The sequence below is a fragment of the Hydrogenoanaerobacterium sp. genome (genome assembly GCF_032017025.1).
In the GTDB taxonomy this organism is placed as follows: Bacteria; Bacillota; Clostridia; order Oscillospirales; family Ruminococcaceae; genus Hydrogenoanaerobacterium.
In genome coordinates this window covers 9,395-101,199 of record NZ_DALZQO010000010.1, presented here as the reverse complement: position 1 = coordinate 101,199, position 91,805 = coordinate 9,395, and the positions used below count along the sequence as shown (strand labels likewise).

The following is a 91,805-nucleotide window of genomic DNA, read 5'->3' as shown; positions in this document are numbered from 1 at the left end:
CGTCAAAAGCAAGCGACAATGTTCCGCAAGCGTTAGGCATAAGCGTATATTGTGCTGTAAATGTATCATTCGATGGAAATACGATGTTGTAATATTGAATATATTTTCTCAGCCCCACATGTGAGGGAAACATATTGAATTGCTTGTTATCTTTTATAATCAAATTGTTCCCCCTTATTTTTCAAAGAAAGATTTTCATTATGCGTATCCGCCTAATGCGAATTAATCAAATACGAATTCGTTTCCAGAGCAGAGAGTTAAATTTCCCCACTACCGTTTCAAAAAAGTTATACTCGGCAAATAGATAAAATAAGTTTACCATAGTAAAGTCTAAGTTTCAATTAATAAATATAAACAATAGGAAGGAGTCTAGTATTATTCAGGTGAATGTGCACCTCCAATGATACCGACTACACAGCAGTCACTGATAGCTTGCGGTTCCATTGGATTACGATGTTTTTTACGAGGTCTATCTCCACTGCTACTCACGAACTGAGAAAGACTCATCTTCAAGATCTGGTGAAATGGTATAGCTCATTGCAAAACAGTGGGATGGAAAATCGTAATCATCACTAAATCTATTGGTTGTGAACGGAATATTACTTGCAGTATTACAATATTACATTTTGAAAGAAATAGGAATTGACAATGAAAAAATCAAAAACCGCGTAAATTAACAATTGGGCGCGGTGGAACATTCATACAACATGATTAAATAATGGATAAATTTATATCGTTGACACCATAAGTAGCAACCCTTTACGAAAGAACACAGCAACGTCACCGTGTTCGGATATGACACAATTACGTCCACCACTAAAAAGTCATGTATGGGATTTGAACTCATACATGACTTTTTGTTTTTTTCGTGATAAGCTGAAACAAGGATTATTTATATAATTGGTAAGTTAGGTACGAGGAGATAAAATGAACGGATTTCTTTTGCTAATTCCATTTGTACTGATAAGATTTGGACTTTTAAGCATATTAAACAAGGAAGGGTTAAAACGTGCGGCTTTTTTCGCTCCGCTGATTGGAAAAGAAAAAGCAGCATACTGGTTTTATCAGATTTCAAACATCCTGATTTTTGTATATTTATTCTTCCTTAAGATTACGACTGCTCCATATTGGTTTTATGCGGGTTTAGCGATATATGGATTAGGAGTGTTGCTGTGTCTTGTGTCCGTATCTGATTTTGCAAAACCTGCGGAGAATGGCATCAATCTCAAAGGATTATACCGGATTTCCCGTAACCCCATGTATCTGGCATATTTTATTTATTTTTTTGGCTGTGTACTGCTTACCCAGTCGTTGCTGTTACTAGCGATGCTGATAGTTTTTCAAATATCAGCGCATTGGATTATTCTGTCTGAAGAAAGATGGTGCATAAAGAAATTTGGGGGAGAGTACAAAAATTATATGAATAAAGTACGGCGTTATATTTAGGGGCCCATCAGTACAATCTTAAATGAGCACAGTAGGCAAATTCGAAGGAAAACGTGAACTGCCCATTATGTTTATTAAGCTAATGAAATACAAAAGAAAGAAACAGACAAAGTTAAATTTGTCGAGCAGTTTTTAAACGGGAATTATTTATATAATATGAAGGAGGAATATTTAATGGAAAACAGTATTTATAGTGAAATCAGGACAGTTACACTGGAAAGATTCAAGGTAGCGAGATATGTTGTTATAAGCCCTTCTCCTGAAGAAATTGTTATATCCTATATGGATAATTGGGCGAAAAAGAGTGGATTACTTGATTGCACAACATACAAAAAGAGAAGAATTGGTTGGGATTTCCCATTTGTTACAGAGGAGCAGCAACAAAAATTTGGGTTGCGAGGATATGTTTGTGCATATGTAATCCCGGAAGATTTTACCCCTAAGTGTGAGGGAACAGAACTTGCATATATTAACACCGACACATATGCAACAATAACCATAACCGACCCACATAGTGATTCTTTTAATAATATTCCGAAAGCATACCATACGCTTTTCGAATTTGCTAAAACATCATCTTGGGAAAATAGGCTTGCCTTTGAGGAAGAATATGATGTAGACGGTATTCATTATATGGATATATATGTTCCAATGAACTAAGCTTCCTGTTATGAGCATAACCTATGGTGCATAATAGTTCAAATCCCAATTAGAAAGTCACATGATATCTTAATACGGCGGAGCTCGCACTATTATCCGAACAGCCCAAAGGTAGGCTGAAATCGCTTACTGATGCGGTTGATTCGGATTTCTCTTTGCTCAATAATCTCTCTAAATTGACGATGATTTCAAGCTTTTCATTGCATTAAACGGTCTTTTTCACAAAAAATTGAATAGCTTCTTGGCTTCTTGTTGAGTTTCTTCAGGTAATTTTGAGAGGTTTTTGAAGCGCTTTAAGCCGCTCATTTAGGACGCTACCGCGTCAGCTTTGGGCGGGGTGGCAGAGTGCCAATGCTGTAAGGAGCTATAGGGGCAGCTGGATGTGGCAAAGGGTATAATTAGGGGCATAGCTGGGCTGGTACAAAAATACGAATGGATAAAGGAAAAGCCGGGGACGTTTATTCGTCCTCGGCTTTTTATTTTGAATATTATTCAGCAGCCTGCGCAATTTCTTTTGTTTCATGAATTGTACCGTGAGGATGTTCGGGTGGAGCATAAATAGTATATAATTTAAGCGGTCTATTGCCCGTATTTATTATATTATGCCATTTCCCGGCAGGTATCATAATTGCATAACCATCATAGACTTTTTTTTGAAAATCTAAATGGTGTTCACTGTCCCCAATTTTAACAAAACCTTGACCGTCTTCAATGCGTAAGAATTGGTCAACCGTGGGATGAACTTCTAAACCTATGTCCTGTCCAACATTGATGCTCATTAATGTAAGTTGTAAGTTGCCGCCTGTCCATAAAGTTGTACGAAAGTTATTATTTCGTTTAGTAACCTTATCGATATTAACTGCAAACGGCTCTGGCCCGTAATCATTAAATTTGATAAGCTGTTCTGGAAACTTGGAATTCTTTGAAGTTTGAATATAGCTATGGCATGGGCTTCGCCTACAATGATGCATATTGCTCATTCCTTTCCTAATCTTATAAAATATCATATTCGTTATGGCGTAAAAATGTTTCCCTTTTTAGCCGAAGAAAATAAAAAACTGAGTTGGAGAAATAGGCGGAGCTTAACGGCTCCGCTTTTTTGCTATTTACTTCGATATTTAGATAGGGTATAGTTTTATTAGGTTAAGTGAAGTAAAGGTAATACAATGGGGAGTAATTCTCTAATACGTCAGCCATCTTTCTATTCTTCACACATATTCTTAATTTTTGCTGATATATTGAGGAGGGATGCTATGAAACTAACGGTTTTAGTGGATAACAATACTTATATAGACCAGTATTATCTAGGCGAGCCAGCTGTTAGCTACTATATTGAGGATGGTAATGAAAAAATACTATTTGATGTAGGCTATTCAGACTTGTTTATTCGGAATGCTCAAGCGCTTCATATAGATTTCAACACGCTTTCTAAAATTGTGATTTCTCACGGCCATAATGATCATACAGGTGGCCTCAAATATCTTGGAAATCAATATGATCTATCTCAGGTTGAACTCATTGCCCATCCCGATGCATTTAGAGAAAAAGTATTTGGTGAAGAATATATTGGATCTAATTTATGCGAAGAGGAAATAAGTTCATTAGGCAATTTGCTTTTATCAAAAGCACCGATATCGATCAGTGAAAAAATTGTTTTTCTGGGGGAGATCCCAACTGTTCATGCTTTTGAAACACGGGAAGCAATTGGCCAGCAAAAAGTCGGAGATGCTTTTATCAATGATTATGTGCTCGATGACTCAGCATTGGTTTATAATAGCAAGAATGGGCTTTTTATCATAACTGGATGTTCCCATAGTGGTATTTGCAACATAATTGAATATGCGAAAGAAGTATGCCACAATCATAATGTTTTGGGAGTAATCGGCGGTTTTCATCTATTTGATATAGACATGAAATCAAATAATACGATTCAATATTTAGTGGATAATGGAATCAAAGAATTATATCCTTGTCATTGTGTATCCTTTAAAGTTAAAGCAGAAATGAATCATTATATTCCAATACACGAAGTGGGCGTAGGTCTTACAATAAATTTAAAATAGCACAGTTAATTGTGTTATTTATTTAAACATGGTGACTCACATCTTTAACTGGGAGATTATGAGAATAATCTGTTAAAAATATGCTTGCATCCCCATAAGAAAAAGCGAGGCTTCGCCTTCGCTTTTTTCGTTGGGACTTTACCCAAAGTTATTTACTTAGATGCATAAATGAGATATATTTATATTGAGTTGTGGATTACTTATATTCTAAACCATGGGGGAAAGTAAATTGCATAATCCTATCCTTACGTTAATTACAAGTAGTATAATCAATATACTTATGCTCCTAATTCTATTATACCTAGTTCTAAAAAACACAGCTATGTCTGTCGAAAAAGCAAATACATATGTTACAGTGATTATTTTAACCGTTATTGTGATAATTGCCGAAATATCTACCAGTGTGTTGGATGTACTTGGGGAGGCATTTCGTATCCCGAACATAATTGCTAATATAGTCGGATTCTCACTTTCAACATGTATTCCTGTCCTGCTGGCCGTGATTTTTGATGAGAAACTATACGGAAAAATAAAGTACATCTGCATACCTATTGCATTGAATTTTGTGCTTTTAATTTCTTCTGCATGGACTGGATGGGTTTTTTTTGTTTCAATGCATAATCAATATACGAGAGGACCGCTTTTTGGTGTTTATATCATAACATACCTCTTTGGCATACTTTTATTGATGATTTCCAACCATCACCAATCTTTGCAATTTCAAGATACCGAACGTGCCTTTTTAGTGATGTTGTATGCCATTATTTTCATCGGAACAACCGTTCAAATCTTATTTCCTTTTATACACTCTACCTGGCATTGTGTTACCCTGGTTCTTGTTATGTACTATCTTTTTCAGCGTGAATCGCAATTTAAATATGATATCGTCACTGGGCTGTTAAATCGACAGTCGTTTGAGAACAGGCTGGAAAAACTAAGGGAAACAGATCATGCGGTTATCATTTTGTTTGATTTAGATGAGTTTAAAAAAATAAATGATACATACGGTCATGCCAAGGGAGACTATTGTCTTAAAACAGCGGCAGGGATTATTAAAAACAGTTTTAAGGAAAAAGGGTGGTGCTATCGTATAGGTGGAGATGAATTTTGCGTTCTTGCCCCAAATATTTGCGAAGATGCCATACATGAAAGCATTGAAATTATGCTGCAATCTTTAAAAAAAGCAAGGGAAGCAGATCCTATGATACCCAATATTTCATATGGGTATAGCATTTATAGTAAGAGTGAACAGAGGGATATTTTACTATTATTCCAAGAAGCCGATGAGAAAATGTATACCTGTAAAAAGAACAGAAAAGTGAACTACCTATAATGCGTATAATCTCTACCTTTAAATTGAATAACGAGCAATATACCTCGTAGGCATATTGCTCGTTTAATTCATACTACTCAATGTTAATACAACGAATAATATACGATTCAGTCTTGTTGCTGTAGATAAATTTTCCCTGGAACATAACATGAGAGCTATTGATCAAGGGAAATAACCAAATTATAGATCGGCAAAAAGGATAAACGCACTTCCAGCAAAACCGGCACTGATTGTTTATTTTAATACGGTTAAATAATCCCTCCGACGGCTTCAGCTTGAAACTGTATATTAGCGGCTCCAAGTGGCGCTATTGTTGGAATGGTGTAGGTTAAGGTGTTGGCTGTGATGGTAGGAGTCTCTGCAACATCGTTTACTTTAAATGAATTACTTACATAGGTGCTACCGGCAGGCAAAACATCAGTAAATGGCAGACTGTTTATTGCACTAAGCCCAAGATTGGTAATAGTCACCGTATAGGTCAGGGTATCGCCGATACCGGCAGTTAACTTATCTACGCTTTTTTCAATGGTGGGCGCAAGCAATAGAATAGTATCAGCAGCATTGCTGTTGATCGTACTTCCGTCATAAATTACGCTTGCTATATTTTCCAGTTTATTTATAATAGCCATAATTTTAACCTCCAAATAAGAAATTCATGTTTTTGCCCATTTATAGAATATGCTATACATCAATAAACGTATCTTGTCCAGTATTAAAAAAGAAAAAATTCGACAAAGCGGTTATAACATACATGTGAGAATAAATCAGATGAAAAGGTGTTATAGGGAATATCCTCCATGCACAGTAAATGCACGAAGTCCGTTCATAAGGATATCGGTTTTGAGATGTCATTTGCTGTTTTTAGGTGTATCAGTGTATTTGAACTTACACAATGGCCATTTTTGTATTTAAGAATTGCAGTGAAAAAGTTTTTAAACTAATTACAGCTAAATAGGTAAACAGTAAAAAAGCCGGAGAACGAGGATAATTTCCTCAGATCTTCGGTTCTTTTTTGTTTGCAGGAAAACATGAAAATGCTTGTAAAATACAAACGGAACAAACAATTTGCTTGTTGCGATTCAGCCTCATTGCTATCTCTGGGCAGACCATCGCTACAATCTAAAACTTACGACGAATTTATAAGTTGCGGTAATTGTTGATATGCCCGGTTATTTGTCAAATTGTTTAAATGTTATTGATTTTTTGATTATTTTATTATACACTTAAAACATGCTTAACGATCGTTAAAACAGACTTTAATTTTTTTAACTTTCGATAATAATTGCACGTGAGGAGATAAGGGATAAAGTGGAGTTTCTTGATAAAAAAGATTATATACAGCGGATTGCATTTAAACTGTTTTTAAATATTGGTTACGATGCAACAAGCATTCGGAAAATATGCAAAGAGGCAGAGATAGATCCCCCTACCTTGTATAACTTTTTTGGCTCGAAAAAAGGCTTATTCCTTGCAGTAACGGAAGCATTGCTTGCTCAGCTTGTACAGGAGACCAAATCAAATCATAATCTTTTAAGCTCATTGCCTCCTGAAATGCAGCTGTACTCGATTTTTAGTATGAATATAAACTTTGCTGTTACACACTTTGAAGAAACAAAGTTTTTCTTTCGGTACTCCCTTTTCTGTCCCAAGGAGCTGCAGGATGAGGTGGCAGTGTTCCTAAAGAGCACCCATGAGGCAAAGTGCAGGGCTGTCAATCATATTCTTCATGAGTGTATGCAGAAAAAGATTATTGGAATTGACTTTGAACAAGCCGCTTCATACTATTGGAAATTTGTAAACAACCATACTTTTAATGTTGTATTTGAAAACTGGCAGCCTTCAAAAGAAGAATTGTTGGAATTATGGAAAATGTTTTTTAAATGTAGATTAAAAGGTGCGCAAGATTAGAGTGATAAAGATTGCAGAGACTAACGGCCTGTGAATACTGTAATCGGTACAATTGAAGACGATATCGAGCTATTTATGGCAGAATATCTGAGCGTTGTCCGCCGATCAGTTGGTAACAAATCGGCGGACTTTTTTTACAAGCCAGCTCCAAAGCGAATAGCGATGGGGTATGAGTATCTTTCGAGAAGGACTGAGGTTAAATGCTAGAAAAAACAAATAAATTTTTTTGCTATGAAAATATTTACGATGCAATGCTGGAAGGCTATGCGCTGTTTGCTATACTCAGGGATGAAAATAATCAGCCTTGTGATTATCAATTTCTTGAAGTGAACAAGCAGTTTGAAGTTTTAACCGGTATATTGCGTTCAGAAACAATCGAAAAAACACTCAAGCAGGTGCTAAATGTTTCGGATGAGAATTGGGTAAATATCCACAATAGCTTGCAAAAGGAAGAAGGTATCGTCCAGTTTGAATACTGTTTTGAGATTAGCAACAGATACTTTCAAGTCAGCGCATTCCACCCTTCCAATGAAACCGTCATTACCCTGTTTTTGGAGACAACAGCCCAAAAGAAGACGGAAGAAGCGCTTAAAATACATAGGATTCTTTTTGAAAACGCACAGGATATTATTCTATATATCAATCTGGAAGGGCAAATCGTTGATTCCAATCAGCGTGCCCAGGAGAAATATGGATACACGAAAGAGCAGCTTCTGTCAAAAAAAATACAGGATATCCGCCATCCCTCAATGATTGCTGATTATAAGGAACAAATGCAGCAGGCTGAGATAAAGGGGATTGTATTTGAAGGTCTTCATGTGCGAAGCGATGGTTCGTCATTCCCCGTTGAGGTAAGCGCAAGGGGCGTAAATACGGAACAAGGCCCACTTCGCATTCACATTATTCGAGATATTACGAAGCGGAAGGAGCAGGAAGCAAAAATAACCTGGCTTGCCAGGTATGATGCCCTGACCAGTATACAGAACCGAGGCAGCTTAATCATGCAGTTGGAGCAGGAAATTCAGCGTTCTGTACGCAATGGGGCTCAATTTGCCGTGATGCTGTTTGATATTGATCGATTTAAATACATTAACGACCATTATGGACACGAAGCGGGAGATGTTGTGCTACGCCATGTAGCCACGAAGGTACAGAAGGTACTCAGAGCCACAGATCAAATCGGCAGGCTTGGCGGTGATGAATTTGTAGTGCTGCAGACAGATGTAAAGGAACTTGACGACGCTATTCAATTGGTAAAGAGAATTCATACAGCGGCAGCGGAGCCAATTACCTATAACGGAACGCCGATTAGCGTAAGCATCAGCGCTGGAATAAGTCAGTTTCCCGGAGATGCCAAAGATACCGATAGCCTTTTGTTCCGCGCGGACAAGGCAATGTATGTGGCAAAAAACAGTGGCGGTGGTGGTTACTCCTTTTTCACTCTTGGCGGTATATCGTTCATAGGGAACTGATTGCGCTAATCGGATGTATGCTGAAATATTTTCTTTTTTGACCTACGTCAAAGAATTGAAAAGAAAAACCCAGTATACTGAAGATACAAATTAAAAAGGAGGCTATCCCTATGACAAACAAAACATACCAATTAGAAACAGTGTCCTGTCCGAGTTGCATTGTAAAAATCGAAGGAATGCTAAAAAAAACAGCAGGCATCACATCTTCTGAGGTATTGTTCAACACCTCAAGGGTAAAGGTTTCTTTTGATGAGGCAGTGGTTTCTTCAGAGGAAATCAAGAGCAAAATTGATAAGCTGGGCTACAAGATTTTAGGCGAGAAGTAATGAAAGGGGGTGCTGCAAATGCTGAAGCTGACAAAAAGAAACATTGTTTTTATATCGGGTGTCCTTGCGGCCGTGTCTTTTTTGCTGAAAGAGTGGATTGGATATGCGATCATCACCATTCTCTTTATGTTGGCCACAACAGCAATTGCGGGTACCCCTATCTTTAAAAAAGCGATTGGGGCTTTGCGATACCGCATTGTGGGAATTGACGCACTGGTCACCATTGCAGTGATTGGGGCAATTATCATCGGTGAATACTGGGAAGCCGCGGCAGTCACGTTTTTATTTATGTTGGGTGATTACCTGGAGTCCAGAACCATTGAAAAAACCAGATCCTCCATCAAGTCGCTGCTTGACCTTGCACCCGATAAAGCAAGAGTAAAAAGAAACGGCATTGAAATGGAAATTGCACCCGAAGAAGTCGTGCAGGGAGATTTGGTTGTGGTGAAGCCGGGAGAAAAAATCTCGGTTGACGGTACGGTGATTGAAGGCAGCGCCTATGTCAATCAGGCGGCGATTACAGGCGAGTCTATTCCGGTCAATCACGGGATTGACGAAACGGTTTTTTCGGGTACCATCATCGAATCAGGGTATTTGATGATACGTGCGGACAAGGTCGGCGACGACACAACCTTTGCAAGAATATTGCAGATGGTTGAGGAAGCACAAGACAAAAAAGCAAAAACACAAAAGTTTCTGGAGCAATTTTCGCGCTACTATACGCCGGCAATCATCCTGTTTTCTATTATAATGTATTTGATTACAAAGGACATCGTGCTGGCATTGACGCTTTTGGTTATTGCATGCCCCGGTGCACTGGTGATCTCCACCCCTGTTTCTATCGTTGCCGGCATCGGAAACGGCGCAAAGCATGGCGTGCTCGTGAAGGGCGGAGAAATCATGGAGAAGCTTGGAACAGTTAAGGTTGTGGCTTTTGATAAAACCGGCACCTTGACCATTGGCAAGCCGAGCGTGACAAAGATAAAAGCCTATGGTATCGAAGAGGATGAGCTGCTTCGGATTGCGGCTGTTGGAGAATCCTATTCCGAGCATCCGCTGGGGAAAGCGATTATTGCGAAAGCAACAGAAAAACTCGGCGATATCAATCAAATGCCCGAAAATGCCGAGATCATCACAGGCCAGGGATTAAAATTCAACCTTGACAACAAAGAATATTATATTGGCAACAGAAAATTGTTCGAAAACAATGGAATTACCTTTCAAGAAAAAGAAGATTACCTGCAACGCGAGGAAACAAAGGGGCAAACGGCTATTCTTGTTGGAAGTCGAGATTGCATCTATGGCATCATATCCGTATCAGATATTGTGCGGGAGGACGCGGGCGCTTTGGTTTCAGCCCTCCGAACACAGGGCATCAAGCAGGTTGTTATGCTAACCGGTGATAACCAAAGGGCCGCAAAGACAATTGCTGAGCAAACTGGGCTCGACGATTATTTCAGCGAATTGCTTCCTGAGGATAAGGTGAAAGTTTTAAGCCAGCTTCAGGAGAAATACGGAAGAGTCGCCATGGTAGGGGACGGGGTAAACGATGCTCCTGCATTGGCATCGGCAGACTTGGGAATTGCCATTGGAGGAGTCGGCAGTGATGTTGCGATGGAAACCGCTGATATTGTGCTGATGTCGGAGGAGATCAAAAAGCTTTCTTATGCGATTGGGTTAAGCCGGGCAACCGTGCGCAACATGAAGCAGAACATAAGTTTTGCTTTGTTGGTGGCAGCATTTCTGCTTGCAGGCGTGCTTTTCAAAACGGTGAATTTATCCCTTGGCATGCTGGTACACGAACTGTCTGTGCTGCTGGTCATCATCAATGCGGTTCGCCTGCTGCGATATGGAAAATCTAAAAAATAAGGGTCTGTCATAAGGGGGTGTGCTGCATGGGAAGCTGCCAGCACCATGAAAACCATTCAAGCTGCATCGAAAGCGTACCGATATTCAGTAGCCTGTCACAGGACGAGATGTTGGAAATTGCTCATATTACCGAGGCCGTAAGCTACAAAAAGGGAGATATGGTATATACGCCCGGTAATATCGGCGGCAAACTATATGTCCTGCATACCGGTCAGGTGAAAATATCAAGGCTCAGCGCAAGCGGCAAGGAGCAGGTCATTCGGGTGCTCGGCCCCGGTGACTTTATGGGGGAGCTTTCTCTGTTCAGTTCTCTTCCCCTAACCGACAACGCCGAGGTGCTAAAAGCTACTACAATGTGCGTGATTAAGGGTGAAAGGCTCAAAGAATTAATGGTAAAATACCCATTCATTGCCTTTAAGGTTATGGATGAACTGAGTAAGCGCCTTGAAAAAGTAGAAAATTTGATAGAAATTATCAGCCTCAATTCCGTGGAACAGCGGCTGGCGCAGGCGCTGCTTGAATTGTCCGAAGGCAAGGATGAAATTCTGCTCACCATTACCAAAGGCGACTTGGCCTCCCAAATGGGTATGAGCCAGGAAACCTTGAGCCGAAAATTAACCGCTTTTCAGGAAGAAGGCCTGATTGAACTGAAGGGCCACAGGCGAATCACTTTATTAAATCGGGCGGAATTGGAAGCAATTATTGAACCGTAATGGAGGGGCACGATAAAAAAGGCAGTGAAAAACAATGTTTACTGAGTTGGCAAAATTGCTTCGGAGTGACACACCAAACACTTACGTATTGTTGGTAGATACAGCACAGAAAGCTTTTTTCGCTCTGCCGACACAGCCGGTGATTGTCTGTATAATAAAAAAGGTGAACGTCTATTGCACTCTGTCAATAGACGTTCACCTTTTTTAGATGGTTAGCTACCGTTAAAAATAGCAGAGGATTTGCCTCTGCTACTAAATTAATATTGGTTCTATGTCTTTTTTATAAAGTGCAGTCCGCATTTGGGGCAAGTAATCTCTATCTTTCCTTTTCCTTTTGGAACACGAAGCTTTTGCTTGCAAGAAGAGCATTTGTAAAAGCGATAGTACTTTCTGCTTACAAATTTTTGTTTAATCTTTTTAAACCAATTTATAAACTGACTTCTTAAACTGAGATAAGCACTATTTTCAGCTGATCTTTTGGCAATATTACGAGAGCAAATCCGATAAAAGGCTACAGCGAAAAACAGCAAGCCTAGCCAATAAACAATGTGAGATCTGAACAAGGAACCTAATATCATAAGCGATAGCGCCAGTATATTTAAATCTCGAGATAAAAAGTCGGTGCCATTTCTCCCATACATCCATTGTTGAAGCCGATAGCGCATTTGTGTTAAGAAACCCACGGTAAATCTCTCCCATATTGTAATGTTAATGATTAGGATACAAAGAAATTATTAACTGAACACAGACGACATGTAAAGAATACAAGAATAAAAGAGTAGGAGTGTGAACAGCAATGAAATATTTTAGAAAACGCAGCCAAAATAGTAGATTTACAGTGCCAAAATGGCAAAAGGGGAATGGGAAGACAAATAAAATAGCCCCTGTAAGTACAAGAGCTATTTTATGGCAGCTAACATTCTAAGGCTCTAAGAGCTGGATACAAGGCTTCAAGTTTCTTAACGATGGGCTCAAGAATTCCGCGATTCAGCCCATTGATGGCAGAGGGTTGATTGTTTCTTAATGGTTCAACTTTTCTTAATTCATTTTTGAAATGTCTGTAGATAAAAATTATTTCGTCTGGAGTAAAGTCATTATTCAAAATATTCGCCTCTTTCTTCTAAAATTATATCATCAGAAATAGGCAAATTCAATAAGTGTAATAAAAAAACAGAAAAAATGTATATAGGAGTAAAAAAATGAGAAATGGGATTATTAACTCTTGTAACGATTGCTATATCATAGCAGAGGATGAGAAGCTCACAAGGATCGCCTGTGGGTAAAGGAACGCAAATATTACGGTGTATTTTCTATCGCTACTAGTTTTGCGCAAGGTGTTTCTTAACTGTGGTGCTCCGCCTTGTGTGAGTGATACGAGTCTCCGTTCTTGTTTTTATTCGTCTCGAATTTCTTTACCATTAAATATTTTTCGAAAAGTTATGATATAATAGTTTAAACATTTGAACCATAGAACGGAGGTGGGCATATGGATGAGTGTTCAATAGCACGATTGCATATAGCGAAAGAATTTGAAGAATGCCGCAAAGCAATCATTGCAATCGGAGACGAAACAAGACAAAGCATAATCATTACACTTCTTCAAAACGAAAGCGTAGGAATGCGTGTAGGAGAAATAACGAACAAAACCCATTTGTCTCGGCCTGCTGTATCGCATCATCTGCAAATACTCAAGGATGCAAAAATTATAGCGATGCGGCGAAAAGGAACGATGAACTATTACTATATGAACGCCAACGAAACCGAGTGGAATAAGCTTGCAAGGCTTGTTAACCATATAAATGAGGTTATTCAAAGGGCTTCTGCGGCAGATTATCCCAGCAGTCAATTAGGGTGCGAGGAATAAATAGCATCAAGCTCTCTCGCCACAGAAAAAAATTATTTAACAATAAGCGGAGGAATTAGTTTATGGATATTTTAACTGCAATTAAAAATCGTCATTCGGTAAGAAACTATATCGACAAGGCAATCGACAACGAAACTCTTGCCGCACTTAAGGCAGAAATCGATGCCTGCAACAAAGAAAGCGGATTTCACATTCAACTTGTTGCAAACGAGCCGAAAGCATTTGAGGGCATGATGGCGAATTACGGTAAATTCAGCGGAGTGCAGAATTACATTGCTCTTGTAGGCAGAAAAGATGCAGATTTTGATGAAAAGTCTGGCTATTACGGCGAACGCATTGCTCTAAAAGCTCAAATGCTCGGTCTGAATACCTGCTGGGTTGCAATGACTTTCAGCAAAGGCGCGGCAAAGAAAGCTGTTACAATCCACAGCGGCGAAAAGCTCGGCTGCGTTCTTGCACTTGGATATGGAAAGACGCAGGGTGTTGCCCATAAAAGCAAGCCTATGACAGATTTGTGTGAAACGAACGGAAATGTGCCCGAATGGTTCAAAAACGGAATGGAAGCGGCAATGCTTGCTCCGACCGCAACGAACCAGCAGAAGTTTATTTTCACGCTCTCTGGGGATACGGTGACGGCAAAAGCAACGGGCGGTTTTTATTCTAAGGTTGACCTTGGCATTGTGAAATACCATTTTGAAATTGGGTCTGGGAGAACACTCTAGTGTAGTGCTTTGATAAATAGTAAGATTATGAGCACAATTTCTACTTAAAACAAGTTGATGGAAAGCGGAGCCTAACGGCTCCGCTTTCGTATTGGTTTATACTATGATACAGCACATAATTTACTTTTTGAGGTGTGGAAATCATGAGCAAGTAAAATTCGAAAGCCTTCCATTAATGCAGTGACTAATCTTAAGGGCATACGATAATTGATATAACTCTAATTAATCACAGTGCCGCTGTTTACATGGAACACCTGTCCGGAAATATCAGAAGAATCCTCACAGGCTAAAAACACATAAATTGGTGCAAGTTCAAAGGGCTGTGCCGCTCGTTGCATCGGTGTGGTTGATCCAAAGGTTTGCACCTTTTCAGCAGAGAAGCTGGATACAATTAAGGGCGTCCAAACAGGGCCGGGTGCAACCGCGTTAACTCGGATTCCTTGTTTTACAAGGGATAAAGCCATAGAACGGGTAAAAGAAACAATTGCCCCCTTTGTAGCAGAGTAATCGATTAAGGTGGGGTTGCCTTCGAATGCTGTGATGGATGTGGTGTTGATAATAGCCGCCCCGAAGGATAAATGGGGCAGGGCTGCTTTGGTCATAAAAAAGTAAGAGAAAAAGTTGCTTTCAAAGGTATGCAAAAGTTGATCTTTTGTAATATCACTGATACTGTTCTGAGGATATTGTACAGCTGCATTATTAATGAGAATATCTAGGCGGCCAAGCTCCCGGACAACTTGTGCCACGGCATCAACTGCTGTTTGCTCATTTTTCAAGTCGCCCGCAATTCTTATGCATTTGCGTCCAAGATTTGTTACGGCTGCAACAGTCTGCTCCGCATCGCAGTTCTCGTTTAAATAAACAATTGCAACATCTGCCCCTTCTTTTGCAAATGCAACAGCGGTAGCGCGGCCAATACCACTGTCTCCTCCGGTAATAACGGCAACCTTGCCTTGTAGCTTTCCGGCAGCTTTGTAGTTTGGATTGTCGTATTGGGGTGCTGGGTTCATGTCCGATTCCTTACCGGGCTGCTGGTTTTGGTGTTGAGGGGGGAATACGTTCTTTTCTTGTGGCTGCATTAAAAAAACTCCTTACAAAATAAGATATAATTAGTATAGCCGCAAAAAGATTTATGATGTAAAGCAAGGAGTATCCAAAAGTGCAGTCATGCTCTCAGGCATTATCAGCAAGCGTTGGTGCGGTGGGCTTGCACGTACCGTGTTTTGCTGTGCCATAAAATCTACTGCTTTTTTCTAAACTATTTTCATTTTTTGTCGATATAAAAGAAAAGGTATAATTTTGACTAAAAAGCTCGAAATAGCATCTATGGTGACGGGGCAAAGACCGGGCAGGAAGGATATGTCAACTAGGCCGCTTTTATGCACAGCAGCCTAAGGAAAAAGAAGGTGCTTAGACATCGGTAAAACTGAAAACGAAGCATAGGGGTTGCGGTATTAACAGGAAACAAATTGTAGGAGGGTGCTTGTTTTATGCTGAAGAACTTAAAAATTGGTACGAAGTTGATTGTGGCATTTGTTACTATGGCAATTATATCAAGCATGGCGGTATTTGTGGGGCTTGTGCAGATAATTAGAATAGACGGCGAATACAGCGATGCTTTGGTAACCCATGGCCTTTCTCAAGGTGATATCGGTGCGTTTAATGCTTATTTAAACAAAAGCGGCGGCCTTGTCCGCGATGTTGTCATTTTAAAAGATAACAATAAGCTGGATAAAACAATAAAAGAAATTGACGAAGTCAAGAAAAAAATGGCTGAATCTCTGGCCAAACTGAAGGAATCTTCACAAACGCCGGAGGAGATTGCCCTGATTGCGAAGATTGATGAAAGCCTGCCGATGTATGAAAAATATTACAGCAAGGTAATACAGCTGGGCCTTTTTAACAGCAACGATGAGGCAATGCGGGTTTTTCAAGACGAAACGCTGCCTTATTTAAACCAATGTGCAGATGCGGCGCAAGCACTGAGCGAATTAAAGGGTACTATAGGCAGCAATGTTTCAGCCCAGATGTCTAATTTGTCACGGTCTGCTATCGTTATCATTTTAGTGGTAAATGGCTTAGCTTTTATTTTGTCAATCGTGTTCGCGGTGTTTATTTCTCGCTCTATCTCAAAGCCTGTTAAAACCTGCGCGGACAGGCTCGTTCTATTATCACAGGGCGATTTCCATACGGCAGTGGCGCAGTCTAAGGCAAAGGACGAAACGGGCGTTATGCTCAATTCGCTGGCATCATTCGTCACCAGCCTTAACAATGCCATTGAAGATGTTTCTTACCACTTGAATGAGATTGCAAATGGCAATTTTGCTACTTTGGTTACAAAAGAGTACCAAGGTGATTTGATTCCGCTCGAAACTTCAATCAAAAAGATTCTAAGCTCGCTCAACGACGCGATGGGCCAAATAAACGAGTCATCCGATCAAGTAGCAAGCGGTTCAGATCAGGTGTCCAGTGGGGCACAGGCATTATCACAGGGGGCAACCGAACAAGCAAGCTCCATTGAGGAACTGTCTGCAACAATCAACGAAATTTCTTCGCAGATCAAGCAAAATGCTGAAAATGCTACGAGTGCCAACCGAATCTCCACCGAATCCAGACGAGAGGTGGAACAAGGCAACGAGCAAATGCAGCAGATGATCAAGGCGATGGAGGAGATTACCGAGACATCCACCCAAATTGGTAAAATTATTAAAACCATAGATGATATTGCCTTCCAAACCAATATTCTTGCTCTTAACGCAGCGGTAGAAGCAGCCAGAGCAGGTGCGGCGGGTAAAGGCTTTGCCGTAGTGGCCGACGAGGTTCGAAATCTTGCAGGGAAGAGTGCAGAGGCAGCGAAAAACACCACCGTGCTCATTGAAAGCTCAATCATTGCGGTGGAAAAGGGAAGAAAAATTGCCGATCAGACTGCGCAGTCGTTGCAAAGCATTGTCGTAAGCACAAAACAAACCACCGGATTGATTCGAGAGATTGCGCAGGCATCCAACGACCAGGCGGATGCGGCAAATCAGGTAACACAAGGCTTAGAGCAGATATCCAGCGTTGTTCAAACAAACTCCGCTACGGCAGAAGAAAGTGCAGCGGCAAGCGAAGAACTCAGCGGACAGGCTCAAATGTTAAAGCAGCTTGTGGGTAGGTTTAAGCTGAAGAACAGTGCGGGCAAAGAAGCAATGACTTATGACGCTGAGGTGGATAACGATACAGCGGATGCGGATATTGATTTAAACCAAAAGCCGGTGCTCAGCAAATATTAAAACAAAGCAAAGAGCCAACAGCCAAATTCAGTTCATAATCGATATTGCTTTTTCGGCAGCTACATAGCGAGTATCTGCCGGCCAAGTGTTGCAGAAGGACGGTAAAGAAAATAAACCGCCGGCATTTTGCCGGCGGTTCGTCATTTATCCAAGTATTTTTGCTAAATCTTCTTCTGGAGTGCTGATAGGTGTGATGTTGTAGTTTTCAACCAAAACCTTTAAAACATTTGGAGAAACAAATGCAGGCAGTGTTGGCCCTAAATAGATATTTTTGATTCCAAGATACAAAAGAGTAAGCAATATGGCAACCGCTTTTTGCTCGTACCAAGAAAGAACCAGTGAAAGCGGCAAGTCATTCACTCCACATTCAAAGGCATCTGCCAGGGCAAGAGCAACTTTAATGGCACTATAAGCATCGTTACATTGCCCCATATCCATAATTCTAGGTAAACCTTCAATTTCTCCTAATTTCAAATCGTTTAAGCGGTATTTACCACAAGCAATAGTAAGAATAATAGTATCCATTGGTGTTTTCTTTGCAAACTCGGTATAGTAGCTTCTACCAGGGGCTGCACCGTCGCAGCCACCAATCAAAAAGAAATGTTTTATCTTTTCTTTTTTAACAAGGTCTATTACTTTGCCGGCAACCGATAGCACCGTTCCATGTGCAAACCCCGTGGTTACTGTGGTACCACCGTTGATGCCTGTCATAGGGTGATTTTCATCGTATCCTCCGCACTCCAATGCTTTTTCAATAACGGGGGAAAAATCTTTGTCCTCTCCGATATGCACAAGCTCCGGATAGGATACGACAGAGGTGGTAAAAACCCTATCTGCATAGCTTTGGCGTATTGGCATTAAACAGTTTGTGGTAAACAAAATTGGTGCCGGAATATTATGAAATTCCGACTGTTGGCTTTGCCATGCTGTTCCAAAGTTGCCTTTCAGATGTGGATACTCTTTTAGTTTTGGATATCCATGAGCGGGCAACATCTCACTATGTGTGTAAATGTTGATGCCCTTATCTTTTGTTTGTTCAAGCAAAAGTTTTAAATCGTGAAGATCATGGCCACTTACAACAATAAAGGGGCCTTTCTCAATCGTGAGGGGAACCTCTGTTGGTACAGGTGTACCATAGCTTTCGGTATTTGCTTTGTCAAGAAGCTCCATGCACTTATAGTTTGCTTCGCCTGTTTTTAAAACAAGCGAAAGCAGCTTGTCCATTCCGTAATCTTCACCGATTGCATACATTCCTTCATAAAAGAAATTAGTTACTTCAGAATCTGTAAACCCAAGCACAAATGCATGATAAGCATAGGCAGCTATGCCACGTAAACCAAACAGTATTAAAGATTTTAAAGAACGAATATCCTCATCGTCATCCCATATCTTCTTCACATCGTAATTTTTTGTTCCTTTTGCAATACTGTCTTTTTCTTGATTAATTTGCGCGGTAAGCTTATTTATCGTTTCATTATAAAAATTTACATTGGTGACAGTGGTAAACAGCCCTTTCATCATCAGCTCATCTGCTGCTTTTGTTGTCTTTTCTGATTTTACCGCCCTTGCAAGACCAATTAGCGCTGCAGTTAAATCATCTTGATAATTTGCAGTATCAGCCTTTTTTCCACAAACACCGGCCTTTCCTTCACATCCTGTGTTATGTGCAGTTTGCTGGCATTGGAAACAAAACATGTCCCCCATTTTTCATACCTCCGTTATGCATCAATAATTTGTATTGTATTACCTTTTAGCTCATGAGTAAAAACCTTATTAGAATGAATATAGTTTCGTGTAACATGGTTTAATTTGTATATTTTTCTCAAAATTTATTCTTATCTATTATCTATCTTTTTTCAATATTTATACTTTAGAGTATTTCTTTCAGCTGCATAACGGCATATTCATTCAGTCTATTTGTTGTAAAAAAGGTGGGGAGCAAGCAACAGAACATATAAGTAAACAGCAAATCCGATAAAGAAAAGACGACCTTCCAACACGGGAGGTCGTCTTTTTGCAGTGTATATTAGTCCCCAATTGGGTCTTGAATAAACGTCGACAGCCTAAAATCGTGCTGGTGCTTGTCGTTCTCGGTTGTTTCAGATTGCAAGAAGTGAACATGCCTGTCGCCCACCGGAATAACGCCGGAGGTTCTGCCAAAAAATTCATGAAAGTGATCTTCATAAAAATCGGTACGGAATTTCACCTCATGGAAATGGTCGCCGTTTCCGAAAAGGATTTCCTGACCTGAAACCGTTGCAAAGCGGTGGTTGTGTGGGTCTTTATTGCGTTGTGCAATTTCAACGCTTCCTTGCACTTCGTGTACATGGGTCTGTTTGGGGCACAAAGGACAGCAGCTGTTATCCGGATAAATCATTATAATCTCTCCTTCATTTTGTACAATAATTATAGGTCAATAAAAAAACGAATCATTTTAAATATAACTTAAGATTCATATTGCCTCGGTACAGTTTACGCTTAAAAGCATATATGCGTGATACATTTAAAGCACTTAAGTGCAAGTGCAGAATTCTGCATTTTGCACAAATTTATTGCAACATTTGGGATGTATGTACAAAATTAATTATATACAGTACAAACTATTGCAAATATTGACGACGAATGATAGTATATAGTTAAATTGTTAAACAAATAGATGAATGGACAAAAGAATTTGCCCCAGTGGCGGAACGGATGGTAAGCGTGGAGATTAAACCTGTACGTAACGACAGACTTTCAGATAAAGTGGTCAATCAAATTGTAAATATGATGCGCGAAGGCAGCCTAAAGCCGGGCGATAAGCTGCCAAACGAGACATTGTTCGCAGAGCAGTTCGGTGTAAGCAGGGGAATTTTGCGCGAGGCCTTAACGCAGCTGCAGGCACAGGGCTATATCCGCAGAAAGCCCAAGGATGGCACTTACATACAAGACAACATACAGGGTAAGCTGATGAATGAATCGGTGAACGAGGTTCTGAAAAAAGCGACCTACAGCGATCTGCTCGATTTTAGAGAAACGCTGGAGAGCAAAATGGTGGAGCGTGTGATTGAACGCGCAAGCGACGAAGAAATTGAAGAGCTGTTTGAGGGGCTGGAAGTTGCGGGCAATGACGAGGCTCAGCATACGATAGATCATTATTTCCATTACAAGCTGGCACAGGCATCCAGAAACATTTTCTTCATGAATTTTATAGATACCTACTATGATCTTATCAATGAAATTGCTGTGAAAGGTCATCGCGATCAGGTAAGGCGCAACCAAATTGCCGAGGAGCATGCCGCAATTGCAAAAGCAGTGGCAAACCGCGACAAGGAGGCGGCGAAGCAGGCAGTGTGCTATCATATGCGCATGGTGGATATGAGAGTTGAGAATATGGAATAAATGTTAGGAAGTGCTAGAGATGAAAAAATGTTTCAAAATTCTGTCACCCTGTGGCATTTTGGGCTACGGATTTCCGACAGAATCATTTGAAAATGGCTTGAAAGACCAGCCGAATGCAATTGTAGTGGACGCGGGCTCTACAGACGCAGGGCCGCATAAGCTTGGTGCCAATACAGCAATTGTGAGCCGGCAGGCTTGTAAAAAAGATTTGGAGCGCCTGATTACAGCGGGTGCTCAGTATAATATACCGGTGATTATTGGTTCGGCAGGCGGCAGTGGTGGTAAGTCGCATGTACAGTGGACGCTTGAAATTATTGACGAGGTGTTCGCAGAGAAGAACCTTACCAACATAAAACAGGCAATCATCTGGGCGGATATCCCAAAGTCGGTTATCCGTGAAGGCATGCAGCAGGGTAAGGTGACCCCGCTGGGAGATGCCGTGCCGGAGCTTACCGAGGAAGCGCTGGAGCAAACCACCGGAGTGGTGGCACAGATGGGCATTGAGCCGATCCTCGAAGCACTGGAGAGTGGGGCGCAGCTCATCATTTGCGGCAGGGCATATGACCCTTCACCGTTTGCAGCGGCGGGGGTATCTGCCGGTTTTGACGAAGCGCTTGCCTACCACATGGGCAAGGTGCTGGAGTGCGGTGCGCTTTGCTGCGAACCAGGCACAACCAAGGACTGTATGATGGGTGTGCTGTATGAGGACTGCTTTGAGGTTTACCCCACCAATCCTGAGCGCAAATGCACCACGGTAAGCGTGGCGGCACACACGTTCTATGAAAAAGATCACCCTTACATATTGCACGGCCCCGGCATCATACTGGATTTGGAAAACTGTGAGTTTACCGATTGCGGCGGCGGGCGTGTGCGCGTAAGCGGCAGCCGCATAAAAAATACGCCGGTGTACCAAATCAAGCTGGAGGGCGCACGGCGGGTCGCGTACAGAACCTTTGTAGTTGCGGGCATCCGTGACCCTCTGCTGGTAGAAAAGGTAGAGGAGGTTGAGGAGCTGGTGAAAAACAGCGTAATGAACCAGTTCTCCGAGATTCCACGCGACCGCTATGAGATTCACTTTTACAACTACGGAAAAAACGGTGTCATGGGTGCGTTGGAACCCAACAACACAGCAGGGCACGAAATTGGGGTACTGTTTGAGGTGATTGCTCAAACCCAAAGCGAGGCATCGGCGCTGTGCAGTGCCGTGCGTTCTACCTTTATGCACTACGGCTACGAGGGCAGAAAATCCACAGCTGGTAATCTGGCATTTCCGTTTGCGCCGAGCGATGTTGAGTTTGGTGCAGTGTACGAATTTTCGGTGTATCATTTGATGGAAACAGTAAATGGCAAAGCGCTGTTCCCCATTGAATACAGTGTAAGATAGGGGGGGAGCAGATGGATAAGCTGGTTGATTTGGCAAAGGTGCTCAGAAGCAAAAACAGCGGGCCGTTTGAAATTACACTGGATGTGCTGTTTGACAAGCCCGAAAACTACCACAGAGTAGCAGACAGTGGAATTATCAATATGGATAATATCTGCAAGCTTTATCAGCTGAAGCCCAAGGATATTTGCGGCATTGTATTTTTTGAAAAAGGGCTTGGTATTAAAATAACTTACAACAGGGCGGTTTCTTCCGGTACCTGTTGTGACCGTGATGTATACGGCGCGCAGCAGCACGCCCCACTCATGGATATTCTGATTCCGTAAAGGGGGAGTATTATGACATTCACAAAATCAAATAAGCCTCCGAAGGTGAAGCTGAACCCACAAAAACTATGGCGGCAGGTTCGTGCGGACAAAATATTGTACCTGATGCTGGCACCCACAATTGTATATTTTATCATCTTCCGCCTGTGGCCCATCCTTGGTATGAGACTTGCATTTTACAACTACAAGGCACGGGGGCCGTGGACCTTTGCAGGGCTAAAGTACTTTAAAATGATTTTCAAAACCTCCGCGTTTGGCGAAATTCTTTCCAATACACTTATCATCAGCTTTATGAAGTATGTGATTCTGTTCCCGTTTTTTGTTTTGTTTGCTATCTTGCTCAACGAGCTGCGGGTTGGCGTATTTCGTAAATATGTACAGGTCATTTCCTATCTGCCGCACTTTCTGTCGTGGGTGGTAATTGCGGGCATTTGGATTTCGGCATTGTCGCCGTCCTCCGGTGCAGTGAATCAGATTCTGGGCATCTTTCATATTCCTGCGGTTGATTTTATGACAGATAAAACAAAAATTCGTTGGATTTTAATGTTATCTGAGGCATGGCGAAGTATTGGTTGGGATTCTATCTTCTACTTTACGGCAATCATCAACATTTCGCCCAGCCTTTACGAAGCGGCTGAGATCGACGGCGCCAACCGTATTAACATCATTAAATCGATTATATTACCGGCTTTGATTACCCCAATGATTACCATGTTTATTTTAAATCTTGGCTTTTTCCTCAACGCCGGTTTTGATCAGGTGCTCAACTTCTCAAACGACGCGGTACTCAGCGCGGTGGATATTCTGGATACCTACATTTACCGCATTGGTATTCAAAATGCGCAATACTCGCTGGCAACGGCCGTAAGCCTGATCAAAGGTGTTGTGGGTGTGTTCCTCGTACTGGGCACGCACCTGCTTTCCAAAAAAGTAACAGGAAAGGGTGTGTGGTAAAGGTGAAGCGGAATAAAAAATTTACGTTTTCTCAAATTGTTCTGATGATTATTCTGGGTGCTGTCACACTTACCATGATCGTACCGCTACTGAATATATTGGCGCGTTCGCTTTCCAGCCCCGAGGCATCTGTCACAATGAGCGGGCTTGAGATCATCCCAAAGGATATTGATCTCATCAACTACCGCATTGTGTTCAGTCACCCTGTGCTTATGCCTGCGCTGTGGAACTCAATCGTCATCACCGTGGTGGGCACTGCAATCAACATACTTCTTACCACCACAGCAGCCTACGTACTCACAAGACCCAATCTTGCATTTAAAAAGCCGATTATGATTTTTCTCATCTTTATGATGCTGTTTGAGCCGGGTTTGGTTCCCGAATATCTCGTCATTCAAAAGCTTGGGCTGATGGGCAGCAAATGGTCGGTTATTCTGCTCACCGCAGTGAATGTTTACTATTTGATTATTATGATGCGTTACTTTGAGGAGGTACCCTCGTCTATCTACGAGGCGGCGACGATTGACGGAGCGGGCCATTTGCGGATGCTGTTCTCCATCGTGTTCCCGCTGACCAAGGCGGGCATTGCAACCATCACCATGTTCTACGCGGTGGTGCGCTGGAACGAATACTTCAAGGCGAGCATCTATCTTACCAAGGCAAAGGATACGGTGTTGCAGGTAATTTTACGCCAGTTTGTGGTTTTGGGCGATACGGTCTCGATTGTTGGGCAGCAAAACCTGTACAACTACAATGATTTGGCGCGAATTGACTACAATGCGCTCAAGGGTGCCACCATTATCGTGGCAATTATTCCGATTTTGTTGCTCTATCCGATCGTTCTAAAGTATTATGCCAAGGACGTAATGGGTGGAGGAGTAAAAGAATAAAAAAAGCAACCACAAAATATAAGGAGGATTTTTAGATGAAGCGTTCGATCAGTCTTATTCTGGCAGTACTCATGGTTCTGGCACTATTTGCAGGCTGCGGCTCTAAGCAGCAAAACCCCGCACCGTCAACACCGTCGGCGTCCGGCGAGGCACCGGAAGCTGAGCCTGCCAAAATCGGCACACCCGATGCCCCTGTAACCGTTACCTATCTTTGCAAAGACGTTGTTCCAACCGAAGAAAATGTAATAGAGCTTGTAAAACAGATTGAGGCCGGCATGGCTGCCGAAGGCAACTATGTAAAGCTTGAGGTTCTCGAAGCGCCTGCGGGCAAATATGCCGATGTAGTCCCCATTGCGTTTCGTACCGGCCAGATTTCGCCCGATATCATCTATTTCCAGGGCGGCGACCTGCCTATCGCACAGGAGGGCATGCTCGAAGACCTAACCTCGTATATCGACGGCTCCACCAATGTAAAATCGATTATGCAAAAGCATAATATCGAGGCTGTAAAAAACTATCCTTACCTGCTTTGGCTGGCACCTGCCAGAGTGCAGATTCCTGTCATGAGAAGTGACTGGTTCAGCTCGCTCGAAAGCGGCAAGGCACTGCTTGAAAACCCCACCCCCGATAATTACTACGCAATGTTCAAAGAGATGAAGGATAAGGGCATCTGTGAGTGGCCAATCACCACCGATGGCACCATCTTAAAGCTCGACAGCGTATTTAACCATGCATTCGGTGTAACCGCCACCATCGTAAAAGAGGGCGACAAGTGGGTTTACTCCAAAGCAACCAAGGCAGAAAAAGATAAGCTTGCTTACTATGCAAAGCTGTATGCAGACGGTCTGCTCGACAAAGAGTATGTCACCAAGCAGTGGGATACCATGGAGCAGGCATTCTATGAAGGCCAGGCAGGCTTTGTTTCGGGCACAGCCGGCGACGTAGTCAACGTATACAACAACAAGATGGTTCAAACCAAGGGCGCAGCTGCGCAGCTTACCGTTTTGCCTGCAGCCAAAGGTGTTTCGCAGGCTTACCAGTCCATCGACGTTACCAAAGAATCGCGCGGCTTTGCAATCAATGCCGATTCTCAGGCAAAGGATGCTGCATGGGCAGTACTGGAGTATATGGCGGGTACTGAGGGCAGAAAGCTTGATAAGCTCGGTCTTAAGGATGTTCATTACACCGACGAGGGTGGAAAGTTCAAGCTTACCGAAAAATTCCCCGAGTGGTGGGCACGCTTCTGGCCAACAATAGAAGGTCTCGATACCTCTACGGTAAACGGCGAAGTGCTTACCGAACCCGCGGTTGCATCTCTTGAGGCGGCAACCAAATACTACGCGGGCGATACCAACGTCATCCTCCCCGACGACCTTCTGCCGCTGAAAGACGCTATGGATAAGCTGTACACCGAGTATTCCACCGATATTATCCGCGGTGTGAAAAGTATCGACAGCTTTGATGAGTTTGTCACCAAGTGGAACGCTGCAGGCGGCGAGGAAATCAGTGAATATTTAGCAGAACAGCTGGGTTAACCACCTAAAAACGGTACCTCTCTCTGGTGACAGGGGGAGGTACTCCTAAACTATGAGGTGCAAAATGATTCCAAAAAATTATCTTGAAAAAACCTACGCGGGTTTTATTGGCATGAATGTCGGCATCCGTTTGGGTGCACCGGTAGAACCAACCGCCTGGACGAGTGAGCGGATTGAGCGGTTTTACGGTGATATTACCGGCTATGTAAAAGATTTTAAAAATTTTGCAGCCGACGATGACGCAAACGGGCCGGTATTCTTCTTGCGTGCATTATACGACGACGCCAAGGACAGAGAGCTTACCCCGCAGGATGTTGCAAACGCATGGCTCAACTACTCCAGAGAAGGGGTAGGCATGTTCTGGTGGGGCGGGTACGGTGTGAGCACCGAGCACACCGCTTACCTCAACCTAAAGGCGGGCATGCCGGCACCTCAGTCGGGCTCGGCGGCAACCAACGGGCTGATTATGGCAGAGCAGATCGGCGGGCAGATTTTTGTCGATACCTGGGGGCTGGTATTCCCCGGCAACAGTAAAAAAGCAGCAGAGTATGCCTCTATGGCGGCAAGTGTTTCGCATGGCGGCAACGGCATCTACGGCGGTGCATTTATTGCCGCTTGTATTGCGGAGGCGTACAACACCGCCGATGTGGATGAACTGCTGGATGCGGGCCTCGCACAGATTCCATCCGACTGTACCTATGCAAAAGTGGTAAAGGCGGTACGCGAATTCCACCGCCACACCCCCGACGACTGGCGCGCCTGCCTTGCTTATCTGCAGCAAAACTGGGGCTACGACAAATACACAGGCGTATGCCATATGATCCCCAATGCCGGCGTGTGCGTACTGGCTATGCTTTACGGCAAAAACTTTGCCCGCACCGTAGAGATTGCCACCATGTGCGGATGGGATACCGACTGCAACGCAGGCAATGTGGGTACCATTTTGGGTGTTGCCTGCGGGCTTGAGGGAATCCCCGACCATTACCGTAAGCCGATCAACGACGGCATCGTTCTTTCGGGCATATCGGGTTACCTCAACATTCTGGATATCCCCACCTACTCGAAAGAGCTGGTGCTGCTGGGCTACCGCCTTGCAGGCGAGCAGGCACCCGCAGAGCTTGCAAGCAGCATAAAAGAAGGTGAAATCCACTTCGATTTCGAGTTGCCCGGCTCCACCCACAACCTGCGCCTTTCCAATCAAATCGGGTGTTCGCTGCGCCACTCCACCTTACGTGCGTACAGCGGCACAGGCTCCGCCGAAATTTTGTTCGACCGTATGGCGCGTGGGCAGAAATGCAAAATCTACTACAAGCCGTTTTATCGCCGTGACGATTTTGATGACGAACGGTATATGCCGGTGTTTTCACCCACAGCTTACCCGGGGCAGACCGTTTCGATGATGGTGTATGCCGACCGCTTTAGCGGTGAGAGCATCATACTGAACCCCTATGTGCGCAATTCCACCACAAAGCAGGATGTTCTGTTGGGCGGTATGGTAATTAAAGAAGAAGGCTGGCAGAACATTACCTTTAACATACCGCAGCTTGACGGAGCGATGGCAGATGAAGTAGGGCTGCTGTTTGAAGCAAATTCCCCCGCAAAAAACAGAGACTTCGGCTGCCTGTACCTGGATGACTTTTCGATTACAGGCAAGGCAAGCTACACCATCGATATCTCCAAGCAGAAAAAAGAGTTTGCCTCCATTACCCCATTTTCACACAACCATGGCGCGTGGGAGATTGAAAACGGCTTGATGCAGGCGATGTGCCTGGAGCATGCCGAGGCGATGACCGGCAGCTACTTTATGCGTGACGTGCGCGTTACCGGTAAAATCATGCCCCATACGGGGGTGAGCCATCTGGTGTCTGCCAGAGTACAAGGCGCGCTTCGCGGCTATTATGCCGGGTTTACGAAAGACGGCGCGGCAATACTCTGCAACAACAGCGGCATGCAGTCGCTCGCTACCTGCCCGTTTGAGTGGCAATACAACAGGGAGTATACTGTGGAGCTGCTTGCAAAAGGCGACTCGCTGACATTATGGGTAGACGGAAGACAACTTCTGCATGCAGACGATTCTACACACGCTTATGGTATGGCGGGTTATGCGATGTATGCCCTTGGCAGAAGCAGCTTTGGAAACCTTACAATTGAAGAACTTTAATCTTGTACGAAAAGGGGAACAGTAATGATAACAACAGCACAGCTCAAGGCGGACAAAAACCTCGCAAGGAACAAAGCAGTCGGCTGCATCTGCGGGCTTGCCATCGGTGATTCCTTTGGCGATGCTTCCAGAATGCAGGATAACCGCGTCAATTATGGCATCACTACCGATTTTAACAGCGGTGCTACATGGAGCACGGATGACACCGAGTTTGCACTGCTTACCGCCAAAACATTGATTGGCTGCAAGGGCAAGCTGACTACAGACGAGGTAGTAAAAGCGTGGTTTGAGGATGTTGTGGTACAGGACGAATTTAAGCGCGGTGGGGCAAGTGAAATTTCTGCCGCAAACAACCTGCGCAGAGGGCTACGTCCGCCTGAATCGGGCAAGTACAGCACCTTTCACCTAAGTGACGGTACAGCTATGCGCATTCCGCCTGTCGGCGTTATCTGCGCGGGTGACCCCGAGCGTGCGGCGGCAATGGCAGAAATTGATGCGTCCATCAGCCATTATGCAGACGGTATCTGGGGTGCACAAGCGGTTGCGGCGGCTGTCTCGATTGCTATGGTGGACGGAACGATGGATGAAATCATCGAAGCTGCGATGAAACCTATCCCCACCGATTCATGGCTGTATTACAATATGAACCTCGCGTTTGAAATTATTGAAAAAGCAAATGGTTCTCTTATCGATGCATGGATGCCGCTGCATGATGAGCTGCGTGCCAGCACATGGGCCACCACTGCGGAGGCAATTCCGTCTGCGTTTGCTGCGCTCAAATTAGCGCACAAAGACTTTAAAACAGGTGTTATCGTGGCGGGCAACTTCGCGCGCGATGCGGATACCATCGGTGCGGTTGCCGGTGCCATTCTGGGTGCGAAATACGGTGTAGGTGCCATTCCCTCGCACTGGGTGGAAAAAACACGCTACCCGTCAGGCACCTGTCTTTCCTTTACCAAAGGCATCGATCTCATTCACATCGGCGAACAGCTGGCAGACCTTATCTAGGAAATATCATCTCTTGTACAAAGCAAAACAAAACACACCTGTGGCGGCTGGCCATGGGTGTGTTTTTTGTCCTTTCAAACAGGCAGAAAAAATGCTATAATATGAAACAGAATGTCGTTATTTCTAAACGATAAAAAGTCATCACGGAGGAACTTGCCATGAACAAGAAAGCGCTGGTCGTTATCAGCTTTGGAACAACCTATCCCGATGCTATGGCAGCCATTGAGAAAATTGAGCAGCGCCTGCACGGGGCAATGCCGGAATACGACTTGTTTCGTGCGTTTACTTCCGGCATGGTAATTCGCAAGCTGCAAAAAACACAGGGCATTACGGTAGATAACCCTGAACAACTGCTGCTGCGTCTTGTGCAGCGGGGCTACGATGAGGTAGTGTGCCAATCCACCCATGTCATCAATGGGGTGGAGTACGATAAAATGTGCGAACAAATTGGAGGGCAGGCACAGCATTTTTCCAGCATAAAACTTGGCAAACCGCTGTTGAGCGAAGCACAGGATTACATTGATTGCTGCAAGGTTGTGATGCAGACAGTGCCGGCCCCGGCCAAAGACGAGGCGTTAGTGCTGATGGGGCACGGTACCGACCATTTTGCCAACGGCGCGTACAGCCAGCTGGAGAACAGCTTCCGTTCACTTGGGTACGAGCGCGTTTATGTCGGTACGGTTGAGGGCTTCCCTGACCTCGACTATGTATTGGGCCGCTTAGCGAAGCACGAGATTAAAAAGGTGAGGCTAATGCCGTTTATGATTGTCGCAGGCGACCATGCGCAAAATGACTTGGCAGGCGATGAAGAGGATTCTTGGAAGTCGGTTTTGGAGCAAAAGGGCTACCAGACAGAGGTACTGCTGCAGGGGCTGGGCAGCCTGGATGGGATCTGCGACCTTTTTGCGGAGCATTTAGAAAAGGCGAGGGCATTGTAACGCTAAAAATATAGGAGGATGTTGTAGTATGCCAAAGCTTTACTTCAAATACGGTGCGATGGGCAGCTCCAAGTCGGCACAGGCGCTGATGACCAAATTTAATTATGAAGAAAAGGGCTACAGTGTGGGGCTGATGAAGCCCGCCGTGGATGACCGGGATGGCGCAGATATCGTAAAAAGCCGCGTTGGGCTAATCGGTAAGGGAATTGTCATTACGCCTGATATGAATTTAAGCGAATGGTTTGAGCGCAACCACTACGATGTGCTGATTGTAGATGAGGCGCAGTTCCTTTCTGCGCAGCAGATTGAGCAGCTCAAGCAAATTGCAATTCATGAGGTGCCGGTACTGTGCTTTGGGCTGAAAAGCGATTTTCGCACTGTCATGTTTGAGGGGAGCAAGCGCCTGTTCGAAATTGCAGATTCATTGACGGAAATTAAATCGGTATGCAAATGCGGCAGAAAAGCCGAGGTGAATGCGCGTGTCATCGATGGCAGAATGGTGCTGGAGGGCGCGCAGATCGATATTGGCGGCAACGATAAGTACATTGGTGTGTGCTACGGCTGCTGGCTGGAGTACAAACGGCAGGCGGAGGAGGGTTTGTAACCTCAAAACCGGCTAATATGCGACAAGATGCTTTTTATATTTTAATAAAAATTCAAGGAAAATCCACCAAGCAGCTTCACGCGTTGAGGAAGATTTGCGGGCAGAGCTTCAGCAGCTGCGAGCGGAGTATGCCTACCTAAAAAACTTGCACGCCTTAGCGTCGGAACAGATATGACGGGAGAACGGACACAAAGCGATAGGCAGGATAAGCACAGCCGAACAGTACCTGCCGGAAAGGATTCTACTATGTACCACCACATTGTATTTGATATTGACGGAACACTCATCAATACCGAGGAGGTTTGCCTCAAGTCTATGCAGAGGCTGATTCTCTCACGGCAGAACCGAGAGGTAACGCTGGAGGAATGCCGTTTTTCGCTCGGTATTCCTAGCCACAGGGTGCTGCCGATGATTGGCATGGAGAGCAGTGATGAGATTTTGGCGGAATGGGACAGCTACTACGCCGATTTGATTGACTCCGCCAAGCCGTTTGATGGAATCATAGAGCTGCTGGATGCACTAAAGCAGTGCGGAGTAAAGTTGGGCATTGTCACCTCGCGCTCGGGCACTGAGATGGAGTATGACCCTAACATGAAGCTGCTGCTGCCTTATTTTGAGGTGGTAATTACCGCGAGCGACACCACCGAGCACAAGCCCAGCCCCGCACCGTTGCTGGAATATTTACGGCGCACGGGTGCACAAGCGGAGGATGCCCTCTACATTGGCGATACAATCTACGACTGCCAATGTGCCAAGGGTGCGGGTGTGGCGTTTGCACTTGCCACATGGGGCGCTGTACCGTGCGAGGGCATGCAAGCCGATTACCACCCGTCTAAGCCGTTGGAGCTGCTTGACCTTGCTGCAAAATCGTAAAGCAGCGGCAGCTTTCGTGCAGTTTTTCTAGAATTTTTGTGCATCATATGATACAATAACAACGTTACCCTGTTGGCAACCGCTTAAAAAACAACAAAGGAAGCGTTTTTGCATGAATGAGAACCGTAAAAAAATCGGCGTGCTGGATTCCGGTGTAGGAGGGCTCACCGTTGTCAAAGAGCTGGAACAGCTGCTGCCGAATGAAGATATCGTTTATTTTGGAGACAACAAGAACTGCCCATATGGCAACCGTACCGCAGATAATATTGTAGAGATTGCACGCAGCACCATCGGTTTTTTACAAAACAAAGACATCAAAGCTGTGGTAGTAGCCTGCAACACCACCTCGTCGCTGATCCATCGCTTTGAAAAAGACTATCCGTTTCCTATCTTCAGCATAATAAAGCCTGCTGCACAGTATGTAGTGCAGCACAAGCTGCCCAGTATAGGAGTAATTGGTACCGAGCTCACCATCAAAACCGGCTGTTATGAGCGGCTGATTCACGATGGCAATGCAGATATTGCCGTATACGGTGAACCAAGCCACAATTTGGCGGCACTGGTAGACTGTGGCAGGTTTGATATGACGGCAATCACAGATGAAATTACCGTTCATATGAACCATCTGCTGGAACAGCACCCTGTGAAACACGTCATTTATGGCTGTACGCACTACCCCATTGTGGGGGAGGTCTTTGAATGCGTCGCCCCAGGGGTACAGTTTATCAACCCCGCACTGGAGCAGGCGAGGGCAGTTGCCGATTACCTCAAAGAGCATAGCCTTTTAAATGATACGGCAGGGCACAGCTTTGACATCTACATGAGCGGCTCTAAAGCTGTATATGAAGCGGTTTTACAGCGGCTTCAAATTAAAACCCCTGCAATCATCCATAGTGTATAGGGCGCCGGGCTCACCTGTGAAGCAGCTTCGCGGGTGAGCTTTTTTGCAGTACAAAACGGCCGAGCAGGCTGCTGATACCCGCTACCGGTATGCACAGTAGAGTCCATAAAAAAGTATAAAGCGGGCACACCTGACCCATCAAGTTGCCGCGCATGTGCGAGTAATCCCACACGTCCCATTTCAGCCAGCGGTTTACCACACAGCCCACCGTAAACTCTACACCGGTAATCGAGAGTGCGCCTACCACACATTTTTTCCACAGGCACAGCCGTTTACAGTGCTCAAACAGGTTGTGCAACAATAAAAAACAAACGCCGCCGGTCAGCGCCATGGTCCAGTGGGTATATTTGCGCCAAAGCACCTCAATAAAAGAATATCCGCAGCAGCCAATTAAAAAGAGCAGCATGCCATTTCGAACACGATTCATACACAACACCTCAAAGACTACTGTGCGCATAATTTGTTCAAGATATTCAGCAGGTTTATTGACATTTTTTACATTACGAGGCGCAAGAGCAGGAAAAAACATGGCAATTGTGGTATACTGTTTAAAGATATGAAGCGGCCTGGGCGGCAAATTTAATGTTTGCTTTTGCTTATTACAATAGGCATAGCATCCAACACATGCGGGAGGAACTTGCATGACAAACTTATTACTGAAGCTATTTATAAAAAATGCCGATGATACCGAAAATGCTTCGGTGCGGGAACGCTATGGCATTCTAAGCAGTGTTGTGGGCATTGTATGCAATGTACTACTGTTTACAACAAAATTTATTTTAGGTTCACTTTCGAGCAGCATTGCCATTACCGCAGATGCATTCAACAACCTGTCTGACGTAGGCTCTTCCATCGTAACGCTGGTAGGTTTTAAAATGGCATCGAAACCTGCCGACCGTGACCACCCGTTTGGGCATGGCAGAATGGAGTATCTCAGCGGGTTGCTGATTTCATTTTTTATTTTGCTCGTCGGTGTCGAGATTGGAAAAACCTCGGTTCACAAAATTTTGAACCCCGAGCCGGTGAAGTTCAGCGTGGTTGTGGTAATTGGTTTGGTGGTGTCGATTTTTGTAAAGCTGTGGATGGGTATCTTTAACAAACGGCTGGGCAAAAAAATAGGATCAGCGGCAATGGAGGCAACCTCAGTTGACAGCATATCGGATGTATGCGCAACTACAGTGACCCTGATTTCGGTAATTGCGGCTCGTTTTACTGACCTGCCAATAGACGGCGTAATGGGTACTGTTGTGGCACTGCTGATTCTATTTGCAGGCTACGGCGTTGCAAAAGATACGCTAAACCCTCTGCTGGGCGTTCACCCCGACCCTGAGCTTGTAAAAAAAATACAGGAGCTTATACTCGCTTATGACGGAATTTTAGGAATTCATGATCTGATTGTACACGACTATGGCCCAAGCAGGCGGTTTGCGTCGGTGCATGCCGAGGTTTCGGTGCACAGCGATATTATTCTTTCGCATGATATCATCGACCGCGCCGAGCGTGAAATCGCATCCAAGCTGAATGTCGAAATCGTGATTCATCTCGACCCTATTGAAACAGACTGTGAGAAGACCAACGAAATGCGCACGCTTACGCTAAAGATGGTGCAGGATATTGACCCTGCATTTACCATCCACGATTTTCGCATGGTGCGCGGCGGAACGCTCACCAATTTTATTTTTGATATCAGCGTTCCGGTGGAGACAAAGCAAACCGACGACGAGATCAAGGGTGCGATTGCCCATCAAATGAAAGCGATCGACCCCGAATATTATACCGTTGTAAATGTTGACCGCAGCTTTTGCTAATGGCAGCATTCATCGACTAGATGCCTATAGTTTTTAATATTAATGATGTAAACAAAATTGCGTAGGAGATTTTGGATGGACTTTACCTATACCTTTGAGCAGCTGACAGCCGAACTTTCAATTTGTGTAACGCCCGATCATAAGTTTGGCACCGATGCATTTTTACTTTCCCATTTTGCACAGCACCGCCGCAAAGACGTTGCATGTGACCTCGGCACCGGCTGCGGAATTATCCCACTGCTGTGGTTTCGGTGTAACCCGCCGCAGCGTGTATTTGCGGTGGATATTCAGCCTAAGGCGATTGAACAGCTTAAAATTACAGTAGAGCGCAACGGCCTGCACGACAGCCTTACACCCGTGCTTGCCGATTTAAAAGCGCTTGACGGGCGGCTGCCCAAGGCGGGGTTTGACTTGGTCACCTGTAACCCGCCCTATAAAATTGCAAACACAGGAATTCTAAGTGAGCTTACCAGCGAGCAGATAGCGCGCCATGAGGTGCTGTGCAACATTAACGATGTGTGCGCGGCAGCGTCAAAGCTGCTCAAGTTTGGCGGGCGTCTGTGCATCTGCCAGCGCCCCGAGCGCCTGCTCGATGTACTGGAGGCGATGCGTAAAAATGGCATTGAACCTAAGCTAGTCCGCTTTGTGCAGCAGCGTGAGGGGCTAGCCCCGTGGCTGTTTTTGGTACAGGGCAAAAAGGGTGCAAAACCGTATCTGAAGGTAGAAAAGCCGCTTATTATTGCAGGCGGCGGACGCGACGGCTTCAGCGAAGAGCTGCTGGAAGTTTACGGAGGCGGAAAAGTATAAAGGAGAACAAGGTATGGCAGGAAAACTATTTGTGGTTGGTACGCCCATTGGCAACCTCGGCGATATGACCTCGCGTGCGGTACAGACACTGCGCGAGGTGGATTTTATTGCGGCGGAGGACACGCGCGTAACACAGAAGCTGCTCAACCATTTTGAGATAAAAAAGCATACCATCAGCTACCACCAACACAGCCAAAGTGCGGTGAGCGAGCAAATTACAGGGCGCATTTTGGCGGGTGAGAGCTGTGCGGTCGTTACCGATGCGGGCATGCCCTGCATCTCTGACCCCGGTGAGGATTTGGTGCGCCTGTGCGCCGAAAGCGGCGTGGAGATTGTTGTCGTACCCGGGCCGTCAGCTGTGGTTTCGGCACTTGCGGTATCGGGGCTGCTTACATCGCGTTTTGCGTTTGAGGGGTTTCTGTCCACCAACCGCAAAAACCGCTTGGAACATTTGGAATCCATTCGGAATGATCGCCATACCTTGATTTTTTACGAGGCGCCGCATAAGCTGATTTCTACTTTGCAAGATATGCAGAGTATATTGGGTGAACGCAAAATTTCATTGGCGCGTGAGCTGACCAAGCTGCATGAAGAGGTGATTCGCACCACCTTTTCGGGCGCATTGGAGCTGTACCGCGAGAAGTCGCCGCGCGGCGAATATGTGCTTGTGATTGAGGGTGCCCCCGAGCCTGCCCCCACAGTGCTGACTTTTGAGGATGCGGCCGAGATGGTTTGCGGTATGGTGCAGGATGGAGAATCGATCACCAACGCGGCCAAACAGGTGGCAAAAGAAACCGGCTATAAAAAAGGCGACTTGTATAAAGCGGCTTTGGATAAAGCGAAAAAGTGACAGACGGGAGAAAACTTATGATGGGAGAGAGAACTTGTCCGCGCTGCAATGCGGTGGCGGAGCATGAAAGTAACTTTTGCGGCAACTGCGGCTACGACTTTACTCAGGGTGCAGAGGGGTTTGTTGTAATAAACGAAACGCGGGTCGATGGGTACCTCACAGCGGATATCGTAAGCTATGTCGGTAAAAAGGGTGAGGTATACACTGAAAAATTTAAGGCGATCGAACAAAAGCAGATCACCTTCAATTGGTGTGCGTTTTTATTTTCGGGCAACTGGTTTGCTTACCGCAGGCTGTATGGCTGGGCAGTGGGAACTATTTTGGCGGCTACATTCATTGGGATTGGCATTGCGGCTGTTCTTGTTGCTCCGCTTGCAAACGGCACGATATCTATCGGCATGTTTACGTTTTTGTCGTTTGCGGTAGGGTTGCTTCTTCGTCTGGCATGCGGATTTTTAGGCGACCGTATTTACTGGGGCAGAGTAAAAAAAGAATTGAACAACGAAAACTGCAAAGATAGACCCGCCACGCTTAACCAAAGGCTTCATCAGCGGCTTGGGCTTGCAGGCAGCCCAAGCGTGCTGGCTGTGGTTATTTCGGTAGTGGCAGGTGAGGGCTTTGTACAGTTGGTAACCGCTTTTATCACCCCTGTGATTACAGGTATGTTATTGTAGCACATATAAAAATCGCAGCCGAAAGTGGCTGCGATTTTTATAATAGTATGTAACAAAGAGCTAAAATCAGTTTCTTATCCGCCTGATTGTTAATTAGGATGAACAGTAGAACCAGAATAATAATTTTGTCATTGTCGATGCCCAACGCGTCCATTACACGCGAAATGGGGCCGTTGCCATCGCCGCCAAGAATCGAGCCGATAGAACTAAGCGGGCTATTCCCGCCAAACAATCCGCCCAGTATTCCGCCGCTGTTGTTTTTGCTTTGCGGAATCTGAATGATAGGCTTATCGTGCGGGGCAGGGTGATATTGCTCGGAGTGCTCAGAACGTTCAGGGTATTCAGCATACTCACGGTGCTCAGGGCGCTCAGGGCGCTTTACAAAATCGGGGTAGGTGGGGTAAGCATTGTTTTCTACCGCCTTGCGGGAACGCTCTTGCATCTCTTTTACGCGTTCTACCGCTTCTTGCTGCATACGCATGATATCTTTTTGCGAGTATTCATTGTTTCCGCTGCTCCAGGTCATCCACCATCACCGCCTAACAATGAGCCGAGAAGGCCCGATTCTTTAATAAGCGGAAGCAAATCGAGCAGCTCCATAATACGGACCGCCTCGTCTACCTTTTTGCGGTTTTCCTCACTAAGGTGAGGCTTTAAAGCACGTAGCAGAGCTGTACTGCTGTCATCTTTGCGCTGGGAAAGCAGCTTTTGTACCTTTAGCAGTTTACCGATATCGAGGTTGGGCAGCCCGAAGTTACCACTGTTATTGTTGTTGCCCCCACCCCCCAGTGATGAGAGCAGTGAGCCGAAGTCTGGCATTCCACCGTTGTTATTGTTGTTGTTATTATTATTGCTATTGTTATTGCCCCCACCCATCAGAGATGAGAGCAGTGCACTGAGGTCGGGCATGCCGCCGCTGTTGCCATTGTTGTTATTATTTTGGCCGCCCCCGCCCCCCAGCGACGAAAGCAGTGCGCTGAGGTCAGGCATACCGCCGCTGTTGCCATTGTTGTTATTTTGGTTGCCCCCGCCCCCCAGCGACGAAAGTAGTGCACTGAGGTCGGGCATGCCACCGTTATTGCCGTTATTGCCGTTATTATTACTGTTGTTTGCCTGCCCGCCGGAGGAGTTACTGCTCTGGCTGAGCATAGACAGCATCTGACTTATCTGCTGCTTACCCTCGTCGGATGACAGCAATTGCGAGAGCATCTCCGATAGATCAGCCATATTGTGCCCTCCTCCCCGCGGGGTAACCCCGCCAGTTTCTCACTTATTTTGCAACCTCAGGTAAAAACAAGCAACCGGAATATTACTTATTGTTCATTAAATCTTGCATAACTTGCTTGATTTTGTCAGAATTAAGCAGTGACTCAAGCTTTTGTGGGTCGTTAAGCACCTGCTTTACATTACCGGCGTTCAGCCCCTGCGGCAGGTCGCCACCTTGCAATTGAGCCTTTAGTTGGTCGGGGGTAACCCCCATCTTTTGGCTTACCATGTTCAGCATTAGATCGATCTGCGCATTTGAAATGTTGGGCATACCGGAATTGTTTTTCATAATAAAAACTCCTTTAAATTGTCAATTTATTAATAAAATTGTATTCCATTTCATATTTCTTTATGATAAATTAATAGATGGAGCGAGAGCGCAGTACAAATTGTTTTGAGCTTCTTGTTGCCAAAACTCAAAAGCAGAAATGGGTTTTTAAGACCGATTTATAATGCAGGGAATTTTGTTTAATACCAAATTACAGTAGGAGGAAGTTTGTTGAGGATTGTTGTAATGTCCGATTCACATAAAAATTTAGCAAATGTGCGAAAGATTGTCGAAAAGCATGAAGAAGCAGACCTGTTCTTGCACCTTGGGGACGGTGAACGTGATTTTGAGGATGTGATGGCTTTGTATCCTCAAAAAAGTTACGACCATGTGTGCGGTAATTGCGATTTTTATTCGTTGGCCCCTACCTTTAATATGATAAAGGCGGACAGCAAACGTATCTTTTTTACCCATGGCCACATTTACAATGTGAAATACAGCTTGAGCGAGCTGCTGTTTGCAGCGCAGGGGCGTGGTGCAGATATTGTACTGTACGGACATACCCACATCAGCCACAGCGAGTATATTGACGGGATGCATGTGGTAAATCCCGGCAGCTGCTCGGGTATGGGGGGCAGCGCGACCTATGCCATCATCGATATTACAAAAGCAGGCATTGTACCGGTTATCGTAAAGCTGTAAGTGCTGCATCACCATAGTTTATGAGAAAACCGAGAAAAAGGTGCAAAAAATAAAAAACTCTATGCCAATTTGATGGCATAGAGTTTTTTTATACAATAATTAGAGATTTACGCAAAACAAAAAGCTCCGTATTTTGCAGTAAAATATCCGTAAATTCTCTGCTTTCAAAAAAGTATTGAGCTTATTCCAAACCCAGCATACGGCTGAGATCGTGAATCATCTTATTCTGGCAAACGACAAGTACCTTATCTCCGCTGAAAATTTGGGCATTACCACGCGGAATAATCATGGCACCGTCACGTGTGATGGAGACAATGATACTCTCCTGCGGCATACGCAGCTCACTTAAACGGATACCATCGCGTTTGTAGTTTTGCGGAATCTCCAGTTCACTGATGGAGGTTTCACCGCGGTTGAGAGACATAATCTGTTTGATGGCAGAGGTGTCAACCTCGCGCTCCAGTAGGCGCGCAATGTTATCGGTGCTGCTGATCGGGATATCCACACCCAGCTGCTTCATAACCGACATGTTTTTAGGGTTGTTTACCCTCGCAACCGTGCGCTTGACATGGAATCTTTTTTTAGCGAGCTGACAGGCGATCAAATTGTTTTCATCTTTGCCGGTAACGCTGATAAGCGCCTCCGCCTCTTCGATGCCTGCGTTTTCCAGCGCTTCAATAGTGCTGCCGTCGCCGCAGATAATGGGGATATCCAGCTCGTTGGCTATGCGCGCACAGGTTTCTTTGCTCTCTTCTATAATACGGGGTCTATGCCCGTGTTCCATCAGCGTTCTGGCCAGGTAAAAACCTACCTTGCCCCCACCTACTACAATCACTGTCATGCTGTATTCTCCTCCTAATCAACCAGCTTTGCAAAAATCAGCTTATCGCCGGCTGCCAGCTTTTGCTGATTGTTGTCCGCCAACATCAGCTTATCATCCGGCTGCTGTATACCAAACAGAATTCTGCCCGGTTCAGGGATGACGTCGTGAACCGTCTTTCCCACAAGGTTTTCCGGCACGGGCAGCGCATAGTAAGAGATTGTGGAGGTGCCAAACGTCATCTGCGTTAAGTCGACTGCCCCCTCCAGCGCAGCACACACCGCATCAACGGTGAGGTTGGTAGGGCATACGGTTTTTAGGTTGAAGTGTGAAAACACATTCTCACGCTGCGGGTCGTAAATACGGGTAAGTACCGTATCGATGTGAAACACTTCTCTCGCAAGCTGTGATACCATAATGTTAACGTTATCGTCCTGTGTAACTGCAATTACCGCGTCACTGCCTTCAATTCCGGCATTGCGCAAAACATCCTGATCGATGGGGATTCCTGTGACGGTGTAGCCCGAAAATTCATGGTCGAGCAGTTCAAAATGCTCTTCGTCACGGTCCACAATGCAGACATCATGTCCTAATTTATCCAATACGGTAGCGAGCTTTGAACCAACCTTGCCGCACCCGATGACCAATACGTTCATGGTGAAAATGCCGCCTTTCTTCCATACAGTAGCTAAATCGCAATCAAATCGGCCACACAGGTGGCTTACGCGTCAACCCTGTTTAGCAATTGAAATTGCGTAGAATTAGTATAACGCTTTACTTGTGCAGTTGCAACCTTATTTTTTGTTTAGGCTGTTACAAGAAAATATGTACGGATTTATACGTTCTTATGCACAATAAAAAAGCCACCCGTTTTTAGCGGGTGACTTTTCAAAAACTATTGGATTTGCGGCTGCCGGTCGCGCCAAATGCACCAACTGGTGATAGCTGCAATGACGATAACACCGCCGATCAGCGCATAAAAACCGGGTGCCTCACCGTCAAACAGGAACACCCATATGGGGTTGAGAAGTGGCTCAATTGCGCCAAGCAGCGAGCATGCCAGCGGCGGGCAGCCTTTTACTGCCAGCCCATATAACACATAGGGAATGCCAAGCTGTACAATGCCAAGCGCAAGAATGCTAAGCACTGCGCCGGTTGACACTGGTGTGGGGAAAATAAATGCCATAGGTACACCCACTAGGGCGGTAAACAAATGGCCGAGCAGAATACCGCTCATGCGCGAGTTTTCATCGGCATGGCCGGTAGTAAGGAACATTACCGCCATGAACAGCCCCGCACAAATGGCAATGCAGTTTCCGAGCAGATTACCGGGAGAGAATTGGTCAAAGAAAAAAAGTGCAATACCGAATAATGTGACAAGTACAACGATAATGTCAGCTTTGCGAAAGCGCTGCTTATACACCAGTGCTGAAAGTATTAGGATGAAAACCGGTGCGGTAAATTGCAGCACAATGGCATTTGCCGACGTGGTGAGCTTGTTTGCTGTTACAAACGCCAGAAAAGTGAGCGACATAAACACGCCCGAAAGCAGCGAATCACGGTTAAACACAATTCGTATTTTGGAATAGAGCATAAATGCAAATACCACGCATGCTGCAATTAGGCTGCGAAAGCCCGCTATTACCAGTGGGTTCCACGGCAAAAGCTTAATGAAAATGCCTGCAATGCTCCACAATGAGGCACAGATTACCATCATTATAATTGAGCGTTTTTGTGTGCCGGTCTCAGTCATAGTAACACATCCATTCTGTTTTAGTGGGCAGCTTAAAGCCACCGAAAAGCAGGGGAAAAGAAAACTGTGCGCAGTAATTTATTTTAGTTATAGGTGCTATTCTCTTTGCTGCCGAAAAGCTTGCGGGTATAGATGGTGAATACGGTAACGGTGGTAAGAACCGCAATAATATCGGCAACCGGCTCGGCAACAAAAATGCCCTGCCAGCCAAAGAAACGTGGAAGAATGATAGCAAGGGGGATGAGCAGGATGACTTTACGCAAAAGCGCCAGAAACGTCGAAATTTTCGCCTGCCCCAAAGCGACCAGAGTTTGTTGGCGGGCGTACTGGGCACCCATCAGCAGGGTACCCGCCATAAAGATGCGCATACCATAAACGCCGAGTTCCAGCAGAGCAGGGTCACTTGAGAAGAGATATACAAATACCTGCGGAGCGAGCATTGCAACAGCCCACAGCACAAACGAAAACGAAAGCGAGCTGATCAGCAGCAGCCGAAACGTTTTCTTAACACGGTCGAGCTTGCCTGCGCCGTAGTTGTAGCTGATAATTGGCTGTGCGCCCTGTGTCAGCCCTATCATAGGCATTAAAATAAACTGCATGGTACTCATAATAATTGACATAGCGCCTACAAGCTGGTCTACCTGAGCGCCGCCGTACGCTTTCAGCCCCGAGTTAAGCGTAACCTGTACTAGGCTTTCGGTAGACTGCATAATAAACGGCGATACACCCAGTGCGAGTACGGGGAGAATGATATGTTTTTCCAGTTTAAAATAGCAAGGACGAATTTTAAGAACACTTTCTTTGCTGAACAAAAATTTCAGTACCCACGCCGCCGAAATAAACTGAGAGAGAATGGTGGCAAGCGCGGCACCTTTGACGCCCATATCAAAGCCAAAAATGAAAATTGGGTCCAGTACAATGTTGGTTATTGCACCAATCAGTACAGTCATCATGCTGGTTTTTGCAAAGCCCTGTGCCGAGATAAACTGGTTGAGCCCCAACGAAATCTGCACAAACAGGGTGCCGATTAGGTAGATGGAAAAGTAATCGTTCGCATAGGGCAGTGTGTTCTCTGTTGCACCAAAGGCGATAAGCATCGGTTCTTTGGCAAAGAAAAAGAATACAGTAAGTACCGCCGATATAGCAACCAGCACTACAAATGAGTTGCTGAGAATTTTCTCCGCATCTTTGTAGTTGCCCTCTCCCATTTTGATTGCCGCGCGCGGGGAGCCGCCCATACCCACCAGTGCCGCGAATGCGGATATAATCATAATAAGCGGGAAAGCGATGCCGAGCGCTGCGAGTGCAAGTGACCCGCCTTGCGGCATTCTGCCAATGTACATTCGGTCAACAATGTTGTAAAGAGCATTGATGACCTGTGCGGTAATGGCTGGTACAGCAAGGCTGAGCAATAGCTTACCAACCGGCTGAGTTCCCAATTTGTTTTGCGTTGAATCCATTAAAAATCCTCATTTCTTTGCGTGACATTGCTAGGTCCGCTTCATTAACGAAATAAAAACCGCTTAAACAAGCCTGTTTAAACGGCATGCTGGCGAACATAACACCCTTTACCGTTCGCCCTTTCTTATACATTATAGCATAAATTGGTCTTAAAACGTAGTTTTATACTTGTGCATAGCACAAGTTTGCGTGCAGGAGCGCGCAAAGACCGTTTCCGACGTGATAAAACATATTTGAAAAACGGCAAATACCGATGCAATGCGGTATTCAGCCTTTGGGCAGAATATGTGTTTTATTATATCATTTTTTTCTATATATTTACAGGGTTGATTGCAAAGTTGTTTGATTTCTGTAAATTAAAACCACATTTCGTACGACATAACGTTGGGTAGGAAGAAGGTGTGCATTTTTATACTTGACCTGTAGGTATTACATACAAAAATACCGTAAAAAGTTCTAATTTCCTATGAATTTACATTAGCACTTTATTTGAGTATGATGATAGAGTAATGTTTTAAATTGAGTGAGGTGTAAGCTGGTGTATTGGGTAGTAAAAAAAATTTGTGAAGACAAGGACAACGGTAGCTATACAAGCTATGGGGTTGCAACAGAGGGGTATTATATCGGGGATATATCAATCGACTGCGAGTGTGTCAATAAGCTCGTACATCTGTGCAATACACTTGAGCTTAGCAAAGTGCATTTTATGGATGCGGTTGAGGATTGGGTAGCGGGGCTTTAGTGCTCCGCTATTTATTTAATTACAACGAAAAACAAAAATGTAAAAACCGTGCAAACATGCCATTTTTAGCAGTTTACACGGTTTTTTGTAATAATGGTGGAAAAAAGTTTTTTTAGAATGATGGTAGCTTGTAGCTTGACCGACAAATTGGAATCTGCAAGATGATACTCATCCCTATGCGCTATTGAATTGCAAGCAATTCGATATACCCTCTCGATCCAATTGGCTCAAGCTGTATGCGAGGATTTGTCTTATCCCAAGAATACCCTATGACGGATGGGTCATATTTTTTGATGGAAGCCCAAACTTCCTCAATTGCCTGGCAGTAATCCTCCTCTGCAAACGGCTCACCTTGGAACATGAGATATTTGGCGGCAGGCAGTTCAATCACATCAAAGCCTTCCGGTATTACGCCATCGTAGTCGAGCGCTAATTCAACGCCCTGCACATACTCCGACGTACCCGGTGTTCTGTATGCAGACGGCAGCCAGAGGCAGACGGGCTCACCACTGATTGATTTGATGCTCTGCAGCAGTCCCCATACATCACAGCCAACCTCTTCGCAATAGGTAAAATAGTCTGCTGCTGTTACGCCTCTTTTCATCAAGACTTTCCGTGCCGGCTTTTCGATAATTTGAATGAATATGCTTTTCAAGTTGCTCATAACAGATCTCCTTTCATATTTTCTGAACTTAACGCCGTATGGAGTGAAAAGATATAGCGGAACGGGCTTTAACGCATATTCACGAGGATTACAACCAAACTCACGAAAGAACGCCCGTTGATATCCATCTACGCTGCAAAATCCCATCTCAAAGGCGACATCAATAATTTTGCATAAGTGATCCCGTAATTGTAATGCCGATTTTGATAAGCGGAGCTTACGAATGTAATCAGATGGCGTCAATCCAACATGTTGCGTGAATAAGCGATAGGAATACCAAGGAGAAAACAACGATGCCCGTGAAAGGTCGGCAAGTGTTATATTTTCACTGAAATGGGCTGCAATATAATCCTGCATACGCTGAACGGCTTCGATTTGTTCCTGCACATCTTTCACCTCCAACATAATTATAGAAAAATTAGAAAAAATCATCTCGACTATTTTTGCTAAGCTGTCTGAAGTGGGGATTTATAAAATATCCTCATGATAAGCCCATTTACTATAGATTAAGCAGGTATCTGATATCATTGTAATTGAATAGAAGAAAAAAGAACAGACAAATTTCTCGCCGAAATTTGTCTGTTCTTTGTGAAAACCGTGGAAAAAAGATTTTTTCGAACCCCCGCAAAAATGACGATCCGTTAAAAAATCAAGCAGCAGTTTTACCTCTGAGTATAAACTGTAGACCCCAATAAGGACTTTTAATATTATATCAGGAAAGTCGAATATAAGCAACTCACGGCCTTATCCAAAATTATCAGCATTTATTCAATTATTATGCCGTAGGGTAATCTATTGACCTTTTTCAAATTATATATGCTTGTGGTGTCGAATGCAGAGAGGCGCTTTGTATTCGGTGAGCCTCGATCCTGGCTCTGCGGATTATAATAATGTGCAAAGACACAAGTTGTTCTGGCACAAAACTGCCCTCGTCAATTTGGCGGGGGCGTTTTGTTTTATTGCGCATATAAAAAGCTCCCGGAGATTTTCCATTCGAGGTCGCATACCGGACGGAAAGTTTTGCGGTGGTTTCAGCTTGTCAAACCACAATACACGAGGTGAAGGATCAGGTGGATGGTGATTGATGAAACTGAGCGGAGGCGGATCGTCATCTGCTTTGCGTTTGGCCTGCCGGTTGCCCTCTCTCCATGGGGAGACCGCAGTAGATAAGCTGCCCGTTCTGCTGGGCATATCAACTCCTTGGCGGAGCGGTTCACACGCTGGCACAAACGGCGCACACGCCGTTTCAACGGTTGCTGTAGTGTCTACGCCCGTATTGGACGATATATCGCTTACTGGGGCAATATCGGGTTCAGTGTTTTCAGCAGGACTTTCTTCATTATATAAAATATCAAAGGCATTTTCCTGAATGGCTTTCATGAGGGCCAGCTTGGAAAGATTCTGTGCTGCCGCAAGTCTGATATAAAAAGAGCGCTGCTCATCGCTTTCGCAGCACTCCAGTATAACGGCGTTTTGCGTCCAGCTCAGAGACTGCGCTTTTTCCATGAGAGCCGGGTCGTTTGCGTAGGTGCGGTAAAAGTCACGCATCCTGCGGAGATTGCGAAGGGAGAAGCCTTTCAGCAATGGGAACCGGATGGCGAGGGTTTCGGCCAAGTGAGCGACAAAGGCTTTTTCTCCCTGGCGGCAGATGCATCGGCCGATCAGGGTATAAAGCTCCATCAGAGATTGGTTGGATGGCTTGTCATAGCTTTCGTAGCAAGCGGTTATGGCAGATGCGATCTGTTCCATATAGAGGGAACTATCATTTTTCAGTGCTTTCATGGGCTTCTCCTTTCCGGCTCATTGTGAGCCTGTTTTATTATGTACCCGGCAGAGTCAGCTCTGCCGGTGATATTTTAAGAGGGTATCAGTAGCTTTGCTCCATTTCAAAGCCGCAGTCCTGCTCCTGGGCATCTTCGACAGAGGTGATGTTGACATATTCTCCGATGATGCAGAGCGCGTTGTCATAGCTGCCGCTGGCGGTGATCCGCTCCCGCATTTCTTTTGCCTGATCCCCAAGTCCGTTTTCCTTCAATGTTCGGGCGGCGATGCCCATCAGATTGAAAATATTGCCGTCCTGCCCGATGAGGGCGCAATCGGGTTTTTCCTTTTGAACAGGCGGCCCGTTCATATCGACACCCAGCCGGTTGGGGAGATAATCACTCAGCCAGGTGCCGCCAAAGGTTGCATAGCTCTGCAGCCGCCACATGGCGAGCTTTCCTATGTCCAGATCCATATTTTCCATTGAAAACAGCAGATTGGTACAGCCGTTATGCTCAAAGACGGAAACATCTTTGAACGTATCGCCGTTTTGCAGGATGCCCTCCTGCGTCAGCAGTTCATTGATGCCCTTTACCCATTCCGAGAGGTCACCGCCACAGCCCTGGATAACAAGCCCCTCACGGTCTGTCATGGTACGGAGTTCGTCTGTTGTAATATGCTTCATATCGTTCCTCCATTCGTTTCCTTGTAGGTTAAGAAATTAATCGTGGAAAAGTACGGCTCTAATTCATAGTCGGCCCGTTTTGCTGATTTGAATTGGGATCATCCGCCTGCTGGCCGTCTTTTTCCATTTCCGGCTGTTCCGGAGAGCAATGGTTCAGAAGATCCTGCACCCTCCACGGGACATTGTCGAAATCCACATGAATATCCCCCTCGACAGGGACGGTGTACCAGTATTCGTAAGGAATATATACGGTTGACAGGTACTTGGACTCAGCGGCCGTGATATGTTCGCCGCCTTGTTCAATGACACCCTTCGGCGTCAAAAAGAAGGTTCCCCAATGCTCGCCGGAGGACTCCAGATCAAGGGTCACGATGCCCAACCCGATATGGCCGGTGTTGCGGCCTCGAATGACAGCGGGAAGATCAACGATTTCATAGGTGTAGTCGTCGAAATAGTCCGTGCCGTATACCTCAATGCAAAGGTCATGCATCCGCTTCAGTATCTCTTTTGCGTAGCCGAAATCGTCCGAATTGCAGGAGTGATCCAGCTTTGCAAACTCCACTGTCGGAAGCATAGCGTTCAGGCGGTCTATATAGACCGCCCGCAAATCTTTTTCTTCCATTTTACTTTACCCTCATTCCATCTTCATGCCGAACTGCTCGGATTCACTTTCCTGCAGTTCGGTTTTTTCCGGGCGCGAGATCACGGAAAAGCTGTCCTCGCCTGGAATGACGCCGAGAGTGCGCCCATTGTCAAATGTACAGTGAAGCGTTCCAATGTCATCCACAACATCACCGTTCCCTCCGTACCGGGCAGAATGGGGGCATAGGGGTCATCCATTCCAATCAAACGGATGCGGGTTCCCTGCGGGTATTGCTCCTTGATACGTTGTACCTGCTTGTGGTCCATAAACATCACGATTCCTCCTATCAGGCCATCTCATGGCCCTGTTTTGATTGGCTGCCGTCCGCAGCCTTGACAGCCTCATATTCGGCTATCAGCTTTTCAGGCTCTTTGTATTCATGGGTGAACACGGGTCGGCCCAGCACTTTCTCCACCGCTTCCTGATAAAGCTCCAGAGGCATGCACAGCCGATCTTCATATAATTGAAACTCCACAATTTCCTGTGGGGATTTCCCCTCGTACCAGAGGCTTTCAGTCTTGGCAATCGCTTCTCTCGGCATCATACTCTTTTCCTCCATATGTTTCCTCATTGTATTTCCACCATCTGCTCCCATTGCAGAATGAATCGTCCCTCAATGGTGCGGTTGTCATGGTGGTGCCCGAAAAACCAATAGTCGAAGCTGCACCGGCGTTTGACCGTTTCCAAGAAACCGGTCAGACGGTCCGGCTTGTAGGGATGGCATACCTGTGCCGCAATGCTGTCGGGAGCGCAGTGGGTCAGGATGCAGTCCACATGCCAGCCGGCGTTCTCCAGATTCTTCAGGGCCGTTTCGTATTCCTCATCGCAGGGCAGTTCCTCTTTCCACCATGAAATATGGTTGATACGGTACAGCGCTCTGTGTCTGTCCAGTACCTGCTTGCGATACAGGAAGTCGGGATCGTCCGGCTCCAGTATGCCTGCGCTGATATCGTGGGAGGCAGCGCCGCCCATTGTAAAAAAGGTCATCCCGCCGATCTCAAAGACCTGCCCGCGCATCAAGTGCAGGATATGCTCCCGCACCTGATGGACATCGCCGCCCTTCCATTTCATGGTCGGAAAACGGTTCAGCAGGTCAAAGTTTTCGTGGTTGCCGTCTATAAACAGCGTGGTGAACGGCTGATTGTTCAGCCAGTCCAGATCCCGGTTCGATTGGGGTGTTTCATCCCATATCCCAAAATCGCCGCAGACAATAATATAATCATCCCGGCACAGGCTCTGCCCTGCAGGAAAGTATTCCTTTTCAAATCTGCGGAAATTACCATGGGTGTCTCCTGTAATATAAATCATGGTCGGTCCCTCCGTTACATGATCTGCTCGATTTCCGTTCCATCCTTGAAACGGATAAGCAGTTTATCTTCATCCAGCACTTTGATGGCGCCGATGAGCTGCCGCACCGTCAGTTCGTCAAAGCAGGTGATTCCTGTGTCTACTTTGTCCAGCTCCGCGGCGATCTGCTTGGCTCGTTTGTCTGCCTGTGCGATGCCCTGCTGGTTTTTTTCCAGCTCGCTGCGTTTTGAGACCAGTGCGGAAAACTCCATGCTGACTTCGTTCAAATCCTCATCGTATTGGGTGGAGTCTGCGCCCACAGACGCGGCGAATTGGAGGAGCTCATATTGCCGTGCCCGCAGCTCCGACAGCCTGCTGTCGATGGCTGCGATGCTTGTTTCTCCGCTGTTCCCTGAAAGGGCGGACAGGATGCTGTCCTGCAGCAGAGATTTCATGGTTTTCAGGCTGAACATTTCGTTCATGGCGGAGACCACGGCGGCGTGGATTCGGCCTTCTTCCAGCGTAGGGGAATCCTTGCAGAACTTTTTACCGTTTTCCAGCCGGTTGATGCACCGCCAGACGATTTTCTTGCCCTCCGGCCTCGTCCATGTGACACGGCGGTAGGGGCTTCCGCAGTTCCCGCAGGATAAAAGTTCGGTCAGCACATACTTGCCGCTGTATTTGGCAAGCTCGGTTTTAGCGTTTGCGCTGACCTTTCTCAGGCTGGAACGGCGGGCCATTTCCTCCTGCACCCGCTGGAAGGTCAGCTTGTCGATGATGGCGGGATGGCAGTTCTCGACATAATATTGGGGAAGCTCTCCGTTATTCTTCTTGGACTGGCGGGTGAAAAGGTCAGCAATGAAGGTCTTTTGTAGCAGGGCGTCCCCGATGTATTTTTCGTTTTTAAGCATGCCGCGGATGACGCCGTCATTCCATTTCTCCTTGCCTCTCAATGTTTTGATGCCATCTGCCTCAAGGTCAGCGATGATTTTGGCGACGCTGTGCCCGACCAGATATCGGGAGAAAACCCTGCGGACGATTTCCGCTTCCTCCGGGTCAATTTCCGGCAAACCGTCCTTACCCTTGCGGTAGCCGAGGAACCCCGCATAGTGGTAGTAGACCTTGCCGTCCTTAAAGTTTTTTCGGTGGCCCCAGCGGATATTGCCGCTCATGGACTCGCTCTCGGCCTGCGCCTGGCTCATCATGAAGGTGAGGATCATCTCGTTGTCCATGTAGAGGGTGTTGACATTCTCCTTTTCGAAGAAAACCCCGACGCCCATACGCTTGAGCTTGCGGACATAATCGAGACCGTCCAGCGTATTCCGGCAGAATCGGGATACTGATTTGGTGATGACAAGATCCACCTTGCCTTTTTCACAGGCTTTGATCATCCGCAGGAAATCCTTGCGCTTTTTGGTGGAGGTGGCACTTTTGCCTTCGTCCGCGAACATATCCACCATGGTCCATTCGGGCTGGGCGGCGATTCTTTCCGTGTAGTATTCAATCTGCGCCTGATAGCTGTCGAGCTGTTCCTCGGAGTTGGTGGAAACACGGCAGTAAGGCGCCACACGCAGGGCTTTTTTGCGGATATCCTTTTGGGCGTATATCGGATCGGCGGGGATAACCGTTATTTTCCTTGTTGCTGTCGCAGGCATTTTCCAATCTCCTTTCCATTCGCTTCAAGGGTTTTTCCGTTGATGAGCCGCAGTTCCAGACCGCCGCCTGTAAACCGGATTTCCTGTATGGCGGTTCTGAGGATTTCATTGCGGAGCTCATCGTCCATCGGGCGGTCTGTGATTCTCTCCCTCAGTATCTGCATTTGGTGATAAGGGGTATAATCGGGCAGTCCGCTATATTTTTCGGCGGCGCAGGCCAGTATCAGCATTTTGGTGTATTCTACACCCGGCTCCGCTTTGTTCAGTTCTCGGACCACCTCATTCTGGATGCGGGCCGCCTCCAGCGTCAGCTCTCCAGCCTGCTGTGGGAGGGGCCAGACAAAGAGGTCGGGGTTCTGAGCCAGTGCGTTCAACCGTCCTGTCAGGGCGGTGTGGGTATCCTCGTCCTCTATGTAGCGGCGGTTGGCACAGCCTTCCGTCTGACAGTACCAGCGAACCTTGCTTGATGCTCTTGTATCCCGGACCATCCTACCGCCACACACACCGCACACCGCCTTTTCACGGATGGGCTTGATGTAGTCCGGGCAGGGGGTGTAGGTGTTTTTATCTCCCCTGATAAGCTGGATATGCATAAAGGTTTCCGATTCGATGATCGGCGGGTACTCCCTTTCTCCGAGGTAGCGTTCATTTTCGAGGATGCGCTTGACCATGTGCTTATTCCACTGGTTGGTGTGCTTGTGATAGGGGATGCCCCGGAGCATCATCTCGTCAGCAATCTTGCTGTAGGCCATTCCCTCGGAGTAAAGCCTGAAAATCTCTTTGACGGCTGCCGACTCCGTGGGGCAGCACAAGATTTCGCCGTTTTTCATCACATAGCCGAAGGGGATTTTTCTCTGCCATGCCATGTTACCGCACCGTCCTTTCCATGGTTTCCTTCAGTGTCAGCCCGTTGTAAAGGGTGAGGTTCATCTCGGTTTCCGAGGAGATGGTGATCTTCTCCACCAGCGTTTCAAACAGTTCCTCGTTGAGCTCCCCTAAGTGTTCGGGGCTGGACTCCAGATAATCCAGCATCGCTTCCGTGGCTTTAATCTGCCTGTCCTCACCGGTGGTTTCCATGATACGGCGGCGCAGACGGCGCAGTTCCCGGAGCTTGAAGTCGATTTCGCCGGTTTGGGATAAATAAAGAGCAGAATCTACGTATCCCTTCGACTTGAGTCGAACAAGAACGAGATTCTGCTCGGTTAACTGCGCTATTTCTTTATCAATATCGTTTATCTTGCGATTGGAGCGAAGTTCCTTTTCCCTCAGATCGGTGAGCTGATTTAAGAGTGGTGACAGGATTTGCTCACGGTGTCTTTTCATCTTGTGGTACATTCGGAGAACCCCTGCGACAATCTGTTCCTCCGGTACTTGAGAGATCGGGCAAAGGTCTTTGTGGCTGTCATGCCTCCGGCAAATCCAGTAGACCTTTTCATTGACGATTTTCCTTCGGAACAGGGTACCGCAGTTTCCGCAGTGGAGTTTTTTCGTCAGCAGTGTGGAGGAAACCGTATCCGCTATCTGTGCCCTGCGAGTTTCCAGAAGCGTCTGCACCCGCTGGAATTCATCCTTGGAGACAATCGGCTGATGGCAGTTCTCCACGAAATATTTGGGCTTTTCTCCTTTATTCCGCACCTGCCGGAATGGGATGTCGTTGGTGGCGAAGCTCTTTTGCCAGACCATATCCCCGGTGTAGGAGATGTTGGTGAGGATATATGCCACTGTGCTTGGGTGCCAGATTGTTCGCCCCTTTGTGCGGGGGAGGCCCATCCTGTTCAACTCGTCTGCGATATCATTTTTTCCCTGACCACTCAGGTAGGCGGTAAAAATGCGCCGAACCACCTCGGCCTGCTCAGAGATGACCACCAAGGTGCGTTCCTCCAGCTTGTAGCCGTAGGGGGTGGCCGGTGAAACGTAGTCGCCCTTTTCCATTCGAATGCGGACGCTGATCCGCATATTGTTCGAGTGGTTTTGTGATTCCATTTGTGAAAAGGCGCCGTAGATGGTGGCAATCTGCTCCGATGTCATCTTGCCGGTATCGATGTTCTCCTTCTCAAAGCGGATGGAGATGCCAAGCCGGAGGAGCTCCCTCACATACTGGATATACTCCTTTGTGTTCCTCGCAAAGCGGGATATAGATTTAACGAGGACGCGGTCGATTTTCCCATCCCTGCAGTCCTGTATCATGCGGTTGAAATCATCCCGCTTGCTTGCCACAAGGCCGGTAATGCCTTCGTCGGCATAGATGTCTGCCAACTCCCAGCCTTCATGGTTCGCGATGTGCCTGGTGTAGTAATCCACCTGTGCGATGTAGGAGTTCTGCTGGTCATCGGAGTCACTGCTCACACGAGCGTATGCCGCCACGCGGAGCTTTGCGATTTCTGGCTTTCTTGCTGATATGACAGTGATTTTCGGCGGTTCCGCCGATGCTAAATTAGGGTTATACATCTTTTTCCCCTCCTTTCAACGACATACACTACCACACCTCCCTGCACATAGCTACTGAATCATTGAAAACAAACAGAAAACAAGACAGGGGTCAGCAAGGGGCGATAATGGTGGGCCGCAGCCTGCGTTCCAAGTCCTTTTTGACCTTTTCGATTTCCGACTCCGTCATGCCCTTGGCGGCCGCAAGCTGCACGAGCTGCTGCAGGGCGGCAACGAACATAAGGTTATCGGTTACCTGGGTGTTTGTCATGGCGTTTCCCTCCCAAATAAAAAAATCGCCGGACTCAGTCCGACGCTGATAGAAAGTGCCTGGTTGATTTCTTCCATCTCCTGCTCGTCCAGCCTGCCGATAAAGCCCTGAAGCCGGAATCGGTCAATGGTGCGTATCTGCTCCAGAAGTGCAAAGGACTCCCTGGACAATTTGCCCGCACCGGTAATAGCTGTATGAGTGGGCAAGGGCTTTTTCGGCCTGCCGGTGATGGCACAGACGATGGTGGTGGGGCTGTGGCGGTTTCCGATATTGTTTTGCAGGACAAGTACGGGGCGGATGCCTCCTTGCTCACAGCCCACAACGGGGTTTAAATCGGCGTAGAAAATATCGCCGCGGCTGATCTCTTGCTTTATTGTGTCCAAAACTTTGCACCTCCTTGATGTGAAATCCTCTTTTTTCTTAATGACACAAATATAGGGACCGCTCCGCTGTGAAGGCAGAGCGATCCCCATCGCTTCTGACATTAAGTCATTTTACTGTAATCAAGGCGCTTAATTCGACACTACTCCCCAAGCGCACTGTGCAAAGCAATGCCTTGCACAACAAAGGCGACGGCCTGAACTGCGGCTGGCTTCACCGCATCATGGGAATTCCACCCCCGCCAGGATCTCTGCCGGCTGCCCTCATTGCGTGATCCCCCGGTCAGGGGGGCTGTGACTGGACAGAAGTATCAATATAGGCTGACGGGATTATTGCGAGACAGGCTGCCACAGCCTGTTTTCCGGTCGGATGGGTACCGCTTAGCACCTTATTTGGCCGTCTTTGATAGGAGCAGAAAGAAACGAGCGAACAGAAAAATGAGTGATTTCGTTTTTCTTGCTGCCTGCCTACAGGTGGTCTTGGCGCATCCTCCGGGGTCGCTTTTCCCTTTCAGGGCCCGTCAGCTAACGTATTCAAGTCATCGGATATTCAATTTTCAAAGAGCATTTGGGGGAATAAGAAAACCCCCTCACTACTAATCCGGTTTCGTGGGGGGGTTGAGCCAAATTATTTTTACTTTTCCATAAGTTTTTTTAGACGAGTCAGGATACGAGCCTTTCTATTGTGAATGGTTTTTTGGGCAATTCCTGTTTTTTTGGATACCTCATGCTCACTTTTATTCTGAAAAAACAGCATAAAAATAAGCTCCTGTTCCTCTTTGGTAAGCTGCTTGAGGCATTGATGTAGCTTTTCTGCCAGCAGCTTGTCCACAGCAACCTCCTCCACGCGGGGAGAGGTGAGGTCTGGAATCGCATCCTCGCCAGTGGTTTCCTCCGTATCCAGAGCACTGTAATAAAATACGCCGTGTGCCGAGTCCTTTTCCTCCAGATGCAGTTCCCGGCGCTTCATACGGTAATAGGTCAAATAGATTTCTTCGGTGACAGGGACGAGCTGCCCCTGAATTTTGATGTAATATTCTTTTCTTTCTGCCATATGGCTTGTCCTCCGTTTTCTGAATTTTGATGGTAAATCAAAATGTCAGAAGCGGAGGAGAGCGGCAGCATGGAGCTGGAGTTACCGTATATAAGAAAGGATTGTAAAACCCTGTAAATTTCCGTCGTTGTGAACAGTTTCTTGTCGAAAGAAAAAAGTCAGTAGTTTGCCCTTGGCAAAATACTGACTTTCTTAGTAGAGGATTATGAAAGTGTATATGTAGAAGTCGGCATAGACGGATTGTGTCGTCTTTATCTACACCTCTGTAAAGGCAAGAAACAGCGTATACGCATTAAGGAACCCCTTTCACCATGGCAACGTAAAGCGAAAGTAAGTATCCAGATGCCTATATATTCCGTCAAAAGCCGTGAACGTGAGCAAGAGCCTACCCGCTACTGGATAGAGCAGGCTTTGCGTCCGGAAACGTCTTAGACCCTTTAGCTTTGCGTCCCCGGCTTTAGCCGGGTTTGCCCACAATTTTATTTATTTAACTATAGTTATGTCACCTTTCTCCAACCGTTTTTATGTCTCTGAAAAAGCACCATTGGAATAGGAGTAGGCAATAATAACCGCACTTTTAAATAAGCCTAAACCAAATTTTTAGTAGTCTGAGGTACAACCCTCACCAGATGATACTATCTGGTTAATTTCGATTTGAGAGCCATATATGTTTATGAGAAACGCTCTTTGCTTCTCATCCTTTATTGCATAAAATATCTTTTTCCCTGCCCTGCGTCGCTTCACAAGCTGAACAGAACGTAAAACTCTTAGCTGATGCGAAATGGAGGATTTTGACATGCTCATGCGGTCTGCTAAATCCCCCACGCACAGATCTTCATTCATGAGCATCCATAGGATACCAAGGCGTGTTTCATCTCCAAGAGCCTTAAACAGGATACTCATATTAGTTAGATTGACAGGCAATGCGAAAAATGTTTTCATTGCATTCCCCTTCCTTTAAAAAAATTTGACTATTAGAAAGTACGGACATATAATTAAATAATCAAGTAATTATTTAATTTGGAAGGTGTGATCTCTGTGGGTTCAAGAAAACTGCCACACGACCACGGGCAAAGTATTGAAACGATTTTGGAGCGGATTCCTGAGGAAAAAGCTTTTTCTGAAGCCGCTTCTTTTTTTCAGCAGCTGAGTGATGGTACCCGGCTGCGGATTTTGTGGCTCTTGTGCCACTGCGAGGAATGTGGAATTAACATTGCGGCAGCCATCGGAATGAGCACTGCAGCAGTGTCTCATCATTTGAAATCTTTAAGGCTCAGCGGCCTTATTACCAGCCGGCGAGAGGGAAAAGAGGTTTACTACACTCTGGCAGATACAGAAACCGCCCGACTCATTCATTGTATGATTGATGATTTTTTTCAGGTATCCTGTCCGGGCAAGGGAATCACGAACCACAAGGAGCGTGAGCAAAAATGTGCTACTCACAACGAGGCGTGAATAGCACATCTGAACTGCTCGGCTGAGCCCTGTTTTGTTGCAAATAACACGACAGCCATTGTTGGGATTTATCTTTTTACCTGAATGTATTTTTTAACGTTCAAGGCGCGAATTGCGTTTAGGATAGCAATGATGGAAACGCCTACATCCGCAAAGATAGCTCCCCACATATTTGCGATTCCGAAGGCTCCCAACACCAGTACGATTCCTTTTACCGCCAGGGAGAAGGTAATATTCTGCTTCACAATGCGGAGTGTTTTGCGGCTAATCTTCATTACTGTGGCGATCTTGGATGGCTCGTCAGTCATGATTACAACGTCAGCTGCTTCAATGGCAGCATCCGAGCCAAGGCCGCCCATGGCAATTCCCACATCTGCTCTTGCCAGAACCGGCGCATCATTGATACCGTCGCCGACGAAGGCCAGCATTTTTTTCACGCTTTTTTCGCTGATTAGCTTTTCAACCTGCATAACCTTATCGGCAGGCAGCAGCTCGGTATATACCTTATCAAGATTTAACTGAGCCGCTACCTTTTTACCTACGGCATCTGCATCACCGGTGAGCATAATTGTCTGCTTTACCCCGGCCGCTTTCAAATCCAAAATAGCCTGCGCAGAGTCCGGCTTGACTTCATCTGCAATGACGATGTATCCGGCATAGACTCCATCCACAGCAACATGCACGACGGTTCCTACGGAGGAAGAATCCTCATAAGCAATATTTTTGAGCTTCATGAGCTTGGCATTACCTGCCAAGACGACCTTTCCGTCGATAGAGGCCTGCACGCCATGGCCGGCGATTTCCTCAATATCGCTGATCAACGAGGGATCAACCGCTTTGCCATACGCCTTCTTGATGCTTACCGCAATCGGGTGGCTAGAGTAGTCCTCCGCATGGGCAGCGATTCTGATCAGATCCTCCTCGCTCATACTAAGGGCACGAACCTCGCCCACAACAAAGTTTCCTTTGGTAAGGGTGCCGGTTTTATCAAACACAACAATTTCGGTATCGGCAAGAAGCTCCAGATAGTTGCTTCCCTTTACCAAAACGCCAGCCTTGGAAGCACCACCTATGCCACCGAAGAAGCTGAGGGGCACTGAAATAACCAATGCACAAGGGCAAGAGATGACAAGGAAGGTAAGGGCGCGCTCAATCCAGATAAGGAAAGACTGCCCGGTCACAAGAGGTGGTATAATTGCCAGCGCAACTGCCGCAAAGACAACAACCGGCGTATAGTAGCGTGCGAACCGAGTGATAAAGTTTTCGCTTTTACTCTTTTTATCCGAAGCGTTTTCAACCAGCTCCAGAATTTTTGAAACAGTGGATTCTCCAAACACCTTTGTAACTTCAATTGTCAGCTTGCCGGTCTGATTGATACAGCCGCTGATAACCGAATCTCCAACACTAGCGTCACGAGGGACAGATTCGCCGGTAAGCGCTGATGTGTCCAGCGCAGAGTGGCCGTCTGTTATCACACCGTCCAGAGGGATGCGCTCTCCGGGCTTTACAATGACTGTATCGCCAACAGCTACCTCTTCCGGGTCTACCTGTACCAGTTGACCGTTCCGCATCACATTGGCATAATCAGGACGGATATCCATCAGGTCAGCGATGGAGCGCCGTGAGCGTGATACTGCGTAGGATTGGAACAGCTCCCCTACCTGATAGAACAGCATAACGGCAACGCCTTCCGCATATTCTCCAAGACAGAATGCACCGATTGTGGCAATGCTCATCAGGAAGTTTTCATCAAACACCTGACCTTTGCGGATATTTTTAAGTGCCTTTAGAACGATTTCACCACCGATGATCAGGTAAGAGGCAAGAAACGCTATGAACACAATGTAGTTCAGAGCTGGTGAACGGAACAGTTCCCAGCCAAGCAGATTAAACATCTGCTCGCCGCGTGCCAGCGGTATTGCTAAAAAGAAGATTACTCCCGCAACCAGAATCCGTTTCAGGAGATTTTTTTCCTTTTTATTCATTTTATATAACCCTCCTTCTTAACGAAGCGGCAGCGGTTGTATGCACAGTCGCTGCCGCTTTCGTTATTAATCTAAAAACACAAGGTCTGCTTCAATCTTGTTTGCGGTTTTCTTAGCTTGCGTGAGGACTTCGTCAAATTTCTCATCGGGAGCCTCCAGTATCATTTTCTGACCCATGAAGTTCACCTTGCAGCTGATGACACCCTCCAGCTTGGAAATGGCGTTCTCGATTTTAGCGGCGCAGTTGGCGCAGTCCAGATCCTGCAATTTAATTGTTTTTTTCATCATGTATACCCCTTTCGGTTGTTATATTTTTTACAATCAAATCAAACGATTAATCAATTGCTTGATTGTTATATTTATAGTATATGCATCTATACAGGTGCTGTCAACAGGTAGGCAGGAACTTGACTAATCGGGCGAAAAAACTGACCGATTGGAGCAAAACACAGACACAAAGCTTTGGTGTTTTGCATTTCTTGCATTATCGTCCAGTAAACAGGAGGTAGGAAAATGAACTCAAATAAAACTTCGCATTTCGATAAAGAAATCCTTATAAATGAACCTGAAGATCATGATACATATAATCTAAGACTACCGGAGGGTACCGCAACCGCACAGGTCTATCAGGTCTTTCCAGGGATTCAAGCAACGAAAATTGATATATCTTCCTATCAATATTTGCCTGAGACAAACAAATCCAGAAGAATTATTGAGATCAACCACTGCCAGTCCGGTCGTTTCGAATGTCAGATGGAAGACGGTTGCTTTCAATATGTGGGCGAGGGGGATCTCTTTCTCAGTCCTCTCCAAAATCACTGCAACAACATTGAATTGCCTTTGGGATACTATCAGGGCTTTATAATTACTATTGATTTAGATGGCATACCATGTGAATGGAGTCGTATCCTTCCTGGAATGCCCAACAATATATGCAGTACGCTGGAGCGTTTTTTTCTCCTCGACGAGTGCTTTTTAATACAATCGAGGGATGCTATCAAGCACATCTTTTCCGACATGTATTCTGTTTCAGAAAAAATTAGAGGCGTATATTATCGTCTCAAGATCATGGAATTGCTGCTGTATCTTTTCTGCTTTGACCCTATGATTGAAAGCAGAAAGAACATTTATGCAAGGCAGCAAGTAGACATAGTCAAACAAATCCAGAAGCGTATAACCGAAAAACTGTCTTATCGCTTTACGATTAAAGAACTGTCTCAGGAGTTTCTTATTAGTGCCACCGCTCTGAAACAGCATTTTAAGGGCGTGTTTGGCCAATCAATAGCGGCTTATATGAAAGAATTTCGGATACAGAAGGCATCCCAACTTCTTTGTGAATCCGAACAGAGTATTGCAGATATTTCAGCAGCTGTTGGCTATGAAAGCCAGAGCAAGTTCTCGGCCGCATTTAAAGAGATTATGAAAGTTACGCCTTTGGAATACAGAAAGACACACCGGATAAATCCATAAGGTAGTCGGGGTGTTGCCACGTTATTTACAGAAAATCATACGGGTTACGAATGGAACCGTCTACCCGAACTTCAAAATGACTGTGATTGCCTGTCGAACGTCCCGTGGAACCAACTTTCGCAATAGCTTGTCCCCGATAAACACGCTCGCCCTTGGAAACCAGTAGGGATGAATTATGCGCATAGTAGGTCTGGGTTCCATTGTCATGGGTGATAATGACGAGATTTCCATAGCTACCGTTCCAGCCCGCAAAGGTGACCAACCCACCATCAGAAGCTTTAACATTTGTTCCATAAGGCGCTGCGATGTCCAGTCCGGAATGATAGTTCGCGCTTCCCAAAAGATTTCTGTTGCCAGTTGTAGATGTCACCTTCCCAGAAAGAGGCCAGATATATGATCCATAGGAAGCCGTTTTGGGACGGGGAGTAACACCCTTTGCGATGATTGTTTTCGTGGGATCTGTTAGCGTTTTGGTTTCAGTTATCGTGCGATCAATTTCTTTGTTATTTACATAAGTAACCTCGGCAGTAACCTGTGACTCTCCCGCCAATCCCTCTGTTTTCATTTGTGTTTCGCCTACATAAAGAGAAACGTCATCAATATACTCGACGGGACTTTCTATTGCCTCGGTATAGGTGACACTCTCAACAGTCCTCACAGACAGAAATGGAATGGCATTCTTTATATTGAGCACATCACCAATCATAAGCTCATCTACGCTGGCCTGTGGATTAAGTGCCATCAGTTCACTAAACCGCAGTCCATTGTCATTAGCAATTTCACTATAGGTATCACCTTTTGTCACTGTATAAGAAATCGCCTCTTCGGTATTTGCAGTAAGTATTTCACGAATAGCTGACGGATTACTTAGCGTGTCGGCTGCGGTATACTCGTAAGAAATGGATACATCCTGTTCGAACTGATATGTTTTAGTGTTTTCATTTGTAAACTGCAAACTGAGCTCATCCAACAGGCGTTGCAAGGAAGACCTGTCCGTTGATGAGCCGATTGTAACGCCATCTACTTTCAGCACATAGCTCTTCTCAATCTCATTGACCTGATTGAGAAGTGAAGCTCTTATGTCCTTTTCTGTAGAAAGCTCGTCCTTTCCCACAATGGTCATGCTTACATCTATGTTGCTTGCAAATTTATACTCTTCACCCAAAATGCCGGCGGCCTGTGCTTCAACAGAAGTGACGGCCTGTGTGTACACAGCGGGATCATCCACAACGCCGATTTGCGTTCCGTCAACCGTGACGGCATAAGCGGGAAAACAGAGTGATTGCAGAATACTCATAACAAAGGCTGCCATCACGGTAGAGGTGCCCAGCACGGCAAATATGCGCTTCGTAATCTTCTTGTTTTCCGATATGGAAATGGTCGTGTTTTTAATAAACTTTATATTTAATCTCTCCTTACCTACGCATTGTTGGTCGGTGAACCGTCAATCTGAAAGTGTATCACCGATCACGCTTTATGGTTTCATATATTATCTGAAAAATATGGCGAAAATATGGGAGACTAAAATCGAGAAAAATGTTCCCGTGTTCTAAAGCTTTTTATTACCATGAAAAAAGTGCGAGGCAGACAATTTCGAGAACTTGCTTTTAATATTTCATGCCGCAAAATGATACTATTTATAAAAACTGGGGAAACTAAGGAAAAAGGAGGAATTATATGCTCTGGTTGTCAGTTGTACCGGCTTTCATAACAATTGTCATGACCTGCGTAACAAAAAAGCTTGTCCCGGCTCTTTTTAGCGGGATTGTAGTTGGCGTGCTGCTGAGCACCGGATCTCTGTCAGGAATAACGACAATCAGCCGCTATGTTATTGAGGTGTTAGCTGACGAGGGAAGTGCTTATGCACTGAGCTTTCTCGTTCTATATAGTGCTTTGTCCGAACTGATTTCTATGGCTGGAGGAATTGCCGGGTTCAGTAATAAAATGGAGGGAAAAATAAAGTCTGAAAGAGGTGTGCTCGGCTGGAGCTGGGGCCTTAGTATCCCCACGTTCTTTAACAGCTCCTTTCACTTTATAGCGGTGGGTACCGTGATGAGCCACTTTTTAGATAAAGTGAAGGCCTCCAAGGAAAAGTTTGCATTCATATTGTCCGTCACCAGCCTGCAGCTCATTTTATTGATTCCTGTTGGATCAGCCAATATCGGGTATATGGTATCCCTTGTGGCATCCAACTTCGGAAACGGCGTTACTGAAAGCGCCTATGAGATTGTCGTCAGGAGTATAGCATGGAATTTCTTCACTTGGGTGATGATTTTACTGGCTTTGGGTGTTACATTCTTTTCCCTTGGCTTCGGCAAGGTTCGGCTTGGAAAAACAAAGGATGACGAACTGACCCAAGGGCACATTCAAAAAGAAAGGGGCAAGGATGAGCAAATAGAAGAATATCCCGCAAAAGCAATGAATCTGATCATACCGGTTGCAATTTTGATACTGGGCACACTGTTTTTATTCTGGTGGACAGGGAAAGACAAATCTCCCTCCTTCTGGGGCGCATTCAGCAAGGCGGATTTTAATGTATCTATATTTACCGGAGTCTTAGCGGCGCTGCTGTTCACAACTGTTTTTTATCTTTTTCAGAAAATCAGCCTTGCCGAAATTCAGGCACATATTTTAAAGGGCGGGAGCAAGAACTTTTCTTTGGTTATTATTTTGCTTTTGAGCTGGGTGCTGACAAGAGTAACCCAAGACCTGGGCTTCAACGATCTGGTGGATCAGGAGTCCATCACAAATATTCCAAAGATTTTTGTTCCGGCAATCCTGTTTTTGATATCGGCAGTCATTTCCTATACTATCGGCTCCTCATGGGCCACCTGGTCACTCATGATGCCTCTGGCAGCGGCATTTGCCACCGGTACCGGCATGGATCTTGCGGTTATGGCGGGCACTGTATGGGCAGGCGGAGCTGTGGCAGATGTTGTTTCTCCCATCGCTGCTGAAATGGCGGGGATATCTTACGGAAAACACTTTGTCACCGCTATGCCCTATACCGTTGCAGGTGTTGTTGTATCCGCAGTTGGATATATAGTCACGGGCTTTTTGTACCGCTAAAACTTCCTTCATTATCAACAGGTTCGTATTAACGGCATAAGGTGCTCACCAATCATAGCATTTCGTAATCCCCAATCTCAGCCAACTGAATTAAAGGCTAGAACAGCAAAAACGGAGCTGCGTGCAGCTTTATTATACTGCCAGTAGCTCCGCAAGCATAACCGCCATATCCGTATCTTAAAACGTCGCCAATATCAATGAAGATAAATGTTTTCTTCAATGTATACGTTTTTTTAAGAGTCAGGAATGGTATTGTTCGCATAAATAAGGAAAAGCCTGTTACAAGTATGGAGGTACTCCTTCTCCTATGAATTTTCTAAAACCATTTGATATTTCCCTTATATCGGCAAATAATTTTTTTAGCTTTAGTAGCCGACCAATATAATACTTTTGAAAATCAGTTAGCCTTAGTTCTTCATACCATGGTGCAAAGATATCCTTTTTATCATTGGGTTTAGTGTATCTGGAATATAGCAAGAACAGCAGTACTTCGCCAAAGCAATAATAATCAGTTTGTGCAGTTGATTCCTCATAGCGGATAGAACGGGACAAACCAAAGTCCACCAACGATATATGCATTCCATTATCTATAATGTTATCAATACTTATATCTCGATGTGCTATGTTTCTTGAATGAAGATAATTGATCACAGATAGTAACTGTATGCCAACTCGCGAAATCTCGAAGTCGCTATAAACTTTATGATTTTGAAAAAGATCTGTATTTAATGTGCTTCCGGGCTTGTATTCAAGGATCAAATACATGGAGCCGCGCGTATGGAGCACGCCAAAGAGCTCAGGAATCGCCGGATGCGAAAGGCTTGAGAGTATACTTGCTTCATAATGATTTTTCCCTTGATTGATTTGAAACGAAACAGGCTCATATTTTTTCAAAACAACAGGCTCTCCCATTTGATTTTTGCAGAAATAACAAGTCCCAAATAGCCCGGCGCCCAATTCTCTTTCAAAGACATATCCTGAATGAATCAGGTCGCCGCAGGGAAATCTCCGCTCCATCCGTTATACCTGATTCCCACAGTTTGGGCAAAATTTTGAACCGTTTGGTGTGACAGCTCCGCACCGATTGCATTTGCGAACGATATTCTGTGCCGTTTTTGACCCGCAGTTCGAGCAAAAATTTGAGTCTGCTGCGATGACAGCCTGACAGTTGGGGCAAATACTGGTCAATGCCGGGCTGTTCGGGTAAGGTTGTTGCGTAGGGGGTTGCTGAAAATAGCCACTGCCCCCATGAGGGTGATAGCAACCACGTTTTCTTAAATGTGAAAAAAAACTCATATCAATCCTTCCTTTCCGTTATCAAAAAATCAGCTTGTCGGTCTAATAATAATATTTAAGTCATTGCAGCATTATAAATTATGTGTATATAAGAATACCAACCCGATGTGGTAGGAATATGGTGACGCAATACTTATTAAAAAATTTTCTTAATAGCTTTTGGTTTTATTGGAGTTGGGGGGAATTAGTACGCATTTAAAACAAAACAAATCCTCACGGAAGGGCGCAATTCAATAAGGATGTTTTCCGTTTTTGAGAGTTGCCGTAGGATTTCAAATCCTACGGCTTCCTCTTTTCCTAAACAGTTATATACCCTCACTATTTGTATGGTGCGTTTATGCACTATGAAGGAAAGACTACAGATGATATCCACGTTATTCTTTCCGCTAACCGCCACCCAATAACCGACACTTCTGTTAGTGGAAATGAGGAAGTTTCTGAAATAAACGGAATATCAGTAACAGCGGGTTACTTCGTTACGGATGCCAACAGTAAAGGAATCAAAACCATCATCTACTTTGCTTCCTTTGGGGCAAACGGCACAATCGTGTATTTGGAACACAGTGGTTACGAATCAAATAGTGAAGCCCTCCGCTCGGAGATTAGCAACCTAATAAATACTCTCACGCAGAATCCACCGGACACATCGCTAATCACGGCAAAATAAGCATACAATGTAGTTAAACTTCGAACCCCACAGTGAACAAGCGACGGGCAGGGCAAAACGACCCGCCGCACTTTTCGGTTACAACTCCATATTCTGCTTCCTGTGCGGTTGCTGCTCCCGCTAGAGGACTGCTAAGACTTGTAATTTAACCCTATGCACATTAATTATCACTGTGCCGGTTTATTCGTTTCCGTCTGACTTTATGTCTTCGTCGGGTTAGTTGTCGTACAATATTTCGTCTCTTCAGAAGAAATAGAGCGATACCTCCCAGTAAAATAAAAAAGAGAAAAATTGGAGCCTTGGTTTCTTTTTCCGAAAGGTGCACTGAACTTGCATTTTCTTGAGCACTGCTGTCACCCGTTGTCTCCTTACTTTTTAGCGCACTTATCTGAGAACTCATATTAATGTCCACATCTACTAACTTTGCAGGATCAGTAGATGAAGGGCCGGGAAGATTAATGCAAACTGGAAGCTGAGCCAGCGCCTTCACTTCATCAATTTTTGGTTCTCCATATGTGATGGACAAATTGTCGATGGTCTCGCCAGCTGGAAGCAAGAGAGAAACATCATCGGCAACGGCGAAGGCTGTGCGAATTTGAAAGTTATTTGCAGCCGCGATTTGTGTGGGAGAAGACTTTTCCAGTCGCTCCTTTGTTATCTTTACCGCAGTAAATCCATCAAAACCATAGTCTAACAGGGCCGTGGTATCTTTCCACTTGTCTCCCGCATTAGGCGATCTCATAACAACTGCAATCAGGGTAGTATCTCCTCTTTTTGCGGCGGACACCAAGGTGTGCTGTGATTCGCTTGTCCAGCCGGTTTTGCTCATAAGAATCCCCTCATAGGGAATTGAGCCGTTTAATAATTTGTTGCTGTTCCACAGCATTCGCGTTTCCGGCTGCTTATTGGTTGGAGGGATATCGTATCTGGTCGCGCCGAATATCTCGGTAAACCTTGGAATCATGAGAGCGGCGGAGGTAATTTTGGCCATATCGTAAGCCGTTGTATAGTGATTTGGATCGGGCAGCCCATGTGGATTTGTAAAGTTGGTGTTTTCCGCTCCGGCTTTGGCCGCTGCCTCGTTCATCATAATGGCGAAATTTTCCACGGTGCCGCCGATTTGCTCGGCAATCCCATTGGCAGCTTCATTTGCCGAAGCAATGGATAGCGCATACAAAGCCTGCTCCAGTGTGATTTCCTCATCTACATCCAAGGCGATATGTGATGAGTTTCTGTCAATGGAGAATACAGCATCATAAGACATGGTCAGTGTTTGGGACAAATCACCCTTTTCCAACGCCAGCAGTGCTGTCAAAACTTTCGTGATACTTGCAGGATACATCCTTTGGTTCATGTTTTTTTGATACAATATTTGTCCGCTGACTGCGTCCATAAGCACGGCTGATTCGGAGCGTAACTCCGGGGGCTGCAATGGTGCTGCCGCCGCATTCACCTTAATAGGAAATACGGCGGCAGCACAAAGCAGCAAGAGCACCAGCAGTGCTGACACAACTTTCTGCATGGTTCACCTCATGAGTCTGTTACTGAATTAACTGCTGCATTGCAAGGCTTGATTCAGTACGAAATGTTAATCGGATGTGCCGCTTATTGCCGCACCGCCGGTTATACTTGGGTCAAACATCTTGACATCGACGCTGCCGTCGGACGAATCTACGATGTACTTCTTTACTTTAGGAAGTATCTTTTCAAAGGTCTCCAGCAGCAGGCGATATTTAGTGGTGTCCTGTGTATAGATCCTGCTGTTATTTTGATACTCCTGCAGCATACTGAGAAATTTGTCCGCCTCACCCGTAGCGAGATTAACCTGCTGCGTTTTATATGCCTCCGCCTGCGAGAGAACTGTGTTTGCCTCCGCACGCGCCTTTGGTATCACACTGTTGTAATAGCCGTTGGCTTCGTTGATGGACTTCTCTTTTTCTTCTCTCGCAGTCGTCACGTCCAGAAAAGCATCCGCTACTGTTCCCGGCGGCGTAATTCCCTGAATGTTAAAAGCGGTAACCTGAATTCCGGCATCATAGGCATCCAGTGTTTCCTGTGTCTGCTGCATAACGGTGTTTTGTACCTGCACTTTTTCCGTGCTCAGCACATTGTCAACCGCTACATTGGACATTGCCTTCACCAGAGCAGACTCCACGCTGTAGCGCACTAGCTGCTCACTGTTACCGTTCACGTTGTAAAGAAACTTAGCCGCATCCTTCACCTTGTAATGTACGATTGCCTGCGAGGTAATGATATTCTCATCACCAGTGAGGAGCTGAATCTCCTGGGGGGTATCCTCCATTTGGTGGACGTGCTCCGGCAGGGTCATACCGACATCTGCCCGGCGAACTTCAGAAACACTCACCTTCTGCACCTGATCAATGGGATAAGGCAGACGGTAATGAATCCCTTCACTGATTGCCTGGGGCAAAACGGCTCCAAAGCGGCGTACCACCGCCTGTTCACCGGGATTGACCACGTAGATACCGGTAAGTAAATAAATGCCCAGGATACCGCCCGTCAATGTTATTATGATTTTTCTGGGATGCAAGTGCCCAAAAGCCTTCTTAATATCGTTAATGGCGGAGCTGTCCTTCACGGAGCGGTGCAGGGACATGGCGCGAAGCGTGCCGAAAAGCTTACCAATTGCACGCTTCAGCTGAGGCCCCTTTCCCCGCAGCACCGCTTTTTTCTTCTTGGAGGCTTTGGGTCTATCGTCTTCCGGTTCCGGTGTAAAGTTAAAGTCATCATTCATTGCGGGTTCGCTCCTTTCTACTCTCCGTTGCTGTTACCGCTCAGATACTTCAGTATTTCTGCGGTCGAGGGCAATATAAGAGTCGTGTCTTCATCAATTGTTTTTTCATAGGTTTCCAGTGTTCTTATAAATTCATAAAAGCTGGGGTCCTTTTGGAATGCCTCGCCGTAAATTCGGATTGCCTCAGCATCCCCTTCGCCCCTAATCTGCTGTGCCTGCTTTTGTGCATCGGACAGAATCATTGACTGCTCTTTATCGGCGTTGGCACGTATCTTGGCCGCTTCCTCGCTGCCTTCTGAGCGGTACTTTTGAGCAATTTGCTCACGCTCCGCTTTCATACGGTCATAAACGCTTTGCTTGTTGGCATCCGGGAAATTCAGCACCCGAACTTGTGCATCCACTACCTCAATGCCGTATTCCAGAGCACGTTCCTTGGCGTAGGTCACGGTTTCGTCTAGCATGGTATTCAACTGGAGCTTTTGTGCATCGGTGTTTACAAGCTGTTCCAGATTGTATTTGCCCATTTGAACACCCAGGCTGGAGGAAAACACATCCATGAGCCGTGCTTCCGCACCGATTTTATCCTTGACCGTTTTTAAGTACAGAACGGGATCGGTAATTTTCCAGGTTCCGTAGTAATCAATTGAGACACTTTTTTTGTCAAGCGTTAAAAGGTTAATCGAATTCGTCTGGTAAACCTGTATGCGCTTGTCCAGCCGCTGTACAGACTGAATAGGGTCCGGAAGCTTAAGCTTTAAGCCGGGCTGGTTAACAGTCACCACAGGATTCCCGAACTGCGTAATCACAGCATATTCCGTTACATCGACCTTATAAACGCTAAGTGTAAAAAACAATAAAAGTAGAGCCAGCGTACCACCCAATATGAATTTTCGCCCCGGGGCATGTCCGGCAGTTTTCTTTGCTTGATCCATTAATTTGTACCTCCCGTTCTATTGTTGCTGATCCACAGTTCCGCATTGTCAATCTTAACATTGCCGCCAAGCAGTATCTTTTTCACATTCGGTAATATCTGATCCATAGACTCCATATACAATCGGAATCTCGTAACCCCGGAATAAGAGGAGTAGGCGGCCAGCTGCTCGGCAAACAGCGTTGCATCACCCTCGGCCGTTTTGATCTTGCTGTCTTTGTAGGCATCCGCCTGAGTAATCATCTTATAGGCATCTGCATTTGCCTGGGGGATAATGGTATTCTGATATTGCAGCGCTTCATTGATATAGATCGCTCTATCCTGACGCGCACTGGCTAAATCCTGAAAGCTTGCAACAACACTTTCAGGCGGGGATACCTCAACCAGTTGCACGCCGACGATTTGAATGCCTGTTCCGTTTTTGTCCATGGTCCGTTGCAAGGATGCCTTTGCCTGCTGCTCCACCTCGATCTTCCCCTCCGTGAGCAGGTAGTCGATTTTATTGATTCCAACCAGCTCACGGATACTGGTGGTAGCACTTGCACTGATGAGGGTGTCAAGGCTACTGACATTCAGCACATAATCGGAGGCATTGCTCACCTTGAAATGCACCGACATATTGACATTGACGAGGTTTGTATCGCCGGTCAGCAGCTCCTGCCGCCCAGTTTCAACCTTCTGGATGTTGTCCTTCCTTACAAGGGTTACCTGCTCGAAGGGGGCAGGTAGTCGATAATGGATTCCCGGGGCTGCATTGCCATTTGTAACAGAGCCAAACCTGCGCACAATGCCTACCTCGTCCCATCTGACCACATAAATTCCCGATAGTATGTATGCGGAAAGCAAAACTGCACCCACCCCAGCATACATTTTTTTGTTCCCATGGAATGCATGGCTGTGATGCACATGGGAAGTGCTGTTTAAGTCTTCCTCGGGGTGCCTAAGCATCCGAATATTCGATGTCAGAATCTCATATCCTGCTGCCATCAGTAAGACCATAGCGATAACCGCAGATATTTTGTCCAGACTGGGCATTCCGAAAAGGGAACCTAATAGGCCAACAAGAACGGCAATTGAGCAGTACATATCCATTTTTGAATGGAATCCGTCTGCAATTAGGCTTTGGGAGTTTGTCTGTTCGCCTACATAGATTTTGTATCTTGCCATGAAGTAATTGATAACAATGGCGATAAAGGCGCCGGCCGCTGTAAACGGCACATAGCGGAGCTCGGTTACTTCACCACTCAAGGCATCGGAAAGGATTTCGATCCCCATGTAGAAAATAAACAGGGATACGAAAATCGCAAGAAGATGTTCTGCCTTTCCTACCGAGTTCTTTAGCTTCTTCGTTCCAATCTGTGTGAGCAGAAGTCCCAGAAAAACTACCGAGGAAACGAACACATCGGTGAACGAGTGCCACGCATTTGCCCTTAGTCCGATGCTTCCGGATATATCCGCCAAAAAAAAACGTAAAATGATTAAGACCACATTCGCTATAATTGATATTAATATTGTCTTTTCTTTTCTACCCATCTCATGACACCTCTATTCTATTCAGCGTATTATCATTATTTGCCCGATCTGCCGGTGCTTCAAGCTTCAGTGTACTTTGCAGTGCCGCAATCGCCACTTCAATTTGTGCTCGGTCAGGCTCTCTTGTGGTGATTCTCTGCATCCAAAGCCCGGGGGCGGATACAATCCTTGTTAGCCTGTTGTCGTGCTTTCCGGCATAGCGGATGAACTCATAGCCAAGTCCGGCCAAGACTGGAAAAAAAGCCAGTTTCAGCATGACACGAAGGAAAAGGTTGCTCCACGGGAAAAGAGGGAGAGAGAAAAGTGCGATTCCAAGCAGCATCATAACAAACAAAAAACTTGTACCGCACCGTGGATGGAACCGTTTGAATGTCTGAACATTTTCTGGAGTCAGCGGTTTCTTTGCTTCATAGCAGAAAATCGTCTTGTGCTCTGCGCCGTGATACTCAAAAACACGGCGCATATCTTTTATTAAGGAGATGACAAGCAGATAGATAAAAAAGATACCGATCCTCATAATTCCCTCAAGCACATTTTTATAGGCACCGATTGAAATACCGACCTCTTTTTCAATGGTTATCGCTAAAAAAGTCGGCAAAGCGGAAAACAAAGCGATGCTCAGTCCGAAGCCCAATATGGTACTTAACGGCATGATTAGCTTTGATATGCTTTCCCCGCAGTGCAAAGCCAGCCATTTTTCAAACTTTGATTCTTTTTCGGGAAGCTCAGCGGCTTCAATGGATACGGCCAGCGCTTTATTGCCCAGCCGCAGCATCTGGAAAAAGTTTACCATTCCTCTTACAATCGGGAGGCGGAGTATTTGGTGCCTCTCCCCAAGCGCCTCGAAGGGCGCTCTTATAACGGATATCAATCCGTCGGCATTTCTTACCGCAATGGAATAGGTGTCTGCGGATTTCATCATAACACCCTCGATGACAGCCTGCCCGCCAACGGTACCCAGACGGGAGGTTTTCTTTTTGTCACCATCATTCATTTTGATATATACCTCCTTTCCTACGGTTCATTTTTTTAGCAGTTTTCGCAATGTTCTGTCATATATGGTTAGGTCTGCTTTTTCCAATAAAAGGGTTTCCATCTCGGACTCCAGCTTGCTGTGCTTTTCCTCGTTCATGTGCGCCTGAATGGTTTCCTTTGATTCCTCGTAGGTGAGTTGTTTTTCTTCCGTGCGTTCCCGCATTTTCACTATATAATATCCATAGCTATAATCAATAACACCGCTGGTTTCGCCGGATTTCAAGTTGAATATCTCTGTCCCCAGCTGCTCGGGAAGGTATTCCTGATAGAGCGCTCCGCTCATTTCTCCACCCGTAGATGCGGAGCTGTCCTCGGAATACTGCTTGGCAACTTCAGAAAAGTCGGTTCCACTGTTTAACAGCGACAGTGCCTCGTCCGCCTTCTTTCTGGCCTGCTCGGCCTTCTCTCCATCGGACCCCTGGTCAATCCAAATCAGGCTGATCTGCGCACTCGCCGGAGAGACAAAGCTCTGTTGGTTTTTGTTATAGAACTCTTGCAGTTCCTCTTCAGTCGGGTCGCTTAGCTTTTCATCGACCTCCTGCTGGTGGAGGATTTGTGCCAAATACTGAATTCGCATTTCGTCGTAGCTGTGCTTCTCCTGTTCTCCGGAGCTGCTGTCTCCCGTTTCCTCCAACAGCAGTTCCTTGGCGATGAGCTGCTCAACCAGTTGCTGCTTCTGCTCATAGGTGGCGTACTGCGCCTGATATTCAGGGGGAAGCTCTTTAAACTCTGTATAGAAGTCGCCAAGGGTATATCTTCGGCTATGCACACTGAAAAGTGCCTCGTCCTTTCGAAGTGTATACTCGCTCTCCATATTCTTTTGAAGCAGAAGAAGACGTATTTCTGCGCTAACCTCGGAAAGAGTCTTTTGACCGGCACTTGCGGTGCTGACCAGTTTCAGGATACTGGCTGAGCCATCCGGATTGTCAACCGGGTCGCTGACATCCTCAGGCTGCAGCTTCCAAACAGCCGCTTCGATTGAGGGTTCTCCCGCACCTTTTTCTAAGGAAAGCGTGTTTGCTTTGCCATCTTGTCCATAGGTTGCGGCAACACTGTCAAAGCTTTCCCCTGAACGGATTTTACGAATCGCCTCTGTGGCTGTTGTCTTTGCGTTCTCACCGGTTAATCGGATCTCAAGCACCTTGGCCTTTTCCGCGACCTGGTAGTCTGAACTGTTCTGATTGTAATACTTTAGAATTTCATCCTCTCCGGGTTCCTTTACCCTGAGCAGATCGAAGTTTACGGTCAGGCCGGCCGTTTGCTTGAGCTCTTCTATATACTGCAGGAAAAAGTCTTCGTCCTTTCGGGAGACAAGGATGCTTCGAATCTCATCCTCGACCTCCGAAAGAGCTTTACTTCCATAGATCGATTTGTTTTCGTCGTAGTATTGCTGCACATCCCAGCTGGATATGGATTCTGGGGTAATCTCTTTCTCGTGCAGCTGATCCATTAACTGCATAACGCTTGCGTCATCCAGTAAATCCTTTATACCGTGCCGAACATCCTCTCTCTCCATCACGCCCTGAGAAGACGCCCATTCCTGAATGATTTGCTCTGTGGCAAGCCGTGTAACCATTTGGCGATAGCCCTCCAGACTGTCAATGGGATGTGCCTCGCAGTCCTCGTCCGGTGTGCATTTGCTGTGGTCGTAGCCATGGACATCACAATAGGCGTGTTCACGCTCTTTGGCCTGTTCCAGAACAATGAAGCTGCTAAGCTCCTCGGTGGTCACATTTCGTCCGTTATACGATGCTACCACATCCTCGCCAGGTGGAAATGGCTCGGTAAGATAGGGAACTCCATATATACCGGCTACTGCCAGAACCACAACAATAGATACAACTACGATTGTATTTCTAATTTTAGGTTTTTTGTCTATTACCGTTTCCTCGTCCAGAGGGACCAGCATCATGTTGAGCGAAGGATCTTCTGTGGAGGATTCATCAACCGCCTCATGCAATTGGGAGGAATTCTGCAGTTCAGATGTGGTCAAATTGGAGCCAGCGTCGTCCTGAGAATCTTCTGGTATTGGATCGTCCGGGTACGATGCAGACTCTAAATCCTCCGACTTCCGCTTGTTCTTTCCCAAGCCTAACACATGCCTGAGATCCGCAAAGACGGAACCCTCGTCAGACGGAAGGGTATTATGTTGCTCCTCCGGACGATTGCCTGGACGTTCTGTATTCATATCGTCTTTTTCATTTTCATTCACTTGTTATACCTCCCCGTAAACTGACAGCATTACCGCTTTGAATTATATGGTAAAAATATGGTGACATTATGGCGTTAAAAAAGACTGCCCGGAAGATTTCCGGGCAGTCTTAGACTTCTATCCCAAGGAGGCATATGGTGCCGAAGCAATTATCCAAGGCTGTTTTCAATAATGCTTACTGCATTGTCCACACCTTGTTCTTTCCTTAATTGTGTTCCCACTTGAATTGCTTTTTCTTTCATTACAGGGTTGCTGGCAACCTCAATGATTGCTTTAGTAAAATTTTTGACCGTTAAGCGTTTGCACCAGATAGGCTTGGTGCCGATTCCCAGCTGGTATATACGGTCTCCCCAATATGGCTGATCGCCGCCAAAGGGAATGATAATACTGGGAACACCGGCGCGAACGCCGGCAGCCGTCGTGCCGGCTCCTCCGTGGTGAGACACAGCCAGCATCTGGGGAAACAGCCATTCATGCGGTACATTTTCAATTTGCATGACAGTATCCGGCAATTCCATCCCATTCAGGCTGCGCCAGCCAGCGGACAAAAGCGCACGCTGGCCTGTCAGCCTCACACTCTCCAACACCACCCGCAGGATTCTGTCAAAATCCCCGCCAACAGTGCTGCCAAATCCAATATAGAGCGGCTTCGGGCCTGTATTTAAAAAGCGGACCAGCCTCTCGTCGGGCTTCCAATCTGCCTTCGTTTCTTGTATCCAGAAGCCTGTAAGGTACTGATGCGCCCCATATTCTTTTGGCTTGGGTGCAAGAAAAGAGCTGTAGGCATATAAGGTGGGGATGGGCTTGCCCTTCATTGTGCGATAGGGAAACTCAAGGGGCTTTATCCGTCTCAGTCCCATGCTCACACGCCAGTTATTGAGCAAGCTCCGTGTTGTATGGGACCATAAAATATCCCCGCCCCGAAAGGTCATCTTATTATACCAGCCGCCAAGGGGCAGACGGGGGGCGGTCATTGCAGGGAACTCACCGGTTGGATCAAGCGGAGCGAAAAAGACCCGAAAGCAGAGAATATTCAGCTTTTCAGCGACGTGATAGGCAACACTTCCCAGCGTGCTGTACAGAATCGCGTCGGCACCTATACAGGCCTTTTCAATGTCGGACAGAAATTCCCTTTCAATCGGGCGCAGCAAATCATGTAATCCCTTAAAGTACCCAATAAAGGATACCTGCTCACCAATTAGGCGAAGCATTACTTCCTTCGCATCCCCGGCCATGGGGGCATGCTCAACGCCCTCCTGTTCAATCGTTTCCTTAAAAACATCCATGGCGCATATGCGTATTCTATGACCTTTTTCCTGGAGCTTTCTGCTTAATGCGAGAAAGGGCTGAACGTCACCCCTGGAACCTATTGTAATAATTGTAATTTTCATAATTTCTCCTTAAAAGGCGGGAGTATAATCACTTCATGAAAGCCACCCATAAAAAGTGAATGACATTCGGTTGCCTTAACTATTTCACAAAGGGAAGCGAAATGGTGAAGACTGTACCTGATCCTATTTTGCTGTCCACAGATACAGTGCCCTCATGTGCTTCGATGATCGCTCGTGTAATAGAGAGGCCAATACCCACGCCGCCGCTTCTTTGGCTGCGGGATCTGTCGGAGCGATAAAAACGTTCAAAAACATGGGGAAGGTCCTCTGGCGAGATCCCAATGCCGTTATCACGCACCCGAAGAAGTGTGCGTTCTTCTTCAACCTCATACTCCATCGTGATGGTGCCGCCCTCCGGTGTATAGTTGAGTGCATTAAAAATCAGGTTCATCATGCACTGCTTAATGCGGTAGGTATCACCATATAGGGGTGCTTTGGCTGGAAGCTTGGTTACTATGCGTACACCTTTGGTCTTGGCCGCCACCTCAAAGTCGGAAAGAAGTGATTTGCACAAGTTGGAGAAATCAAAGCGATTCATTGAAAGGGATGGGTTGTTTTCCAGAACATTCAGTTCCTGCAGTTGGTCAACTACTTTCGTAAGTCGTATAATTTCCTGATGACAATTTTGGAGCCGCTCTGGAGTGGGGGAAAGCACCTGGTCAATCATAGCCTCCATATTCCCCTGAAGATTAAATAGGGGGGTTCTGAGCTCATGGGCGACGTCGGCAGTGATCTGTTTCTTCTGCTGCTCCTTGACAGCCAGCTCACGAGACATTTCATTAATGGCCCCTATTAGTTCGGTGGTTTCTCGCATGGTAGAGGAGCCGGATGCTTTTATTCCATAGTCCCCGTTGGCGATTTCCTTCGAGGCCCGGATGACACACGAAATGGGGGCGGATATCCGTTTTGCCATGACAACCCCGACGATTACGGCCAAACCCAGAAAAAAGATGCCCAAAATGATCAGGGTACGATTCAATGCCCCTATGAGCGACAGCTCACTGCTTTTTAGTGAGTACGGTCCATAATAGCCCACAGTAAGGTATCCAACCAGTTTCTCGCTATATTTTAGATCATATGTCTCTTCCCGATATCCCCCTTGAAAGTTAGGATAACGGCTATGCATATTAGTTTCCGCATGCTGTAGCAGTATGCGGCATTCCTGTGCCTTGTGCTGCCGAATATCCCAGTCTACTTCCTTGTTTAATGTCTCCACATGTACCATAATCCCATTTTGGAGCGCAGAGCCTGCGACAATCTGGACACCCTCTACATTGTATAAGCCGGAATTCTCTAAATACTGTTCATCTACTTGCTTTATAATTGCTTCAATCTGACTGTTTCTCTGATTGATGGCGTAATTCTCAAAAATCTTATCAACGGAAATATTGAAAAGCACGCTCAGACAAACGACCACCAAAAAGGCGATAACCGCATATGAAATGATTAACTTGCTTTTTAACGTACCCATAGCACTCTCACTCAATCCCCTGAAATCTATACCCGATACCGTATACCGTGACGATATACTCAGGGTTTTTCCGATCTGTCTCTATTTTAGCACGCAGCCCCTTGATGTAGGTGTCAATGCTTCGGTCGAATCCATCAAACTCGTCCTCCAATGCATAGCAGATTAGCTGGTCTCTGGTAAAGATTCGATTCGGAGCCTTAGCCATCGTACTGAGAAGCTTGTACTGCGTCGGGGTCAGGCTGACTGGTTCCCCATCCTTTTTGACAAGGCAGCTCTGAAAGTCAATGGTGAGCCGTCCATTGTTGTAGGAAACCGGAAGACTGGCCAGTTCATCGCATTCAAAACGGCGAAGCACCGCCCCAACCTTGGCCACAACAATTCTTGGGCTGAACGGCTTTAACAAATAGTCGTCTGCTCCCACCTGCAGCCCTTCCAGAATTTCCGATTCCTGTACCTTTGCTGTCAGCATAATAATAGGGGTTCGTGCCGTGCTCCGTATGATCCGGCAGACTTCTTCTCCGGTAATATCAGGAAGCATCAAGTCTAAAATTACAAGCGCAATGGTGTTGCTCCTGTATATCTCCAGAGCCACCTTTCCTGTATGCGCGATAAAAACATTGTATCCGCCTTTTTCGAGATACGCCTGTAAAAACTCAGTTACCATGACTTCGTCGTCAACAACAAGGATATTCTGTCCCTTTTTCATATAGCCTCCTTATATAAATAATCGAAAAGCCAGGAGACACACTCCAGGCTTTCATTTGTCGATTGCACCTTGCTAACTTTTATAACTTGAACACAACTAGCGTACCCATGGTCGCTGCCATCAAAGCGGTACCTATAAGGGAAGCCGCTCTGCATTTATTAACTGACTTACCATCATCCATTATACCTGTTATGAGCATTTCCGGTTCGGTAGCGTGAAAGATGCTAAGGCCAACGCAGTTTTGTATGTTTCAGTTTTATTATAAATCATTTTGACCCATTATATCAAGCTGATTACATCCATCCTGCCAACGCCGCTGTTACTACAAGCGCTACAATACCGAAACCCGCGAAAATGGCCGTCATAATAGCAGGCGTTGACTATCATACTATCGTCACATTCCTATTGTAAACTTATTAAATTAGTTTTTATGTAAAAATCGTACCCGTTTCATTGCAGGTACTCTTTTGGATGTATTAAATCAGCAGGAAAAATATGCATAGGCTGATAATAAGCAAACAGATTCCCATGGTTGTGTTGATTATTTAGCGGTACGGGCGTATCTGGAGCAACTGACTGTTTAAACGATGCTCAATAGCTCTCCTTTCGCTGCTGGCAAGCCCTATGCGGGACATTGGCGAATGCACATGGGGAGACAGACGTTACAATCCTTGCCACAAGTGCCAAGAGAGGATCAATTACAAATCCATTCTGTATCGACGCGGAAAGTGAGTTCAGCCAATTATGAACCATAGAGTCAGTTCCTTTACAGTAGCAGAATTCAAAACTTACATAAGTTTTATGCGAGGTGAATAATGAAAAGTGACAGAATCATTTTAATAGATGAGCTTCGCGGAATTGCCATCATCGGTATGGTCATCTATCACTTTCTGTATACACTGTCCAACCTTTTCAGCGTTAATTTGGGCGAAAACATACTGCGCATGATGCACCTAATTCAGCCGCCATTGGCAGGCACTTTTATCTTAATAGCTGGGTTTACCTGTAGGTATTCACAAGCTAATGTCAAACGGGGATTCCGAACGATGCTGTGCGGCGGGCTAATTACTCTATTTACTACCATTCTGGTACCCTCTCAGGCCATCTACTTTGGTATTCTCCATTTTCTCGGCATCTCAATGCTACTCTACGAATGGATTCATAAATGGGTGGACAGAGCCAATCAATACCTGTTGATGTCGATGTTAGCGGTGGTGTTTTTCGCCACGTTCAACTTACAGAAAGGCGTTCTGAGTGTCCCTATTTGGGGGAGTATCCCTCTGCCGTATGCACTGTACCGATTTGTTTGGCTAGCTCCTATAGGGCTTCCACCTCGATCATTTACATCAGCAGACTATTTTCCCCTTCTTCCCTGGTTCTCCCTCTTTCTTTTTGGCACACTGATCGGAGCACAAGTGAGGGAGAAAGGCGCACCGGCTATTTTTTACAAGAGACGTAGTCGGATACTCGCAGGAATCGGAGGGAAATCGCTTGTCATTTATTTGCTCCATCAACCGTTCATCTATATTTTTCTATGGAGCATATCTTTATTCGCACAGCTTGGCTGACATCATCGCGGGAGGTTGCCGTTACGCTATATTAGTTTGACTAAAATAGAATTGTGTTGCATTTTCAGGAGCGCTGCGGAGCTTAACTTATCTTTTAGCTTTCTTTGTACATTATTGAATCTTTAAAGAGAGGATAACCTTTGTTTTATGGATTTTCCAGAATTACTAAAAGTCATTTTTCTGGGTGTCGTCGAGGGGATTACCGAGTGGCTTCCCATTAGCAGTACAGGGCATATGTTGCTCATTGACGCGTTTGTTCCACTTAATATGAGCGAGTCATTCAAAGAGATGTTTATGGTTGTTATCCAGTTTGGCGCAATTATTGCTGTTGTCACTATGTTTTGGGATCGTGTGTTTCCGTTTCAATTTAAAAAGCGCCCTACTATTAAAAAAGAAGTTATTTCCTTATGGGGGAAAATCGTCGTGTCCTGTGTTCCAACAGGTATTCTTGGCATCCTGTTTGACGACTTCTTGGAACAGTATTTTGGAACAGCACAGACCATTGCCATTATGTTGATTGTATATGGACTTGCTTTTATTGTCGTTGAAACATGGAACAAAAAACGAACACCCGCAGTGAATAGCACTAAGGAAATAAGCTATAATACAGCGGTTTTCTTCGGGGTATTTCAGGCTCTGGCCATGATACCGGGAACCTCTCGTTCAGGGTCCACCATTATAGGAGCTCTCCTTATTGGCGTCTCACGAGCAACCGCAGCAGAATTTTCATTTTTCCTCGCCATTCCTACTATGCTGGGCGCAAGTGTATTCAAATTAATAAAATTCGGCTTCAGCTTCTCAACCGTCGAGTTACAGGCGCTTTTGATCGGCATGACGGTTGCTTTTGCTGTATCTCTGTTGGTGCTGAAGCTTATTATGAAATACATTCAAAAGCATGATTTTAAGATCTTTGGCTGGTATCGGATTATCCTTGGAATAGTGGTGTTGATCCTATTTAAAACCAAAGTATAGAGGCCAAAATATCCTTTTTGTTTCTTACAGTGAGAAACACTTCTGCATTCTCTGTTCTGTGTGATACAGTTAGATGCACCCTGCGTTCTAATGGTCTTTCGACTTATGATGGTCCTCCGTATCTTCCGGCTGCGCAGTTTCCGGTTCCGGTTGCTGTTTCTTGTCACCATGGTGCCCGCCTCCGTGATTTTCCGTCATCTGCCGGATTTCACCAATGCTGTGCTCGGCGCAGTCCTCCATGTTGGCGGTGGGATCAACTTCCTGCAACTCTAAAATGGCGAGGTACTTGGCAGGTGTAAGGGCGTTGCTGTAAGACTCAGCCTTCACATCGGCGGAAACGGAAAATACATCACGCTGGGCACTGACGTGGTGTGAGTCAAGACTGGCTGATACCGAGTCATCGACAGCGGACATCAGGCTCTTTTCACGGCTCTCATCCTTTGACTGTATGGAAACCGACACAAGCCCATCCTGTGTGAGGTATCCTTTTACAATCATGGCATCCAAAACCGCCTGTACCGCTTTCTCATAACTCATATAGCGGATATCCAACGTGGAGAGAACGAGGGCGCCATCATCATTATAGGGCTTTGCCTCCAGAATGCGCCCGAACCGGTTGACAGACAGCTCAATAGAGGGGTTAATGTCGATATCCACATATGCAGCTGCGGTAAAGTATTGGTGATAAGAAAAACCACCGATAACAAAAAACAGCAGAATGACGACAAAAGCAGAGGCAAGCTTAAACGGGGGCCTTTTTTTTACGTTCCCGCTTTGCATACGACTTTGAAGGGCCGTCATTGTCTTTTGTTTCAGTTCCTCCTCGGCGTGTATCTTATCAAATGCGCCGTGTATCTCTCTGCTCAACCAAATCACCTCCCAGCTGCTTGCGCAGTGTCTTTCTTGCCCGGTCCAGCCATGTGTAAATGGTGTTTTCCTTCTTGTTAAGCATCCGGGCAATTTCAACTGCGGAATATCCTTCATAGTAAAATAAGTAAATCACATCGCGGTATTTGTCCTCCAGGCGAAGGACAGTATCCAGAAGCTCTCTCTCGGGCGGATCAAAAACATAAGGCTCTGTATCCAGCTCATCAAGTGATATGACCTTTCTACGGAAAAAGCTCCTGCAGATATCCTTACAGGCATTGACGGTAACACAAATAAGCCATGCCTTTTCGTGGTCACAGCTTTCAAAGTCCGTTTCGTAGAGGATGTATTTCAGAAACACTTCCTGAAATACATCCTCTACGTCAGCATAATTTTTCAAATGTAGAAAACAGATGCGGCGAACCGTATCTGCATATTGTTCCAGAGCACGGTTCGCCTGAGCTTCATTCCGCATGGCCTCTCCTGTTTAGTGATGGCCTCCGCTTTTACCACCCTTGCTGCCATGGGATTCTCCCTTATGGCTACCGCTGTTGTGGTAGGTGTGTCCATCACCGCTTGAATGGGGCAGGCACTCCACGCCGTTATGGGTATGGCTGCCTGTTTTAGTACAGTTTTTTACGGTACAAATCTGATGGTAATCATGCCCGTCACCAGTATAATGTCCAGCATAGGTCGTTTTGTCATGAACATGACTGCCTGTCTGGCTGCAGTCCTGGACGCTGCAAAGTGCATAGCTGTCAGTAGCGGCAAAAGCCGATACGGGAAGCATGGTTGCAAGCATTGCGCAGAGTGCCAGAGAGGTGAAGAGTTTTTTCATAGATGGTGTCCTCCTTTTCATTTAAGAGCGTGTCATACGCTCCTACTAATAATACGAATGGAGGACACCAATCCTTTCACGCTTCTATAATATCTTTTACTTTTATGCTTTTCAGCAGATCTCTATTTTTTTCGGATAACCCGCATTGCGTTCAGGACAGCCAGCAAGGTCACGCCTACATCGGCAAATACAGCTTCCCACATGGATGCGACACCCATGGCACCAAGAATCAGAAAAATGCCTTTCACGCCAAGAGCGAGTATGATGTTCTGCCATACGATCCTCTTGGTGAACCTTGCAATGTCAATGGCATCCGCTAGCTTGGAGGGTTCATCAGTCATGAGGACAACGTCAGCTGCTTCGATGGCAGCATCAGAGCCAAGCCCGCCCATGGCGATACCAACGTCCGCTCTTGCCAGAACCGGGGCGTCGTTGATGCCGTCGCCCACGAAAGCCAGTTTGCTTTTCTTGCGTTTCTGCCCATCCAGCATTTCAACCTTTTCCACCTTGTTTTCCGGCAGAAGACCGCCATAAAACTCATCGAGTTTCAATTCTTTGGCAATAGCCTCCGCAATCTGCGGATTGTCGCCGGTAAGCATTACGGTCTTTTGCACGCCGCGCTCTTTCAGGGCGGCAATTGCATTCTGGCTATCTTCCTTGACTTCATCAGAGATAACGACACAGCCTGCGTACACATTGTCAACGGCTACATATACCTTAGTACCGATGTCTTCGGACTCATCAAAGGATACACCCTTTAGATTCATCAGGCGGTGATTACCGGCAAGAATGACCTTGCCGCCAGCGCTTACACTGATGCCGTGCCCGGATATTTCGTTGTAATCCGAAAGCTTTTCTTTGTCAACCGTTTTTCCGTACTCAGTCATAATGGAAAGCGCAATGGGATGGTTAGAAAACACTTCGGCGTTTGCAGCAGCTTCCAGAAGCTGCTCATTGGTAAATCCGTTTGCAGGGAGGAGCTTTGTTACCTTAAACACGCCCTTAGTCAGCGTTCCGGTCTTATCAAATACCACAACGTCCAAGTTGCCCAAAGCCTCCAGATAGTTGCTACCCTTTACAAGGACGCCGCGCTTGGATGCGCCGCCAATCCCGCCGAAAAAGCCAAGCGGAATGGAGACCACCAGCGCACAGGGGCAGGAAATAACGAGGAAGATCAGACCACGGTTGACCCACTCCGCCCACAGTCCGTTAAAGAACAACGGGGGAATTACAGCGATCAAAGCGGCTAGTGCAACAACGACCGGCGTATAGTAACGGGAGAAGGTCGTCATGAAGTTTTCTGTAGGCGCTTTGTTGCTGGAGGCATTCTCCACAAGGTCAATGATCTTAGCAACGGTGGATTGGCCGAAGGACTTTGTTACCTTAATGGTCAGTACGCCGTTCTGGTTGATACAGCCGGACAGAACCTCGTCGTCTACCTTAGCCTTGCGTGGAACCGACTCTCCAGTCAGTGCCTTGGTATCCAGCATGGCCTCACCCTCAATGACAACACCGTCAAGGGGAATCTTCTCACCTGGCTTTACAACAATAATATCGCCGATTTCAACGGTTTCAGGGGCGACCTTCTCAACCTGACCGTTCCTCTTCACGTTGGCAAAGTCAGGCCGGATATCCATCAGGTCGGTAATGGATTTCTTGGAGCGTCGTACCGCAAGCGCTTGGAAGTATTCACCGACCTGGAAGAACAGCATGACACCTACGGCTTCGGCTGCGTCGCCGATGATAAATGCTCCGATGGTGGCAATTGACATCAGAAAGTTCTCGTCAAAAATCTGTCCTCGGGTAATATTCTTGAGTGCCCGCAGAACAATTTCTCCGCCCAGAATAATGTAACCCACAATAAAGAGGCCAAGCAGGAAGTACTCGTTAACACTGAATCCATATTCCAGTACCATTCCGACTAAAAATGCGGCCGCTCCGACCAGAAGCATGATTAGCTGACGCTTTCCATCCCCTCCATGATCGTGGTCGTGGCCGTCATCCGCACTGTGTTTTTCTTTCTTCTCTGCCATCGTTACATTCGGTTCTACCTTGCTGATCGCCTTGCCTACCTGCTGCAGGGCGGCTTGCTTTTCATCCGGCACCTCCACTTTCAACGTGGAAGTCACAAAATTGACCGATGCATCCGATACACCATCCAGCTTCTTTACTACGGATTCAATTTTAGTAGCGCAGCTGGCGCAGTCCATCCCTTTCAAGGTGTATTCTTTTTTCATGTGCAATTCCTCCTTTCATTAGGTGAGCGATTCTCTTAACTTTTGAACTGGCCTCGTGCATCTCTGCTACTCACGAATGTGCTCGAAGCCTTTGTAAAAAATATCTTTTACGTGATCGTCTGCCAGTTGGTAATAGACTTCCCGTCCCCGTTTATCATATCGGACAAGATTGGTCAGTTTCAGTGATTTCATGTGGTGAGATATGGCGGATTTCGTCATGTCCAGTAGGACTGCGATATCGCCGGCGCACATCTCGTGGCGTGACAACGCCCATAGTATTTTGATGCGGGTGTCGTCCGAAAACATCTTATACAGATTGGCAAGGGCATTGAAGTCCCTGTTGTGCGGCATATCGGCCCGCACACTGCTGACCACATCCTCGTGTATGGCCTCGTGGTCACAGACCAGATTCGGTTGTTTTTCCATAATTCAATTCTCCAAACAATCAAGCAACTATTTAACTGTATTGAATTTATCATGCCTTTTAATATTTGTCAATAGTAGTTTTTCAAGTTCTTCCGATTCCATACCAAAAATAACCGATATAGGTTGAAGATGTGCATAATACTGCATAGGGCACCGATGATTTATCAAAAGTTTTTATTTTCAATACCCAACTGATTTCGGTATTCTAAATGCGCTCTCTCCAGCCGTTTCCATTCCTCATCCGCTGCCTGAAATTCTGACAGAGCCTCTTTCATCTGAGGTGAATCATAGGGGACTTTCTTCTCCACCAGCCTTCGCAGCTTATCTCTGCGTTTTTCCACTGTCAACCCGAGAGTGTAGAGCTTTCCCGCTTGCTTAACCAGTTTTGCCTTTTCTTTTGTTGTCATCGTGAGCTTCCTCCCTTAACGTATCTTATGATTTTTGTTTGTATCATTATAAGCTACAATCGAAGACGAAAGCAAGAACAACAAGACAAGAAAAAGAGCCCCTATGAAAAGAGGCTCTCATTTGTTTACTGTTTACTATTCCTTTGAGGTCGTATGCCTGATCATTACCTCAACCATTTCGCTGATCATTTCAATCTGTTCCGGCGTCATATGTTTAAACTGTTTGCCGAGCTGCTCCACACTGTCAGGTATCACGGGATGCTCCAGAAGATCTCCAAGCAGATAATCCGCCGAGGTTCCCAGCACATTGCATATCTTCAGGAAAAGAGAAAAGCTGGGCAGGCTGCCACCGCTTTCAATCCTGCGGATATGCACCGCATTTACCCCACACAGTTCCGATAGCTGTTCGGAGGTTAATCCCTTACTCTTTCTCAACTGATTGATTCTTTTTCCCAATGCCTGCCGCATTCTATTCTCACCTCTTTTTTGTAACATATAATTTCTGTTTGTATATTCATAGTTTACAAAAATAGCGTTCCCATAAATAGTGTTTACAATGTTACACAAAAACATTATGAGATACAATTTGTTCTTTTTCTGTGATAAATATTCTTAGGGTGAGAGGTTCTGGTGGGTTCACAGTGAACCGCACCTGGGTTCAGCGAAAAAACGGAACAACCCCTTGGTGGTAAATTCGTCTATTCACTCTACCGTGGCCTGCTATTTTTTCAAAATAAGACGGTTGGATGTGTTGCTTCCATTCTCCCGATAGCGTGATTCCTTTTCAATGAGCCCCGCCTTGACCAGATCATGGAGGGCGCGCTTGACTGTGCTGCGTGAGAGTTGTAGGTCGTAGGCAATGGTTTTTACTGCAGGCCAGCAGTCCGATCCTTTCCCAGCTCGGTCGCGGATATATATATAAACAGCCCTCGCCCGATGGGGAAGCTCATCGGGCGAGGCGGTATAAATGTGGTTGAAGAAACTCATGGAAACCTCCTTTACGTTTTGAGCGTACTACGGCGGCGCATGGTGTTTTCAGAGGGTTCTGATGCCGGGGTATGAAGGGTTCCTGATCCGACCGGCGGCTCCAAAATCTCCCCGGTTTCTTCATCCACCATCATGCAGGCTGTGTGCCTGCGGACAATATTTTCCTCCAGCGCCTGCTTATCAGCATACACCACTTTTCGGTTTGCCTTTTCCTCCACGGTATAAGGCTCCCCGAAACGAATCCCCCAATCAAGAAACAGTCGCAGCTTTGTCCTCATGGGATGTGTGCCGGTTTTCATTACGACAAAGCTCCCCTTGGGAATGGACTTGAGTTCATCGGCCGTCATGAGTGGACGTTCCATCATCTGCAAGGACTGGCTGGGGTCATTTTTGCCTCTGCTGACACTGCCGCTCATGACGGTGCGGCTGCCCAGCGCCTTGCTCAATACCTCGGCTGTTTGGCTGTTAGGGGCAAAGCCACCGAAGATGGTGTCTTGGCAGTTGTCCTGTACGATTTCACTGCCTTCTCTGCCGTAGTTCTTTTCGAGCTGTGCAAGACTCTGGATGATCGGCACCAAAGTTAACCGGCGAGAGCGCCCCGCCGAAAACAAGGGTAGGATATCAAACGGCGGCATGGTTCCCAACTCATCGCAAAAAAGAACCACACGGTTTTTTAGCTTGCCGCCGTTCTCATCGGCTACGGAAAACAGTTCACGGGACAGGTTTTGAATCATGAGTCCGGCCATGAAGTTCTTTGTCTGATCTTCCTCCGGGAGAATTAAAAAAATGGCTGACTTTTCGTTTGCAAAGGTTTCTGCATCAATGGTACTGTCAAAGCACAGCACCTGTTCCAGCTCGGAATCTAAAAAAGCATTCAGGCGCGACAGTACCGTGGACATAACGGAGGCCATCGCCTGCTCCGCACTGTTCAACGCTGCTCCGGCAAACCAACGGGCCTTATGATCTCCGGGAAGCTTATTCATCAAAAGCTGAAACTGACTTTTCCCTTTTACTTTGGAGGGTTCCAATAAATCCTGTACCAACTTGAATACCGAAATGATGTGCCGCTGCTCCTGGGGGTTTTCATCTGTGGGCGGTAAATACTCAGCCAGCAAAAGGACGACCGATGTCAACAACCCCTCGGCTGCATCGTAAAAGAAAGCGTTCTGTCCATAGCTGGACGCATCCCCTTCTGGGTTGACAATGGTTTTAGCCAAGATTTTGGCGTACTTTTCCGCCTTGGCTCTGGCGGCCAGATTATTGGGTTCCCTGCGGCAGATATCCATATAACGGTTGATAAGGGTGAGCAGATTATTTCCATTTGAGCGGCTTGGGTTTCGCAGGTCTATGACTGACACATTGTAACCATAGTAATTTTGAGCAATGCTTCCATAGTTTCGGGCGAGGTCACCCTTGGTGTCCAATGCCAGAAAACTCATCCCACTGGCGCAGGCGTATTCCATATTTGGGTATAAAAAGAACGCTGTTTTTCCTACGCCGGATGCGCCAATCATCAAAATGTGAACATCGTCGGTATCCACCAATGCGGTGACAGCATTTTTCTCGCCCTTGCTTCCGAGTATAACTCCCTGCTCAGTGGGGAGGCTTTCGCCCCGCCTCCAAAGCTCCGGTTGAAATGGAATGTGTTTATAGGTGTTCTTTACTTCCTGCTTTGATGCGAACCGTGCCGTGCCGTGCTGCCCGTCGCCTACTGTGCGGGATTTGATGCCATTTAAAGTATAATAATGCGCCAGCAGAGACAAGCCACCGATGACGGCGAACATTATGGCTGCGGCGCCAATCAGGATGTAAACTTGAGATTGCATAGAGATCCTCCTTATTCTTCTGACGACTTGAAATGTCAGAAGCGGAGGTGATGCTATTGTCGAGCATTACATGGACATCTTCATTTCCTGATTCTGCTCCATCTTTTGCCGGTGTTTCTCCAGCAGGATGGTTCCCTTGAGACCGTGGGCGGCAATGTGTTCATAGCACTCTGCCAGCTTTTCCTTTTCGACGGCGGACACCACATGCTCATAGCCCCGCAGGGACATGATGTCGGACTCCAGTAAATCCAGCCGGGTTTTCAGATGCCCGCGGTTTTCATAGGTTCTGAACCCATTGCGGAGCCTTGCCTGCACAGCGGAGAGATCCCGGCTGTGAGCCATCTGCCGGTACTCCCTCACGGCACCAGCCATAGAGTGGAGGCACATCTCCCGCAGACAATCATCCGCCTCGGAAAAGCGTCCCCAATGCAGATGGGAACGGGTTTTTATGAGCAGGGCGGACAGGGTATCCGCAGAGCAGCCGGATTTCGCAGGCAATCCCGATTCCATAAGCTGCCGGCAGATATCATCCCGAAGAATATGCTGGGGATGTTCCTCAGCGGGAATGGCCGTCAATCCGTGTTTGGCCTTGATATCCTCATTCCAGTCCTTGTGCATGGAAAGCTCCCGCTTACATGAAATCTCTTTTGCCAACAGCAGGTCCTGGTATTTCTCCGACGCTTCGATTCCAGCCTCATCATGGTCCAGGCACAGAACCACATGGTTTAGGTTTGGATACAACTCCAGCATCTTCATCATGGCGTATTCTGATACACCGCAGAGAGCCACATAGCTGTGCTTCTTCCAGTCCTGGGGATGCAGGGTGATATAAGACAGCAGGTCGATGGGTGCTTCGAATACATAGAGGCGGTTGCTTGTGCCGATATGGTGGAAACTGTAGTTTGGATCGCAGCTATCCACGTTGCCTTTGAAGCCGGGTCCATCGGTATACAGTCCCCGCTTGTGGGCATGGCGGGGCACACCGTTTTCATCGAATCCTACAAATACGGCGTTATGGTATTCCTTCGTGCCGTCCTTGGACTTTTCGCAGCTCTCGTACAGGAGCTTTACTCTGGCAAAGTAACTGACCACTTCACGGTCGATAAGCCGGGTTTTTGTAAGGTAGGCATAGACACGGCGCATATCGCTGTGGGGAGCCGGAAGAGCGAAGGGCTTTTTCGACTCCTGCTTCTTTTGTGAGGTGGGCCGATAGACCTCCCCCTGCTCACCACCCAGCAGCATGGTCACCGCTTCGGGAAAAGTGAGACCGTAAAAGTTTCGCACAAAGTCAATGGAATACCCGCCGCTCTCCGCGGAATGATCGTACCACTCGTTTCCCCGGACGGTGATGCTGCGGTCGGACGCCAACCTTTTATCCCGGCCGCTGGGAATCAGCTTCTCACCGCGCCGCTGGAGGAAGTCCACAAGATCCACATTGTTGGCACGGTACTTCTGCTCATCTGTAAAATGCACATAGACACCCATAGATGCACCTCCTACCTGTGGCGATTGCCGATTCTATGAAAAAAAGCCGCCCTTTTTACAGGACGGCAATGGTTCTGGAGCAATTTCCCCTTGATGGGCTGCTGCTTGATTTTATTTTTCGGTTTCTTCACAGTTATCCTCCAATCGTTATAGCGACATAGTCTGTTCGTGATCCCCCTGGGCATGACCGGCCGCACGCTTTTTCTCGTTCAGCTTGAGACGCCGTTTTCGGTCAATGTGAGGACCGGGTGGCTTCAGCGGCGGCGTATTGTCAGAAAAAATACGGCTCATGTGATGCAGGAGCCGTGTCCCCGCCAGCAGGACGGAGGGGTCTTTGAAGCTGTCCATATGGTCGAGGAAAAACTGAGCGTAAATGTTGCCCTGCGCTGCCGAGAGGGTAAACCAGCGGACAGCGGCATCCTTGTCCCTTGGAACGTCCTTGCCCATCAGATACAGCTTGCCGAGGGTGTACTGCGCATATTGATTTCCCTGTTCAGCGGCGGCAGTCAGAAATTGCAGGGCTACCTGTATGTCCTTTGGCACATCCTCGCCCATGAGGTAAATCTTGCCGAGCCGGTACTGTGCAAACTGGTTTCCCTGACCGGCAGACCGTTTCAGGTACTCCATGGATTTCGGGATATCCTTGGGAACATCCTCTCCCTTGAAGTAGAGGATGCCGAGGGCGTATTCCGCAAACTGATTTTTTCTGTCCGCGGCAAAGGTCAGCCATCGGATGGCGGACTCCACATCCTTCAGTACGCCCGTACCGCCAAGATACAGTTTGCCGAGCCGGTATGCGGCGAAGTCATTGTCTTGTTCTGCCGACAGGGTATAGAGCCGTATCGCCTCGGCGGTATTTTGCGGAACGTGCTGCCCCTTTTCATAGAGCTTTCCAAGAAAATATGCGGCATAGGGATTCTCTGCCTCCACCGCTTTTCTGAGATAGCCAAGGGCCTTTTCTACCTCTTGCTGCGGCGCATTTTCATCGGAGAGGATGAGCTTGGCAAGCTGGTAGCAGGCAAAGGGATTTCCAACAGATGCCGCCTTTTCAAAGTATTCCTTTGCCCTGGCTTCATTCTTGTCAGTACCAACACCATTCAGAAGCATCCAGCCAAGACGGTACTGGAGCTTATCATCATGGCCCTTTTCCTCCAGAGAAACAAAGCCGAGAAAGGCTTCTCGAAAGCGGCGGTCAGCGTCCTGCTGATTTTTTTTACAGCCTATTCCATCCCGCAGCATTTTACCCAACTCAAAGCTGGCATAGGGAAAGCTCTGATCCGCCGAGCGGGTATAGAGGGCAAAGGCAGTTTCATGATCCTGTTCCACGCCCTTACCGTGGTAATACAAACCGCCAAGGGAATACTGAGCATACTTATACTTTGCATTCGCGGAGAGGGTGAGCCAATCTGCCGCCTGCAGATAGTCCTGCTCCGTGCCAAGCCCAGCGGCATACATTTTGCCGATTCGGTACTCAGTATACTTCCACGGCTTTTCTTCCTCGGCGGCATGGAAAACGGCGAGGGCTTTTTCATACCATTGGTACGCTTCTCCGGCATCCGCTTCGCAGCCAAGGCCATCGGCAGCCATTCGGCCAAGGTCATATAGAGCAAGCGGATTATCCGCCCCCGCTTCCGTGAGGAAGATTTCACGGGCCTTTTCAAAGTCCTGCGGGATTCCGGCATCCTCATCGCCGTACAGGTATTTCTTCGCCAGCGTGTAGTCCTCCGTCCACCATGAGTCAGAGGATTCCTTGCCGTCAGAGTTTTTTTCCCTTGTGGACCGACCCTCATCATCTGCCGACTCCTGATCTTCTTCATCCTCCGAGTCGGCGGAGGGTATCTCCAGATCATTCTCCGGCTCCGGAAGAGCGGTTTCCACCGATGCCGGTTCCTCGAAGGTAATGGTCCCAAGGAGCAAGGTTTCCTGAATGACCATGTTACGGATGGACTTGAGATCATCACAGCGGGAAAGAGGCGGTGGCTCGGATGGCGTTTCGGTATAGATGGATTCGATCCTGCCCCTGGTTTCCCACCACAGGCGATAGGCTTCCGCGACACGACTATCCTGCGCCAGCTCATCCACGATTTTGTCCACAATATTTTTTAGTTCTGCCTTGAGGTATCCATACTGTTTTTTGCCGCCGACTGTTTGCAGACGCTCAGCAAGGTGTGTGATGAGCTGCTCCATGCGGTCACTCTGTAGAATGCCGCCTTTCATCTGACGGATCAACTCCCGCATGGACTCTGCAGCCCGTTCCTTCAGGTCATCCCGCCGCTGGGACTTTTCCCCGTAGAGCGGAATGAGCTCCTGCCGAAAAATATCATTTGCCAGTGAGGACTTCATCTTCTTGATGCCCTGCTTGGTGAGGTATCCTTCTTTGGGGTCGGTGCTGTAGCAGAGCATGTGGACATGGGGATGGTGGCTTTCATTATGAAAGGCAGCGTACCATTTCAGATGGTACGGATGGATTTTCAGATTCTCCGCAATCTCCAATGCCTTAGAGGAAAGCAGGGCCTTCCATGCAAGCGCATTATCATACCCCAGCCGGGAGGCATCCTCACGCCGGAGAGAAATAATCGGCATCCACACATTTCCGGTGTATGCGGACAGCTCATCCGCAACTTGATTTAAAACCAGCGGATCATCGCCGCTTGTGAACAAACCGTGGCTATCAAACTTTTCAACACGGGGACGGTTGGCGATATAGTCCAGGTATTTTTCCCGGTCACCGATTTTATCCAGATGCTGTTCCAATGCGATGGTGATAAACTCCGAGGCGTTTTCCCGGTTCGGGTATGCGAGGTAATCCTCATACTCGAACAACTCCTTGGTATCGGGAAACTCCCGGAGGATTTCCTTGACGAGAGCCTGCTGTTTTTTCGTAGCGTGCCAAAGCTCACGGCCATTCTTTATTTTATCCACACCATCACGGGTGGCAATATACTTGACGAGGTTATTCAGATGGGCGGCAGTTTTTTCGCTGCCTCCCTTGAGGTAACCGTTTTTTATAACGATGCGGGCCATTATTCTTCATCATCCTGGCTGCTCTGGAAGTCCACCGCATCATCCAGACGGATTTTGCCCCTGGTCTTTTTCACTTCGGCAACGCATCGGCCGCGAAGCCGGTGCAATTCATCATCTGTGATATTGAGCGTGGTTGCCAGCAGATGCATCATCATGCTGATCTCCACCGACAGACGAAAGAGGTTAGCTGCCACCCGGTTTTCGGTTTTCTGCAAGGTTCCCTCAACAGATGAGAGCAGGGCTTTGGAAAGGTAGGAGGTGATGTCCTCCGATCCAAGGTAACCCATGTAAAAGCCGAGTGCTTTCTCTATGAATTCGCTGCGGCTCTTGCAGTTGTCTTTTTCCAGCCAGCCGTCCATCCGGTCCATCGTTTCGGGATACATCCAGACAGCGGTTCTTTCCTTGTTATTTTTCATCGGCAAATCCTCCTTAAGTGTGACGTCTACCCCGAAGGTGACGGTTAGAAAGCCTGTGGTTCTCTGCATTTTTTCTATTTTCGACCACCCCGGCTGTGACAAACCCTCAATCCGACCACCTCATGGGGAAGCGCGAAAAACGCCCAGCACTGCTGGGCGAAGTGAGCGGCGGGCGGTCGCTTGCGACCACCCGCCTTT

At 46.4% G+C, this 91,805-nt stretch carries 90 protein-coding genes, 1 pseudogene and 1 riboswitch; of the genes and pseudogenes, 36 read left to right on the top strand and 55 right to left on the bottom strand.

Features of this window, described 5'->3' with window-relative positions:
- The first annotated feature begins 927 nt into the window (after positions 1 to 927).
- Together RTV33_RS08075 and RTV33_RS08070 are read left to right on the top strand one after the other, a co-directional pair.
- A complete protein-coding gene (locus tag RTV33_RS08075) occupies positions 928 to 1,446 on the top strand; it encodes a methyltransferase (protein WP_312643277.1) in 519 nt (172 codons plus the stop codon).
- A gap of 174 nt (positions 1,447 to 1,620) precedes the next feature.
- Positions 1,621 to 2,106 (top strand): hypothetical protein, encoded by a 486-nt coding sequence (locus tag RTV33_RS08070; protein ID WP_312643275.1) that lies wholly within the window; start codon positions 1,621 to 1,623, stop codon positions 2,104 to 2,106.
- Positions 2,107 to 2,594: 488 nt separating this feature from the next.
- Here the strand turns inward: RTV33_RS08070 and RTV33_RS08065 are convergent, their stop codons facing one another.
- On the bottom strand, positions 2,595 to 3,086 hold the full coding sequence (locus RTV33_RS08065; RefSeq protein WP_312643274.1) for a cupin domain-containing protein: 492 nt from the start codon (positions 3,084 to 3,086) through the stop codon (positions 2,595 to 2,597).
- A gap of 273 nt (positions 3,087 to 3,359) precedes the next feature.
- Between RTV33_RS08065 and RTV33_RS08060 the strand changes: the two genes are divergently transcribed.
- Positions 3,360 to 4,169: an MBL fold metallo-hydrolase gene (locus tag RTV33_RS08060; protein WP_312643273.1), complete on the top strand. Its 810-nt coding sequence runs from the start codon at positions 3,360 to 3,362 to the stop codon at positions 4,167 to 4,169.
- 322 nt (positions 4,170 to 4,491) lie between these two features.
- The gene (locus RTV33_RS08055; RefSeq protein WP_312643272.1) at positions 4,492 to 5,502 is read left to right on the top strand and encodes a GGDEF domain-containing protein; all 1,011 of its coding nucleotides are present in this window, start codon (positions 4,492 to 4,494) and stop codon (positions 5,500 to 5,502) included.
- Between the two features lie 248 nt (positions 5,503 to 5,750).
- Here the strand turns inward: RTV33_RS08055 and RTV33_RS08050 are convergent, their stop codons facing one another.
- Positions 5,751 to 6,131, bottom strand: a complete 381-nt coding sequence (locus RTV33_RS08050; protein ID WP_312643271.1) for a DUF11 domain-containing protein — start codon at positions 6,129 to 6,131, stop codon at positions 5,751 to 5,753.
- Between the two features lie 679 nt (positions 6,132 to 6,810).
- On the opposite strand from RTV33_RS08050, the gene RTV33_RS08045 reads away from it, so the two are divergent.
- The 5 genes from RTV33_RS08045 (at position 6,811) to RTV33_RS08025 (ending at position 11,790) form a co-directional block, all read left to right on the top strand.
- Positions 6,811 to 7,410, top strand: coding sequence for a TetR/AcrR family transcriptional regulator (locus RTV33_RS08045; protein ID WP_312643270.1), 600 nt, complete (start codon positions 6,811 to 6,813; stop codon positions 7,408 to 7,410).
- A gap of 200 nt (positions 7,411 to 7,610) precedes the next feature.
- A complete protein-coding gene (locus RTV33_RS08040) occupies positions 7,611 to 8,882 on the top strand; it encodes a sensor domain-containing diguanylate cyclase (RefSeq protein ID WP_312643269.1) in 1,272 nt (423 codons plus the stop codon).
- A gap of 110 nt (positions 8,883 to 8,992) precedes the next feature.
- The gene (locus tag RTV33_RS08035; protein WP_312643268.1) at positions 8,993 to 9,208 is read left to right on the top strand and encodes a cation transporter; all 216 of its coding nucleotides are present in this window, start codon (positions 8,993 to 8,995) and stop codon (positions 9,206 to 9,208) included.
- Positions 9,209 to 9,226: 18 nt separating this feature from the next.
- Complete coding sequence (locus tag RTV33_RS08030) at positions 9,227 to 11,077, top strand: cation-translocating P-type ATPase (protein WP_312643266.1); 1,851 nt, start codon at positions 9,227 to 9,229, stop codon at positions 11,075 to 11,077.
- A 26-nt stretch (positions 11,078 to 11,103) separates the two neighbouring features.
- Complete coding sequence (locus tag RTV33_RS08025) at positions 11,104 to 11,790, top strand: Crp/Fnr family transcriptional regulator (protein ID WP_312643264.1); 687 nt, start codon at positions 11,104 to 11,106, stop codon at positions 11,788 to 11,790.
- Between the two features lie 269 nt (positions 11,791 to 12,059).
- Here the strand turns inward: RTV33_RS08025 and RTV33_RS08020 are convergent, their stop codons facing one another.
- Together RTV33_RS08020 and RTV33_RS08015 are read right to left on the bottom strand one after the other, a co-directional pair.
- Entirely contained in the window at positions 12,060 to 12,473 is a 414-nt protein-coding gene (locus tag RTV33_RS08020; protein WP_312643262.1) for a hypothetical protein, read from the bottom strand.
- 230 nt (positions 12,474 to 12,703) lie between these two features.
- Complete coding sequence (locus tag RTV33_RS08015; protein ID WP_312643260.1) at positions 12,704 to 12,892, bottom strand: hypothetical protein; 189 nt, start codon at positions 12,890 to 12,892, stop codon at positions 12,704 to 12,706.
- Between the two features lie 384 nt (positions 12,893 to 13,276).
- Between RTV33_RS08015 and RTV33_RS08010 the strand changes: the two genes are divergently transcribed.
- Positions 13,277 to 13,654: a metalloregulator ArsR/SmtB family transcription factor gene (locus tag RTV33_RS08010; protein WP_312643258.1), complete on the top strand. Its 378-nt coding sequence runs from the start codon at positions 13,277 to 13,279 to the stop codon at positions 13,652 to 13,654.
- Between the two features lie 62 nt (positions 13,655 to 13,716).
- Positions 13,717 to 14,376: a nitroreductase family protein gene (locus RTV33_RS08005; RefSeq protein WP_312643256.1), complete on the top strand. Its 660-nt coding sequence runs from the start codon at positions 13,717 to 13,719 to the stop codon at positions 14,374 to 14,376.
- A 218-nt stretch (positions 14,377 to 14,594) separates the two neighbouring features.
- On the opposite strand, the gene RTV33_RS08000 is transcribed toward RTV33_RS08005, so the two are convergent.
- The gene (locus RTV33_RS08000; RefSeq protein WP_312643253.1) at positions 14,595 to 15,455 is read right to left on the bottom strand and encodes an SDR family oxidoreductase; all 861 of its coding nucleotides are present in this window, start codon (positions 15,453 to 15,455) and stop codon (positions 14,595 to 14,597) included.
- A gap of 411 nt (positions 15,456 to 15,866) precedes the next feature.
- Between RTV33_RS08000 and RTV33_RS07995 the strand changes: the two genes are divergently transcribed.
- Positions 15,867 to 17,648 (top strand): methyl-accepting chemotaxis protein, encoded by a 1,782-nt coding sequence (locus RTV33_RS07995; protein ID WP_312643252.1) that lies wholly within the window; start codon positions 15,867 to 15,869, stop codon positions 17,646 to 17,648.
- 144 nt (positions 17,649 to 17,792) lie between these two features.
- Here the strand turns inward: RTV33_RS07995 and hcp are convergent, their stop codons facing one another.
- The gene (hcp, locus tag RTV33_RS07990; protein ID WP_312643250.1) at positions 17,793 to 19,352 is read right to left on the bottom strand and encodes a hydroxylamine reductase; all 1,560 of its coding nucleotides are present in this window, start codon (positions 19,350 to 19,352) and stop codon (positions 17,793 to 17,795) included.
- A 322-nt stretch (positions 19,353 to 19,674) separates the two neighbouring features.
- Positions 19,675 to 20,025, bottom strand: a complete 351-nt coding sequence (locus RTV33_RS07985; RefSeq protein WP_312643248.1) for a YmaF family protein — start codon at positions 20,023 to 20,025, stop codon at positions 19,675 to 19,677.
- A gap of 326 nt (positions 20,026 to 20,351) precedes the next feature.
- Here RTV33_RS07985 and RTV33_RS07980 point away from each other — a divergent pair, with 326 nt between their 5' ends.
- From RTV33_RS07980 to murI, 12 genes are all read left to right on the top strand, one after another.
- Positions 20,352 to 21,029, top strand: coding sequence for a FadR/GntR family transcriptional regulator (locus RTV33_RS07980; RefSeq protein WP_312643245.1), 678 nt, complete (start codon positions 20,352 to 20,354; stop codon positions 21,027 to 21,029).
- Positions 21,030 to 21,048: 19 nt separating this feature from the next.
- Positions 21,049 to 22,413, top strand: coding sequence for an acyclic terpene utilization AtuA family protein (locus RTV33_RS07975; RefSeq protein WP_312643243.1), 1,365 nt, complete (start codon positions 21,049 to 21,051; stop codon positions 22,411 to 22,413).
- A gap of 11 nt (positions 22,414 to 22,424) precedes the next feature.
- Positions 22,425 to 22,736, top strand: a complete 312-nt coding sequence (locus RTV33_RS07970) for a DUF4387 domain-containing protein (RefSeq protein ID WP_312643242.1) — start codon at positions 22,425 to 22,427, stop codon at positions 22,734 to 22,736.
- A 12-nt stretch (positions 22,737 to 22,748) separates the two neighbouring features.
- Positions 22,749 to 23,690 (top strand): ABC transporter permease subunit, encoded by a 942-nt coding sequence (locus RTV33_RS07965; protein WP_312643240.1) that lies wholly within the window; start codon positions 22,749 to 22,751, stop codon positions 23,688 to 23,690.
- Between the two features lie 2 nt (positions 23,691 to 23,692).
- Positions 23,693 to 24,580 (top strand): carbohydrate ABC transporter permease, encoded by an 888-nt coding sequence (locus tag RTV33_RS07960; RefSeq protein ID WP_312643238.1) that lies wholly within the window; start codon positions 23,693 to 23,695, stop codon positions 24,578 to 24,580.
- Positions 24,581 to 24,615: 35 nt separating this feature from the next.
- The gene (locus tag RTV33_RS07955) at positions 24,616 to 26,115 is read left to right on the top strand and encodes an extracellular solute-binding protein (protein WP_312643236.1); all 1,500 of its coding nucleotides are present in this window, start codon (positions 24,616 to 24,618) and stop codon (positions 26,113 to 26,115) included.
- 64 nt (positions 26,116 to 26,179) lie between these two features.
- On the top strand, positions 26,180 to 28,276 hold the full coding sequence (locus tag RTV33_RS07950; RefSeq protein WP_312643234.1) for an ADP-ribosylglycohydrolase family protein: 2,097 nt from the start codon (positions 26,180 to 26,182) through the stop codon (positions 28,274 to 28,276).
- A gap of 24 nt (positions 28,277 to 28,300) precedes the next feature.
- A complete protein-coding gene (locus RTV33_RS07945; RefSeq protein ID WP_312643232.1) occupies positions 28,301 to 29,284 on the top strand; it encodes an ADP-ribosylglycohydrolase family protein in 984 nt (327 codons plus the stop codon).
- Between the two features lie 158 nt (positions 29,285 to 29,442).
- Positions 29,443 to 30,222, top strand: a complete 780-nt coding sequence (locus RTV33_RS07940) for a sirohydrochlorin cobaltochelatase (protein ID WP_312643230.1) — start codon at positions 29,443 to 29,445, stop codon at positions 30,220 to 30,222.
- A 28-nt stretch (positions 30,223 to 30,250) separates the two neighbouring features.
- Entirely contained in the window at positions 30,251 to 30,826 is a 576-nt protein-coding gene (locus RTV33_RS07935; RefSeq protein WP_312643227.1) for a thymidine kinase, read from the top strand.
- Between the two features lie 171 nt (positions 30,827 to 30,997).
- Positions 30,998 to 31,699: an HAD-IA family hydrolase gene (locus tag RTV33_RS07930; protein WP_312643225.1), complete on the top strand. Its 702-nt coding sequence runs from the start codon at positions 30,998 to 31,000 to the stop codon at positions 31,697 to 31,699.
- A 112-nt stretch (positions 31,700 to 31,811) separates the two neighbouring features.
- A complete protein-coding gene (gene murI, locus RTV33_RS07925; RefSeq protein WP_312643223.1) occupies positions 31,812 to 32,600 on the top strand; it encodes a glutamate racemase in 789 nt (262 codons plus the stop codon).
- A gap of 10 nt (positions 32,601 to 32,610) precedes the next feature.
- On the opposite strand, the gene RTV33_RS07920 is transcribed toward murI, so the two are convergent.
- A complete protein-coding gene (locus tag RTV33_RS07920; RefSeq protein WP_312643221.1) occupies positions 32,611 to 33,027 on the bottom strand; it encodes a putative ABC transporter permease in 417 nt (138 codons plus the stop codon).
- Positions 33,028 to 33,241: 214 nt separating this feature from the next.
- On the opposite strand from RTV33_RS07920, the gene RTV33_RS07915 reads away from it, so the two are divergent.
- The 4 genes from RTV33_RS07915 to RTV33_RS07900 all read left to right on the top strand — a co-directional run bounded on the left by RTV33_RS07915 (position 33,242) and on the right by RTV33_RS07900 (position 36,739).
- Complete coding sequence (locus RTV33_RS07915; protein ID WP_312643219.1) at positions 33,242 to 34,408, top strand: cation diffusion facilitator family transporter; 1,167 nt, start codon at positions 33,242 to 33,244, stop codon at positions 34,406 to 34,408.
- A 75-nt stretch (positions 34,409 to 34,483) separates the two neighbouring features.
- On the top strand, positions 34,484 to 35,215 hold the full coding sequence (locus RTV33_RS07910) for a methyltransferase (protein WP_312643217.1): 732 nt from the start codon (positions 34,484 to 34,486) through the stop codon (positions 35,213 to 35,215).
- Between the two features lie 13 nt (positions 35,216 to 35,228).
- The gene (rsmI, locus tag RTV33_RS07905) at positions 35,229 to 36,065 is read left to right on the top strand and encodes a 16S rRNA (cytidine(1402)-2'-O)-methyltransferase (RefSeq protein ID WP_312643216.1); all 837 of its coding nucleotides are present in this window, start codon (positions 35,229 to 35,231) and stop codon (positions 36,063 to 36,065) included.
- Positions 36,066 to 36,082: 17 nt separating this feature from the next.
- On the top strand, positions 36,083 to 36,739 hold the full coding sequence (locus tag RTV33_RS07900) for a DUF2628 domain-containing protein (protein WP_312643214.1): 657 nt from the start codon (positions 36,083 to 36,085) through the stop codon (positions 36,737 to 36,739).
- Positions 36,740 to 36,776: 37 nt separating this feature from the next.
- On the opposite strand, the gene RTV33_RS07895 is transcribed toward RTV33_RS07900, so the two are convergent.
- The 3 genes from RTV33_RS07895 to RTV33_RS07885 form a co-directional block, all read right to left on the bottom strand.
- Positions 36,777 to 37,265 carry a hypothetical protein gene (locus RTV33_RS07895; protein WP_312643212.1) on the bottom strand — a complete coding sequence of 163 codons (489 nt, stop codon included), beginning with the start codon at positions 37,263 to 37,265 and terminating at the stop codon, positions 36,777 to 36,779.
- Positions 37,262 to 37,966: a hypothetical protein gene (locus RTV33_RS07890; RefSeq protein WP_312643210.1), complete on the bottom strand. Its 705-nt coding sequence runs from the start codon at positions 37,964 to 37,966 to the stop codon at positions 37,262 to 37,264. The genes RTV33_RS07895 and RTV33_RS07890 overlap by 4 nt, the downstream gene beginning before the upstream one ends.
- Before the next feature lie 82 nt (positions 37,967 to 38,048).
- A complete protein-coding gene (locus RTV33_RS07885) occupies positions 38,049 to 38,294 on the bottom strand; it encodes a hypothetical protein (protein ID WP_312643209.1) in 246 nt (81 codons plus the stop codon).
- A 210-nt stretch (positions 38,295 to 38,504) separates the two neighbouring features.
- Between RTV33_RS07885 and RTV33_RS07880 the strand changes: the two genes are divergently transcribed.
- Positions 38,505 to 38,975: a metallophosphoesterase gene (locus tag RTV33_RS07880; RefSeq protein ID WP_312643207.1), complete on the top strand. Its 471-nt coding sequence runs from the start codon at positions 38,505 to 38,507 to the stop codon at positions 38,973 to 38,975.
- 181 nt (positions 38,976 to 39,156) lie between these two features.
- On the opposite strand, the gene RTV33_RS07875 is transcribed toward RTV33_RS07880, so the two are convergent.
- The 4 genes from RTV33_RS07875 to RTV33_RS07860 all read right to left on the bottom strand — a co-directional run bounded on the left by RTV33_RS07875 (position 39,157) and on the right by RTV33_RS07860 (position 43,008).
- The gene (locus tag RTV33_RS07875) at positions 39,157 to 39,816 is read right to left on the bottom strand and encodes an NAD-binding protein (RefSeq protein WP_312643205.1); all 660 of its coding nucleotides are present in this window, start codon (positions 39,814 to 39,816) and stop codon (positions 39,157 to 39,159) included.
- A gap of 14 nt (positions 39,817 to 39,830) precedes the next feature.
- Positions 39,831 to 40,451 carry a TrkA family potassium uptake protein gene (locus tag RTV33_RS07870; RefSeq protein ID WP_312643203.1) on the bottom strand — a complete coding sequence of 207 codons (621 nt, stop codon included), beginning with the start codon at positions 40,449 to 40,451 and terminating at the stop codon, positions 39,831 to 39,833.
- Positions 40,452 to 40,690: 239 nt separating this feature from the next.
- Positions 40,691 to 41,548: an EamA family transporter gene (locus RTV33_RS07865; RefSeq protein WP_312643201.1), complete on the bottom strand. Its 858-nt coding sequence runs from the start codon at positions 41,546 to 41,548 to the stop codon at positions 40,691 to 40,693.
- 83 nt (positions 41,549 to 41,631) lie between these two features.
- Positions 41,632 to 43,008, bottom strand: a complete 1,377-nt coding sequence (locus tag RTV33_RS07860; protein ID WP_312643199.1) for an MATE family efflux transporter — start codon at positions 43,006 to 43,008, stop codon at positions 41,632 to 41,634.
- Between the two features lie 539 nt (positions 43,009 to 43,547).
- Between RTV33_RS07860 and RTV33_RS07855 the strand changes: the two genes are divergently transcribed.
- The gene (locus RTV33_RS07855; protein ID WP_312643197.1) at positions 43,548 to 43,751 is read left to right on the top strand and encodes a DUF6514 family protein; all 204 of its coding nucleotides are present in this window, start codon (positions 43,548 to 43,550) and stop codon (positions 43,749 to 43,751) included.
- A 181-nt stretch (positions 43,752 to 43,932) separates the two neighbouring features.
- On the opposite strand, the gene RTV33_RS07850 is transcribed toward RTV33_RS07855, so the two are convergent.
- The 14 genes and pseudogenes from RTV33_RS07850 to RTV33_RS07785 all read right to left on the bottom strand — a co-directional run bounded on the left by RTV33_RS07850 (position 43,933) and on the right by RTV33_RS07785 (position 55,520).
- Positions 43,933 to 44,802, bottom strand: a complete 870-nt coding sequence (locus tag RTV33_RS07850; RefSeq protein WP_312643195.1) for an AraC family transcriptional regulator — start codon at positions 44,800 to 44,802, stop codon at positions 43,933 to 43,935.
- A 495-nt stretch (positions 44,803 to 45,297) separates the two neighbouring features.
- Positions 45,298 to 46,197 carry a DUF1016 N-terminal domain-containing protein gene (locus tag RTV33_RS07845; protein ID WP_312643193.1) on the bottom strand — a complete coding sequence of 300 codons (900 nt, stop codon included), beginning with the start codon at positions 46,195 to 46,197 and terminating at the stop codon, positions 45,298 to 45,300.
- Positions 46,198 to 46,282: 85 nt separating this feature from the next.
- Positions 46,283 to 46,861 (bottom strand): hypothetical protein, encoded by a 579-nt coding sequence (locus RTV33_RS07840; protein WP_312643191.1) that lies wholly within the window; start codon positions 46,859 to 46,861, stop codon positions 46,283 to 46,285.
- A gap of 58 nt (positions 46,862 to 46,919) precedes the next feature.
- The gene (locus tag RTV33_RS07835) at positions 46,920 to 47,468 is read right to left on the bottom strand and encodes a hypothetical protein (RefSeq protein ID WP_312643190.1); all 549 of its coding nucleotides are present in this window, start codon (positions 47,466 to 47,468) and stop codon (positions 46,920 to 46,922) included.
- A gap of 27 nt (positions 47,469 to 47,495) precedes the next feature.
- Positions 47,496 to 47,770: pseudogene (locus RTV33_RS07830) on the bottom strand (DUF4314 domain-containing protein).
- Positions 47,771 to 47,790: 20 nt separating this feature from the next.
- The gene (locus RTV33_RS07825) at positions 47,791 to 48,075 is read right to left on the bottom strand and encodes a hypothetical protein (RefSeq protein ID WP_312643188.1); all 285 of its coding nucleotides are present in this window, start codon (positions 48,073 to 48,075) and stop codon (positions 47,791 to 47,793) included.
- A complete protein-coding gene (locus RTV33_RS07820; protein WP_312643186.1) occupies positions 48,072 to 48,812 on the bottom strand; it encodes a metallophosphoesterase in 741 nt (246 codons plus the stop codon). The genes RTV33_RS07825 and RTV33_RS07820 overlap by 4 nt, the downstream gene beginning before the upstream one ends.
- A 14-nt stretch (positions 48,813 to 48,826) precedes the next feature.
- A complete protein-coding gene (locus tag RTV33_RS07815) occupies positions 48,827 to 50,446 on the bottom strand; it encodes a recombinase family protein (protein WP_312643184.1) in 1,620 nt (539 codons plus the stop codon).
- Complete coding sequence (locus RTV33_RS07810) at positions 50,419 to 51,312, bottom strand: recombinase family protein (RefSeq protein WP_312643182.1); 894 nt, start codon at positions 51,310 to 51,312, stop codon at positions 50,419 to 50,421. Before RTV33_RS07810 ends, RTV33_RS07815 begins: the two co-directional genes overlap by 28 nt.
- Position 51,313: 1 nt before the next feature.
- On the bottom strand, positions 51,314 to 52,894 hold the full coding sequence (locus RTV33_RS07805; protein ID WP_312643180.1) for a recombinase family protein: 1,581 nt from the start codon (positions 52,892 to 52,894) through the stop codon (positions 51,314 to 51,316).
- 91 nt (positions 52,895 to 52,985) lie between these two features.
- Positions 52,986 to 53,144, bottom strand: coding sequence for a hypothetical protein (locus tag RTV33_RS07800; RefSeq protein ID WP_180951079.1), 159 nt, complete (start codon positions 53,142 to 53,144; stop codon positions 52,986 to 52,988).
- Positions 53,141 to 53,527, bottom strand: coding sequence for a type II toxin-antitoxin system PemK/MazF family toxin (locus RTV33_RS07795; protein ID WP_312643177.1), 387 nt, complete (start codon positions 53,525 to 53,527; stop codon positions 53,141 to 53,143). Before RTV33_RS07795 ends, RTV33_RS07800 begins: the two co-directional genes overlap by 4 nt.
- A 631-nt stretch (positions 53,528 to 54,158) precedes the next feature.
- Positions 54,159 to 54,578, bottom strand: coding sequence for a sigma-70 family RNA polymerase sigma factor (locus RTV33_RS07790; RefSeq protein WP_312643175.1), 420 nt, complete (start codon positions 54,576 to 54,578; stop codon positions 54,159 to 54,161).
- Positions 54,579 to 54,971: 393 nt separating this feature from the next.
- A riboswitch (cyclic di-GMP riboswitch) is annotated at positions 54,972 to 55,060 on the bottom strand.
- A gap of 118 nt (positions 55,061 to 55,178) precedes the next feature.
- Entirely contained in the window at positions 55,179 to 55,520 is a 342-nt protein-coding gene (locus RTV33_RS07785; RefSeq protein ID WP_312643173.1) for a metalloregulator ArsR/SmtB family transcription factor, read from the bottom strand.
- 96 nt (positions 55,521 to 55,616) lie between these two features.
- On the opposite strand from RTV33_RS07785, the gene RTV33_RS07780 reads away from it, so the two are divergent.
- The gene (locus tag RTV33_RS07780) at positions 55,617 to 56,033 is read left to right on the top strand and encodes a metalloregulator ArsR/SmtB family transcription factor (RefSeq protein WP_312643171.1); all 417 of its coding nucleotides are present in this window, start codon (positions 55,617 to 55,619) and stop codon (positions 56,031 to 56,033) included.
- Between the two features lie 68 nt (positions 56,034 to 56,101).
- Here the strand turns inward: RTV33_RS07780 and RTV33_RS07775 are convergent, their stop codons facing one another.
- Together RTV33_RS07775 and RTV33_RS07770 are read right to left on the bottom strand one after the other, a co-directional pair.
- Positions 56,102 to 58,018, bottom strand: coding sequence for a heavy metal translocating P-type ATPase (locus tag RTV33_RS07775; RefSeq protein WP_312643169.1), 1,917 nt, complete (start codon positions 58,016 to 58,018; stop codon positions 56,102 to 56,104).
- 66 nt (positions 58,019 to 58,084) lie between these two features.
- The gene (locus tag RTV33_RS07770) at positions 58,085 to 58,306 is read right to left on the bottom strand and encodes a heavy-metal-associated domain-containing protein (RefSeq protein ID WP_396327235.1); all 222 of its coding nucleotides are present in this window, start codon (positions 58,304 to 58,306) and stop codon (positions 58,085 to 58,087) included.
- A gap of 225 nt (positions 58,307 to 58,531) precedes the next feature.
- On the opposite strand from RTV33_RS07770, the gene RTV33_RS07765 reads away from it, so the two are divergent.
- Positions 58,532 to 59,488: an AraC family transcriptional regulator gene (locus RTV33_RS07765; RefSeq protein ID WP_312643167.1), complete on the top strand. Its 957-nt coding sequence runs from the start codon at positions 58,532 to 58,534 to the stop codon at positions 59,486 to 59,488.
- A gap of 25 nt (positions 59,489 to 59,513) precedes the next feature.
- Here the strand turns inward: RTV33_RS07765 and RTV33_RS07760 are convergent, their stop codons facing one another.
- A complete protein-coding gene (locus RTV33_RS07760; protein WP_312643164.1) occupies positions 59,514 to 60,785 on the bottom strand; it encodes a M23 family metallopeptidase in 1,272 nt (423 codons plus the stop codon).
- A gap of 380 nt (positions 60,786 to 61,165) precedes the next feature.
- On the opposite strand from RTV33_RS07760, the gene RTV33_RS07755 reads away from it, so the two are divergent.
- A complete protein-coding gene (locus tag RTV33_RS07755; RefSeq protein WP_312643163.1) occupies positions 61,166 to 62,557 on the top strand; it encodes a Na+/H+ antiporter NhaC family protein in 1,392 nt (463 codons plus the stop codon).
- 279 nt (positions 62,558 to 62,836) lie between these two features.
- Here RTV33_RS07755 and RTV33_RS07750 read toward each other — a convergent pair whose 3' ends face one another.
- Both RTV33_RS07750 and RTV33_RS15675 read right to left on the bottom strand, forming a co-directional pair.
- A complete protein-coding gene (locus RTV33_RS07750) occupies positions 62,837 to 63,574 on the bottom strand; it encodes a protein kinase family protein (protein ID WP_312643161.1) in 738 nt (245 codons plus the stop codon).
- Between the two features lie 3 nt (positions 63,575 to 63,577).
- Positions 63,578 to 63,853 carry a zinc-ribbon domain-containing protein gene (locus tag RTV33_RS15675; protein WP_396327234.1) on the bottom strand — a complete coding sequence of 92 codons (276 nt, stop codon included), beginning with the start codon at positions 63,851 to 63,853 and terminating at the stop codon, positions 63,578 to 63,580.
- A gap of 337 nt (positions 63,854 to 64,190) precedes the next feature.
- On the opposite strand from RTV33_RS15675, the gene RTV33_RS07745 reads away from it, so the two are divergent.
- Positions 64,191 to 64,520 carry a hypothetical protein gene (locus RTV33_RS07745; protein ID WP_312643159.1) on the top strand — a complete coding sequence of 110 codons (330 nt, stop codon included), beginning with the start codon at positions 64,191 to 64,193 and terminating at the stop codon, positions 64,518 to 64,520.
- Between the two features lie 160 nt (positions 64,521 to 64,680).
- Here the strand turns inward: RTV33_RS07745 and RTV33_RS07740 are convergent, their stop codons facing one another.
- From RTV33_RS07740 to RTV33_RS07700, 9 genes are all read right to left on the bottom strand, one after another.
- Positions 64,681 to 66,042 carry a D-alanyl-D-alanine carboxypeptidase family protein gene (locus tag RTV33_RS07740; protein WP_312643157.1) on the bottom strand — a complete coding sequence of 454 codons (1,362 nt, stop codon included), beginning with the start codon at positions 66,040 to 66,042 and terminating at the stop codon, positions 64,681 to 64,683.
- A gap of 66 nt (positions 66,043 to 66,108) precedes the next feature.
- Positions 66,109 to 67,275 carry an FtsH protease activity modulator HflK gene (gene hflK, locus RTV33_RS07735; RefSeq protein ID WP_312643155.1) on the bottom strand — a complete coding sequence of 389 codons (1,167 nt, stop codon included), beginning with the start codon at positions 67,273 to 67,275 and terminating at the stop codon, positions 66,109 to 66,111.
- A gap of 17 nt (positions 67,276 to 67,292) precedes the next feature.
- Positions 67,293 to 68,207, bottom strand: coding sequence for a protease modulator HflC (gene hflC, locus RTV33_RS07730; protein WP_312643153.1), 915 nt, complete (start codon positions 68,205 to 68,207; stop codon positions 67,293 to 67,295).
- A complete protein-coding gene (gene hflK / locus RTV33_RS07725) occupies positions 68,207 to 69,739 on the bottom strand; it encodes an FtsH protease activity modulator HflK (protein ID WP_312643151.1) in 1,533 nt (510 codons plus the stop codon). Before hflK (RTV33_RS07725) ends, hflC begins: the two co-directional genes overlap by 1 nt.
- 1 nt (position 69,740) lies before the next feature.
- A complete protein-coding gene (locus tag RTV33_RS07720) occupies positions 69,741 to 70,733 on the bottom strand; it encodes a DUF1385 domain-containing protein (RefSeq protein ID WP_312643150.1) in 993 nt (330 codons plus the stop codon).
- 27 nt (positions 70,734 to 70,760) lie between these two features.
- Positions 70,761 to 72,986 carry a peptidylprolyl isomerase gene (locus RTV33_RS07715; RefSeq protein ID WP_312643148.1) on the bottom strand — a complete coding sequence of 742 codons (2,226 nt, stop codon included), beginning with the start codon at positions 72,984 to 72,986 and terminating at the stop codon, positions 70,761 to 70,763.
- 149 nt (positions 72,987 to 73,135) lie between these two features.
- On the bottom strand, positions 73,136 to 74,377 hold the full coding sequence (locus RTV33_RS07710) for a glycosyltransferase (RefSeq protein WP_312643146.1): 1,242 nt from the start codon (positions 74,375 to 74,377) through the stop codon (positions 73,136 to 73,138).
- Positions 74,378 to 74,456: 79 nt separating this feature from the next.
- Positions 74,457 to 75,794: an ATP-binding protein gene (locus tag RTV33_RS07705; RefSeq protein ID WP_312643278.1), complete on the bottom strand. Its 1,338-nt coding sequence runs from the start codon at positions 75,792 to 75,794 to the stop codon at positions 74,457 to 74,459.
- A gap of 61 nt (positions 75,795 to 75,855) precedes the next feature.
- Positions 75,856 to 76,554 carry a response regulator transcription factor gene (locus tag RTV33_RS07700; RefSeq protein WP_312643144.1) on the bottom strand — a complete coding sequence of 233 codons (699 nt, stop codon included), beginning with the start codon at positions 76,552 to 76,554 and terminating at the stop codon, positions 75,856 to 75,858.
- Between the two features lie 815 nt (positions 76,555 to 77,369).
- Between RTV33_RS07700 and RTV33_RS07695 the strand changes: the two genes are divergently transcribed.
- Both RTV33_RS07695 and RTV33_RS07690 read left to right on the top strand, forming a co-directional pair.
- Positions 77,370 to 78,122: a heparan-alpha-glucosaminide N-acetyltransferase gene (locus RTV33_RS07695; protein ID WP_312643143.1), complete on the top strand. Its 753-nt coding sequence runs from the start codon at positions 77,370 to 77,372 to the stop codon at positions 78,120 to 78,122.
- A gap of 147 nt (positions 78,123 to 78,269) precedes the next feature.
- A complete protein-coding gene (locus RTV33_RS07690) occupies positions 78,270 to 79,094 on the top strand; it encodes an undecaprenyl-diphosphate phosphatase (protein WP_312643141.1) in 825 nt (274 codons plus the stop codon).
- Between the two features lie 87 nt (positions 79,095 to 79,181).
- Here the strand turns inward: RTV33_RS07690 and RTV33_RS07685 are convergent, their stop codons facing one another.
- From RTV33_RS07685 to RTV33_RS07630, 12 genes are all read right to left on the bottom strand, one after another.
- Positions 79,182 to 79,961 carry a hypothetical protein gene (locus RTV33_RS07685; RefSeq protein ID WP_312643139.1) on the bottom strand — a complete coding sequence of 260 codons (780 nt, stop codon included), beginning with the start codon at positions 79,959 to 79,961 and terminating at the stop codon, positions 79,182 to 79,184.
- Positions 79,933 to 80,436: a sigma-70 family RNA polymerase sigma factor gene (locus RTV33_RS07680; RefSeq protein WP_312643138.1), complete on the bottom strand. Its 504-nt coding sequence runs from the start codon at positions 80,434 to 80,436 to the stop codon at positions 79,933 to 79,935. Before RTV33_RS07680 ends, RTV33_RS07685 begins: the two co-directional genes overlap by 29 nt.
- A 12-nt stretch (positions 80,437 to 80,448) precedes the next feature.
- On the bottom strand, positions 80,449 to 80,799 hold the full coding sequence (locus RTV33_RS07675; protein ID WP_312643136.1) for a hypothetical protein: 351 nt from the start codon (positions 80,797 to 80,799) through the stop codon (positions 80,449 to 80,451).
- Positions 80,800 to 80,921: 122 nt separating this feature from the next.
- Positions 80,922 to 83,036 (bottom strand): heavy metal translocating P-type ATPase, encoded by a 2,115-nt coding sequence (locus RTV33_RS07670; protein ID WP_312643134.1) that lies wholly within the window; start codon positions 83,034 to 83,036, stop codon positions 80,922 to 80,924.
- Between the two features lie 66 nt (positions 83,037 to 83,102).
- A complete protein-coding gene (locus RTV33_RS07665; RefSeq protein WP_312643132.1) occupies positions 83,103 to 83,462 on the bottom strand; it encodes a metalloregulator ArsR/SmtB family transcription factor in 360 nt (119 codons plus the stop codon).
- A gap of 164 nt (positions 83,463 to 83,626) precedes the next feature.
- A complete protein-coding gene (locus tag RTV33_RS07660; protein WP_312643130.1) occupies positions 83,627 to 83,869 on the bottom strand; it encodes a hypothetical protein in 243 nt (80 codons plus the stop codon).
- A gap of 135 nt (positions 83,870 to 84,004) precedes the next feature.
- Entirely contained in the window at positions 84,005 to 84,337 is a 333-nt protein-coding gene (locus RTV33_RS07655) for a helix-turn-helix transcriptional regulator (protein ID WP_312643129.1), read from the bottom strand.
- 252 nt (positions 84,338 to 84,589) lie between these two features.
- Complete coding sequence (locus RTV33_RS07650; protein ID WP_312643127.1) at positions 84,590 to 84,856, bottom strand: helix-turn-helix domain-containing protein; 267 nt, start codon at positions 84,854 to 84,856, stop codon at positions 84,590 to 84,592.
- An 11-nt stretch (positions 84,857 to 84,867) separates the two neighbouring features.
- Positions 84,868 to 86,682, bottom strand: coding sequence for a type IV secretory system conjugative DNA transfer family protein (locus RTV33_RS07645; RefSeq protein ID WP_312643125.1), 1,815 nt, complete (start codon positions 86,680 to 86,682; stop codon positions 84,868 to 84,870).
- A 66-nt stretch (positions 86,683 to 86,748) separates the two neighbouring features.
- Positions 86,749 to 88,167, bottom strand: a complete 1,419-nt coding sequence (locus RTV33_RS07640) for a DUF3991 and toprim domain-containing protein (protein WP_312643123.1) — start codon at positions 88,165 to 88,167, stop codon at positions 86,749 to 86,751.
- Between the two features lie 147 nt (positions 88,168 to 88,314).
- Positions 88,315 to 91,191, bottom strand: coding sequence for a MobP3 family relaxase (mobP3, locus tag RTV33_RS07635; RefSeq protein ID WP_312643120.1), 2,877 nt, complete (start codon positions 91,189 to 91,191; stop codon positions 88,315 to 88,317).
- Positions 91,191 to 91,607: a hypothetical protein gene (locus tag RTV33_RS07630; protein WP_089608638.1), complete on the bottom strand. Its 417-nt coding sequence runs from the start codon at positions 91,605 to 91,607 to the stop codon at positions 91,191 to 91,193. Before RTV33_RS07630 ends, mobP3 begins: the two co-directional genes overlap by 1 nt.
- Positions 91,608 to 91,805: the final 198 nt, after the last annotated feature.

Coding starts and splice junctions, on each gene's coding strand:
- RTV33_RS08005 (WP_312643256.1), top strand. CDS start 13,717: ATGGATATTTTAACTGCAATTAAAAATCGTCATTCGGTAAGAAACTAT.
- RTV33_RS08065 (WP_312643274.1), bottom strand. CDS start 3,086: ATGAGCAATATGCATCATTGTAGGCGAAGCCCATGCCATAGCTATATT.
- RTV33_RS07820 (WP_312643186.1), bottom strand. CDS start 48,812: ATGATTTATATTACAGGAGACACCCATGGTAATTTCCGCAGATTTGAA.
- RTV33_RS07650 (WP_312643127.1), bottom strand. CDS start 84,856: ATGAGTTTCTTCAACCACATTTATACCGCCTCGCCCGATGAGCTTCCC.
- RTV33_RS15675 (WP_396327234.1), bottom strand. CDS start 63,853: ATGAGTTTTTTTTCACATTTAAGAAAACGTGGTTGCTATCACCCTCAT.
- RTV33_RS08070 (WP_312643275.1), top strand. CDS start 1,621: ATGGAAAACAGTATTTATAGTGAAATCAGGACAGTTACACTGGAAAGA.
- RTV33_RS07920 (WP_312643221.1), bottom strand. CDS start 33,027: ATGAATCGTGTTCGAAATGGCATGCTGCTCTTTTTAATTGGCTGCTGC.
- RTV33_RS07630 (WP_089608638.1), bottom strand. CDS start 91,607: ATGAAAAATAACAAGGAAAGAACCGCTGTCTGGATGTATCCCGAAACG.
- RTV33_RS08060 (WP_312643273.1), top strand. CDS start 3,360: ATGAAACTAACGGTTTTAGTGGATAACAATACTTATATAGACCAGTAT.
- RTV33_RS07940 (WP_312643230.1), top strand. CDS start 29,443: ATGAACAAGAAAGCGCTGGTCGTTATCAGCTTTGGAACAACCTATCCC.
- murI (WP_312643223.1), top strand. CDS start 31,812: ATGAATGAGAACCGTAAAAAAATCGGCGTGCTGGATTCCGGTGTAGGA.
- hflK (WP_312643151.1), bottom strand. CDS start 69,739: ATGGGTAGAAAAGAAAAGACAATATTAATATCAATTATAGCGAATGTG.
- RTV33_RS07695 (WP_312643143.1), top strand. CDS start 77,370: ATGAAAAGTGACAGAATCATTTTAATAGATGAGCTTCGCGGAATTGCC.
- RTV33_RS07720 (WP_312643150.1), bottom strand. CDS start 70,733: ATGAATGATGGTGACAAAAAGAAAACCTCCCGTCTGGGTACCGTTGGC.
- RTV33_RS08030 (WP_312643266.1), top strand. CDS start 9,227: ATGCTGAAGCTGACAAAAAGAAACATTGTTTTTATATCGGGTGTCCTT.
- RTV33_RS07915 (WP_312643219.1), top strand. CDS start 33,242: ATGACAAACTTATTACTGAAGCTATTTATAAAAAATGCCGATGATACC.
- RTV33_RS07680 (WP_312643138.1), bottom strand. CDS start 80,436: ATGCGGAATGAAGCTCAGGCGAACCGTGCTCTGGAACAATATGCAGAT.
- RTV33_RS07670 (WP_312643134.1), bottom strand. CDS start 83,036: ATGAAAAAAGAATACACCTTGAAAGGGATGGACTGCGCCAGCTGCGCT.
- RTV33_RS07710 (WP_312643146.1), bottom strand. CDS start 74,377: ATGAAAATTACAATTATTACAATAGGTTCCAGGGGTGACGTTCAGCCC.
- RTV33_RS07745 (WP_312643159.1), top strand. CDS start 64,191: ATGCACTATGAAGGAAAGACTACAGATGATATCCACGTTATTCTTTCC.
- RTV33_RS07765 (WP_312643167.1), top strand. CDS start 58,532: ATGAACTCAAATAAAACTTCGCATTTCGATAAAGAAATCCTTATAAAT.
- RTV33_RS07775 (WP_312643169.1), bottom strand. CDS start 58,018: ATGAATAAAAAGGAAAAAAATCTCCTGAAACGGATTCTGGTTGCGGGA.
- RTV33_RS07750 (WP_312643161.1), bottom strand. CDS start 63,574: ATGGAGCGGAGATTTCCCTGCGGCGACCTGATTCATTCAGGATATGTC.
- RTV33_RS07870 (WP_312643203.1), bottom strand. CDS start 40,451: ATGAACGTATTGGTCATCGGGTGCGGCAAGGTTGGTTCAAAGCTCGCT.
- RTV33_RS08035 (WP_312643268.1), top strand. CDS start 8,993: ATGACAAACAAAACATACCAATTAGAAACAGTGTCCTGTCCGAGTTGC.
- RTV33_RS07875 (WP_312643205.1), bottom strand. CDS start 39,816: ATGACAGTGATTGTAGTAGGTGGGGGCAAGGTAGGTTTTTACCTGGCC.
- RTV33_RS07660 (WP_312643130.1), bottom strand. CDS start 83,869: ATGACAACAAAAGAAAAGGCAAAACTGGTTAAGCAAGCGGGAAAGCTC.
- RTV33_RS08000 (WP_312643253.1), bottom strand. CDS start 15,455: ATGCAGCCACAAGAAAAGAACGTATTCCCCCCTCAACACCAAAACCAG.
- RTV33_RS07815 (WP_312643184.1), bottom strand. CDS start 50,446: ATGCCTGCGACAGCAACAAGGAAAATAACGGTTATCCCCGCCGATCCG.
- RTV33_RS07840 (WP_312643191.1), bottom strand. CDS start 46,861: ATGAAGCATATTACAACAGACGAACTCCGTACCATGACAGACCGTGAG.
- RTV33_RS07995 (WP_312643252.1), top strand. CDS start 15,867: ATGCTGAAGAACTTAAAAATTGGTACGAAGTTGATTGTGGCATTTGTT.
- RTV33_RS08055 (WP_312643272.1), top strand. CDS start 4,492: ATGTCTGTCGAAAAAGCAAATACATATGTTACAGTGATTATTTTAACC.
- RTV33_RS07865 (WP_312643201.1), bottom strand. CDS start 41,548: ATGACTGAGACCGGCACACAAAAACGCTCAATTATAATGATGGTAATC.
- RTV33_RS07950 (WP_312643234.1), top strand. CDS start 26,180: ATGATTCCAAAAAATTATCTTGAAAAAACCTACGCGGGTTTTATTGGC.
- RTV33_RS07665 (WP_312643132.1), bottom strand. CDS start 83,462: ATGGAAAAACAACCGAATCTGGTCTGTGACCACGAGGCCATACACGAG.
- RTV33_RS07930 (WP_312643225.1), top strand. CDS start 30,998: ATGACGGGAGAACGGACACAAAGCGATAGGCAGGATAAGCACAGCCGA.
- RTV33_RS07885 (WP_312643209.1), bottom strand. CDS start 38,294: ATGAAAAACAATTCCGGTATGCCCAACATTTCAAATGCGCAGATCGAT.
- RTV33_RS07645 (WP_312643125.1), bottom strand. CDS start 86,682: ATGCAATCTCAAGTTTACATCCTGATTGGCGCCGCAGCCATAATGTTC.
- RTV33_RS08050 (WP_312643271.1), bottom strand. CDS start 6,131: ATGGCTATTATAAATAAACTGGAAAATATAGCAAGCGTAATTTATGAC.
- RTV33_RS07910 (WP_312643217.1), top strand. CDS start 34,484: ATGGACTTTACCTATACCTTTGAGCAGCTGACAGCCGAACTTTCAATT.
- RTV33_RS07895 (WP_312643212.1), bottom strand. CDS start 37,265: ATGACCTGGAGCAGCGGAAACAATGAATACTCGCAAAAAGATATCATG.
- RTV33_RS08075 (WP_312643277.1), top strand. CDS start 928: ATGAACGGATTTCTTTTGCTAATTCCATTTGTACTGATAAGATTTGGA.
- RTV33_RS07690 (WP_312643141.1), top strand. CDS start 78,270: ATGGATTTTCCAGAATTACTAAAAGTCATTTTTCTGGGTGTCGTCGAG.
- RTV33_RS07700 (WP_312643144.1), bottom strand. CDS start 76,554: ATGAAAAAGGGACAGAATATCCTTGTTGTTGACGACGAAGTCATGGTA.
- hflK (WP_312643155.1), bottom strand. CDS start 67,275: ATGAATGATGACTTTAACTTTACACCGGAACCGGAAGACGATAGACCC.
- hflC (WP_312643153.1), bottom strand. CDS start 68,207: ATGGATCAAGCAAAGAAAACTGCCGGACATGCCCCGGGGCGAAAATTC.
- RTV33_RS07810 (WP_312643182.1), bottom strand. CDS start 51,312: ATGGCATGGCAGAGAAAAATCCCCTTCGGCTATGTGATGAAAAACGGC.
- RTV33_RS07770 (WP_396327235.1), bottom strand. CDS start 58,306: ATGATGAAAAAAACAATTAAATTGCAGGATCTGGACTGCGCCAACTGC.
- RTV33_RS07975 (WP_312643243.1), top strand. CDS start 21,049: ATGAAAAAATGTTTCAAAATTCTGTCACCCTGTGGCATTTTGGGCTAC.
- mobP3 (WP_312643120.1), bottom strand. CDS start 91,191: ATGGCCCGCATCGTTATAAAAAACGGTTACCTCAAGGGAGGCAGCGAA.
- RTV33_RS07890 (WP_312643210.1), bottom strand. CDS start 37,966: ATGGCTGATCTATCGGAGATGCTCTCGCAATTGCTGTCATCCGACGAG.
- RTV33_RS07640 (WP_312643123.1), bottom strand. CDS start 88,167: ATGGGTGTCTATGTGCATTTTACAGATGAGCAGAAGTACCGTGCCAAC.
- RTV33_RS07955 (WP_312643236.1), top strand. CDS start 24,616: ATGAAGCGTTCGATCAGTCTTATTCTGGCAGTACTCATGGTTCTGGCA.
- RTV33_RS07785 (WP_312643173.1), bottom strand. CDS start 55,520: ATGAAAACATTTTTCGCATTGCCTGTCAATCTAACTAATATGAGTATC.
- RTV33_RS07845 (WP_312643193.1), bottom strand. CDS start 46,197: ATGAAAGCACTGAAAAATGATAGTTCCCTCTATATGGAACAGATCGCA.
- RTV33_RS07825 (WP_312643188.1), bottom strand. CDS start 48,075: ATGAGGAAACATATGGAGGAAAAGAGTATGATGCCGAGAGAAGCGATT.
- RTV33_RS08040 (WP_312643269.1), top strand. CDS start 7,611: ATGCTAGAAAAAACAAATAAATTTTTTTGCTATGAAAATATTTACGAT.
- RTV33_RS07935 (WP_312643227.1), top strand. CDS start 30,251: ATGCCAAAGCTTTACTTCAAATACGGTGCGATGGGCAGCTCCAAGTCG.
- RTV33_RS07740 (WP_312643157.1), bottom strand. CDS start 66,042: ATGCAGAAAGTTGTGTCAGCACTGCTGGTGCTCTTGCTGCTTTGTGCT.
- RTV33_RS07760 (WP_312643164.1), bottom strand. CDS start 60,785: ATGAGTATTCTGCAATCACTCTGTTTTCCCGCTTATGCCGTCACGGTT.
- RTV33_RS07900 (WP_312643214.1), top strand. CDS start 36,083: ATGATGGGAGAGAGAACTTGTCCGCGCTGCAATGCGGTGGCGGAGCAT.
- RTV33_RS07945 (WP_312643232.1), top strand. CDS start 28,301: ATGATAACAACAGCACAGCTCAAGGCGGACAAAAACCTCGCAAGGAAC.
- RTV33_RS07965 (WP_312643240.1), top strand. CDS start 22,749: ATGACATTCACAAAATCAAATAAGCCTCCGAAGGTGAAGCTGAACCCA.
- RTV33_RS08010 (WP_312643258.1), top strand. CDS start 13,277: ATGGATGAGTGTTCAATAGCACGATTGCATATAGCGAAAGAATTTGAA.
- RTV33_RS07675 (WP_312643136.1), bottom strand. CDS start 80,799: ATGAAAAAACTCTTCACCTCTCTGGCACTCTGCGCAATGCTTGCAACC.
- RTV33_RS07985 (WP_312643248.1), bottom strand. CDS start 20,025: ATGATTTATCCGGATAACAGCTGCTGTCCTTTGTGCCCCAAACAGACC.
- RTV33_RS07800 (WP_180951079.1), bottom strand. CDS start 53,144: ATGACAAACACCCAGGTAACCGATAACCTTATGTTCGTTGCCGCCCTG.
- RTV33_RS07655 (WP_312643129.1), bottom strand. CDS start 84,337: ATGCGGCAGGCATTGGGAAAAAGAATCAATCAGTTGAGAAAGAGTAAG.
- RTV33_RS07970 (WP_312643242.1), top strand. CDS start 22,425: ATGGATAAGCTGGTTGATTTGGCAAAGGTGCTCAGAAGCAAAAACAGC.
- RTV33_RS07790 (WP_312643175.1), bottom strand. CDS start 54,578: ATGGCAGAAAGAAAAGAATATTACATCAAAATTCAGGGGCAGCTCGTC.
- RTV33_RS08025 (WP_312643264.1), top strand. CDS start 11,104: ATGGGAAGCTGCCAGCACCATGAAAACCATTCAAGCTGCATCGAAAGC.
- rsmI (WP_312643216.1), top strand. CDS start 35,229: ATGGCAGGAAAACTATTTGTGGTTGGTACGCCCATTGGCAACCTCGGC.
- hcp (WP_312643250.1), bottom strand. CDS start 19,352: ATGGGGGACATGTTTTGTTTCCAATGCCAGCAAACTGCACATAACACA.
- RTV33_RS07860 (WP_312643199.1), bottom strand. CDS start 43,008: ATGGATTCAACGCAAAACAAATTGGGAACTCAGCCGGTTGGTAAGCTA.
- RTV33_RS07755 (WP_312643163.1), top strand. CDS start 61,166: ATGCTCTGGTTGTCAGTTGTACCGGCTTTCATAACAATTGTCATGACC.
- RTV33_RS07805 (WP_312643180.1), bottom strand. CDS start 52,894: ATGTATAACCCTAATTTAGCATCGGCGGAACCGCCGAAAATCACTGTC.